This is a genomic window from Pseudomonas thivervalensis (assembly GCF_001269655.1).
Taxonomy (GTDB): Bacteria; Pseudomonadota; Gammaproteobacteria; order Pseudomonadales; family Pseudomonadaceae; genus Aquipseudomonas; species Aquipseudomonas thivervalensis.
The window spans coordinates 173015-285096 of record NZ_LHVE01000020.1 but is presented as its reverse complement, the minus strand read 5'-3'; the positions used below and the strand labels follow the sequence as shown (position 1 = coordinate 285096).

Sequence of the window (112082 nt, the reverse complement as noted above, 5' to 3'; positions counted from 1 at the left end):
ACCAGGTCGAACCAGCCGATCGAGGCCTTGAGCACCGGGTTGCCGGCGCCATAAATCGTGTGCAGGGCGATGCCGAACACAACGCCCAGTACCAGTGCCAAAAGCACCTTCTTGGCCAGGCTCCAGGTGCGGTGACGGGTTTGTGCCAGGCCGAACAGCAAGGCGAGGAACACCAGCAGGTTGAGGATCAGCGGCAGATTCATCAAAAGAGACTCCGATAAGACGTGCCAGTCGCCCGAAGCCGCGACTGTGAGCCGGGAAGCCTAACAGCCTGATATCTAATGAATTAAGACTAAAAAGGCATGTTGATTGTCGTTTATGGAATAAGGACTTGGCGTTTGCGGGTATGTCGCTGGCGTTATCAGGACGCAAGCGGTCGCGGCTGGGCGAGGACTGTCACACGCATTTGTTAGCGTCGAGTTCTTTTGAACCCGGGAGAAATGCCGATGAAACTCGCACCTCGTTTTCTCGCTGCTGCCTTGAGCCTTGGCCTCGTCGGCCAGGCACTCGCCACCGAACTCAAGCACTGGCCGGCGGAACAGGCCAAGGCCTTGGAGGCGATGATCGCGGCGAACGCCAACAAGGGTAACTACGCGGTGTTCGACATGGACAACACCAGTTATCGCTACGATCTTGAAGAGTCGTTGCTGCCGTTCATGGAGAACAAGGGCCTCATCACCCGGGAAAGCCTGGACCCGTCCTTGAAGCTGATGCCGTTCAAGGACACGGCCGACCACAAGGAAAGCCTGTTCAGCTATTACTACCGTTTGTGCGAAGTGGACGACATGGTCTGCTATCCGTGGGTGGCCCAGGTGTTCTCGGGCTTCACGCTCAAGGAGCTCAAGGGCTATGTCGATGAGTTGATGGCGTCCGGAAAACCGGTGCCAACCACTTATTACGATGGCGACAAAGTGGTCCAGTACAACGTCAATCCGCCGAAAATCTTCACCGGTCAGGCCGAGCTGTACAACAAGTTGATGGAAAACGGCATCGACGTTTATGTCATGACCGCCGCTTCTGAAGAACTGGTGCGCATGGTCGCCTCGGATCCGAAATACGGCTACAACCTCAAGCCGCAGAACGTGATCGGCGTGACCACGCTGCTCAAGGACCGCAAGACCGGTGAGTTGACCACCGCTCGCAAGCAGATCACCGACGGCAAATATGACGAGAAGGCCAACCTTGGCCTTGAATACACGCCTTACCTGTGGACCCCGGCAACCTGGATGGCCGGCAAGCACGCGGCGATCCTGACGTACATCGATGAATGGAAAAAACCGGTGCTGGTCGCCGGCGACACGCCGACCAGTGACGGCTACATGCTGTTCCACGATGTGGACGTGGCCAAGGGCGGTATTCACCTGTGGGTCAATCGCAAGGACAAGTACATGACCCAGATCAACGGCATGATGGCCAAGCACGCCGCTGCCCAGGCCAAGGAAGGGCTGCCGGTGACGGCGGACAAGAACTGGGTGATCGTCAAGCCCGAAGACATCCAGTAAACCCTGTCCCTGTGGGAGCAAGCTCGCTCCCACATTGATACCAAGGAACCCTGTGGCGAGGGAGCTTGCTCCCGCCGGGCTGCGCAGCAGCCCCAAGGTCGTCAATTCGCACATCGAGGTGAGGGGCGAATTTTTGGGGCCGCTTCGCGACCCAGCGGGAGCAAGCTCCCTCGCCACAAAGAGCACCTGGTTCCAAGGGCCGAACTGGAGCCATGAAAAAGCCCCGCACTTGGCGGGGCTTTTTCATGGGCGGTTATCGCGCTTACAGGCCGTCGAGCATCGCCTTGTTACGCACCGCGCCCTTGTCAGCGCTGGTGGCGAGCAGGGCGTAAGCCTTGAGGGCCGTGGTGACTTTGCGCGGACGCACTTCCACCGGTTTCCAGCCCTTGTTGTCCTGTTCGATGCGGCGCCCGGCCAGTTCTTCGTCGCTGATCAACAGATTGATCGAACGGTTCGGAATGTCGATCAGGACCTTGTCGCCATCGCGCACCAGGCCGATGGCACCGCCCGCCGCCGCTTCCGGCGAAGCGTGGCCGATGGACAGGCCCGAGGTGCCGCCGGAGAAGCGGCCATCGGTCAGCAAGGCGCAGGCTTTGCCCAGGCCCTTGGACTTCAGGTAGGACGTCGGGTAGAGCATTTCCTGCATGCCCGGGCCGCCTTTCGGACCTTCGTAGCGAATGATCACGATGTCGCCGGCCTTCACTTCGTCAGCGAGGATGCCGCGCACGGCGCTGTCCTGGCTTTCGAAAATCTTCGCGTTGCCTTCGAACACATGGATCGACTCGTCGACGCCGGCGGTCTTCACCACGCAGCCGTCCAGGGCGATGTTGCCGTACAGCACGGCCAGGCCGCCTTCCTGGGAGTAGGCATGCTCGACGCTACGGATGCAGCCGTTTTCACGGTCATCGTCCAGGGTTTCCCAGCGGGTCGACTGGCTGAACGCGGTTTGCGTCGGAATGCCCGCTGGGCCGGCCTTGAAGAAGTGATGCACGGCCTCGTCGGTGGTCTGGGTGATGTCCCACTTGGCGATGGCCTCGGCCATGCTCTTGCTGTGCACGGTCGGCAGGTCGGTGTGCAGCAGGCCACCACGGGCCAGGGAGCCGAGGATGCTGAAGATCCCGCCGGCGCGGTGCACGTCTTCCATGTGGTACTTCTGGATGTTCGGCGCGACCTTGCACAGTTGCGGCACGTGACGGGACAGGCGGTCGATGTCGCGCAGGTCGAAATCGATCTCGGCTTCCTGGGCCGCGGCCAGCAAGTGCAGGATGGTGTTGGTGGAACCGCCCATGGCGATGTCCAGGGTCATGGCGTTTTCAAACGCCTTGAAGTTGGCGATGTTGCGGGGCAACACCGACTCGTCGTTCTCGCCGTAGTAGCGCTTGCACAACTCGACGATGGTCCGGCCGGCCTGCAGGAACAACTGTTCGCGGTCGCTGTGGGTGGCCAGGGTCGAACCGTTGCCCGGCAGGGCCAGGCCCAGGGCTTCGGTCAGGCAGTTCATCGAGTTGGCGGTGAACATGCCGGAGCACGAACCGCAGGTCGGGCAGGCGCTGCGCTCGTACTCGGCAACCTTCTCGTCAGAGGCGCTGGAGTCGGCGGCGATCACCATGGCATCGACCAGGTCCAGGCCGTGGCTGGCGAGCTTGGTCTTGCCGGCTTCCATCGGGCCGCCAGAGACGAAGATCACCGGGATGTTCAGGCGCAGGGCGGCCATGAGCATGCCGGGGGTGATCTTGTCGCAGTTGGAAATGCACACGATGGCGTCGGCGCAGTGGGCGTTGACCATGTATTCGACGGAGTCGGCGATGATCTCGCGGCTCGGCAGCGAATAGAGCATGCCGTCATGGCCCATGGCGATGCCGTCGTCCACGGCGATGGTGTTGAATTCCTTGGCAACGCCGCCGACGCGTTCGATTTCCCGGGCAACCAGTTGGCCGAGGTCCTTGAGGTGGACGTGGCCCGGTACGAACTGGGTGAAGGAGTTGGCAATGGCGATGATCGGCTTCTTGAAGTCGTCATCTTTCATCCCCGTGGCGCGCCACAAGGCACGGGCGCCGGCCATGTTGCGGCCATGGGTGGATGTTTTCGAGCGGTAATCAGGCATGGAGCACTCCGGGCGGCTAATCAGGTACTTATCAGGTATCAATGGGGAAGTGAGCTTCTGTCGACGTCTGGAGCACCCGGGTTTGGCCGTGTGTCCGGAAGTGGCCGATGACTTTGCAGGATCGCTGCGCGCCTCGGCATGAGCTCATAAACCCGCCGGGGATGAATGGCGATGAATGCCACGATTCTACACCGCTGGCGCCAGGATGAAATGACGCAAAGCGCTGATCGGGCGCCAATGTCGTGCACGGGATGACGACTGGCAGGGTTCAGCCGAGCAATAGCCCCCTATCGCGCTGCCGGACCAGGGCATTGAGTGCCAGCCCCAGCAGGCTAAGCAGGATCAGGCAGAGGGCCAGGGCCAGCTGTAAGTCCAGCGGGGTGAGGCTGATCACGGCACTGGTTAGCCCGCCGACAATAAAGATCAGTACGCTACCGGCCGAGGCGGACGTGCCAGCCTGCGCCGGAAATAGCGTCATGGCTTGGTTGTTGGCTGCCGCGCGGGCAATGGTCGTTCCGGCGGTGCAAACGATCATGGGCGCTAACAGAGTAGTGATCGACAAGCCTAGGTAATTGGCGAGCCCCAGCATCAGGAGGCCTGCGGCAAGGATCAGGCTCAGTCCCGTTATGATTTGCGTCTGCGGGTCGATTCGGTTGCTCAGCAGGGTCGCGATGAGTCCGCCGCCAATATAGGCCAGACCATAGCCCAGCAGTACCAGCGAAAAAGCCTCGGGCGATAAGTGCAACTGGTCGATCAGGACCAGCGGTGAAATGACGATGAACGAAAAATGGCAGGAAAAAGCCAGCGCCGAGGTTAACCAATAAGCGACGAAACTGAAGTCACCGAAGACCTTTCGATAGGAAGCGATGATATTGAAACGCCTGGGTTGACTGCCGGCCGGGGGGCATTCAAGCAAATGACAGGCGCTTGCGAATACGCCAGCTGCCAGGGCAATGAACACCAGGAAGCTGCCGCGCCAGCCCATCCAGCTTTGCAGCCCGGTGCCAGCCAGGGGCGAAACGGAAATAAAAATCCCGCCGCAGGTGACCAGCAAGACTCGCAATCGCTGCTGTTCCTGTCCGGTGAACAGGTCCTGGATCAACGCTTGGGACAGCACGAAACAACCGCACCCCAAGGCCTGGACGACACGGAAGAAGAGAAAGGACCAGTAACTGTCGGCGAGTACGCAACCTGTTGCTCCAACCGCTGAACCGGCGATCCCGATCAACAGCAGGTTTTTTCGTCCCATAACGTCGGAAAGCGGACCGATCAGCAGTTGCGAAAGGGCGATGCCCACCGCGAACAGGCTGACAGACAGGGCGATATCGGATGATGGGCTCTGAAAGTGTTCGGACAGTGCAGGGAACGAGGGCAGCACGACATCGATTGGAAAGACGCCGAGCAGTGTCAGCGTCAGCAGCAAGCCGACGGTGGCCGGTTTACGGGCTGCCAAGCGGTTTTGCGGATCAGTCATGAGGCGTTCCAAGGCGTACTGAGGGTCGCTTTCAATCCTAATGCGTCATGTCCGCCAGTCACTGGGAGATTGAGTAGGACGGTTCTGGTAATTGCGTGGGGAGGCTCCTACAGATTTATTCAGACGCGCAAAAAAAATCGCAGCCAAGGCTGCGATCTGGTTGCCATTTGGGGGCACAGCGCTACGGCACTGGCCCCGCCCGGCCTCAGCTGTTGGGCAACAACCGGCAGGTGATGCTCTTGATGTAGCGGGTTTCGGCGATGGCCGGGTGTACCGGGTGGTCTGGCCCCTGGCCGCCGCGTTCGAGCAGTTGGATGTTGCGGTCCAGGTGACGGGCGCTGGTCAGCAGGATGTTTTGCAAGTCGTCTTCGGGCAGGTGCATCGAGCACGACGCGCTGACCAGGATGCCGTCCTTGCTGAGCAGGCGCATGGCTTGCTCGTTGAGGCGGCGATAGGCGCCTTCGCCGTTCTTCAGGTCTTTCTTGCGCTTGATGAAGGCCGGTGGGTCGGCGACGATCACGTCGAAACGCTCTTCGCTGGCCTTGAGTTCCTTCAGGGCTTCGAACACGTCGCCTTCGATGCAGGTCAGCTTTTCGGCGAAGCCGTTCAGCGCTGCGTTGCGCTCGACACCGTCAAGGGCGAAGGCCGAGGCGTCGACGCAGAACACTTCACTGGCGCCGAACGCGGCGGCTTGTACGCCCCAGCCGCCGATGTAGCTGAACAGGTCCAGCACGCGCTTGCCCTTGGCGTACGGCGCCAGGCGTGCGCGGTTCATGCGGTGGTCGTAGAACCAGCCGGTTTTCTGGCCTTCCATCACCGGCGCTTCGAACTTCACGCCGTTCTCTTCCAGGGCGACCCATTCCGGCACCAGGCCGAACACGGTCTCGACGTAGCGGTTCAGGCCTTCGGCGTCACGAGCGGCGGAGTCGTTCTTGAACAGGATGCCGCTGGGCTTGAGCACTTGGGTCAGGGCGGCGATCACGTCGTCCTTGTGGGCTTCCATGGTGGCCGAGGCGATCTGCACCACCAGGATGTCGCCGAAGCGGTCGACCACCAGGCCTGGCAACAGGTCGGAGTCACCGTAGACCAGGCGATAGAACGGCTTGTCGAACAGCCGCTCGCGCAGGGACAGCGCCACGTTGAGGCGATGCACCAGCAGGGATTTGTCCAGTGGCAGCTTTACGTCACGGGACAGCAGCCGGGCGCAGATCAGGTTGTTGGGGCTCATCGCGACGATGCCCAACGGCTTGCCGCCGGCGGCTTCGAGGATGGCCTGGTCGCCGGCCTTGAAACCGTGCAGGGGCGTGGCGGCTACATCGATTTCGTTGCTGTAGACCCACAGGTGGCCGGCGCGCAGGCGACGGTCGGCGTTGGCTTTGAGGCGCAGGCTAGGCAGGGACATGACGTCGCTCCGGAAAAAAGAGCGGGAGTATACCGTGTTGCAACCTTGACGGGGCTTGTGGTGGACATGTGGCGAGCCAACACACGCTCGCTTGGCCGTAGCAGCTGTGTAGGAGCTGTGTAGGAGCTGTCGAGTGAAACGAGGCTGCGATCTTTCCCCAGACACTTGAATCGTGAGCGAAAGATCAAAGATCAAAGATCAAAGATCAAAGATCAAAGATCAAAGATCAAAAGATCGCAGGCTTCGCCAGCTCCTACAGAGCGCAGCAGGCTTCAAGCGGACAACGCGCTGAGCAACTCGCGGTTGAACGCCGGGATGTCATCGGGCTGGCGGCTGCTGATCCACGTGCCATCCTTGACCACTTCCTTGTCGACCCAGTTCGCGCCGGCATTGACCAGGTCATCCTTGAGGGTCTTGTAGCTGGTCATGGTCTTGCCCTTGACCAGCCCGCTCGACGCCAGCAACCAGCCGCCATGGCAAATCACCGCAATGGGCTTGCCCGCTGCCTCGAAACCCTTCACCAGCTTCTGGGCATCGGGGTCGATGCGGATGGTGTCGGAGTTCTGCACGCCACCGGGCAGCACCACGGCGTCGTACTGCTCGACATTGGCGGCCTTGAAGGTCAGGTCGATCGGGAAGTCGTCGGCCGGCTGGTCATGGTTCCAGCCTTTGACCTGGCCTTCGCGGGCCGAAACGATGTCCACCTTGACGCCGGCCTGTTCCAGCGCCTGTTGGGGGCCGGTCAGTTCGGCCTGTTCAAAACCGTCGGTCACCAGAATGGCGACACGTTTGCTGTTCAGGGAGCCAGGCATGAAAAAATCTCCTCAAGCTGAGTGGCTGGGTTGCCGATTCAAGCCTGTATGCAGGCTTGGTTGTCGGCCCTGTAAAGTCCGAAGCCGATGCCTGAAGGAAAGTTCCGCCGATCTACCCGGCGGTGTATCGGATCCATCTTTAAGGGTTAGAATCCCCGCCTGACCCAGAGTGTGTACTCATGTCCAAAGAGCTATCCGCCGAACAGATCCAACAGTCCTTGCAAGGCATCAGCGTGCCGCCCCAGCCGCAGATCATGGTGGATCTGCAGATGGAGCAGTACATGCCCGACCCGGACCTGGAGACCATCGCCAAGTTGATCTCCCAGGACCCGGGCCTCTCGGGAGCCCTGCTCAAGATCGTCAATTCGCCGTATTACGGCCTGCGCAACAAGATCACCTCGATCCAGCGCGCGGTAAACCTGCTGGGCAGCCGTTCGATCATCAACCTGATCAATGCGCAGTCGATCAAGGGAGAGCTGCACGACGACGCCATCGTCACCCTGAACCGCTTCTGGGATACCGCCCAGGACGTGGCGATGACCAGCCTGACCCTGGCCAAGCGCGTCGGCCTGGAGAACGGTGACGAAGCCTATGCCTTGGGGTTGTTCCACGATTGTGGCGTGCCATTGATGCTCAAGCAGTTCCCCAGCTACATGGGCGTGCTGGAAGAGGCCTACGCCAATGCCAGCGCCGAGTGCCGGGTAGTGGACACCGAGAACCGCGAGTTCAACACCAACCATGCGGTGGTCGGTTACTACACTTCCAAATCCTGGCGCCTGCCGGATCATGTGAGCCAGGCCATCGCCAACCACCACAACGCCCTGGCAATCTTCAGCGACGAGTCTTCACGCAACAACAGCCAACTGAAGAATCTGCTGGCGATCCTGAAGATGTCCGAGAACATCTGTGCCTCCCACCGGGTGCTGGGCAACCAGGCCGAAGACCACGAGTGGGCGTGTGTCGGGCCGTTGGTGCTCGATTACATCGGCTTGTCGGAATACGACTTCCAGACCCAGAAACAGGAAATTCGCGACCTCGCCTCTCGTTGAGTGCGCGGCTTCGCCTGACGCGAGAACCTCATGCCAGAACTGCCGGAAGTCGAAACCACCCGTCGTGGCATCGCGCCCCATCTTGAAGGCCAGCGGGTCAGCCGCGTGGTGGTCCGTGACCGCCGCCTGCGCTGGCCGATCCCGGAAGATCTCGACGTGCGGCTCTCGGGCCAGCGCATCGTGCAGGTGGAGCGGCGGGCCAAGTACCTGTTGATCAATGCCGAGGTCGGCACGTTGATCAGCCACCTGGGCATGTCCGGCAACCTGCGCCTGGTGGAGGTCGGCATGCCCGCCCTCAAGCATGAGCACGTGGACATCGAACTGGAATCCGGCCTGGCCTTGCGCTACACCGATCCCCGGCGCTTTGGCGCGATGCTCTGGAGCCTCGATCCGCTCAATCACGAGCTGTTGATTCGCCTCGGCCCCGAGCCGCTGACCGACCTGTTCGACGGCGAACGGCTGTTCCAGCTTTCGCGAGGGCGTTCCATGGCGGTCAAGCCGTTCATCATGGACAACGCGGTGGTGGTGGGCGTGGGCAATATCTATGCGACCGAGGCGCTGTTCGCCGCCGGGATCGACCCGCGCCGGGCCGCCGGCGGCATTTCCCGGGCGCGTTACCTGAAGCTGGCGATCGAGATCAAGCGCATCCTTGCCCATGCCATCGAGCGCGGCGGTACCACGTTGCGGGACTTCATCGGTGGGGACGGCCAGCCCGGCTATTTCCAGCAGGAACTGTTCGTCTATGGCCGTGGCGGGGAGCTGTGCAAGGCCTGCGGCACGGAACTGCGGGAAATCCGCCTGGGCCAGCGTGCCAGCGTCTGGTGCCCACGCTGCCAGAGCTGATTCGTCCTACGGTCTATAGTCAGTTATTAACTGATTTAGCCGAAGGATCGTCCGATGAATCTGCTTCGACCTGTCGTTCTCGCGCTGCTGCTGAGTATGGGTTTGCCTGCCCTGGCCAACAGCGGCAGCGGCGACCCGCGCTACACCATCCAGAACCCGCCGGCTTTTGCCATGATCGGTGATCTGCTGATCGCCCGCCCGTTGCTGCTCGCCGCCACGGTGATCGGGGCTGGGGCATTCGTGGTGTCGCTGCCCTTTACCGCGCTGGGCGGTGGGGTCGGCGATGCGGGGAAGGCGCTGGTGGTGGACCCGGCGAAGGCCACGTTCGTGCGGTGCCTGGGATGTGTGGGGGAGGGGTTTGAGCGGCAGGAGTGAAGGTCAACAGTTACATCTGGGTGTGGCTGAGGGCCTCTTCGCGAGCAAGCCCGCTCCCACAAGGGATGTGCTTATGACACAAATCATGTGAACACAGTCGATTTCTGTGGGAGCGGGCTTGCTCGCGAAGACGTCGGTACAGACGCTACAAAACCACCTGGCTCAAGCCTTGCCAGTGATCTTGCGATACTTCGCCATCAACTGCTCTTCAGTTTCCGGATGAGCCTCGTCCAGCGGGATGCAATCCACCGGGCAAACCTGCTGGCACTGGGGTTCGTCGTAATGGCCGACGCACTGGGTGCACAGGTTCGGGTCGATGACGTAGATCTCCTCGCCTTGGGAAATGGCGGCGTTCGGGCACTCGGGTTCGCAGACGTCGCAATTGATGCAGTCGTCGGTGATGATCAGGGACATGCAGGCTCCTGCCGGGGCGTTGGGCCCGGGCATCTGAAAACGTATGGGCGCAATTGTGCCGCATTGGCGAGCGCAGTGCACGCGGGCGCGATGGACTGCGCTGTGCTGCGAGGCGGCTCGCAGCGCTCGCCGTTTATTTCTTGAAGCGCAGGGTCAGCGCATCGGCCACGGCAGGGTGGACGAACTTGGTGATATCACCGCCCAACGCCGCGATTTCCCGCACCAAGGTCGAGGAAATGAAGGAATAGCGCTCCGATGGCGTGAGGAACAGGCTCTCGACGTCCGGTGCCAGTTGGCGGTTCATGTTGGCCAGTTGGAACTCGTACTCGAAGTCCGAGACCGCACGCAGGCCGCGCAGGAACACGTTGGCGTTCTTTTCCTTGGCAAAGTGAGCCAAAAGCGTCGAAAAGCCGACCACTTCCACGTTGGGCAGGTGCTTGGTGACCTCGCGGGCCAGCTCCACACGTTGCTCCAGCGGGAACAGCGGGTTTTTCTTCGGGCTGGCGGCGACGGCAATGATCACATGGTCGAACAGGCGCGCGGCGCGTTCGACCAGATCGCCATGGCCCTTGGTAATAGGGTCGAAGGTACCTGGGTACAACACTCGGTTCATCGCGTCGTCCTGGCGGGAGTCCGTTGGGGAGTCGGATGGTATCGCAGCCTACTCGGTCGGCCAAGTCGGCTGTTGGGTAAGAAAGCACTATAGACGCTGCGAATAATCCGGATATTCAGCCATTCGGTAAATCCGTGGCGAGGGAGCTTGCTCCCGCTGGGCCTGTAGGAGCTGTCGAGCAGAGCGAGGCTGCGATCTTTCCGCTGATGCTTGAATCTCAAGCGAAAGATCAAAAGATCGCAGCCTTCGGCAGCTCCTACAGCCCTGCGGGAGCAAGCTCCCTCGCCACGGGTTCGTTGTTTTTTCAATACCTGGTTCATGGCGTTTTCAGGCGCTCGGCCAGGGCCGTCGCCAGTTGTGCGGTCAGTCCGTAGACCGATAATTGCGGGTTGGCGCCGATGCTGGTGGGGAACAGCGAGCCGTCATGGATCGACAGGTTGCCCAGTTGATGATGGCGGCCCAGGCTGTCGGCGACGGCGGTTTTCGGGTCTTCACCCATGGCGCAGCCACCCATCACGTGGGCGCTGCCCAGGCGCGTGCGATACAAGGCCAGGTCGAGCCCGTCGATCAGCGTGCGGGCTTCGGCCAAGGTCTTCACATAGCGAGCGTCGTTGTGCAGGGGCATCACCGCTTTGGCGCCGCCGGCAAACTGTATCTCGGCCATGCTGTGGAAAGCCCGGCGCAAGCCGTCCCAGGTGTACGGCGAAACCGGGTAGTCGAGCACGGGCGTGCCGTCGCTGCGCAGCTCGACGCTGCCGCCGGGGCTGTCTGGATGAAAACCGTCGCGCAACAGCGCCAGCATCGCGTGGGTGTGGGGCAGCCTAGACATGTGCAAGGCGTTCTCGGGGCCGAATCCGCCCAATAGCGTGGTAGCGAGGGCCGGGTGCAGGGGCGGGACTTCGAGCTTGTAGGCCATCTTGCCGGTGGCCCCGTCCTGCCATTGGAAGTGATCCGAATAAATCGATTGCGGTGCGCCGTAGAACGGGTTGATGACCTCGTCGAATTGACCGGCGGACATGTTCACCAGGTGCAGGAAGGTGCGCTTGCCCAAGCGTTCGTATGGGTCTGGCGCAGCGGAGCGCAGCAGCAGGCCCGGGCTGTTGATGCCGCCGCCCGCCAGCACATAGTGCCGCGCCTTGACGGTGATGCGCCGCCCGGTCGGCGCCACGCAACGTTCGTCCATGGCCTGGCACTCGATGCCGGCCACGGCATCGTTCTTGATCGTCAGGCGCTCGGCCCGTGCCAGGTACAGCAGCGCGCCACCCTTGTCCAGTGTGGCCGGGATGGTGGTGACCAGCATCGACTGCTTGGCGTTGGTCGGGCAGCCCATGCCGCAATAACCCAGGTTCCAGCAGCCGCGCACGTTGCGCGGGATGACATGCCAGGCGTAGCCCAGTTGTTCACAACCTTTGCGGATCACGTCGTTGTTGGCGTTGGGCGGAACCAACCACGGCGCCACGCCCAGGCGTTGTTCCATTTGCGCAAACCAGGGCGCCATGTCGGCGCGGCCGTGGCCCTTGACGTTGTGCTCGGCGGCCCAGTGGTCGAGAGTCTGGTCGGGCGTGCGGAAGCTGGAGGTCCAATTGATCAGCGTCGTGCCACCGACCGCCCGGCCCTGGAGAATGGTGATGGCGCCGTCCTTGCTCATGCGCCCGAGGCCTTCCTGGTACAGGCTGCTGTAGGCCTGGTCTTCGAGCAGCTTGAAGTCATGGCTGGTCTTGAGCGGCCCTTCCTCGATCAGCAACACGCGGTAGCCGGCGGCGCTGAGGATTTCCGCCGTCGTGCCACCACCGGCACCGCTGCCGACGATGGCCACGTCGGCTTCCAGAGTCAGGTCTTCGGTCAACTGCGCGCCGTTGTAGGTGGTCCAGCCACGGGCCAGGCCTTCGCGGAAGGGATCGGGTACGGGCATGTTCGGGGCTCTCTTATTGTTTTGAGGTTGCGATAGACCCCTTGTGGGAGCGAGCCTGCTCGCGATGGCGTCGGATCAGCAGCATCTTTATTGACTGACACACCGCAATCGCGAGCAGGCTCGCTCCCACAGGGTTTAACTTGGTTTTCAGACCGTTGGCGGCCCTGGATACCCGCAATGCGCCCAAGCCTCGGGTCGGCTGTACCAGGCCATCATCACCAGTTGCAGCAACGAGCTGTGGCCTTGTCGCAGCAGGTCCAGCGAGCTGTTTTCCCACCGCGTGAGGAACTGGCGGATGTCATCGGCGCTGGCGTTTTCCCACGCCCCCCAGACCCCGGTCAGTGGTCCACGGGTAACGCTCAGGGTGAGCACGTCGAACAGTTGATGCGTGAGCTTGAGCATGGCGGGGGACAGGTGGGCCAGGCTTCTGTCCAGGCTCCCCAGGGTCGCGTCAATGGCGGCGGGGATCTGTCCGACGGCCACCGCGCCGTCCAGCATCACCGGGATGACGCTGCGTAGAAATGGCAGGTCGCTGTCGCGCAGAGCCGCCAGGCCGGTGGCCGGTTGGCTTGGCGAGCAACCGCTCAGGCTGGCGCCCAGCCCGACGGTGGCCAGGAAGGCGCTGGCGCCGAGGCTGAATTTGAGCAGGCCGCGCCGTGACAGCGCGGGGGTATCGGTGAGGCTTGGGTTCATTATTGTTGTTACCCGGGAAGATGCGCGTCAGCGGATAAACAGCTTCTGGATCAGTTTCTGCAACGGCTTGCCATAAGGGGGATAGATCAGCTTCGCTGCGTTGAATCGCTGTTTGGTCAGCACGCCCTTGGCCTTGCTGAAGGTCAGGAAACCCTCATGCCCGTGGTAATGCCCCATTCCCGAGGGCCCGATGCCGCCGAACGGCATGTCATCCTGGGCGACATGCAACAGGGTGTCGTTCAGGCAGACGCCGCCGGAATGGGTTTCGTGGAGCACGCGATGCTGTTCGGCCTTGTTGTAGCCAAAGTAGTAGAGCGCCAGCGGGCGGGGGCGCTGATTGATGTAGGCAAACGCCTGGTCGACATGGTCATAGGGCACGATGGGCAGCAGCGGGCCGAAGATCTCGTCCTGCATGACGGTCATCTCGTCGTTGACGTTGAGCAGCAGGCTGTGGGCCATGCGACGGCCCTGGCCTTGCTCGAACAGCTCGATCAGCAGCGCGCCCTTGCTGGTGGCATCGCCAATGTAGCCGTTGAGCCGTGCCAGTTGTCGTTCGTTGATGACGGCCGTGTAGTCCGGGTTGTCCACCAGGGTCGGATAAAACCCGCGAACCGCCTCGCGATACGCCTCGACGAACTCGCCGACGCGGTTCTGCGGCACCAGTACGTAGTCCGGGGCGACACAGGTTTGTCCGGCATTCAGGGTTTTGCCGAAGGCAATGCGTTCGGCGGCGTCCTTGATCGGTACATCGACCGACACGATGGCCGGCGATTTCCCACCCAGCTCAAGGGTGACCGGGGTCAGGTTTTCGGCAGCGGCGCGCATGACATGCTTGCCGATGCTGGTGGCACCGGTGAACAACAGATGATCGAAGGGCAACTTGGAAAACGCCATGCCGACCTCCGCCTCGCCGAGCACCACGCACACCAGGTCCTGGGGGAAGACCCGGGCCAGCAATTGCTTGAGCAGCAAGCCGGTCGCCGGTGTCGATTCGCTGAGCTTGAGCATCACCCGGTTGCCCGCCGCCAATGCCCCGACCAGCGGCCCGATGGCCAGGAACAGCGGGTAGTTCCACGGCACGATGACCCCGACCACGCCCAACGGCTGATAGATCACTTTGGCTGACGCTGGCTGGAAGGCCATGCCCACCTTGCGCCGGGAGGGCTTCATCCAACCCTGGAGATGGCGGCTGGCGTAATGGATGCCGTGCAGGCTCGGCATCAGTTCGGCCAACAGTGTCTCGTCGGCGCTGCGGTGGCTGAAATCCTGGCTGATGGCGTCGATCAAGGCTTGGCGGTCGTTGCTCAATACTTCCCGCAGTGCCTTGAGCCATTGCCGGCGTTGTTCGGCCGGTGGCATCGGGTGGGCGGCGTAGGCCTGGCGTTGGGCATCGAAGAGCGACCGCAGCTCGTCCAGTTGTTGTTGAGACTCGTGCAGGTAGGCAACGTCGGCAGGCATCGTCAGGCACCGGATATTATTAGAGTGGGTGTTTTTTAGAGCTTATACTCTAGAAAGTCAATGGCATCGGCAACGAGTGTGGGTTTTTCCTGTGACCGATAGGTCGTAAGATGCCGTTCAATGCCTTCGTCGAATTAAAGCCCAAACCATGGCCCCACGAATGAAAACCAGCGAGCGCATCGTGCAAAACAGCCTCGAGCTGTTCAACCAGCAAGGTGAGCGCAGCGTCAGCACCAATCACATCGCCGCCCACATGGACATGTCCCCGGGCAATCTCTATTACCACTTCCCCAACAAGCAGGCGATCATCGCCGTGCTGTTCAGTGAATATGAGAACCTGGTGGACAGCTTCCTGCGACCGCCTCAGGGCCGAGCGGCCACGGTGGATGACAAGCGCTTCTACCTGCAGGAACTGTTGGCGGCCATGTGGCGCTACCGCTTCCTGCACCGCGACCTGGAGCATCTGCTCGACAGCGATCCGGACCTTGCGGCCCGCTATCGTCGGTTTTCCCAGCGCTGCCTGATCCATGGCACCGCGATCTACGAGGGCTTCGTCGACGCCGGCATCCTGAAAATGGACCGGGTGCAGATCGAGTCCCTGACCCTCAACGCCTGGATCATCCTCACGTCCTGGGTTCGGTTCTTGTGCACCACGCGGGAAAATTTCAGCCACCTGAGTGAGCAGGCCATCAAGCGCGGCGTCTATCAGGTGCTGGTGCTGGAGGCCGGTTTCGTGACCGACCAGGCCCGCGAGGCGGTTGACGCGCTGTTCAAGGAATATTACGTCCCCCTGGCCCAGACCCTGGAGGAAGGGCAGTAGGATCGATCCCCGACTTAGCCACAGGAGCTCACCATGCCCATTGCGCAACTCATCAGCCCTCAAGCCCTCGATCAGCGGCGATCACAGTCCGGGATCGTCATCCTCGATTGTCGCTTTGCCCTGGAAGACCCGGATTACGGTCAGCGCAGTTATGCCGAGGGCCACATCGCCGGGGCGTGGTTCGCGGACCTTGAGCGTGACTTGAGCGGGCCGGTGACCAAGGGCGTAACCGGGCGTCATCCATTGCCGGAGCCGGCGGCCTTGATCGAGCGTCTCAAGGCTTGGGGTCTGGATAACGACAGCGAGGTCGTGCTGTACGACGACGGTCCCGGCGCCTATGCCGCACGGGCCTGGTGGTTGCTGGCCTGGCTGGGCAAGCGCGATGGCGTGTCTATCCTCGACGGTGGGCTCAAGGCCTGGCATGCCGCGGGCTTGCCCCTGAGTCTTGATCCGCCGCAGAACGGTCGCGGGACCTTCAGCGGTGCGCCGGACGCGAGTTTGTTGATCGATGCGCAAGCCCTGCAACAACGCCTTGGCGAGCCGGCCATGACCTTGCTGGATGCCCGGGCATTGCCGCGCTTCAAGGGCGAAGTCGAGCCAATCGACCCGATAGCCGGGCATATCCCGGGCGCCCAGTGCGCAGCGTTCACGAACAACCTTGGCGCCGATGGCCGCTTCCTGCCGGCCGAACAGCTCAAGCAACGCTTCGTCGAAAAACTGGGTGAGCGTTCGCCCACCGAACTGGTGGCGTACTGCGGCTCCGGCGTGACGGCGTGTCATAACCTGTTCGCCTTGTGCCTGGCAGGCTATCCGTTGGGACGGCTGTACGCCGGCTCGTGGAGTGAATGGATCAATGATCCGCAAAGGCCTTTGGCCGTCGGTGATTGAATGCACTCCCCGTAGGAGCTGGCGAAGCCTGCGATCTTTTGATCTTGATCTTTCGCTCTTGGACTCAAGTGGTTGTGGAAAGATCGCAGCCTCGTTGCACTCGTCAGCTCCTACAGGCCGCGCCCCAGGCTTGCCAGCCAATGGGGAATCCGCCGCTCCAGGTAATACCCGGGGCGCCGCAAGGTTCCGTCGACGAACCCCACATGCCCACCCCGGGCGTGTAGTTCAATCCGGGTCGAGGCCGATAATTCGCCCGGTTCGGGCAGGCTGTGGGGAAATACAAAAGGATCGTCGGCGGCCTGGATGACCAGGGTCGGCGTACTGATACCTTCCATGAAATAACGGCTGGAAGCGCGGCGGTAGTAGTCCGCTGCATCGGAGAACCCATGCAGCGGCGCCGTCACCCGGCCGTCGAAGTCCCAGAAGGTGCGCATGTTCTCCAGTGGGCCAAGCGCTGCCAGGGTCGCCAGGCCTTCGTGGCGTCCGTCGTGCTGGAACTGGCGTTGCTTGTTGCGCACATAGGCCACCAATTGCCGCATGAAGTGGGCCTGGTAGAACTTGGAAAAACCCTGGCCGATGCGATCGGCGCACTGGTCGAGGCGAAACGGTACCGAGACCGCCACCGCCCCTTGCAATTGGCTGTCGCGGCCGGTTTCTCCCAGGTGCTTGAGCAACACATTGCCGCCCAGTGAGTAACCCACCGCAAACAGCGGCGCCAAGGGCCGTCGGGCGCGCAAGTGGGTGATGGCGGCGGCCAGGTCTTCACTGACGCCCGAGTGATAGCTGCGGGGCAGCAGGTTCGGCTCGCCCGAGCAGCCCCGCCAGTTCAAAGCCGCACTGGCCCAGCCCTGGCGACCGAGCGCCTGCTGCAACCCGGCCACGTAAGGCGAGTTGGACGAACCGGTCAGCCCGTGCAGCACCAGCACCAGCGGCGCCTCGGCGCTGTGGGGGCCGTGCCAGTCGAGGTCGAGGAAGTCACCATCGTCCAGCCATAGGCGCTCGCGTTGGCGCTCGATATGGGTGGTCTGGCGCCACAATGGGCCCCACAAGGTTTGCAGGTGCGGGTTGCCAAGTCCCGGGGCGGGGACGAAAGGTTCAGATGCGGCGGACATCATTATTGTTCTCGATGCACGGGTCAGCCGTTCAGCCCATGTCCTTTGGCAAACGCTGCCACAACGCGTAATACACCCGTCCGGATTTCTGCTCGCGGTGCAAGCGCCAGTTGCCCGGCAAGCCCAGGGTGGACGGGGCGGTCTCGCTTTCAGTGTAGACCCAGGCATCCTCGGCCAGCCACTGATGTTCCTCGAGCAAGGCGCAGACCGTCGGTAACAGGTTCTGGTTGAACGGCGGGTCGAGGAACACCAGGTCGAAAGGCGTCGCCGGTTGGCTGTCCAGGTAGCGCAGCGCGTCGGCCGTTTGCACCTGGCCGACGGTGCAGCGCAAGGTGCCCAGGTGTTCTTTCAGGCTGGAGACCGCCAGGTTGCTGGCGTCCAGCGCCTGGCCCATGGCGGCGCCACGGGACAGGGCTTCGAGGAACAGTGCGCCGCTGCCAGCGAACGGGTCCAGCACCCGGGCGCCTGCCACGTAGGGCGCGAGCCAGTTGAACAGGGTTTCGCGCACGCGGTCGGGAGTGGGACGCAGGCCCGGGGCATCCGGGAAGCTCAGGCGCCGGCTGCGCCATTCGCCGCCGATGATGCGCAACTGGTTCACACCGTTGTGCACAGGTTTCTTGCTGGAATTCGATGGGCGGGCCATTAGTGCTCCGGAACCCCGAGCGGCTGCTCGGCAGGTTTGTCAGTGGGGGGCGGCAACGGCTTTTGCGGCACGCTCGGGCCGGCGGTGACGATGACCATCTTGTCGGTGCTCAGGTGTTTGTTCAGCGCAGCCTTGACCTGCTCGACGGTCAGTTCCTGGGACTGGCGCATGAAGTCCTCCAGGTAGCTCAGCGGCAAGTCGTAGAAACCCATGGCGCCGAGCTGGCCGACAATGTCGGCATTGCTGGCGGTGGACAGCGGGAAGCTGCCGGCCAACTCACGCTTGGCGTCATCGAGTTCTTTCTGGGTCGGACCGTTCTTGAGGTAGTCGGCGAACACGTCCTGCACCAGTTTCAAGGTGCCCTCGCTCATCTCGGCCCGGGTTTGCAGATTGATCATGAACGGGCCGCGGGCTTGCATCGCCGTGAAGCCGGAATAGACACCATAGGTCAGGCCGCGTTTCTCGCGAACCTCAGTCATCAGCCGCGTGCCGAAGCCACCGCCGCCGAGGATCTGGTTGCCCAGCGACACCGCGGCATAGTCCGGATCGTCGCGGTCGATGCCCAGTTGCGCGAGCATCAGGTTGGTCTGCTTGGACGGGAACTCGATGTGGCCGATGCTCGCCTTCGGTTCCGCAGGGGGCGGGGTTTTCGCCAGGGCCGGGCCTTCGGGCAGGGCTGCGGACACCTGGTTGGCGATCGCTTCGGCTTCGGCGCGGGACAAGTCACCCACCAGCGCGATCACGGCGTTGCCGGCAGCATAGGCCTTGGCATGGAACGCCCGGGCCTGGGCCAGGGTGATCGGTGGAACGCTCTCGGCGGTGCCGTCGCTGGAGTGTGCATACGGATGCTCGCCGTAGAGGCGCTTCATCAGTTCCAGGCCCGCCAGTTTGCCGGGGTTCTGCTTCTGGTACTCGAAGCCGGCCAGCATCTGGTTCTTGATCCGGGCGAAGGAGTCGGCGGGGAAGGTCGGTTTGCCGACGACTTCGGCGAACAGCTTCAATGCCGGCTCACGTTTGTCGGTCGCACTGAGGCTGCGCAGGGACGCCACGGCCATGTCCCGGTAGGCGCCGTTGCCGAAGTCCGCGCCGAGGCTTTCGAAACCCTGGGCAATGGCGCTGACGTCCTTGCCGGCCACGCCTTCGTTGAGCATGGCGTTGGTCAGCAACGCGAGGCCGGGGGCGTCGCCGTCCTGGCTGCTGCCGGCGGCGAAGGTCAGGCGCAGGTCAAACATCGGCAACTCCCGGGCTTCGACGAACAGCACCTTGGCGCCGTCAGCGGTTGTCCAGGTTTGCACATCGAGCTGGCGCCGGCTGGGCGCCTTGTCGTTCAGCTCGGCCAAGGATTGCAGCTTGTTGCCGGACTTGGCCTTGTCCAAGGCCTGGCTGGCGTTGGAGTCGCTGGACGGCGACAGGTAAAAGGCCAGGGCGCCGACCAAGGCGATCACTACCAGGCCGATCAGCACCAGACGCGATGATTTGCGCTCACTCATGAGCTTTCTCCTCGGGCAGGACGTGCGCAACGCTTAGGCGCGAGCGGGTGAAATACAGCTGGGCTGCCTTCTGGATGTCTTGCGGGGTCACGCTTTGCAGTTCGGCCAGTTCGGTGTCCATCAGCTTCCAGGACAAGCCGACGGTTTCCAACTGGCCGATGGCGGTGGCCTGGCTGGTGATCGAATCGCGCTCATACACCAGCCCGGCGATGACCTGGGCGCGCACGCGTTCCAGTTCGTCGGCGGTCGGGGCCGTGGTTTTCAACTGCTCAAGCAAGCGCCACAGACCGGCTTCGGCCTGGGCGAGGGTTTTGTTTTTCTGCGTGTTGGGCGTTGCCGACAAGGTAAACAGCGTGTCGCCACGGGTGAAAGCGTCGTAGTTCGACGAGCCACCGGAGACCAACTCTTCGCCGCGCTCCAGCTGGGTCGGGATCCGACCGCTGTAGCCGCCGTCCAACAGCGCCGAGATCAGCCGCAGCGCGTTGACCGAAGCCTTGTCGGTCGCGGTGGCGATGCTCGGCACGTTGAAGGCCAGCATCACGCTGGGCAGTTGGGTTTGCACATGCAGGGTGATCTGGCGCTCGCCGGGTTCGGCCAGTTCCAGGGGGATTTTCGCGACCGGCACCGCGCGCCGGGCAATCGGGCCGAAATAACGCTGGGCCAGGGTTTTGACCTCGTCCGGCGTCACGTCACCGACCACCACCAGGGTCGCGTTGTTCGGGGTGTACCAGGATTGGTACCAGTGACGCAGCTCCTCGACGGTCATCCGGTCCAGGTCGGCCATCCAGCCGATGGTCGGCGTGTGGTAGCCGCTGGCCGGGTAAGCCATGGCCTTGAAGCGTTCGTAGGCCTTGGACATAGGCTTGTCGTCGGTGCGCATGCGGCGCTCTTCCTTGATCACCTCGATCTCGCGGCTGAACTCCTCCGGCGGCAGGCGCAGGCTGGCCATGCGGTCGGCTTCCAGTTCGAAAGCCACGCCCAGGCGGTCACGGGCCAGTACCTGGTAGTAGGCGGTGAAGTCATCGCTGGTGAAGGCGTTCTCTTCGGCACCGAGGTCACGCAGGATCAGCGATGCTTCGCCGGGGCCGACTTTTTCACTGCCCTTGAACATCATGTGCTCGAGGGCGTGGGACAAACCGGTCTGGCCTGGCGTTTCGTAGCTGGAGCCCACCTTGTACCAGACCTGGGACACCACCACCGGCGCACGATGGTCTTCGCGCACGACGACCTTCAGGCCGTTGTCGAGGGTGAATTCATGGGTGGGTTGTGGGTCGGCAGCCAAGGCTGAAAAGGGCAGACAAACTGTGCTGAGCAGCAGGCCTGCGGCGCGGCGGGCAAGAGCATTCATTCGTGTTTAAACCTGTTGGGTTGCCCGCTAGGTCTTAGCGTCGGCGGGCGAGAGGGTGCTAGGATACTGATCCGTTTTACTGGCGGCCACGCCTATCGGGCCTTTTATCGGCCCGGGGTTGTCTGGGTTCCCCGGAGAAACGTTGGGTTTGCTCGTTGATCCCCGCGTTTTCGCCGATGATGCCGTACCAGTCCTTCGAAAAAATCGACTTTGAGGCGTCCTGGGGACGTCTCGACAAAATGTTGCGCGTGAACAAGCTGGATGAAACGCAGTCTGTTCAGCATTGAATATTTATCACCGAGGCGCCCTCGTGGCGCGTCGCTACCGTGAGATAGCCGTCCTCCATGTTTGGTTCCAACGACGACAAGAAGACCCCAGCTGCGGCTGGCGAGAAAAAAAGCCTGTTCGGATGGCTGCGCAAGAAGCCGCAGGAAACCGTCGTCGAACAGCCAGAAGCGCTGCCTGAGCCCGCCGCCGAGCCAGTGGCCGAAGAGGCCGCGCCCATCGTCCTGCCGATTGCCGAGCCGGTGTTGCAGCCGGTCGAGCCTGAACCTGAACGCGAGCCTGAGCCGGTGGCCGAACAGCCACTGACCCCGCCCGCCGGGCACACCCCCTGGCTGACCTTGCCGGTGGCGGAAGAGCCGGTCGCGCTGGTCGAGGACGAAGCGGCGCATATACCTCCACCGATTCCGGCGCCGACGCAACCTGTCGACACGCCGGTCGTCGCCCCGACTGTCGAAGCGCCAGCGCCCGTCATTACGCCTGCCGCGCCTCAATCCGTCCCACCGCCGGAGCCCGCTCCGGCTGTGGTTCCGACTCCGGCCGAGCCCGCGCGCACGGCCGAAGAGAACAAAGTCGGCTTCTTCGCCCGTCTCAAGCAGGGCCTGTCCAAGACCAGCGCCAGTATCGGCGAAGGCATGGCCAGCCTGTTCCTGGGCAAGAAAGTCATCGATGACGAACTGCTGGAAGACATCGAGACCCGCCTATTGACCGCGGATGTCGGTGTCGAAGCCACTTCGGTGATCATCCAGAGCCTGACCCAGAAGGTCGCGCGCAAACAGCTGACCGACGCCGACGCCCTGTACAAATCCCTGCAGGGCGAGTTGACCAGTCTGCTCACGCCGGTGGAAAAACCGCTGGTGATCGCCTCGCAGAACAAGCCGTTCGTGATCCTGGTCGTCGGCGTCAACGGCGCCGGCAAGACCACCACCATCGGCAAGCTGGCCAAGAAGCTGCAGCTCGAAGGCAAGAAAGTCATGCTGGCCGCGGGCGACACCTTCCGCGCCGCCGCAGTCGAACAGCTGCAAGTGTGGGGCGAGCGCAACAAGATCCCGGTGATCGCCCAGCACACCGGCGCCGACTCCGCTTCGGTGATCTTCGACGCCGTGCAGGCAGCCAAGGCCCGCGGCATCGATGTGCTGATCGCCGACACCGCCGGTCGCCTGCACACCAAAGACAACCTGATGGAAGAGTTGAAGAAGGTGCGCCGAGTGATCGGCAAGCTCGACGCCGACGCGCCCCACGAAGTGCTGCTGGTGCTGGACGCCGGCACCGGCCAGAACGCCATCAACCAGGCCAGGCAGTTCAACCAGACCGTCGAACTGACCGGGCTGGCCTTGACCAAGCTCGACGGCACCGCCAAGGGTGGGGTGATTTTCGCCCTGGCCAAGCAGTTCGGCCTGCCGATTCGCTACATCGGCGTGGGCGAAGGCATTGATGACTTGCGCACCTTTGAAGCCGAGCCCTTTGTCCAGGCACTGTTTGCCGAGCGGGAGCATTCATGATTCGTTTCGAACAGGTCGGTAAACGCTATCCGAACGGTCACGTCGGCTTGCATGAGCTGAGCTTTCGGGTCCGTCGGGGCGAGTTTCTGTTTGTCACCGGCCATTCCGGCGCCGGTAAAAGTACCTTGCTGCGCCTGCTGCTGGCGATGGAGCGACCGTCCACCGGCAAACTGCTGCTGGCCGGCCAGGATCTGAGCACCATCAGCAATGCCCAGATCCCGTACCTGCGGCGGCAGATCGGTGTGGTGTTCCAGAATCACCAATTGCTGTTCGACCGCACGGTGTTCAACAACGTGGCGTTGCCGTTGCAGATCCTTGGCCTGTCCAAGGCCGAGATCATCAAGCGTGTGGATTCGGCCCTGGAGCGCGTGGCCCTGTCGGACAAGACCGACCTGTACCCGGGCGATCTGTCCACCGGCCAGCAACAGCGCGTCGGCATCGCCCGTGCCATCGTCCATCGCCCGGCATTGCTGCTGGCGGACGAACCCACCGGTAACCTCGACCCGCGCCTGGCGGCGGAAATCATGGGCGTGTTCGAAGACATCAACCGCCTGGGCACCAGCGTGCTGATCGCCAGTCACGACCTGGCATTGATTGCGCGCATGCGTCATCGCATGCTCACCTTGCAACGTGGACGCCTGATTGGTGACGGGGAGGCCGGCGTATGAGTGCTACTCGCAGCCCGAAAGTGGCCGAACGCGTGGCCCCGAAAGCCTCCGATCCGCAGCCGCAAAAGAAAAAACGCAACGATGACGACGGCCCGGATTTTTCCACGCTGCTGCGCGCCTGGATCGAAAGCCATCGTGCCAGCCTGCTGGACAGCCTGCGGCGCCTGGGCAAGCAGCCCATCGGCAGCTTCTTTACCTGCATGGTGATGGCGGTTGCCTTGAGCCTGCCCATGGGGCTGTCATTATTGCTAAGTAATGTGGAGCGCCTGGGCGGTTCCTGGCAGCGCGCGGCGCAGATTTCCCTGTACCTCCAGATGGACGCCAGCCCCGGCGAAGGCCAGGCATTGAGCGAGCAGATCAAGGCCATGCCGGGCGTGGCCGAAGCCGAGTACATCGGCCGCGAGCAGGCGCTTGAAGAATTCCAGCAACAGTCCGGCCTGGGCGATGCTCTCAAGGAGTTGCCGGAGAACCCGCTGCCGGGTGTGGTGCTGGTGACGCCGAACGAGGTCGACAAGCCCGCCCTTGAAGCATTAAGACAAAGACTTTCCGAGTTGCCGAAGGTACAACAGGCGCAACTTGATCTAGTCTGGGTCGAGCGTCTTGCGGCGATCCTCAAGCTCGGCGACCGGTTTGTCTTCGGTCTCACAGTGCTGCTGGTTTCTGCATTACTTTTGGTGATAGGCAATACCATTCGTCTTCATATTGAAAACCGCCGCACCGAGATAGAAGTGATTAAACTCGTCGGCGGTACGGACAGTTATGTACGCAGGCCCTTCCTTTATATGGGGGCGCTGTATGGCTTCGGTGCCGGCATCCTGTCCTGGGGCGTATTGGCGTTCGGCCTGGATTGGCTGAACGATGCGGTAGTGGGGCTGGCCGGTTTGTACGGCAGTGATTTCTCGCTGGCCGGCGTGCCAGTCGCCGACGGTCTGTCGCTCTTGCTTGGCGCGGTGCTGTTGGGTTATATCGGTGCATGGATTGCGGTCGCACGCCACTTGCGTGAGCTTGCGCCAAAATAGCGTTTTTTGCGCGTATTGACCTTTCAATTTTTGTGGGAACTTGTCCTACGGTTCCCGGTCAATTTTCGCAGTGCTGAACTGCACGAGTTATGTGAGTCGGAGGTTTTTTCGTATGACCACTTCTTTGCAACCTGCTTATGCTCTGGTCCCGGGTGCGAACCTGGAGGCCTATGTGCACACGGTGAACAGCATTCCATTGCTGACTCCCGAGCAGGAGCGTGAACTGGCCGAGAGTCTCTATTATGAGCAGGATCTTGAGGCGGCTCGGCAGATGGTGCTCGCCCACCTGCGTTTTGTCGTACATATCGCCCGCAGCTATTCCGGCTACGGGCTGGCCCAGGCCGACCTGATCCAGGAAGGCAACGTCGGCCTGATGAAGGCGGTCAAGCGTTTCAACCCGGAAATGGGCGTGCGCCTGGTGTCGTTTGCGGTGCACTGGATCAAGGCGGAAATCCACGAATTCATCCTGCGCAACTGGCGCATCGTGAAAGTCGCGACCACCAAGGCCCAGCGCAAGCTGTTCTTCAACCTGCGCAGCCAGAAGAAACGCCTGGCCTGGCTGAACAACGAAGAAGTCCATCGTGTCGCCGAAAGCCTGGGCGTAGAGCCTCGGGAAGTGCGCGAGATGGAAAGCCGCCTGACCGGCCATGACATGGCCTTCGACCCGGCCGCGGAAGCGGACGACGACAGTGCTTTCCAATCGCCGGCCAACTACCTGGAAGACCACCGGTACGACCCGGCGCGTCAACTGGAAGACGCCGATTGGAGCGACAACTCCAACACCAACCTGCACGAAGCCCTGGAAGTGCTGGACGAGCGCAGCCGCGACATCCTCTACCAGCGCTGGCTGGCCGAGGAAAAAGCCACGCTGCACGACCTGGCGCAGAAGTACAACGTGTCGGCCGAGCGGATTCGCCAGCTTGAGAAGAGCGCGATGAACAAGCTCAAGGTGTCGATTGCGGCTTGACCGCGGTAACGGTCATAAAAAACGCCCCGATCAGTGATGATCGGGGCGTTTTTGTTTGTACGATGCAATCCCCTGCTGTGATCGTTCCCACGCTCTGCGTGGAAACGCATCCTGTGACGCTCCGCGTCACGCTTTGGGACGCGGAGCGTCCCGTGCTGCATTCCCACGCGGAGCGTGGGAACGATCATGCAGGGAGAGGCTTCAGCGTCCGGCTACTGGGCCCAAGGCGCCCGCCGCGCATGATCGAGTTCCAGCAAATAACCGTCGCCCCCCAGCTGGCTCATCTGCTGGCGAATCCAGCCCGCCCGTCGTAGCACATAGGGACTCGGCCGGCTGGCGCTCCATTTGCGCGGGTTGGGCAATACCGCCGCCAACAAGCTGGCCTGCTGCCGGGACAAGGCGTCGGCGCTGGTGCGGAAGTGATGCCGTGCCGCCGCTTCAGCCCCGAACACGCCGTCATCCCACTCGACGCTGTTGAGGTACACCTCGAGGATCCGCTGCTTGGGCCAGAACACTTCGATCAGCGCGGTGAACCACGCCTCCAGGCCTTTGCGCAGCCAACTGCGGCCCGACCACAGGAACAGGTTCTTGGAGACTTGCTGGCTGAGGGTGCTGGCGCCGCGAATCGAACCGCCACGGCCATTGTGGGCGAAGGCAGCCTGGATCGCGCCGATGTCGAAGCCCCAGTGCTCGGGGAATTTCTGGTCTTCACCGGCGATCACCGCGACTTTGAGGCTGTCGGAGATTTGGTCCCAAGGCTGCCATGTGCGTTGCAGATCGATCGGCGCACCGCCGAACCAGGATTCGACCTTGCGCTCGATCATCAGCGCCGTGAACGGCGGCGGCACCACGCGAAACAACAGCACGAGCACAACGCTGCCGACGGCGAACCAGAGCAGGGCTTTAAGGAATCGTCGAAACAATGTACGCAGCATAGAGATGGCTTGGCCGAACCCGTCGAGCGGGCCATTATACAGACCCTGTCCCCCGAGTCTGACTGGAGTTCCCATGTTGCGTAGCTTTCTGATGCTGGCGGCTTTTTTCGGTTTCACAGGCGTGGCGCTGGGGGCTTTTGCTGCCCATGGCCTGAAAAATCGCCTGAGCGCCGATTACCTGGCGATCTTCCACACCGGCGTCACTTACCAATTGGTGCACACCCTGGCGTTGCTGGGCGTTGCGCTGCTGGCCACGCACATTCCCGGGCGCGTCGTGACCTGGGCCGGAATTTCCTTTGTGATCGGCATCCTGCTGTTCTCCGGCAGTTTGTACCTGCTGACGCTGACGGGCATCAGCAAGCTGGGCATCATCACCCCGTTTGGCGGCGTGGCGTTCCTGATCGGTTGGTTGTGCCTGGGGCTTGCCGCCTGGCGGCTGAGCTGACCAGCAAGTCCATTTCATGACGAATGGCTTGGGTCGTCCAGACTGATCGGGCTAGAATGCCAGCCCCTAAAAATGATGGCGGCATCCGGCATGCGCATTCAGTTGAACGGCGAACCCCTTGATCTGCCCGACGGTGAAACCGTTGCGGCCCTGCTGACCCGTCTGGAACTCACCGGACGCCGCGTCGCGGTGGAGCTCAACCTGGATATCGTCCCGCGCAGCCAGCACGCCGAAACCACGTTGAACGACGGCGATTCGGTCGAAGTGGTCCACGCCATCGGCGGCGGCTAGTCGCCTCGGTTTCGCAGCATTTCGCAAAGAACCTCACCCCAACAGAGGATTTCCCATGAGCATCGTTCGTAGCGACAAGCCCTTCGTCCTGGCCGGTCGTACCTACCAGTCGCGCTTGCTGGTAGGCACCGGCAAGTATCGCGACATGGAAGAAACCCGCCTGGCCATCGAGGCCTCGGGCGCCGAGATCGTGACCGTCGCCGTGCGCCGGACCAACATCGGCCAGAATCCGGGCGAACCGAACCTGCTGGATATCCTGCCGCCGGATCGCTACACCATCCTGCCGAACACCGCCGGTTGCTTCGACGCCATCGAGGCCGTGCGCACCTGCCGCCTGGCCCGTGAGCTGCTCGACGGCCACAACCTGGTGAAGCTGGAAGTGCTGGCGGACCAGAAAACCCTGTTCCCGAACGTGATCGAAACCCTCAAGGCCGCCGAGACCCTGGTCAAGGAAGGTTTCGACGTGATGGTCTACACCAGCGACGACCCGATCATTGCCCGTCAACTGGCGGAAATCGGCTGCATCGCGGTCATGCCGCTGGCCGGCCTGATCGGCACCGGCCTGGGGATCTGCAACCCGTACAACCTGCAGATCATCCTGGAAGAAGCCAAGATCCCGGTGCTGGTGGATGCCGGTGTCGGCACCGCCTCCGACGCCACCATCGCCATGGAGCTGGGTTGCGAGGCGGTGCTGATGAATTCGGCCATCGCCCACGCCCAGCAGCCGATCCTGATGGCCGAAGCCATGAAGCACGCCATCGTCGCCGGTCGCCTGGCGTACCTGGCTGGCCGCATGCCGAAAAAACTCTACGCCAGCGCGTCCTCGCCGCTGGATGGTCTGATCAAGTAAGAGCCATTGATGACTGAATCGAACGACACGCCGGTCCTCCCGGAAGAAGGCGAAGAGCGCCAGCACCGCCGCATCAAGAGTTTCGTGATGCGCGCCGGGCGCATGACTGAAGGCCAGCAGCGCGGTCTGGAGCAGGGCGCGCCGCTGTTTGTCCTGCCCCTGGCCGATGCGCCGGTGGATTTTGACCAGGTCTTCGGCCGCTCGGCCCCACGCTCGCTGGAAATCGGCTTCGGCATGGGCCATTCGTTGCTGGAAATGGCCGCTGCGTCGCCGGAGCAGGATTTCATTGGGGTGGAAGTCCACCGTCCAGGCGTCGGTGCGCTGCTCAATGGCGTACTGACCCAAGGGCTGACCAACCTGCGGGTCTACGATTGCGACGCCATCGAAGTGCTCAACCGCTGCGTGGCCGACAACAGCCTCGATCGGCTGATGCTGTTTTTTCCGGATCCTTGGCACAAGAGCCGGCACCACAAGCGCCGTATCGTCCAGGCGTCGTTCGCCGAACTGGTGCGCAGCAAGTTGAAAGTCGGCGGTGTGCTGCACATGGCCACCGACTGGGAACCTTATGCCGAGTACATGCTGGAAGTCATGAATGTCGCCCCGGGCTACCGCAACCTGGCCGAAGACGGCAAGTGCGTACCGCGCCCGGCCGAACGGCCGATCACCAAGTTCGAGCGCCGTGGCGAACGGCTTGGGCATGGGGTTTGGGATTTGAAGTTCGAGAAGGTGGCTTAAACATCACGCAATAAAACTGTGGGAGCGAGCCTGCTCGCGATAGCGGTGTAACGGTCAACATTAATGTTGAGTGTTATGGCCTCATCGCGAGCAGGCTCGCTCCCACAGTTGTTTTCGGTTGTATTTGAAATCAGCGCCGATCCGCCACCACGCCAATCAACACCAGCACCACCAACAACACCGGCGCCAGGCTGTAGTTGTTGAACTGGCTCAAGCCCCGGACGATCCACGGCGTGGCGTAGATCAGTGCGGCGCCGCTGCCGATCATGCACAACAGGGCGATCAGCGGGACGCGCAAAGCGCCGGCGATGCTGCCCAGGCGTTGCTCGACCCAGCCCTTGATGTCAGCACCAAACAGCACCAGCAGGCAGCCCACCAATGCCAGGGAGATTTCCGACAGATTGCTTCGGCTCCAGCGGGACACGGTGGCGAGCAGGTCGAGTACCAGATCCATTCGTTTTCCTTGTTTGATCAGCTCAGAAATTTTTGCAGCAAGTCATTGAGAAACAGCTGTCCGCGCTCGGTCGCCGCCAGACGTGACGGTTCGACCTGCAACAACCCACTTTGTTCGGCGTCGCGCCGGCCTTCGGCCAGGCTTTCAAGGGGCAGGCCAGTGCGTTGCGGATAAAGCTGCGCGTCCACGCCCTCTGTGAGGCGCAGCGCGTTCATCAGGAACTCGAAGGGCAGCTCTTCGTTGGCGAGCTCTTTTTCACCGGCGAGGAAACGTTTGGCCGGGTTGAGATAGTCCTTGGGTAAGCGAGTCTTCCAGGTTCGCACGATGCGCCCGTCCGGATGACTGAGCTTGCCATGGGCGCCGGCGCCGATGCCGATGAAGTCGCCGAAACTCCAATAGTTGAGATTGTGCCGTGCCGCGCGCCCAGGCTGGGCATACGCCGAGACTTCGTACTGGGCGTAGCCGTGTTCGGCGAGCAGCGCTTGCCCGGCCTCCTGGATATCCCACAAGGTGTCGTCTTCCGGCAAAGTCGGCGGCTGGTTCCAGAACACCGTGTTCGGCTCCAGCGTCAGCTGGTACCAGGACAAATGGGTCGGCTTCAAGGCGATGGCCTGGCGCAAGTCGCTCAAGGCATCGTCCAGGGACTGATCCGGCAGGCCATGCATCAGGTCCAGGTTGAAGTTGTCGAACCCGGCCTGGCGGGCCATGCCGGCGGCGCGCACCGCCTCGTCACCGTTATGGATCCGGCCCAGGGCCTCGAGCTTGGCCTGCTGGAAGCTCTGGATGCCGATGGACAGGCGATTGATGCCCAAGGCCCGGTAAGCGACGAATTTTTCCTGCTCGAACGTGCCGGGGTTGGCTTCCAGGGTGATTTCAATGTCTGGGGCGAACGTTATCCGCGCTTCGACACCTTTGAGCAAACGGCCCAGGGCCTGGGCACTGAACAGGCTCGGGGTACCGCCACCGAAAAAGATCGAACTCAACGGGCGACCGTAGACAGCGTGTAGATCCTGGTCGAGATCGGCCAGCAAGGCGTCGACATACTCCTCTTCCGGCAACTGTGGGCTGGCGGTGTGGGAGTTGAAGTCGCAATACGGGCATTTGCGCACGCACCACGGGATGTGGACATACAACGCCAGGGGCGGCAGGACCGGCAGCGGCACCCGGGGCGTTTGTACACCGCCATGGATCAGCGGTGCGGGAGCGTCATCGATCATTGCAGGCCCAGGCGTTGACGCAGCAGGGCCATGGCGCGGGCGCGGTGGCTCAGTTGGTTTTTTTCCACCGGCCCCAGCTCGGCGCTGGAGCAATTGCGCTCTGGCACCCAGAACAACGGGTCGTAGCCAAAACCGTGCTCGCCGCTGGCTTCGGTGAGAATGCGCCCGTGCCACAGGCCTTCACAGAGGATCGGCAACGGATCATCGGCATGGCGGACCAGGGCCAGCACACACACGAATTGCGCGCCGCGCTCGGCTTCAGGCACGTCCTTGAGGGCGTCGAGCAGCTTGGCGTTGTTCGCCGCGTCACCTTTGCCGTCGGCGTAACGGGCCGAGTAGATGCCCGGCGCACCGCCGAGGAAGTCCACGGCCAGCCCGGAATCGTCGGCCAGCGCCGGCAGGCCCGAGATGCGCGCGGCATTGCGGGCCTTGAGGATGGCGTTCTCGACGAAGGACAGGCCGGTTTCTTCCGGTTCCACCTGGCTGAATTCGCCAATCGAGCGCAACTGCACCGCCCCGCCGAGCATGGCCTGCAGTTCCTTGAGTTTGCCGGCGTTGTGGCTGGCCAGCACGAGTTGGGTGAAGTTCATCATTCGCCGGGGAACAGTTCCTGGTTGAAGTTGAGGGTGTTGATCTTGTCGCCGGTCTGCACCTTGATCTCGAAAGTGCGGGTTTCCTGCTGGGGCACCGGATACTGGGCGATGTAATAGATCGCGCCTTGCTCCGTGACCTGGCGGAAGGTGAGGGGGACTGTCTTGCTGGTCAGGTCTTTCACCGTGCCGCTGACCTGGGCCATCAAAGGCTTGCCGCCCTTGATCACCGAGACATTGATCACGCCTTGGTTTTTGCTGCGAGTCAGCTCGGCCGCCTTGGCGATGTCGGGCGTCAGGAAAGTGGAGTTGAACGTGTTGTAGTGCACGGTGATATCACCGAATTTTTCCATGCGCTCGGCCTTGATGACATCGGCGGCCATGGCGCCAACGCTCAGGCAAGCGGTGATGAGAAACAACGCTAGACGTTTCATGTCGTGCTCCTGGTGAGGCCGGGGCTCACACCGCGACCTGATGATCGGCAAGGCCTGGGCTGCTGACCCGATAGATGCCTATTTCACCTAACAGATTAGGCCAAAGCTTGCTGGCCCACCCGTGGCGGTGCTGTTGGTCCACGGCCAGGCGATCGATGACCTTGGCTTCACGTTCGTGGCACAGCGCTTCGAAATCCTTGAAGGTGCAGAAGTGGATGTTCGGCGTGTTGTACCAGGTGTAGGGCAGGAAGTCAGAGACCGGCATGCGGCCCTTGCTCGCCAGGTACCAGCGGCAACGCCAGTGGCCGAAGTTGGGGAAGGTGATGATGCACTGGCGCCCGACCCGCAGCATTTCGTCGAGGATCTTGTCCGGGTAGTGCACCGCTTGCAGGGCCTGGGTCATGACCACGATGTCGAAGCTGTTGCTGGCGAAGTTGCCCAGGCCCTTGTCCAGGTCCTGCTCGATGACGTTGATGCCCTTGGCGACGCACTCGGCGATGTTGTCCGGGTCGTTTTCCAGGCCATAGCCGGTGACCTGTTTGTTGTCCCGCAGCCAGGTCAGCAGTTCGCCGTTGCCACAGCCCAGGTCGAGCACGCGGCTGCCGGCGGGGATCCATTCCTGGATGATGTCCAGATCGGCTCTCATGGCGTCCTCACAGCGTTATACGGTTCATGTAGTTGCCGAACGCCTGCAGGTAGCGCGGGATCGGGATCAAAAAGGCGTCGTGGCCCTGGGGCGCGTCGATTTCCAGGTAGCAGACGTCCTTGCGCGCAGCCATCAGCGCGTCCACCAGCTCCCGTGATCGCGCCGGGGAGAAACGCCAGTCGGTGGTGAACGACATCACACAGAACTTGGCGGTGGCATTGGCGAAGGTTTTCGCCAGGTTATCGTCGAAGTTCGCCGCCGGATCGAAGTAGTCCAGCGCCTTGGTCATCAACAGGTAGGTGTTGGCGTCGAAACGCCCGGAGAACTCTTCACCCTGGTAACGCAGGTAGCTTTCGACCTGGAACTCGACGCTGTGGAAGTCGTAGTTGAGCTTTTCGCTCTTGAGGCCACGGCCGAATTTCTCGCCCATGGAGTCGTCGGACAGATAAGTGATGTGCCCGACCATCCGCGCCAGCATCAGCCCGCGCTTGGGGATCACACCGTGTTCCTGGAACGAACCGCCATGGAATTCGGGGTCGGTGAGGATCGCCTGGCGCGCCACTTCGTTGAAGGCGATGTTCTGCGCCGACAGCTTGGGTGCCGAGGCGATTGCCAGGCAGTGGCGCACGCGGTCCGGGTAGGTAATGGTCCATTGCAGGGCCTGCATGCCCCCCAGGCTGCCGCCGATCACCGCCGCCCATTGGCCGATGCCGAGGCGGTCGGCCAGGCGCGCCTGGCTGTGGACCCAGTCTTCTACGGTCAGCACCGGGAAATCGGCGCCGAAGGGCTTGCCGGTGTCCGGGTTGAGGCTGCTGGGGCCGGTGGAGCCGTTGCAGCCGCCGAGGTTGTTCAGGCTGACCACGAAGAACTTGCTGGTGTCGATGGGCTTGCCCGGGCCAATGCAACTGTCCCACCAGCCGGGCTTGCGGTCGTCGACGCCGTGGTAACCGGCGGCGTGGTGATGCCCCGACAAGGCGTGGCAAATCAGCACGGCATTGCTCGCCGTGGCATTGAGGGTGCCGTAGGTTTCGTAGATCAGGTCATAGGCTGGCAACGAACGGCCGCAGGCCAGGGCCAGGGGCTCGCTGAAATGCGCCGTTTGCGGCGTCACCAGACCAACGGAATCGGGGGGAAAGGCAGCTGGCATCGACCCTGCTCGCGTTGAAATGAGGCGTAAGTCTAAAGACCGCTGTGGCGGGCGGCAAGCAAAGGCCCGCGCTGATTGTCCGCTGATGCAAACCCTGTGGCGACTGGATCTATCTGTGGCGAGGGAGCTTGCTCCCGCTGGGGCGTGAAGCGGCCCTGTAGGAGCTGTCGAGTGCAACGAGGCTGCGATCTTTCCCCAGACAATTGAGTCGTGAGCGAAAGATCAATATCAAAGATCGCAGGCTTCGCCAGCTCCTACAGAGCCCAGCGGGAGCAAGCTCCCTCGCCACAGGAAAAGCTGCAGCGTGCTTTAGATCAGCAACCGCAGGATCTCCGGCATCATGGTCATCGCCGCCAGGTTGTTGATCACCAGCATGTCGATCAGCTTGAGCACCATGAACGCCAGGATCGGCGAGATGTCCAGGCCACCGAGATTCGGCACGATGCGGCGGAACGGCGCCAGGGCCGGCTCGCAGATCTGGTTCACCAGTTCGGCACCCGGGTTATGGCTGCCCGGCGCGACCCACGACAGGATCACGCTGATGATCATGGCGAAGAAGAAGATCTTCAGGAACAGCGCGGTCACGCCAATGATCGACCAGATCAGCAGTTGCAGCGGGTTGCCGGTGGTGCCGTAGGTCAGCAGCAGCGTCAGGGCCATCAGCGCCAGTTGCACCAGGATGGCCAGGACCAGCGACGACATGTCCAGGCCGAACAGGCTCGGGATGATCCGGCGCAGCGGCTTGAGCAGCGGCTGGGTGGCCTTGACGACGAACTGGCACAGCGGGTTGTAGAAGTTGGCGCGCACCAGTTGCAGCACGAAGCGCAGCAGCACGATCAGCAGGTACAGGCTGCCGAGGGTTTGCAGCACGTAGACCGCTGCAGTGTTCAATCCAATCATGAATGGCTCCTTATTGGCCCAGTTGTTCGGCCATTTCGGCCGAGCGGTGCGCGGCGGCGCCGAGTGCTTTTTCCACCAGGGCTTCGAAGCCCCCGGCCTGGAACGATTTGATGGCCGCTTCGGTGGTGCCGGCCGGCGAGGTCACGCGGCGCCGCAGCTCGGCCGCATCGACGTCGCTGGATACCGCCATGTGTGCGGCACCGAGGGCGGTCTGCAAGGTCAACTGGGCGGCGGTTTCCCGGGTCAGACCAAGTTTTTCGCCAGCGGCAGTCATGGCTTCGATCAGCAGGAAGAAATACGCCGGGCCCGAGCCGGAGACGGCGGTGACGGCATCCAATTGCTGTTCGGTGTCCAGCCACAGGGCCAGGCCGACGGCCGACAGCAGCGTTTGCGCCTGCTGACGTTGCTCGGCGCTCACCTGTTCGGTGGCGAACAGGCCGCTGACGCCCTGGCGCAATAGCGCCGGGGTATTGGGCATGCAACGAACGATCGGCTGCTCGCCGAGCCAGTTGTTCATGCTGGCGCAGGTGATGCCAGCGGCAATCGACACCACCAGCTGATGGGGCTTGAGGCTTGGGCGCAGGGCCTCGCAGACGGTTTTCATCGCTTGCGGCTTGACCGCCAGCACGATGACGTCCGCGCTGTCGATGGCTTGGGCGTTGTCGGCGAAGGTCTCGATGCCGTGCTCGGCGCTCACCCGGGTGCGGGTCTCTTCACCCGGATCGCTGGCGCGGATCAGCGCAGCGTCCAGGCCCTTGGCCCGCAGGCCGCCGATCAGGCTGGCGGCCATGTTGCCGGCGCCGATGAAAGCAATACGCGTGTTGCTCATGACAGGTCCTTATAAAGAGATGAGTCGGCCATGGTTCAGGAGTGACCGTAGTCGCGGGCGCCAAACAGGGCGGTCCCGATGCGCACCCAGGTGGCACCTTGGGCAATGGCCGACTCGAGGTCGTGGCTCATGCCCATGGAAAGCGTGTCCAGCGGCAGTGCCAGGCTGGCTTGCAGGCGTTGAACGGCGGCAAAGGCTGCATCCTGGGCGGCACGTTCTTCGGTGGGTTCGGGAATCGCCATCAGCCCGCGCAGCTTCAAGCGTGGCAACGCGCTGATGGCATTGGCGAGGGCGGGCAGGTCCGCCGGGGTGCAGCCGGATTTGCTGGCTTCACCGCTGACATTGACCTGGATGCAGATGTTCAGCGGCGGCAGCTCGGCCGGGCGTTGCTCGGACAGGCGCTGTGCAATTTTCAAGCGATCCACGGAATGCACCCAGTCGAAGTGTTCGGCGATAGCGCGCGTCTTGTTCGATTGAATGGGGCCGATGAAGTGCCAGATCAAGGGCAGGTCGGTCAATTCGACCTGTTTGCCCAGGGCCTCTTGCAGGTAGTTCTCGCCGAAGTCCCGCAGGTCGGCGGCATAGGCTTCGCGCAGGGCCTGGGCGGGCTTGGTCTTGCTCACGGCCAGCAGCTGGACGCTGTGTTCGGCACGCTGGGCGGCTTGCTCCGCAGCGCGGATGCGCGATCTAACCTGAGCAATGTTGTCTGCTATCGTGGTCATAAAGAAAAGCCAGCGGGTCTGAGGTTCGCGGCATTCTACTGGAATTGAGGAGCGCTATGGATATCACTGAACTGCTGGCGTTCAGCGCCAAACAGGGGGCGTCGGACCTGCACCTGTCCGCTGGGCTGCCGCCGATGATCCGCGTGGATGGCGATGTACGGCGGATCAACCTGCCGGCACTGGACCACAAGCAGGTCCATGAGCTGATCTACGACATCATGAACGACCGGCAACGGGTAGATTACGAAAAGTTTCTGGAGACCGACTTTTCCTTCGATGTGCCGGGTGTCGCGCGCTTCCGGGTCAACGCCTTCAACCAGAATCGCGGTGCGGGAGCGGTGTTCCGGACCATTCCATCGAAAGTCCTGACCATGGAAGACCTGGGGATGGGCGAGGTGTTTCGCAAAATCACCGAGGCCCCGCGTGGGCTGGTGCTGGTGACCGGGCCGACCGGCTCGGGCAAGTCCACCACCCTGGCGGCCATGATCGACCACCTCAACAGCCACAAGCACCATCACATCCTCACCATCGAAGACCCCATCGAATTCGTTCACGAGCCGCGCAAATGCCTGATCAACCAGCGCGAGGTGCACCGCGACACCCAGGGGTTCTCCACGGCCTTGCGTTCAGCCCTGCGGGAGGACCCGGACGTGATCCTGGTGGGGGAGATGCGCGACCTGGAAACCATTCGCCTGGCGCTGACCGCCGCCGAAACCGGGCACCTGGTGTTCGGCACCCTGCACACCACGTCGGCGGCCAAGACCATCGACCGGGTGGTGGACGTGTTCCCTGGTGATGAGAAGTCCATGGTTCGCTCGATGTTGTCGGAATCGTTGCAGGCGGTGATTTCCCAGACGCTGATCAAGAAGATCGGCGGCGGCCGGGTTGCGGCGCATGAAATCATGCTGGGGACCTCGGCCATCCGGAACCTGATCCGTGAAGACAAGGTGGCGCAGATGTACTCGTCCATCCAGACCGGTGGCTCGCTGGGGATGCAGACCCTGGACATGTGCTTGAAGGACTTGGTGAACAAGGGGCTGATCAGCCGCGAACATGCCCGGGAGCGGGCGCGTACGCCGGATAACTTCTAGAAGGCAGGGAGGTGATGCAGCCCCTGTAGGAGCTGTCGAGTGCAACGAGGCTGCGATCTTTCCCCTGCCCATTGAGTCGTGAGCGAAAGATCAGATCAAGATCAAAAGATCGCAGGCTTCGCCAGCTCCTACAGAGCCCAGCGGGAGCAAGCTCCCTCGCCACAAAAGGCCGTGTACGCTTCGGATCAGCGCTGAACCACGCGCAGCGCACCCGGTTCTTTCGGCAGCACCCGCTTGGCGACCACGTAGTGGGTGTTCCAATACGGCTTGTTCAGCGTGTCGATGGTCACCGACTTGCCGCGGCGCGGGGCGTGGATGAAACGGTCGTTGCCCAGGTAGATGGCCACGTGGTTGACCCGGCGGCTCTTGAGCTTGAAGAAGATCAGGTCGCCGGGCTTGAGGTCCTTGCGCTCGACTTTCTCGCCGTGACCGGCAGCCATCGCATTGGACGTGCGCGGCAGGTCGAACGTGGCGTCGTTGAAAGCGTATTTCACCAAACCACTGCAATCGAAACCTTTACTTGGGCTGCTGCCGCCCCAACGGTAAGGTGTGCCGAGGACATTCACGGCGCGGCTCAGGACATTGCTGGTGGTCTTGGTCGCCATGGGTGGCACGAGGCGGCTGTGAGCGGTGCTCACACGTTGGACGCCTTGCTTGTTCTTGCTCGATGGAGCAGAAACATGGGATTTCGGGGTGTAGCCGTTGACGTTGGGAAGACGTTGCTCACGATTGGTGGCGTGGGCGGCCAGTGGCAATAATAGGCAGATGGTTAGCCATGTCTTGAAAAATGGACGCATTAGGCAGGGCTCTTAAAGGTTAGCGCGCAACTTTATAACAGCTTTTTTTGCCATTCCGAGGCCGTTTGTCGATTCGAAACCCAGCGTAAACCCCGCACAATTGCGGCAAATTGACCTGATTGTCCGACAGAACCCCCGTGTCACGGGCGTTTGCGCGACTCGCGTCGCTCAGGACCGCTTGTCGGCGAGACACAAAAAAGTCACAAAAAGTCCGAATAAATTTTTCTATCGAGGCAAAAGAGGCATTCATGAACAGCTATCAGCAGGACGCAATCCGCGATACCCACAGCAAAGTCATCGGGTATCTGCTGTGGATTTTCGGCTTTACCGGCGCTCACCGTTTCTATTACGGCAAACCGGTCACGGGCACGATCTGGTTTTTCACCTTCGGCCTGCTGGGCATTGGCTGGCTGATCGACCTGTTCCTGATCCCGGCGATGGACCGCGAAGCGGACCTGCGTTTCACCCCAGGGCCCATCGAGTACAGCGTGGCGTGGATTCTGCTGACATTCCTCGGGGTGCTGGGCGTACACCGCATGTACCAAGGCAAATGGCTCAGCGGAATTATTTACCTGCTGACCGGCGGGGTGTTTTTCCTCGGGGTGCTGTATGACTTCTGGACGCTGAACGATCAGGTGTCGATTCGGAATGCGCAGAAGCGTGGGGCTTTTCATTAAACCAGTCAGACCGAGTTGCCTGCATTCGCGAGCAAGCCCGCTCCCACAGGGGCTTCGGTGAACACATTATTTGTGAACATCCCAAATCCAATGTGGGAGCGGGCTTGCTCGCGAAGCAGGCGGCGCGGTATCAGGCCTGGTGAGTGATCCGCCCATCCATCAGGGTGTAACGCACCACCCCCGGCAGGCTGTGGCCGAGGAACGGGCAATTGTCGCCCTTGGAGCGCCAGGCCTCACCGGCCACGGACGACGCGGTAGGGTCGAACAGCACCAGGTCCGCCGCGGCGCCCACCGCGAGTTTCCCCGCCGGCAATTGCAGCGCCTGGGCTGGGCCGGCGCTCAGGCGGGCCAGCAAGGTCGGCAAGTCCAGCAAGCCGTCTTCCACCAGCGTCAGGGCCAGCGGTAGCAGCAATTCGACGCTGCTGATGCCCGGCTCGGTGGCGCCGAACGGGGCCAGCTTGGCATCGCGCTCGTGGGGTTGGTGATGGCTGGAGATGGCCGAGATCACGCCAGACTTCACCGCCTCGCGCAGGCCATCGCGGTCGGCGCGGGTGCGCAGCGGCGGCTGGACGTGGTAGACGCTGTTGAAGTCGATCAGCGCTTCGTCGGTCAGGATCAACTGGTACAGCGCCACGTCGGCGGTCACTGGCAAGCCGCGGGCCTGGGCCTGGGCGATCAATGCGGCGCCGCGGGCGCTGGTCAGTTGGCTGAAGTGGGCGCGCACGCCGCTTTGCTCCACCAACAGCAGGTCTCGGGCCAGGGCCACGGTCTCGGCGGTTTCCGGGATGCCCGGCAGGCCGAGGAAGCTGGCGGTCGGGCCTTCATGGGCCAGGCCGCCTTCGGCCAGGTCATGGTCCTGGGAATTGAAGATCACCGTCAGGCCGAAAGTCGCCGCGTATTCCAGGGCGCGACACAGGGTACGGGTGTTGCGGAAACTGTTCAGGCCGTTGCCGAACGCCACGCAGCCGGCGTCACGCAGGGCGATGAGCTCGGCCAGCTGTTCGCCTTCCAGGCCTTTGCTCAGTGCGCCAATCGGGAAAACCTTGGTGTTGCCGGCCTCCCGGGCGCGGTCGAGGATCAGTTCGGCCACGGCCGAAGTGTCCAGCACCGGTTTGGTCTGCGGCGGGCAGCATAGGCTGGTCACGCCGCCGGCGGCGGCGGCGCGGGTTTCAGTGATGATGCTGCCTTTGCGGCTGTAGCCCGGTTCGCGCAGGGCGACATTCAGGTCCACCAGGCCGGGAGCGGCCACCAGGCCTTGGGCGTCGAGGATTTCGGCCGCGACGAAACCCGTCGGCGCCGCGCCAAGGGCGACGATCTTGCAGGCATCGATATGAATGTCAGTCACTTGATCCAGGCCACTGGCTGGATCGATCACGCGTGCGCCGAGAATGCTGAGCTTCACTGGGCGTTCTCCTGGTCGAATTGGCGCTGGGCGGTTTGCCCGCTCATGGCCATGGACAGCACGGCCATGCGGATGGCGATGCCGTAGGTCACCTGGTTGAGAATCACCGAGTGTGGCCCGTCGGCCACCGCCGACTCGATCTCCACCCCGCGGTTGATCGGCCCCGGGTGCATGACGATGGCGTCCGGCTTGGCCCCGGCCAGGCGCGCCGTGGTCAGGCCGAACAGGCGGTAGAACTCGCCTTCGCTGGGCAGCAGGCCGCCGGTCATGCGCTCGCGTTGCAGGCGCAGCATGATCACCACGTCCACGTCCTTGAGGCCTTCGGTCATGTCGGTGTAGACCTTCACGCCGTATTGCTCGACGCCGATGGGCAGCAGGGTTTTCGGCGCGATCACGCGGATATCCGGGCAGCCGAGGGTCTTGAGGGCCAGCATGTTCGAGCGGGCCACCCGCGAGTGCAGGATGTCGCCGACGATGGCCACCGACAGGTTCTCGAAGCTGCCCTTGTGCCGACGGATGGTCAGCATGTCGAGCATGCCCTGGGTCGGGTGCGCGTGACGGCCGTCGCCGCCGTTGATGATCGCCACTTGCGGGCACACGTGTTCGGCAATGAAGTGCGCTGCGCCGGAGTCGCCGTGGCGCACGACGAACATGTCGGCGGCCATGGCTTCGAGGTTGCGCAGGGTGTCGAGCAGGGTTTCACCCTTGCTCGCCGAGGACGTGGACACGTTGAGGGTGATCACGTCCGCTGACAGGCGCTGGGCCGCCAGTTCGAAGGTGGTGCGGGTACGGGTGGAGTTTTCGAAGAACACGTTGCACACGGTCTTGCCGCGCAGCAACGGGACTTTCTTCACCGCCCGGGCGCCGACCTCGAGGAACGAGTCGGCGGTGTCGAGGATTTCCGTCAGCAGCTCGCGGCGCAGGCCGTCGAGGGACAGGAAGTGCCGCAGCTGGCCTTGATCGTTGAGCTGCAGCGGGCGCTTGGTTTCGAGAGGCGTCATCGCGATGGACTCTTACAAGGGCAGTTAAAGGGCAAGGTCTTGCAGTTCGAGTTGCAGCGGCGACGGCCCGGAGAGCTTGACCCGCTCGTGGGCGGCCAGCGTCAGCGTCGCGCCGACCACGTTCGGCCGGATCGGCAGCTCGGCGGCGTCCAGGTCCAGCAGGCACACCAGCGTCACGCTGGCCGGGCGACCGTAGTCGAACAGTTCGTTCATGGCGGCGCGGATGGTCCGGCCGCTCATCAGCACATCGTCAATCAGCACCAGGTGCTGGCCTTCGATTTCGAACGGTAGCGCCGAGGGGCGTACTTGCGGGTGCAGGCCGTTCTGGCTGAAGTCGTCGCGGTAGAAGGACACGTCCAGGGTGCCCAGCGGCGATTGGCTGCCCAGTGCTTCGAGCAAGGCCTGGGCGACCCAGACGCCACCGGTGCGAATGCCGATGTAGCGCGGTTCGCTGATGCCGCGTTGTTCCAGGTGTGCCGTGAGACGAATCGCCATCTGGCTGATCAGTTCGGCAGGATTGGGCAGGCTCATGCTGGCTCCTTCAGGTTCCCGGGCCGGTGGTGAATGGCACGGTCTATCGCTAAGAGAAAGCGCCTTGGCGGCGCTTTCAAAAAAATCAGGTTTCGAACAGGGCGGCGTTGGCGTCGAGCCAGCCTTGCAACAGCAGGGCGGCGGCGATGGCGTCCACCGGGTTGTCGCGGTAACTGCCTTTCTGCCCGCCGCGCACCAGGCGCTCGCCCTTGGCCTCGAAAGTGGTCAGGCGCTCGTCATGGGTATAGAAAGGCAGGTTGTAGCGGCCATTGAGCCGGCGGGCGAACTTTTCGGCGCGCAGGCACATGTCGCTGGGCGTGCCGTCCATGTTCAGCGGCAGGCCGACCACCACGGCATCGGGTTTCCATTCCTTGATCAGCGCTTCGACCTGGTTCCAGTCTGGAACGCCATTCTGCGCCTTCAAGGTGCACAGCTCGCGGGCCTGGCCGGTAATGACCTGGCCGACCGCTACGCCGATCTGTTTGGTGCCGTAATCGAAACCCAGCAGCAAGCGCAGGGCCATCAGGCGTGTCCTGCCTGGCTGGTGAGCAGGCTGAGGTTGACCCCCAATCGGCTGGCCGCCGCTTCCAGGCGCAGTTCGCTGCTGGTGTTGAACAGGATGTCGGCGTCGAACGGGCAGGTCAGCCACGCGTTGTCGGCCAGCTCGGCTTCCAGTTGCCCGGGTTCCCAGCCGGCATAACCGAGGGCGATCAAGCTTTTCTCCGGGCCGACGCCGTCGGCGATGGCGAACAGCACGTCCTGGGAGGTGGACAGCGACAGGCCGTCCAAGTCCACGGTGGCTTGGTATTTAGGGCCCGACGGATGGAGCACGAAACCGCGGTCGGTCTGTACCGGGCCACCGATGAAAATCGGCACGTGCTGGCACAAGAGTGGCGGTTCGATCTCGGGCCGCAGTTGCTCAAGAATGTCCGCCAGGTTCAGCTCCTGCGGGCGATTGATCACCAGCCCCATGGCCCCATTGGCCGTGTGCTCGACGATGTAGGTCAAGGTATGGGCAAAGTTCGGATCGGCCATGTGCGGCATGGCGATCAGGAAGTGATGCTTGAGGTAGGTGGGGCTGACGTTTTTCATAGGCGCTAGTGTGGCGGCGCAGGGCCGAACTGACAAGCCAGGAAATGCCTGAGACTGTCACCAATCCCTGTGGGAGCGAGCTTGCTCGCGATGGCGGACTGGCAGTCGCCATCCATGTTGAATGATCCATTGCTATCGCGAGCAAGCTCGCTCCCACAAGGGGCTTGGCGGTGGCTCAGTTACTGGAAAGCCGGTCGCCGCGGGCAAACTTCCAGGTGCGGATGATTTCCAGTCGGTCGATGTCCGACAGGTCCCCGGTAAACGGGGCGAACGGTGCGGCCAGGCGCACGATCCGCTGGGCCGCCTGGTCCAGCAGCGGCTGGCCGGAGGATTCGAGCACCAGCACTTCATACAACGAGCCGTCCCGATTGATCGAGACCATTAGCCGCAGGTTGCCGTAGATCTGCTTGCGCCGCGCTTCGTCGGGGTAGTTGAGGTTGCCGATGCGCTCGACCTTCTTGCGCCACTCGTCCTTGTACCAGGCGCCCTTGTCGCGCATGGTCGAGGCAGCGCTCAGACGGTGGATGCGCGGGCGCTTGGCGTAGAGCTGTTGCTCCTGGGCCAGTTCGGCTTCCAGGCTGGCGATGTCGCTGGACAGCTGTGAACTGTCGAAGGTGGGCACGGGGGCCTGGGGCTTGGGGTCAGGCTTGACCTCTTCCTTGACCGGGGCTTTTTTCGGCTTCGGCGCGACAGTGGTCACGGCCGCCTTGGGTGCCGTCTCCTGCACTTCGGGTTTGGCCGCTGGCGGCGGGGTGACTTTCTGCACCGTGTTGTCCTGGAAAGGCGCGATCTCGGTGGTCTTGGGGGTCGCTTTTTTTTCCAGGGTGCCGCTGCCTTGCTGGTTTTCCTGGGCAAGGAAGTCGGCCTTCTTGGGCTTGGTCTCGCTCTTGAAGGTGGCCAGGGTAATTTCCAGGGTCTGGCTGATCTGCTTGGGCTCGACCGTGGCAAACCCGACGCCCAGCAGCAGGGCCAGGTGGATCAACGCCGCCAGGAACAGGGTAAAACCGAGGCGATCGGCCGGGCGCACGCCACGATGGGCGAGCTCTTGGGGCAGATCGGACGGGAGTGTCATGACAAGGAAACCAACATCGCGTTTTTTTCAGGCCGGGCATGATAACGCAATGTGGGTTTCCTTCAGCAGATCTGGATCAACGAGCCTTGAGCTTCTGATCGATGGCATCCATCAGCATGCCGCCGATGTCCGTGCCAAAGGCGTTGTCGATCTCGCGAATGCAGGTCGGGCTGGTGACGTTGATTTCCGTCAGGTGCTCGCCGATCACGTCCAGGCCCACGAACAGCAGGCCTTTTTCGCGCAGGGTCGGGCCGACCTGGGCGGCGATCCAGCGGTCCTTCTCGGTCAACGGCCGCGCCTCGCCACGGCCACCGGCCGCCAGGTTGCCGCGGGTTTCACCGGCCGCCGGGATACGCGCCAGGCAATAGTCCACCGGTTCGCCGTCGATCATCAGGATGCGCTTGTCGCCGTCGACGATGGCCGGCAGGTAGCCCTGGATCATGATCTGCTGCTTGCCATGCAAGGTCAGGGTTTCCAGGATCACCGACAGGTTCGGGTGGCCGGCGGTGTGGCGGAAGATCGACGAGCCGCCCATGCCGTCCAGGGGCTTGAGGATCACGTCGCCGTGATGGTCGGCAAATTCACGCAACACGTCCGGGCGACGGCTGACGATGGTCGGCGGCGTGCACTGCGGGAACAGCGTGGCGAACAGTTTTTCGTTGCAGTCGCGCAGGCTCTGGGGCTTGTTGACCACCAGCACACCGGCGTTTTCAGCCTGTTCCAGCAGGTAGGTGGAGTACACGAACTCCATGTCGAATGGCGGATCCTTGCGCATCAGGATCACGTCCAGGTCGCTGAGCAGCGCATCGCTTTCATCGCCCAGCTCGAACCATTTTTCCGGGTTGGCGAAGACTTTCAGTGGTTTCATCCGCGCCCGTGCCTGGCCTTCGGCCTGGTAGAGGTCGCGCTGCTCCATGTAGAACAGTTCCCAGCCGCGCTTCTGAGCGGCCAGCAGCATGGCCAGCGAGCTATCCTTTTTATAGGAAATGCTGGCGATAGGGTCCATGACAATGCCGACGCGTACGCTCATGGCTTGGTTCCTCGAAATATGATGGGCACATAATGGCGTGAAAAAGTGGCGTCAGAGTGGCGCCCGGAAGATTGGCGGTCAAGGAAAAACCACCGTGCCGAGCGGCCGATAGATCGGCGATGGAGACTGTGCTAAAAAGGCTGCCATGTGACGTGCGGGCCTTGAACATCAAGGGTTTGCGCTGTCGATCACACTTACGCGTTAAAAACCGGTTCGCAGTGGCAATGGCAGAGCATCTCACGCAGCAGCAACCCAACGCCTTGAAGGTCATGGTCATCGACGACTCGAAGACCATCCGCCGCACCGCCGAAACCTTGCTGCGCAACGTGGGCTGCGAGGTGATCACGGCCATCGACGGTTTCGATGCTCTGGCCAAGATCGCCGACCATCATCCGGGCATCATTTTTGTCGACATCATGATGCCGCGCCTCGATGGCTACCAGACCTGTGCCCTGATCAAGAACAACAGCGCGTTCAAGGCCACGCCGGTGATCATGCTGTCGTCCCGGGATGGGTTGTTCGACAAGGCCAAGGGGCGCATCGTCGGTTCCGATCAGTTTTTGACCAAGCCGTTCAGCAAGGAAGAACTGCTGGGGGCGATACAGGCCCATGTCCCGGGCTTTGCCGCTGTCCAGCCGCACCAGGCACATTAATGACACTCGGCCAACGGGCCTGGGGTCGACAAGAAATGGGGAACACCATGGCACGAGTTCTGATCGTCGATGATTCGCCGACTGAAATGTACAAACTGACCGGCATGCTGGAAAAGCACGGCCATCAGGTCCTGAAGGCCGAGAATGGCGCCGATGGCGTGGCCCTGGCCCGCCAGGAAAAACCCGATGCGGTGCTGATGGACATCGTCATGCCCGGCCTCAACGGTTTCCAGGCCACGCGCCAGCTGACCAAGGACCCGGACACCGGCCACATCCCCGTGATCATCATCACCACCAAGGACCAGGACACCGACAAGGTCTGGGGCACGCGCCAAGGGGCGAAGGACTACCTGACCAAACCGGTGGACGAAGAAACCCTGATCGCGACCCTGAACAAAGTGCTGGCGGGTTGACGGCGCGGCCATGAGCCAATCCCTGACCGCATTCGAACTGCTGCTGCAGATCGACCGGCGCTGCCGGTTGCTGGGGGCGGACCTGCCCTCCCAGCCAACCCATCGCGCCGGTTGGAGTGGCATCGGCTTTCGCCTGGGCGAGCACTGGTACGTGGCGCCGATGGGCGAAGTCAGCGAAGTGCTGCACGAACCACGTCACACGCATTTGCCCGGGGTCAAGCCGTGGGTGCGTGGAGTGGCTAACCTGCGCGGGCGATTGTTGCCGTTGATGGACTTGTGCGGGTTCTTCGGCCATGAGCTGTCGCCTGTGCGCAAGCAGCGCCGTGTGCTGGTGGTGGACCACGATGAGGTGTTCGCCGGGTTGCTGGTGGACGAGGTCCTCGGGCTCCAGCACTTTGCCCAGGACAGCCTGGAACCGACCCTGGTGGACGACCTCGACGGCCCGGAAGCGGCCTTCGTCAAGGGCCGGTTTGGCGGCGAGCGCGAGTGGCAAGTGTTCAGCCCGTTTTCCCTGGCGCGGTCGCCAGGGTTCATGGATGTGGCGATTTAGGTACAGCACAATTCAGGGTAGGAGCTGCCGAAGGCTGCGATCTTTTGATCTTTCCAACAGACAGCTGGCTTTGACATAGGCCCTAAGATCAAAAGATCGCAGCCTTCGGCAGCTCCTACGGGGAATCCAGTCGGGCTTGGGATTGTGGATAGATTGGGCAGTACAGGCGAAAATCGATGATCAAAGCAAAAACAGGCAAGCCACTGGAAGCGTCGCGCAGTCGTTCGCAGATCATCGTGCTGTTCGTCGCGCTGATCGTCTTCATCATGCTGCTGTTCGCCAACTTCGCTTACCTCAACACCCAATCCACCTACGACAAGCAGTACATCGGCCACGCCGGTGAGCTGCGGGTGCTGTCCCAGCGCATTGCCAAGAATGCCACCGAGGCCGCCGCCGGCAAGCCCGCGGCGTTCAAGCTGCTCAGCGATGCGCGCAATGACTTCGCCCAGCGCTGGGGTTATCTGAAGCAGGGCGATCCGGTGACCGGCCTGCCGCCTGCGCCCGCCACCCTGCGCCCGCAGATGCGCGCCGTGCAGCTGGATTGGGAACGCCTGCTCAAGAACACCGACGCCATCCTCTCCAGCGAGCAGACCGTGCTGTCGCTGCACCAGGTGGCGGCGACCCTGGCTGAAACCGTGCCGCAGTTGCAGGTCGAGTATGAAAAAGTCGTCGAGATCCTGCTGCAACGCGGCGCCCCGGCCACCCAGGTGGCCATGGCCCAGCGCCAATCGCTGCTGGCCGAACGGATCCTCGGCGCGGTGAATACCGTGCTGGCGGGGGACGAAAACGCCAGCCAGGCCGCCGACACCTTCGGTCGCGACGCGGCGCGTTTTGGCCAGGTACTCAATGGCATGTTGCAAGGTGACCCGACCTTGAAGATCTCCCAGGTCCAGGACCGCGATGCCCGGGCACGGCTGAGCGAAATCAGCGAGCTGTTCGAGTTCGTCTCGGGTTCGGTGGATGAAATCCTCGAGACTTCCCCGGAGCTATTCAAGGTCCGCGAATCGGCCGGCAACATCTTCAACCTGTCGCAGACCCTGCTCGACGAGGCTTCGCACCTGGCCACGGCCTTCGAAAACCTGGCCGGCGGGCGCTCCGTCAATACCATTGGCGGCTATGTGCTGGGCCTGATGGCGCTGATGTCGATCATCCTGATCGGGCTGGTGATGGTCCGCGAGACCAACCGCCAGTTGCACGAAACCGCGGAAAAGAACGAGCGCAACCAGAACGCGATCATGCGGCTGCTGGATGAAATCGAAGACCTGGCCGACGGCGACCTGACCGTCACCGCCTCGGTCACCGAGGACTTCACCGGCACCATCGCCGATTCCATCAACTACTCGGTTGACCAACTGCGCGACCTGGTGGCGACCATCAATCTCACCGCCGGCCAGGTCGCCGCTGCGGTGCAGGAAACCCAGGCCACCGCAATGCACCTGGCCCAGGCGTCCGAGCACCAGGCCCAGCAAATTTCCGAAGCTTCGACTTCAATTAATGAAATGGCCCAGTCCATCGACCAGGTATCGGCCAACGCCGCCGAATCGTCGGCGGTGGCCGAGCGCTCGGTGGAGATCGCCAACAAGGGCAACGAGGTGGTGCACAACACCATTCATGGCATGGACAATATTCGCGAGCAGATCCAGGACACCGCCAAGCGCATCAAGCGCCTGGGTGAGTCGTCCCAGGAAATCGGCGACATTGTCAGCCTGATCGACGACATCGCCGACCAGACCAACATCCTCGCCCTCAACGCCGCCATCCAGGCGTCCATGGCCGGTGATGCCGGGCGCGGGTTCGCGGTGGTGGCCGATGAAGTGCAGCGCCTGGCCGAGCGCTCTTCGGCGGCGACCCGGCAAATCGAGACCCTGGTGCGGGCGATCCAGGCCGACACCAACGAAGCGGTGATTTCCATGGAGCAGACCACCACCGAAGTGGTGCGCGGCGCGCGCCTGGCCCAGGATGCCGGCGTCGCTCTGGAAGAGATCGAAGGCGTGTCCAAGACCCTGGCGGCTTTGATCCAGAGCATCTCCAACGCGGCGCAGCAGCAAACCACCTCGGCGGGGCAGATATCCTTGACCATGAACGTGATCCAGCAGATCACCACGCAGACTTCGTCGGGCTCCACCGCCACCGCCGAAAGCATCGGCAACCTGGCGAAGATGGCCAGCCAGCTGCGCCGCTCGGTGTCGGGGTTTACCTTGCCGGCGACGCCTGTGGTTGAAGAGGACAAGGGGTGATGGACCTGCTGGCAGGGGATGCACCTGTGGCAAGGGCGCTTTTGTGGCGAGGGAGCTTGCTCCCGCTGGGCTGCGCAGCGGCCCCAGGTTTTTATGAGCGCTGCGCGCTCAAGCGGGAGCAAGCTCCCTCGCCACAAAGGCTGATGTGCTCCTGCTGCATATGACTTTGATTTGGAGTGGTTATGGGTGATCGGCACGACTACGTGGCCCTGGAATGGGTCAAGGGCGAGATTGCCGAAACGCTGAAGCAGGCTCATCTGGCCCTCAACCGCCTGCTGGACGATCCGCAGGCGTCGGATGCCCTCGGGCAATGCCTGGCCTGCATTCACCAGGTCCATGGCGGCCTGCAGATGGTCGAGTTCTACGGTGCGGCGCTGCTGGCCGAGGAGATGGAGCAGCTGTGCGCCGCCCTGCAGGACAACCGCGTCACCCATCGCGACGAAGCCATCAGCCTGTTGAGCCAGGCCCTGGGGCAGCTGCCGATCTACCTGGACCGCGTACAAGGTGCCCGCCGCGACCTGCCGCTGGTGGTGCTGCCCTTGATCAACGACCTGCGCAGTGCCCGGGGCGAGAGCCTGTTGTCGGAAACCAGCCTGTTCAGCCCCGAGTTGCCCGATATTGCGCCGCTTGACGACGAGGCCTTGCAGCGCCTCGAGCCCGCCGACCTGCCAAACACCTTGCGCAAATGGCGCCAGACCCTGCAAATGGCCCTGGTGGGCCTGTTGCGCGAACAGGATGACGCGACCCACCTCGGTTACCTGGCCAAGGTCTTCCAGCGCCTGGAAACCTTGTGCGCCGGGGCGCCGCTCAATGCGTTATGGCAGGTGGCCTCGGCACTGGTCGAAGGCATGCGTGACGGGCGCATCGCCAACAGCCCGGCGCTGCGCAGCCTGTTCAAGGAAGCCGACAAGGAACTCAAGCGCCTGCTGGACCAAGGCATGCCCGGCATCAATCAGCTGGCACCGCCCCACCTGCTCAAGAGCTTGTTGTTCTATATTGCCAAGGCCGAACATCCCAGCGGGCAGATGCAGATCATGAAAGAACGCTACTCACTGGACGACGCGCTGCCCGACAGCGCCATGGTCGACGAAGAACGCGCGCGCCTGGCCGGGCCCGACCGCGACGCCATGCGCTCGGTGCTCGCCGCGCTGTGCGAGGAGTTGGTACGGGTCAAGGAACGCCTGGACCTGTTCGTGCGCAGCGATCGCCAGCACGCCTCGGAGCTGGACAGCCTGCTGGCGCCGCTGCGGCAGATCGCCGACACCCTGGCGGTGCTGGGTTTCGGCCAGCCGCGCAAGGTCATCATCGATCAACTGGCGGTGGTCCTGAGCCTCGCCCAGGGCCAGCGCGAGCCGGATGACGCGACCCTCATGGACGTCGCCGGGGCCTTGCTCTACGTCGAGGCGACCCTGGCCGGCATGGTCGGCACCGTCGAGCCCGAGAGCCGCGAAGACACCCACCTGCCCACCACCGACCTGACCCAGATCCACCAGATCGTCATCAAGGAAGCCCACACCTGCCTGCAACAGGCCAAGGACATGATCGTCGACTACATCGACGCGGACTGGAACAGCGAACAACTGCAACCCTTGCCGGCGCTGCTGACCCAGGTGCGCGGCGCGCTGGCGATGATCCCCCTGAGCCGTGCCGCCAGCCTGGTCGAGGCCTGCAACGCATTCATCCGCGACCACCTGCTGCTGGAGCAGGCCCAGCCGGGTTGGGAAGAACTCGATCACCTGGCCGACGTGATCACCGGCCTCGAATACTACCTGGAGCGCTTGAGCGAAGACTCGGAAACCCCTGGCGAGCCGTTGCTCGATGGGGTCGAGCGGAGTCTGGCCGCGCTCGGCTATTACCCTGACGAAGCACGGGTGCCGGTACTCGACGATGTGCTGAGCCCCAACGAAGCCCAGGTCATGCAGGACTTGCAGGAGCTGGATGACCCGCAGACGGTGCAGTCCTTGGCCGAGGTGCTTGCCAGTCCGGTCTCGGCGGTCAACCCGCCGGCCAGGAGCACCCCGGGCAGCCTGTTGCCGCCGCCACTGGACGAAAGCCCGGTGGACGACGAGTTACGCGAGGTCTTCCTCGAAGAAACCGCCGAGGTACTGGACGTCCTGCGTGAATATCTGCCGCGCTGGAGTGCGCACCCCGACGACGCTGTTGCCCTGGGCGAACTGCGCCGGGCGTTCCATACCTTGAAAGGCAGCGGCCGGATGGTCCGGGCGCTGGTGTTGGGCGAGCTGGCCTGGGCCATGGAAAACCTGCTCAACCGGGTACTGGAGCACAGCATTGAGCCAGGAACATCGGTGCGCCAGTTGATCGAAGACACGCTGCAGTTGTTGCCGGATCTGGTGGCCGACTTCGCCGCCAATCGGCAGCGCCAGCGCGACGATGTCGATCGCTTGGCCGCCCGTGCCCATGTCCTGGCCAAGGGCGGCGATGAAGACGATGACGACGAGCAGGACGTAGCCGCCCTCGATCCGCTGTTGTTGAAAATCTTCGACAACGAAGCCCAGGGCCACCTCGCCAGCCTCAACCGTTTTCTCGACCAGGCGGCCGACCACCTGCCATTGCAGGCCAGCGATGAGTTGCAACGGGCCTTGCACACCCTCAAGGGCAGCGCGTCCATGGCCGGCGTGCAGCCCATCGCCGAGCTGGCCGGTGCGATGGATGAGCTGGCCCGGGAATACCGGGCGCACCTGATCGCCCTCGACCTGGATGAGGTGGAATTGCTGCTGGAGGCGGAGGGACTGCTGCGCCTCGGCCTGCGCCGGTTGCACAGCGAGCCGCTGACGCCGATCCCCGGCGCCGGGGATTTGATCCCGCGCGCCCAGGCCCTGCTGGCCGAGCGTCTGCACGCCGCCAACAGTGCGCCGGACAAAGCACTAAGGACCAAGCGCGATCCACAACTGATCAACAACTTCCTCGCCCAGGGCATGGACATCCTGCTGGACGCCGAAAGCCTCTTGCAGCGCTGGCAGCAGCACCCCGGCGAAGGCCAGGAATTGAGTGCGCTGCTGGACGAACTGACCACCCTCGGCGAAGGCGCGCACCTGGCCGACCTGCACCCGGTGGACGAACTCTGCGAAGCCTTGCTGGACCTCTATGGCGCGGTGGAAGAAAGCAGCCTGGCGGTCAGCGATGAATTTTTCCGGCAAGCGCAGCACGCCCATGAAGCGCTGATCGACATGCTCGATCAACTGGCGGCCGGGCAGCATGTGCGCCCGCAACCCGAGCGGGTCGAGGCCCTGCGTCGTCTGCTCCAGGAGAGCCTCGACCCGTCGGCCACCGGCCTGATCCGCAGCGACGGCAGCCGCACCTTGAGCATCCGCGAGCTGGGCCATGCCACAGCGGAAATGGAACGCGACGCGCCCGCCGAGACCTCGGTGGAAGATGACCTCGCGTCGATTTTCCTCGAAGAGGCCCAGGACATCCTCGAAAGTGCCGCCCAGGCCTTGCAACGCTGGTTGGCCGATCCGGACAACGGCGCGCCGTTGTCCTCGCTGCAACGTGATTTGCACACCCTCAAGGGCGGCGCGCGGATGGCCGACATCCGGCCAGTGAGCGACCTGGCCCAGGAGCTGGAAAACCTCTACGAAGGGCTGGTGGACCGGCGCTACAGCTACAGCGAGGAGCTGGCGCAGTTGCTCGACAGCAGTCACGAACGCCTCGACCTGTTGCTCGGGCAGTTGCAACAGGGCCAGCCGTTGGGCGATCCCGTTGCGCTGATCGACGCCATCCGACGGTTCCGCCAGGACAAGCCGAACGCCATCGAGACCAGCGCAGCGGCCCAGGCCGACGGCACCGGTCATGATCCTGAATTGCTGGAAATCTTCCTCGAAGAAGGCTTCGATATCCTCGACAGCTCAGGCGCGGCGCTGTTGCGCTGGCAGGAAGAACCGTCAAACCGCCAGGCCGTGGAAACCCTTCTGCGGGATTTGCACACCCTCAAGGGCGGTGCGCGGATGGTGGAAATCGTCCCCATCGGCGACCTGGCCCACGAACTGGAAAACCTCTACGAAGGCCTGTCGGCGGGCCTGCTCCAACCGACCCCGACCCTGTTCACCTTGCTGCAAAGCAGCCATGACCGACTGGCGCAGATGCTCGACGCGGTGCGCGCCGGCCATCCGTGCCCGCTGGCCGACCGGCTGATCGCGCAGATCCAGGCAGTGAATCATCCCCAGGAGACAACTACACCGCAGGCTGGCCCAACACCGGAACCGTCCCCCACCGCCTCCGTGAGCCCGCCCGCGGCGCCGGCCAGACCGGACCCCAACGCGGCAGGCGACGGTGCGGACATGGTCAAGGTTTCCGCCGAACTGCTCGACGACCTGGTGAACCTCGCGGGCGAAACCTCGATCTTCCGTGGACGCATCGAACAGCAGGTCAACGACGCACATGTGGCCCTGAGCGAAATGGAAACCACCATCGAGCGCATGCGCGACCAGTTGCGGCGCCTGGACACCGAGACCCAGGGGCGGATTCTCAGCCGCCAGCAGGTAGAAGCCGAGCACTTGGGCTACGAAGAGTTCGACCCACTGGAAATGGACCGCCATTCCCAGTTGCAGCAACTGTCCCGGGCGCTGTTCGAGTCCGCCTCGGACCTGCTCGAACTCAAGGAAACCCTGGATCGCAGCAACCACGACGCCGAAGTCCTGTTGCAACAGCAGGGGCGGATCAACACCGAACTCCAGGAAGGCCTGATGCGCACGCGCATGGTGCCGTTCGAGCGCATGTTGCCGCGGCTCAAGCGCATCGTCCGGCAAGTGGCGCAAGAGTTGGGCAAAGACGTGGAATTCATGGTCGGCAATGCCGACGGCGAGATGGACCGTAACGTCCTGGAACGCATGGCCGCGCCGCTGGAACACATGCTGCGCAACGCCGTCGACCACGGCCTGGAGCCGGCCGACGTGCGCATCGCCGCCGGCAAGCCGGCACGAGGGCGCATCAGCCTCGACCTGTCCCGGGAGGGCGGCGACATCATTTTCGACATCCGCGACGACGGCGCCGGTGTGCCGCTAGAGGCGGTGCGGAACAAGGCGATCAAACGTGGCCTGCTGGCGTCGGACAGTGACATCAGCGACCGCGACGTGCTGCAGTTCATCCTGCAACCGGGATTTTCCACGGCGGAAAAAATCACTCAGATCTCCGGGCGCGGCGTCGGCATGGACGTGGTCCACGAAGAAGTACGGCAACTGGGCGGCAGCATGACGATTGATTCCACGCCGGGGCAGGGCGTGCATTTCCGCATTCGCCTGCCGTTTACCGTGGCGGTGAACCGGGCGTTGATGGTGCATTGTCACGACGACCAGTACGCGATCCCGTTGAACGCCATCGAAAGCATGGTCCGGGTGTTGCCCGCCGAGCTGGATGGCTATTACCAGCTCGATCCGCCGACCTACACCTACGCCGGGCAGCGCTATGAGCTGTGCTACCTGGGCGAGCTGCTGAAAACCGGCGCCCGCCCGAAACTGCTGGGCCAGAGCCAACCCCTGCCAGTGCTGCTGGTGCAGTGCAACGAGCGGCACGTCGCCGTGCAGGTGGACGCCATTGCCGGGACCCGGGAGATCGTGGTCAAGAGCCTGGGGCCGCAATTCTCGGCGGTGCAGGGCCTGTCCGGAGCGACGATCCTGGGAGATGGCCGGGTGGTGCTGATCCTCGACCTGTTGGCGCCGATCCGCGCCTTGCCCCACCAGGTTCCGCGCCGCCAGGTGCCGGCGGAAGGCGAGGGCGAACCGCAACGGCCACTGCTGGTGCTGGTGGTGGATGACTCGGTGACGGTGCGCAAGGTCACCAGCCGCCTGCTGGAGCGCCATGGCATGCACGTCCTGACCGCCAAGGACGGCGTGGATGCCATGGCGCTACTGGCCGAACACGCGCCCGACCTGATGCTGCTGGACATCGAGATGCCGCGCATGGATGGTTTCGAAGTGGCCAGCCAAGTGCGCAACGACCCACGCCTGGCGCACCTGCCGATCATCATGATCACCTCCCGCACCGGCCAGAAACACCGCGACCGCGCCATGGCCATCGGCGTCAACGACTACCTGGGCAAGCCGTACCAGGAATCGGTGCTGCTCGACAGCATCGCCTACTGGAGCAAAACCCATGCATGAACATCGCACCAGCCACCTCACCGGGTTATTGCTGCCCCTGGCCGATCGGCATTTGATCCTGCCCAACGTGGCGGTGGCCGAACTGATCGACTACCAAAGCAGCGCCTTCGATCTGGACACCCCGCCGTGGTTCCTGGGCTGGGTGAGCTGGCGCGAACGGCAAATCCCGCTGCTGAGCTTCGAATCGGCCTGCGGGCAGAAAACCGTGATGGGCGAGCGCGTGCGCATCGTCGTGCTCAACGCCTTGGGCGGGCGGCCGGAGTTGCGCTTCATTGCGCTGCTGGTGCAAGGCATCCCCCGCTCCTGCAAGCTCGACACCCAGTTGAGCTACGTCGACGTGCCGCTGTGCGGGCTGGAACAGGCGGCGGTGCAAGTGGGGGAACATGTGGCGAAAGTGCCGGATCTGTTGGCGTTGGAAGAGTTGGTGGTTGCAGCGGGGCTGGTCAGCACTTGAGTTCGACTGTGGGAGCGAGCTTGCTCGCGATGGCGGAGAGTCAGGTCACAACAATACTGACTATCGGGCTGCTATCGCGAGCAAGCTCGCTCCCGTTGAATACAGCTAGACCGTCAAAATCAGCCGGGGCGATTTTTTCATTCTACTATTCAGACTTGCTTGTTACCCGTTTCACCCGAATGTTATCGATATCCACTTTGCGGAATGCAGAATCCAAACCGCCCCCCGTGCCAATCCAGAGTTCTTGGGCTCCTCCCGCGAACCAGGCTGCGCCGGGCTCGTATCCCTTCAGCCATTGTCCAACTGGCGTTTCATCGGTCACATTGGTGTGGCTTCCCACAACCCTCCCTCCGAGCACACCGCGATCGCGATATCCTTCGCTTCATCCGGTTCCCTTTCGTGAATGCGATAGAGGAAGTACACCTCATATAACGCCCGTCTTTCCTCGGCACTCTGAAAAGAAAACCTTTTTAATAGAGAAGGCTGAATTTTGTAAAACGTCCCCGGAGCGCCTTTCAGCAACCCACTCCAGTACATGTTTCCATTTTCGCCAGTCTTGAGTTCCCCGGTAGGCAAACCACGGCCATTCATCCACCCATTCCAGTTTTCACCTTCGAAATCGGTATAGTCTTCGAAACGTTTCATATTGTCCCTCTCCAGTGCAGGTGCTGTTGACCCTGCCCGTGCAATCGGACATTACAGGCCGCAGCGCAGCTTAGTGGGCGCTGGAGACCGTTGTTTGGCTACTGTAAGGATTGACAGGTTGAAGCCGCCATCCGACAAGCGGCTATGCATTGGGAGCACAGGCCAGAGGGTTGTTCCGAAAATTTCGAAGGCACCTCATTCCCCTGTGGGAGCGAGCTTGCTCGCGAAGGCGGCACATTCAGCATTGATGCAGACAGATCCATCGCTATCGCGAGCAAGCTTTGCTCCTACAAGATTGGCGGTGGACATTGATCTTATAAACGACCAAAAGCCTGTGTGCGAGCTGCTCGCGATAGCGGAGTGACAGGCAATGACTGGTCCGCCGTCATCGCGAGTCACCTTGAGGGTGCCCCACATTTATCTGCACTAGGTCTGTTTCCAAACATAGATGTTATCGATATCTATTCGACGGGATTTTGTCTCGGCTAGAGCGCCACGCGTGCCAATCTGAATTATTTCGTTTGACTGCGCGAACCACTGGTAGGGGTTTGTCTCCGTCGTCGCCAGCAGCCATTTGTCTACTTCAGTGTTTTCATCCAAATCGTTATCTAAATTGAAGGAGATTTTTGGGTTCCCTATGGCGAGGGAAAGAACAAGGAATCTTGCCTCGTCAACTTCGAGTTTGTGAACGCGATAATTAAAGGATATACAGTAAAAGTCGGTTCTTTCTTCTTTGCTCAGAAACGTGAATTTTTTCTTCAGAGATGTGCCGAAGGAAGGAAAGGTCGTTATGGGCTTCAGTTCACCTTTCCAGAAAGTATTCCCATCTACCGTAATAAGTTCTCCTGTGATGCCTTCGCCATCTTCCCATCCGTTGCGCCCATTCGATTCGAAGTCAGTTTCATCAGGGAATTTCATATTAGTGTCTCCAATCATTTGCGCTGTCGACCCTGCCCTTGAAGCCGGACATAACCAATCGCAGCAGGATCCACTAGACGCCGAGGAGGCCTGCTTGGCTACTGTCAGGGTCGACAGGTTGAGCGCTAATCCGATCAGTGGCTTTGCCACAAGCTCGATCCCACAGATAGTTCGTACTCGAATAACCATTACGCCAACCGTAACGATCCGCCGCCGAGCTTGATTGATGCCCGCGCCACAACACTCCTAAGGTAACCCCCACGACAGCGAACCCGTGGAGTGGTCATGACAACAACAATATCCCCCGACTCGCGCTGGACGCGGCGGCGCAGCGAGAAGCAGCGGCGGCTCGGGCTGGTGAAGGGGCTGGCCGACGGTGTGGTGCTGCCCACCGACAAGATCGTCGCGGCGTTGGAGGCGTTGATCCTGCCTGGCGACCGTGTGGTGCTGGAGGGCAATAACCAGAAGCAGGCGGACTTTCTTTCCCGCTCCCTGGCCAAGGCCGACCCGGGCAAGTTGCATGACCTGCACATGATCATGCCCAGCGTCGGTCGTTCCGAGCACCTGGACTTGTTCGAACGCGGCATCGCCCGCAAGCTCGATTTCTCCTTCGCCGGTACCCAGAGCCTGCGCATCAGCCAGTTGCTCGAAGACGGCCTGTTGGAAATCGGCGCGATCCACACCTACATCGAGCTCTATGCCCGGCTGGTGGTGGACCTGATTCCCAATGTGGTGCTCTCGGCCGGTTTCATGGCCGACCGCGCCGGCAATATCTACACCGGCCCCAGCACCGAAGACACACCGGCGCTGATCGAGCCGGCGGCCTTCAGTGACGGTATCGTCATCGTCCAGGTCAACCAGTTGGTGGACGACGTCAGCGACCTGCCGCGCGTCGACATCCCAGCGTCCTGGGTGGATTTCGTGGTGGTGGCCGACAAGCCGTTCTACATCGAGCCGCTGTTTACCCGCGACCCACGCCATATCAAGCCTGTGCATGTGCTGATGGCGATGATGGCGATCCGCGGAATCTACGAAAAACACAACGTCCAGTCCCTCAACCACGGCATCGGCTTCAACACCGCCGCCATCGAATTGATCCTGCCCACCTACGGCGAATCTCTGGGCCTGAAGGGCAAGATCTGCCGCAACTGGACCCTCAATCCGCACCCAACCCTGATCCCCGCCATCGAAAGCGGCTGGGTCGAAAGCGTGCATTGCTTCGGCACCGAGCTGGGCATGGAGAATTACATCGCGGCTCGTCCCGACGTGTTCTTCACCGGCCACGACGGCTCGCTGCGTTCCAATCGGATGGTCTGCCAACTGGCTGGGCAGTACGCGGTGGACCTGTTCATCGGCGCTACCTTGCAAGTGGACGGCGACGGTCATTCCTCCACCGTGACCCGGGGTCGTTTGGCCGGCTTCGGCGGTGCGCCGAACATGGGTCACGACCCGCGCGGTCGCCGTCACGGCACGCCGGCCTGGCTCGATATGCGCCATGGCGATGGCGAGGCGCCGTTGCTCGAACGCGGCAAGAAGCTGGTGGTGCAGATGGTCGAGACGTTCCAGGAAGGCGGAAAGCCCACTTTCGTCGAGACCCTCGACGCGGTGGACGTGGCGAAGAAAGCCGGCATGCCCCTGGCGCCGATCATGATCTACGGCGACGACGTCACCCATCTGCTGACCGAAGAGGGCATCGCCTACCTGTACAAGGCCCGCTCCCTGGAAGAGCGCCAGGCGATGATTGCCGCCGTGGCGGGGGTCACTGCCATCGGTTTGCGCCATGACCCGAAAGACACCGCGCGCATGCGCCGCGAAGGGCTGATCGCCTTGCCTGAAGACCTCGGCATCCGTCGCACCGACGCCACCCGCGAGTTGCTCGCGGCCAAGAGCGTGGCCGACCTGGTGGAATGGTCCGGTGGCCTCTACAACCCGCCCGCCAAGTTCAGGAGCTGGTAAATGCACGCCTTCAACCTGCAACCGAAAAAACTGTCCTTGGCCGAACGCTTGGCGGATATGGCGGTGGATGCGCTGATCGACGAAGCCGACCTCTCGCCCAAACCGGCCCTGGTGGACCGTCGCGGCAATGGCGCCCATACCGACCTGCACCTGGGTCTGATGCATGCTTCGGCGCTGTCGTTGTGGCCGGCCTTCAAGGAAATGGCCGAGGCCGCCCTCGACTGTGGCGAAATCGGCTTGCCGCTGCGCGAAGCCCTCGGCCGGATCGGCCGTGAAGGTGAAGCCGCGATGCTCGCCACCACGGACGGCGTGAATACTCACCGTGGGGCGATCTGGGCCTTGGGTCTGTTGGTCGCTGCGACGGCGCTGGAACCTGAATCCAACGTCGCGGGCGCCGTCACGCTACGTGCCGCCCGCCTGGCCTTACTCAACGACCGTTTTGCACCCCAACCCTTGAGCCACGGTGCCCAGGTCGCCCAGCGCTACGGCGTGCGCGGTGCCCGGGAAGAAGCGCAACTGGCGTTCCCAGCGGTGACTGGCCTCGGCTTGCCGCAACTCAAGCGCAGCCGCGCGGCGGGGACGGGCGAGCAGAACGCTCGCCTCGATGCCTTGCTGGCGATCATGACCACACTGGCCGACACCTGCGTGCTGTACCGCGCCGGCGAAGCGGGTTTGCAGGCCATGCAGCAGGGCGCCAAAGCGGTGCTCGACGCCGGTGGCAGTGCGAGCCTGGGCGGTCGCCGCCAATTGCATGCGCTGGACCAACAACTGATTGCCTTGAATGCCTCGCCCGGCGGCGCTGCCGACCTGCTCGCCGCCTGCCTGTTCCTCGATCGTATCGAACGCGGCGATGGCCTCTTCCCAGGAGTGTGCTGATGGAAACCTTATCCTTTGAATTCCCCGCCGGGCAGCCGCCACGGGGGCGGGCGCTGGTGGGCTGCGTCGGCTCGGGCGACCTGGAAGTGCTGATCGAGCCTGGGCTGGCGGGCAAATTGAGCATCCAGGTGCAGACATCGGTCAATGGCAGCGAGCAACGCTGGCAGCATTTGTTTGCCCGCATGTTCGACGGCCAGACGCCTCCCGCGATGAGCATCGACATCCATGACTTTGGCGCCACTCCCGGCGTGGTGCGCCTGCGCCTGGAACAAGGTTTCGAGGAGATCGGCCATGACTGACAGCGCAGCGTTGCTCAACAAGCACAGCTTCGTCGAACTCGGTGCCCGGCAACGGGCCAAGGCCTTGCTCGATGCCGGTACGTTTCGCGAATTGCTCGACCCGTTCCAGCGAATCATGTCGCCGTGGCTGTTGCGCCAGGGCGTGGTGCCGCAAAGCGATGACGGCGTGGTGATCGCCAAGGGCTCGCTCGATGGCCTGCCCGTGGTAATCGCCGCCATCGAAGGTGCGTTCCAGGGTGGCAGCCTCGGCGAAGTCGGCGGGGCGAAGATTGCCGGCGCTTTGGAACTGGCGGCCGAAGACAACCGCAAAGGCATTCCCACCCGTGCCGTGTTGCTGCTGGAAACCGGCGGTGTGCGGTTGCAGGAGGCCAATCTCGGGCTCGCAGCGATTGCCGAGATTCACTCGGCGATTGTCGACCTGCGCCAATACCAGCCGGTGATTGGCGTAGTGGCCGGCAGTGTCGGCTGCTTTGGCGGCATGTCCATTGCCGCCGGGCTGTGCAGTTATCTGCTGGTCACCCAGGAAGCACGGCTGGGCCTGAACGGTCCGCAAGTGATCGAACAGGAAGCCGGCCTCGACGAATACGACTCCCGCGACCGGCCGTTCATCTGGAGCCTGACCGGCGGCGAGCAGCGTTTCGCCACCGGACTGGTGGACCGTTATGCGGCTGACGATGTGGCGCAGATCCGCCAACAGGTCAGCCAGTTGCTGCACCTGGGCGTGCCTGCGCACCACCGCAGCGGCCAGGCCGAACTGTTCCTGCAACGCCTGGCCCGTTTGGACAACGACGTGCAAATCGAACCGGCAGCGGTTCGCCAGCTGTACCAGGGAGAACGCCCATGAGTTCGTATTCGTTGAGAGGCTTGCGCTGGTTCGAGGCCTTGAGTGGTGGTGCCAGCGCGGTGCAAGGTTTACCCGCTTCGTTGAAAGTCGCCGATGTCAGCCTGGGCGAGCACACCGCGCGCCTGTTGGCGGTGGTGACCGATCCCGACAACCATTTCCCACGGGCACGCAACGGTGAAGTCGGCTTGCTGGAAGGTTGGGGCCTGGCCAAGGCGGTGGATGAGGCCATCGACGCCGACCGCAATGCGGTTAACAAGCGTGCACTGATCGCCATAGTCGACGTACCGAGCCAGGCCTATGGCCGGCGCGAAGAAGCCTTGGGCATTCATCAGGCCCTGGCCGGTGCGGCCGACAGCTACGCTCGTGCCCGATTGGCCGGGCATCCGGTGATTGGCTTGCTGGTGGGCAAGGCGATGTCGGGGGCGTTCCTGGCCCACGGCTACCAGGCCAACCGGCTGATTGCCCTGCGCGACCCGGGCGTGATGGTCCACGCCATGGGCAAGGCCTCGGCGGCGCGGGTGACCTTGCGCAGTGTCGAAGAGCTTGAGGCGTTGGCTGCCAGCGTGCCACCGATGGCCTATGACATCGACAGCTTTGCCAGCCTGGGCCTGCTGTGGGAAACCTTGTCGGTGGAGCAGATCGAGCAACCCTCCGCGACCGATCTGGCCCGAGTCTTCGATTGCCTGCAACACGCGATCAACGATGTCGCCACTGCGCCTCGCGACTTGAGCAGTCGCCTCGGTGCGACTCATCGGGCAGCCTCCAGCACGGTTCGCCAATTGTTGAGAGCGCAGTGGTGAATACGTATCTGGCCCATGACCTGCTCTGGGGGATGACCCCGGAGCAGGTGCCTGTGGGGGCCCCAGCATGGGCGGTCGAATCGATTGCCGCCGGTCATCCGGTGGTGGTTCGGCGCTCGCTGACGGCACCGGATCAGATCGCGGTCGGCGTGCGTGGGCGCTTGCGCGAGCAGCGTTATGCAACATCGATGGCGGTCGCGGCGATCTCCCGTTGCGTCAGGCCGGAAGACCTTTGTCACGCCGAGTCGACTCGCGACCTGCCGGCCCTGCATGCGCTGGCCCGTCTGCGCCCGCTGCTCGACGCCAGCGGCTGGGCCTGGGGCGTCAGCGGCAGCGCCGGGTTCGAACTCGCCGCCGGCGTCGAGGCACTGCATGAACGCAGCGACCTGGATCTGATTCTGCGCACACCGCAGTTCCTGGATCGTCTCCAGGCCAGGGAGTTGCTGGCGCTACTGGATGCTTCGGTCTGCGCCGTGGACATGCAGTTGCAAACGCCCTGGGGCGCCGTCGCCCTGCGCGAATGGGCGGGGTCGTCGCGGCGGGTCTTGCTCAAGGATGATGTTCAGGCCCGGCTGGTGAGCGATCCTTGGCAGCCTTCGTTGGAGCAGGTCGCGTGAGCAGCCTCTTCGTTTTTCCAGGCCAGGGGGCGCAGCGCGTGGGCATGCTCCATGGGTTGGCGCCGCTGATCCTGGACGAGGCGGGGGATGTGCTCGGTGAAGACGTCTTGCGACTGGACAGCCCCGAGGCCTTGCAATCGACCCGCGCCGTGCAGCTGTGCTTGCTGATCGCTGGCGTGGCGGCGGCCCGTCGCTTGCTGGAACAGGCACCTGCGCCGGACTACGTCGCGGGATTGTCCATCGGTGCGTATCCGGCGGCGGTCGTTGCCGGGGCGCTGGACTTCAAGGATGCGCTGCGGCTGGTCAGCCTGCGCGGCGAATTGATGCAACAGGCGTATCCCCAAGGCTACGGCATGACCGCGATCATCGGCCTGGACCTCGCGGCAGTGGAAGCCTTGCTGGCCCAGGTGCACAGTGAAACAACGCCGGTCTACCTGGCCAATATCAATGCCGATAACCAAGTGGTCATTGCCGGCAGCGATGAAGCCATGGACCTCGTCGCTGAGCAGGCCCGTCGCCAAGGTGCTGGCAAGGCCTGCCGGCTGGCGGTAAGCGTGCCGTCCCATTGCCCGTTGCTGGAGGCTCCGGCACGGACGTTGGCCGAGGCGTTTGCCGAGGTGCCGTTGAAAGCGCCTGTTCTGGGCTATCTCAGCGGCAGCCGCGCCCGGCCGGTGATCAAGGCCGAGGCCCTGCGCGACGACCTGGCCTTCAACATGTGCCGCGTCGTCGATTGGCGCGGCACGGTGCAAAGCGCCTACGAACGAGGCGTGCGGCTGCAGATCGAACTGCCGCCCGGTGCGGTGCTCACCGCCCTGGCGCGCCGGGTGTTCGACCAGGGCTCTGTCATGGCTTACGACGGTGCCCGGCTCGATACCTTGCAAGCGCTGTTGCGTGAGGAGGGAAACCGCCAACCCTAGACCACCGACTCAAGCTGGCGAAGCACAAAAACAACAACTTCGACGATGCATTTTGAGGACTACGACAATGATTATTTACGGTGTGGCGTTCCTGGCCTTTTGTACCCTGGCGGGTATTTTCATCGGTGAGCTGCTGGGCAAGCTGATTGGCGTGCCGGCCAACGTCGGCGGCGTCGGCATTGCGATGCTGCTGTTGATCGGCCTGGGCAGTTACCTGAACAAACGCGGCCTGTTCACAGGCAAATCCGAGGCCGGCGTGGAATTCTGGAGCGCGGTCTACATCCCCATCGTGGTCGCGATGGCGGCACAGCAAAACGTCTACGGTGCGCTCAAGGGCGGGCCGATGGCGATCCTGGCCGGGACCCTCGCGGTGGTGATTGCCTTTGCGTTGGTGCCGGTGCTGGTGCGCATTGGCAACAAAGGGCCTCAGGCCGACGTTTCCGTGAAGACGGTCGGGTGATTGCCATGTACGAATCCATGATGAAAGTCATCACCGGCTACGGCCTGATCAGCGGTTTTGCCATCGTCGGCATCACCATGTGGGTGTCCTACTGGATCAGCAATACCTTCACCAAGGGACGCCTGCATGGCTCGGCCATCGCCATTCTGCTGGGGCTGGTGCTCTCCTATATCGGCGGAGCAATGACCGGCGGGCAGAAGGGCGTGGTGGACATCCCGCTGCTGTCCGGGATTGGCCTGCTGGGCGGTGCCATGCTGCGGGACTTTGCCATCGTCGCCACGGCGTTCGGCGTGAGTGTCGAGGAACTCAAGCGCGCCGGTTTCGTTGGGGTGCTGGCGTTGTTTGTCGGCGTCGGTACGTCGTTCATTGCCGGCGTTGGCGTGGCGATGGCCTTCGGTTATACCGATTCGGTGAGCCTGACCACCATTGGTGCGGGAGCGGTGACCTACATCGTCGGGCCGGTGACCGGGGCGGCGATTGGGGCCAGTTCCGAGGTGATGGCGCTGTCCATTGCCGCCGGATTGATCAAGGCGATCCTGGTGATGGTGGCGACGCCGTTCGTGGCGCCATACATCGGCCTCAACAACCCACGTAGCGCGGTAATTTTTGGCGGCTTGATGGGCACCTCCAGCGGCGTGGCCGGTGGGTTGGCGGCCACCGATCCGAAGCTGGTGCCGTATGGCTGCCTGACGGCGGCGTTCTATACGGCGCTGGGGTGCTTGTTGGGGCCTTCGTTGTTGTTTCTGATCATGCGAGGGTTGCTGGGGTAGGGCTTGAATGATCGTTCCCACGCTCCGCGTGGGAATGCAGCCCGGGACGCTCTGCGTCCCAAACGCGTGACGCGGAGCGTCACAAGAGGCGTTCCCACGCAGAGCGTGGGAACGATCATCGATGGGGGGCAACTGGGTCTCAAGCCTGGCGATTGGCATACATCCGGCACTCCGCCAACAGCGCCAGCAGGTTCGGATCGCGCTCCTTGGCCTTCAGGAACACCACGCCGATGTGCTGCTGCAACCGGTACTTTTCCTGCAAGGGGATCAGCTTCACCCGGTTTTCATACACCGCGGCAATCCGCCCCGGCAGCAAGGCATAGCCCACCCCGGAGCTGACCATGCTCAGCAGGGTGAAGATGTCGTTGACCTGCATCGCCACCTTCGGCTCGAACCCCGCCTGCTTGAACACCCGGATGCCGTCCTGGTGCGTGGCGAAGCCTTGGGTCAGGGTGATGAACGTCTCGTCACGGACTTCGGCCAGGTCGACTTCGCTGCGCTGGGCAAAGGGTGAGTCGGCCGGTGTGGCGAGGAAGATGTCATCGGAAAACAGCGCGATGTGCTCGCAGTCCGGGTCGTTGACGCTGTCGTCCAGCGACACCAGGATCGCATCGACTTCCATGTTCTTGAGCTTGTACAGCAGGTCGATGTTGGAGCCCATGATCAGGTCGATATTGAGTTCGCTGCGGCGGATCTTCAGGCCCATGATCAATTGCGGCACGGTCTTGACCGTCAGCGAATACAGCGAGCCGAGCTTGAAGCGCTCGGCGGAGAAGCCGGCGGCTTCGCGGGTCAGGCGCACGCTTTCGACCACGTCCTGGATCAGCTTCTGCGCCCGTTCCTCCAGTACATAGGCGCTTTCCAGCGGCGTGAGGTTGCGGCCTTCGTGCTTGAACAACGGGCAGCGCAGGGCGCTTTCCAGCGAATGGATGGCCCGGTGCACGCTGACGTTGCTGGTCTGCAACTCGGCCGCCGCCCGCGCCAGGTTGCCGGTGCGCATGAAGGCCAGGAACACCTCGAGTTTCTTCAGGGTCAATTCTTCGTCGATCAGCATGGGGCGGACTCTTATTCGTATGGCCCGATTGTGCCCCATGTCTTCCCGGCGACGCGATTTATGTGGCTTGGGAGCTGTTGTGGCGAGGGAGCTTGCTCCCGCTGGGTGGCGCAGCCGCCCCAAAAAATTTGTGAGCGCTGCGCACTGGAGCGCCAGCCCGGTCAAGCGGGAGCAAGCTCCCTCGCCACAGAGATCTTCACAGTTAGTGTTAAGTAGGCTGGAAGCAAACCATTGCACTTTCACGCGCCAGGCCTGAGCCTGGGCCCCTGTTTCTAAATGTGAGGTGGTAGTGGATGTATCACGGGGAACGACTCAACGCCTGGACGCACCTGGTGGGGGCGGTCGCGGCGTTTATCGGCGCGGTGTGGTTGCTGGTGATCGCCGGGATGGCGGGCGATCCCTGGAAGATCGTCAGCGTGGCGATCTACGGGTTCACCTTGCTGGTGCTGTACAGCGCTTCGACGGTCTACCACAGCGTGCGCGGGCGCAAAAAAGAAATCATGCAGAAGGTCGATCACTTTTCGATCTACCTGTTGATTGCCGGCAGCTACACCCCGTTCTGCCTGGTGACCCTGCGCGGGCCGTGGGGCTGGACGTTGTTCGGGATCGTCTGGGGGCTGGCCGTGATTGGGATCCTGCAGGAAATCAAGCCGCGTTCCGAAGCGCGGATCCTGTCGATCGTGATCTACGCCGTGATGGGCTGGATCGTGCTGGTGGCGGTCAAACCCCTGCTGGCGGCCCTGGGCGGCACCGGGTTCGCCTGGTTGGCCTCGGGCGGCGTGCTGTACACCGTTGGCATCATCTTTTTCGCCCTCGACCACCGGCTGCGCCACGCCCATGGCATCTGGCACTTGTTTGTCATGGCCGGCAGTCTGCTGCACTTCGTGGCGATTCTGTTCTACGTGCTCTGAGCGGCGGCGAACAGGCGATCCAGTTGCGCCTGGGCCTGGCTGGCAACAATCTCCAGCAACGCGCCGAGTGTATGCACCGGGGCCTCGTCGGCTCGGGTCACGGCGTACAGCGAAATGGGCAGCGGTGGCGACAATGGCCGGATGGCTGTGCGGGTGCTCGAAGCGCCGAGCGCCGTGAACGGATCGATCACCGCCAGCCCGGCGCCGGACTCGACCATGGCCCGGGCCAGTGAATAGGTCTGTACGGCGATGCTGATGCGCGGCGGCGGTTCAACGGCCTTGAGATAACCGTCCAGCTTGGCCGAAAGCGGGTCGGCGCTGGACAGGCCGATCAATGGTGCACCGGCCAGCGCTTGCAACGGCATCGGCTGGCCCACCTGCGCTTCGGGCCAATGCCCGCTCGGCGCCAGGGCCACCAACACGCCGCTGGCCAGGGTCTGGGCCTTGAGTCCTGGATGATCGGGCGGTTGCAGGGTCAGGGCCACATCGATTTCGCGCATCAGCAGGTTTTGCGTCAGTTCGCGGCTGTGGGCGCTGGACAATTCGCAGACGATGTCCGGGTAGCGTCGGGTCCATTGATGGATCGCCGCCGGCAACAACGACAAGGCCAGGGCCGGTGTCGCGCCGATCCGCAGGCTGTGGCCCGGCTCGCGGCGCAGGCTCTGGGCGAGGCGCCGGACACCTTGCAGGCTCTCGCTGACCTTGTCGACTTCACGCTCCAGCTCCAGGGCTTCAGGGGTGGCCTGCAGCTTGCCGCGCACCCGCAGAAACAATGCAAAGCCCAGTTGCTGCTCGGCATGCTGCAGCACCTTGGTCACCGCCGGTTGCGAAACGTGCAACAGTTGGGCGGCCCCGCTGATGGAGCCGGTCTGGCGGATGGCCTGGAAAATCTCGATATGGCGAAGGCGCATGGCGAGCCCATAACCTTTGTTTATAGGGACTCTATCTTTATTCATTGTTCGGGGCCTGTCACCTGGCCCTAACCTCGAGCCATTCGAAACAGATGTGAGATGGATATGGCTCAGCGGGTTTGCATCATCGGGGGGGGCGTGGTCGGGCTGGCGACGGCTTATGCGCTGGTGCGCGACGGCGTCGACGTGACGGTGGTGGACGCCCAAGAGACCTTGGGCAGCGAAACCAGTTTCGCCAACGGTGGGCAATTGTCCTATCGCTACGTCACCCCGCTGGCAGACGCCGGCGTGCCCTGGCAGGCACTGGGGTGGATGCTGCGCGGTGATTCGCCGCTCAAATGGCGACCGCGCCTGGACCCGGCGCAGTGGCGTTGGATGGCCGCCTTCATCGGCGCCTGCCGGACTTCGGTCAACCGGCGCAACGGCGCCCACCTGCTGCGCCTGGCGCTGTTGAGCCAGGCCACCTTGCAGGGCTGGCGCGAGCAGGATCGTCTTGACGGCTTCGACTGGCGGCGCAACGGCAAGCTGGTGACGTTTCGCGACGCAGGGCATTTCCAGCGCGCGCGGCGGGGGTTGGCGGACAGCGCCTCTCAGCAGGTACTTGGCCCCAGCGAGTGCGCGAGCCTGGAACCGGCCCTGGCCGGCGTGCCGTACGTGGGCGGAATCTACACACCGGATGAGGAAGTCGCCGATTGCCATGCGTTCTGCCAGCAATTGGCGGCGCATCTGCGGGCTTCGGGGCGCTGCGAGTTTCTGTTGGGGCAACCGGTCAGCGCCATCGAACACGCCAATGGCGCGGTGCAGGCCATTGCACTGGACGGGCAGTGGCTGCCGGTGGAGCACCTGGTGATCGCCGCCGGCCACCGCAGCGCCGCACTCGCCTTGCCCGGCGTGCGGATGCCACTCTATCCGCTCAAAGGCTACAGCTTGACCGTGCCCATTGGTCCCGAACATCAGGCGCCGGAGTTGAGTATCACCGACTACGACCGCAAGATCGTCTACGCGCGCATCGGCGAACAACTGCGCGTCGCGGCGATGGTGGACATCGTTGGCTTCGACCCGACGCCGGACCCCAAGCGCCTCGCCCTGATCAAGCGCCAAGCCTTGGAAACCTTCCCCCAGGCTGGGGATTATTCGCGTGCCGTCGAGTGGGCGGGCATGCGCCCGGCCACCGCGAGCGGTGTGCCGCTGATCGGCGCCACCGGCTACCGTAACCTGTGGCTTAACCTGGGCCATGGCGCCCTGGGCTTTACCCTGGCGTGTGGCAGTGCTCGCGTGCTCAGCGAGATGATCTGCCAGCACACGCCGTCCATCGACGTGCAGGGCCTGACGCCCCGCGCTGCCTGACTCACCCAACGGAGAATAACAATGCAAAAAATCACGTTGATCGGCTGCACCCTGAGCCTGCTATTGAGCGCCCCGGCTTTTGCCAATGAGGCGCCAACGGCGGGCACGCTGGACAAAATCGCTAGCAGCAAGACCATCACCCTGGGCTATCGCGATGCTTCGGTACCGTTTTCCTATGTCGGTGACAGCAGCGGCCAACCGATGGGGTACTCGGTGGAACTGGCGAACAAGATCGTCGAGCGCATCAAGCAGCAACTGGCGTTGCCGCAACTGAACGTGAAGTACAACCTGGTCACGTCCCAGACGCGCATCCCCCTGGTGCAGAACGGCACCGTGGACCTGGAGTGCGGCTCCACCGGGGTGACGGCCGAGCGGCAGAAGCAAGTGGCGTTTTCCTACGGCTTCATCTATGTGAAGGGCCAGTTGTTGACGGCCAAGGACAGCGGCATCCACAGCTTCGCCGACCTGCGCGGCAAGAACGTGGTGACCACCGCCGGCACCACCAATGAACGCTTTCTGAAAAGCTACAACCAGGACAACAAGGCCGACATGTTCATCATCAGCGCCAAGGACCACGGCGAGTCCTTCCAGATGCTCGAGACCGGCCGGGCGGCGGCGTTCTACATGGACGATGCGCTGCTCTACGGCGAACGGGCCAAGGCCCGCGACCCGCACAAGTGGGTGGTGGTGGGGCAGGAGCAATCGCGGGAGATCTACAGCTGCATGGTGCGCAAGGACGACCCGCAATTCCTGGCGCTGGTCAACGCGACCCTGGCCGATTTGTACAAGTCGGGGGAGATCAACGAGATCTACGACCGCTGGTTCCAGAAACCGATTCCACCCAAGGGCCTGAACCTGGAATTTCCGATGACCAGCGAGTTGAAGGCGATCATTGCCAAGCCGACGAGTGAGCCGGTGCAGTAAGGGCTGTACACCGATGCCCTCTGTGGGAGATGGGGGGTTACATCTGACTCTAGAAATCCCCCCACAACTGCTGCGCCACCGCCAACGCCACCACCGGCGCGGTTTCAGTGCGAAGCACGCGCGGGCCGAGGCGGGCGGCGTGGTAGCCAGCGGTCTTGGCCTGCTCGACCTCGGCATCCGACAACCCACCCTCGGGACCGATCAGGAAGGCCAGGGTCGACGGTTTGTCATGGCTGACCAGCGGCTCGGCCACCGGGTGCAGCACCAGTTTCAGTTCGGCCTCGGCCTGCTTCAACCAGTCGGCCAGCAGCAGCGGCGGATGGATCACCGGCACGCTCGAGCGTCCGCACTGCTCGCAGGCGCTGATCGCCACCTGGCGCCAGTGCAGTAGGCGCTTGTCGGCGCGCTCGTCCTTGAGGCGCACTTCGCAGCGCTCGCTGAAAATCGGCGTGATCTCGCTGACCCCCAGCTCCGTGGCTTTCTGGATCGCCCAATCCATGCGCTCACCCCGGGACAGGCCCTGGCCGAGGTGAATGCGCAGCGGCGATTCAGGTTGCCCCGCGAACTGCTCGTCCAATTGTACCCGCACGCGTTTCTTGCCGACTTCGGCCAGGGTGCCGCGAAACTCCTGGCCCGAACCATCGAACACCTGCACCGCATCGCCCTCGGCCATGCGCAGTACGCGGCCGATGTAGTGGGCCTGGGCTTCAGGCAGTTCGTGGTCGCCGAGGCTCAGGGGGGCATCGATGAAGAAGCGGGACAGTCTCATGTTTCGCTCTCTGAATACGGGGGCGCATTGCTGCTGGGTTAAATGCTGTTGTGGCGAGGGAGCTTGCGCCCGCTGGGCTGCGTAGCGGCCTCATTTTTGCGATTGCTACGCAATCGAGCGGGAGCAAGCTCCCTCGCCACAGAGAGATTCGCTGTCAACCCGGATCGCGATAGCCCGGGTGAAAGTCCTTCGGCACCGCCACGCTGACCTTGTCCCGGGTGGCAATGTCGATGCCTTCGCTGGCCACTTCGGCGAGGAAGTCGATCTGCTCGGGGGTGATGACATACGGCGGCAGGAAATACACCACGCTGCCCAGCGGTCGCAACAGCGCACCGCGTTCCAGGGCATGCTGGAACACCGCCAGGCCACGCCGTTCCTGCCATGGATACGCGGTCTTGCTGGCCTTGTCCTTGACCATCTCGATGGCCAGCACCATGCCGGTCTGGCGCACCTCGGCCACGTTCGGGTGGTCGGCCAGGTGGGCGGTGGCGCTGGCCATGCGCTGGGCCAGGGCCTGGTTGTTTTCGATGACGTTGTCTTCTTCGAAGATATCCAACGTCGCCAGGGCCGCCGCGCAGGCCAGTGGGTTGCCGGTGTAACTGTGGGAATGCAGAAAGGCGCGCAGGGTCGGGTAGTCGTCATAGAACGCGCTGTAGACCTCGTCGGTGGTCACGCACGCCGCCAGTGGCAGGTAACCGCCGGTCAGGGCCTTGGACAGGCAGAGGAAATCCGGGGTGATGCCGGCCTGCTCACAGGCGAACATTGTCCCGGTGCGACCGAAGCCGACGGCGATTTCGTCATGGATCAGGTGCACCCCATAGCGATCGCACGCCTCGCGCAACAGCTTCAGGTACACCGGGTGGTACATGCGCATGCCGCCGGCGCCCTGGATCAGCGGCTCGACAATCACTGCCGCGACTGTGTCGTGGTGCTCGGCGAGGGTCTGCTCCATGGCCATGAACATGGTTCGCGAATGCTCTTCCCAGCCCATGCCTTCGGGGCGGTGATAGCAGTCGGGGCTCGGCACCTTGATCGTATCCAGCAACAACGCCTTGTAGGTTTCGGTGAACAGCGGCACGTCGCCCACCGACATCGCCGCGATGGTTTCGCCGTGGTAGCTGTTGCTCAGGGTGACGAAGCGCTTCTTGTCCGGTCGGCCGCGATTGATCCAGTAGTGGAAGCTCATCTTCATCGCCACTTCGATGCAGGACGAGCCGTTGTCGGCGTAGAAGCATCGAGTCAGGCCCTCGGGCGTCATCTTCACCAGGCGCTCGGACAGCTCGATCACCGGCTGATGGCTGAAGCCGGCCAGGATCACATGCTCCAACTGATCGACCTGATCCTTGATGCGCTGGTTGATGCGCGGGTTGGCGTGGCCGAACACATTGACCCACCAGGAACTGACGGCATCGAGGTAGCGCTTGCCTTCGAAATCTTCCAGCCACACGCCTTCACCGCGTTTGATGGGGATCAGCGGCAGCTGTTCGTGGTCTTTCATCTGGGTGCAGGGGTGCCACAGCACCGCGAGGTCGCGTTGCATCCACTGGTTATTCAGGCCCATGTACAGTCTCCTCGAGGCGGCTCGCGGCGGGCGCGGGCAAAACAATCGCGCAAGCCTATGCAATGGCGGCCGTGGGGACAACCCATTGTGTCATTCGCGCTACTTTGGGCCAGGCGATAGACGTCGCTGGCGGCGTTTTGATGGCTGACGTATTCTTCGCCGTTCCCTGAGCCGACTGGCTCGAAAGCTGAAATTTCCTACGTTTTAATCCGGAGTTCGTTGAATGTCTGCTGGTTGGCTGCGCGCCTGTGCGCTGGTGATGATAGGGCTGTTCAGCGTTTCGGCGCTGGCCAAGGACAAACAACCGACGGCCATCGTCATCGGCGGCGGCCTGGCGGGGCTCACGGCGGCCTATGAGTTGCAGAATAAAGGTTGGGCGGTGACGCTGCTGGAAGCCAAGCCGGACCTGGGCGGTCGCTCGGGCATGGCCACCAGTGAGTGGATTGGCAACGAGAAGACGCAGCCGGTGCTGAACAAATACGTCTCTACCTTCAAACTGAGCACCACGCCGGCCCCGGAATTCGTGCGCACCCCCAGCTACCTGATCGACGGCATCTACTTCACCGCCGCCGACCTGGCGACCAAACAGCCAGCCACCGCCGAAGCCCTCAAACGCTACGAAACCACCCTGGACGACCTGGCGCGTTCCATCGAGGACCCGCAGAACCCGGCGGCCACCAGCACGTTGCACGCGCTGGATCAGATCACCGTATCCAACTGGCTCGACCGCCTGCAACTGCCGGCCACGGCGCGTCAGTTGGTGAACCAGGAAATCCGCACCCGTTATGACGAGCCTTCACGCCTGTCTCTGCTGTATTTCGCCCAGCAGAACCGCGTCTATCGCGGCATATCCGACCGCGACCGGCGAGCCTCGCGCCTGCTCGGCGGCAGTCCGGTCCTGGCCCAGGCGTTCGTCAAGCAACTGAAAACCATCAAGACCAATTCGCCGGTGTCGGCCATTTCCCAGGATAAGGACGGCGTGACCGTCAAGGTCGGCGCCGTTGGCTACCAGGCTGACTACGTGGTGCTGGCGGTGCCGTTGCGGGCGCTGAACAAGATCCAGTTGACCCCGGCCCTGGATGCCCAGCATCAAGGTGCGATCAAAGGCACCAACTACGGTTGGCGCGACCAGATCATGCTCAAGTTCAAGACTCCGGTCTGGGACAGCAAGGCGCGCATGTCGGGCGAGATCTACAGCAACGCCGGCCTGGGCATGATGTGGATCGAGCCAGCCATGAAAGGCGGTGCCAACGTGGTCATCAACCTGTCCGGCGACAATGCCCGGGTGATGCAGGCTTTCGGCGACAAGCAGATGGTCGATCAGGTGCTGATTCGCCTGCACGCGTTTTATCCACAGGCCCGTGGCGCGTTCACCGGCTATGAAATCCGCCGCTACAGCACCGACCCGTCCATGGGCGGCGCGTACCTGGCCTTTGGCCCGGGCCAGATCAGCAAGTACTGGCGCCTGTGGGAAAAACCATTGCAGCGCGTAGCCTTTGCCGGTGAACACACCGATACGTTGTACCCGGGTACCCTGGAGGGGGCGTTGCGCAGCGGCCAGCGGGCGGCGAGCCAGGTTGAAGACCTGGCGGCCGGCAAGTCGTTCGAACCGGCCAAGGTCGTTCCGGCTGCAACGGCAGCCGCCGCGGGTGCGGTAGCGGCGAAGAAGGGCAACTTCTTCAGCAACCTGTTTGGCGGTTCGGATGACGACAAGAAGCCGGAGCCGGTCAAGGCACCAGAGCCGGTAGCGCCGCCGCCTGCTCCAGCGCCTGCTCCCGCTCCTGCGCCGGCACCGGTGGAGCCTCCCGCGCCGGCCCCGAAGGTTGAGCCGGCCAAGAAAGCCGCGGCCAAACCCGCGGCGAAAAAACCGGCCGCCAAGGCTCCGGCTAAAAAAACGCCAGTGAAGAAAGCCGCGCCGGCTAAGAAACCGGCGGCCAAGCCGGCTGCGACAACACCGGCGGCACCTGAGACCAAGGCTCAGTAAGGCTTGGTGACAGAAAAAAGCGCGGCCTGTCAGCCGCGCTTTTTTTTGCCTGTAAAACCGCTATCGCGAGCAAGCTCGCTCCCACAGGGATTGCGCTCGGCCAGTGTGGGAGCGAGCTTGCTCGCGATGAGGCCCTTCCTGATATAACGCCTTGTATTGGTTTTAATCTTTCCTTAACCCACCCCCTCCAGACTGATGATCGTATTTCTCGATATTTCAAAGCGAAATTTTCCGCTTTAAATCGATAGATAAGTCGCTAGTCTTGATCGCAGTTTTTACAGGATATGAGCAATGCAGCTTCGCAACTCTTCTTCTCGCTATGGCTGGGTCAGTATCGCTGTGCACTGGGGCGTTGCGCTGGTGGTGTACGGGTTGTTCGCCCTAGGCCTGTGGATGGTCGGCCTGGATTACTACAGCACCTGGCGCAAAGACGCACCGGACCTGCACAAGAGCATTGGCCTGGTGCTGCTGGCGGTCATGTTGCTGCGGGTGGTCTGGCGGTTTGTCAGCCCGCCGCCACCGACCCTGCAAACCTATGGCCGCCTGACCCGTGTCAGCGCCAAGCTTGGCCATAGCGCACTGTATCTCGGGTTGTTCGCCGTGATGATTGCCGGTTACCTGATTTCCACCGCAGACGGTGTCGGGATCCCGGTGTTTGGCCTGTTCGAAGTACCCGCGCTGGTGTCCGGACTGCCCGATCAGGCAGACGTCGCCGGCCAGATTCACCTTTACCTGGCATGGGCGTTGGTCATTTTTTCCGGCCTTCATGCGTTGGCAGCATTGAAACACCACTTTATCGACCGTGACGCGACCCTCAAGCGAATGCTGGGGCGCCAAGCCTGATGTTCAACCTCGACTCCAAAGGAATAGAAAGCATGTTGAAAAAGACGCTCGCCGCCCTGGCAATCGGTTCTGCCCTGCTGTCCGCCGGTCAGGCCATGGCTGCCGACTATGTGGTCGACAAGGAAGGCCAGCACGCCTTCGTCGACTTCAAGATCAGCCACCTGGGTTATAGCTACATCACCGGTACCTTCAAGGACATCGACGGCAAGTTCAGCTTCGACGCCGCCAAGCCTGAAGACAGCAAGATCGAGTTCAACGTCAACACCGCCAGCGTGTTCACCAACCACGCCGAGCGCGACAAGCACATCGCCAGCGCTGACTTCCTGAACGTCAGCAAATTCGGCAAGGCCACCTTCGTTTCCACCAGCGTCAAATCCACCGGTAAGAACACCGCCGATGTGACCGGTGACCTGACCCTGCTGGGCGTGACCAAGCCGGTCGTGGTCAAGGCCACTTTCCTGGGTGAAGGCAAGGATCCATGGGGCGGCTACCGTGCCGGCTTTGAAGGCACCACCACCATCAAGCGTTCCGACTTCGGCAAGCAGAAAGACCTGGGCCCAACCTCCGACGCGGTCGAACTGTACGTCACGTTTGAAGGTGTCAAAGCGAAGTAACTTTCGCGCCTGACAAAAAACGCCCCGGGTCTTGCGACCAGGGGCGTTTTTTATTGCGCGGATTCCGGCGATACGGAGGGCCCTGTGGGAGCGAGCTTGCTCGCGATGGCGTCAGCTCTGTCGCATTGATGTTGACTGAAGCACCGCTATCGCGAGCAGGCTCGCTCCCACATTTGGAATGGTGTTGGGCCAAAAAAAATGCCCCAGGTCGCGAGACCCGGGGCATTTTTCAAGGCTTTGGAAAACTCAGCGATTGCGTGTCAGCAAGGCCGGTTTTTCGCCGCGCGGACGGCTTGGCAGTTGATCCAGCTGTTCAGGCGTCGGGAAACGATCGGCTTTCGATTCCTTGTGCATGATCTTCGGCTGGTTGCTGCGCGGGTTCTGCACGGCGGGTTCCTGGCGAGGCTGGTCGTCACGGGCCGGGCGGCGTGGGCGGGTGTCGTCGCGACGGGCCTGGCCGTCACGCGGGGCACCGTTGCGTGGGCCGCTGCGCTTGGCCGGTGGCGTGCCGGTGGACGAACCGTTGCTGTTGCGCGGACCGTTCTGGCGACCCTGTGGCTGGCCACTGCGCGGAGCGCCTGCGCCTGCGCCCTGTGCCGGGGCACCCGGACGGCGACCACGGCCTTGGGCCGGTTTCTGCTGCGGCACGTAGTCGACGCGGTTACCGAAGTTATCGACATCGTCGTCCAGGAACTCGTCCGGAGCACGATCGGCTGCCGCGCGTGGGGCCGGGCGCTGTTGTTCACGGGCCGGAGTGCCTTCGCGGGGCTTCTGCTCGCGGGCAGGGCGTTCGCCGCGGCCGTTGCTGTTGCTGTTGCTGGCCGACTTTTCCTTGCCCTTGTCCTTGCCTTTGTCTTTGCGACCGCCGCCACCACCGCCGCCATTCGGACCGTCGCCGCGCGGGCCACGGGCATTACGCGGATTGCGCACATCCGGACGTTCGCGCACTTCAGGCTTCTCGGCCTCGATGGTGCTGGCATCGAAGCCCATCAGGTCGCCGTCGGCGATTTTCTGCTTGGTCATGCGCTCGATGCTTTTGAGCAGCTTTTCTTCGTCCGGCGCGACCAGCGAGATCGCCTCGCCCGAACGACCGGCCCGACCGGTACGGCCGATACGGTGAACGTAATCTTCATCGACGTTCGGCAGCTCGAAGTTGACCACGTGGGGCAACTGGTCGATGTCCAGGCCGCGGGCCGCGATGTCGGTGGCCACCAGGATGCGCACTTCGCCGGCCTTGAAGTCGGCCAGGGCCTTGGTACGGGCGTTCTGGCTCTTGTTCCCGTGGATCGCCACGGCCGGCAGGCCATGTTTGTCCAGGTACTCGGCCAGGCGGTTGGCGCCGTGCTTGGTGCGGGTGAAGACCAGGACCTGTTCCCAGGCACCGGCGGTAATCAGGTGCGCCAGCAGGGCACGCTTGTGGCTGGCCGCCAGGCGGAACACGCGCTGCTCGATACGCTCGACCGTGGTGTTCGGCGGCGTGACTTCGATGCGCTCCGGGTTGTGCAGCAGCTTGCCGGCCAGGTCGGTGATGTCCTTGGAGAACGTTGCCGAAAACAGCAGGTTCTGGCGCTTGGCGGGCAGGCGGGCGAGGACTTTCTTCACGTCATGGACAAAGCCCATGTCGAGCATGCGGTCGGCTTCGTCCAGCACGAGGATTTCAACGTGGGACAAATCGACGCTGCCCTGGCCCGCCAGGTCCAGCAGGCGACCGGGGCAGGCCACCAGTACATCGACACCACGGGACATGGCCTGAACCTGGGGGTTCATGCCGACGCCGCCAAAAATGCAGGCGCTGACGAACTTCAGGTCGCGAGCATAGATCTTGAAGCTCTCGTGTACCTGGGCCGCCAGTTCGCGGGTTGGGGTCAGGACCAGTACGCGCGGTTGGCGCGGGCCATGACGCTGGGATTTGTCTGGGTGACCGTTGGGAAACAACCGCTCCAGGATCGGAAGGGCGAAACCGCCGGTTTTACCAGTACCTGTCTGCGCCGCGACCATCAGGTCGCGACCTTGCAACACGGCGGGAATGGCCCGCTGTTGCACCGGGGTAGGCTGGGTATAGCCGGCGGCTTCGATGGCGCCGACTAAAGCCTCGGAGAGACCGAGGGAAGCAAAGGACATGAGTAATCCTGTTTTAGTGAGGGCCTGGCCCAATGGGATAGTCTTGCCGGGCGCGAATGACGTTCAACAAAAAGACGTCATCCCGTCCGGTCCTGCCGGGCCTCGAAGGCGGGTCCGGACAAGGCTCGCGCGGGCTGTAGGCTGCGCTGTAGCGGTGTCGGGATGCCTTTTACAAGGCCGGGCGTCCGGGCGTGAGCCTGGCGGGAAGGCCGGAGTATAACAGAGCAAACGCCGCGCGCCGCTTTCCTGCTGCTCAACGGTTTATTTCAGTACTGACCCGGTGGGCCGGCACCGTAGCGGGCGCTCAGTTCGGCATAGGCCGGTTCGCGCTTGAAACGCTTGAGTTCGGCGCCGAAGCGTTGCACCAGCAAATCCATGCCGGCGTTGCGCCGCACCGCCAGGTATTGGCTTTGACGGCTCACTACCGTCGGGTTTTCAGTGATCTGGTCGCCCAGCTGCATCTGCTTGAGCACATGCCGGCCGACCCTGCGGTCGGTGATGAGCAGGTCGATCCGGCCCAGTTGCAACTTACCGAAATTGGCTTCGTGGGTCGGCGCTGTTTCACGGGTGAACAGGGTCGATTCCCTGAAGGCCTGGCTGTACAGGTAACCAGGCGAGGTCCCGACAGTCAGGCCGCCCAGGTCTTCTAGCGTGCGGAACGGGTGGGGCCGGGCATTGGCATAGAACATCACGAATTCCACGTCCGACAGCGGTTCGCTGGGGTAAAGCAGCAGGGCATCGCGCTCATTGCTGTGGAAAATGTCCAGCGCGCCGTCCGCCAATCCTTGTTCCAGCATCGCCAGGCAGCGCTTCCAGGGCAGGAACTGCCATTCCACGTCGATGCCCAGGCGCTTGAACACAATGGCCGTGGTTTCGTAGTCCAGGCCCAGCATCTTGCCGTTCTCTTCGTAGACATAAGGCGCCCAAGGCTCGGTGACAATGCGCAGCTTCTCGGCCTGGGCGGTCATGCTCAGGCACAAGAGGAGAAGAGAGGTCAGCAGCTGGACAATAACGGGCATGGCCTGAGGTTACGACGAGATCTCATCAAATAGCTAGAGCGCTCTGGCTTGCGCCTTGGTTGCCTTTTGCCTGCCTTTGCTGCTCATGGAAGGCCTCGTGGCGTTCAGCCGATGTGAACGCTTTTGTTCAAGGCAGGAAACCGCTGAATGAAAAAGGCCTTGGTTTTCGCCAAGGCCCCTTTGTATCACCGCATCAAGCCTTCAACGCGGCAGCTTGAGGTTGTTCCATACCGCCAGGCTAGGCTCGGCCTGATTAAGCGTATAGAAATGCAGCCCCGGTGCGCCGCCTTGCAACAAACGCTCGCACATTTGCGTAATGACTTCCTCGCCGAAGCTTTGGATGCTGGAGGCGTCGTCACCATAGGCTTCCAACTGCTTGCGGACCCAGCGCGGGATCTCTGCGCCGCAGGCGTCGGAGAAGCGTGCCAGCTTGCTGTAGTTGGTGATCGGCATGATTCCCGGCACCACAGGAATATCGACGCCCAGCTTGCGGATACGGTCGACGAAGTAAAAATAACTGTCGGCATTAAAGAAGTACTGGGTGATCGCGCTGTCGGCGCCAGCGTTGGCCTTGCGCACGAAGTTGCGAAGATCGTCTTCGAAATTGCGCGCTTGCGGGTGCATTTCCGGATACGCCGCCACTTCGATGTGGAAGTGCTCGCCGGTTTCTTCACGAATGAAGCTCACCAGTTCGTTGGCGTGGCGCAGCTCGCCGCTGGCCATGCCCATGCCCGACGGCAGGTCGCCACGCAGGGCAACGATGCGCTTGATGCCCGCGGCCTTGTACTGGGTCAACAGGCTGCGCAGGTCGTCCTTGCTATCGCCGACGCAGGACAGGTGCGGGGCCGCGGGGACTTTGACTTCGCTTTCGAGCTGCAACACGGTGTTCAGGGTGCGGTCACGGGTCGAGCCGCCGGCACCGTAGGTGCAGGAGAAGAAGTCGGGGTTGTAGCTGGCCAACTGGCGGGCAGTGGCGATCAGTTTTTCATGCCCAGCATCGGTCTTCGTCGGGAAGAACTCGAAGCTGTAGCGACGGTCTTGGGACATGGTCATATCCTTGGAAACTCGTAGGCCGGAGAGACCTGCACATACCCTTGAGCGGCGGGCTTGTGTGGGAGCGAGCTTGCTCGCGATTGGCGTCGCCTCGGTCTGACAGCTGGACCGAGGTGTCTGCATCGCGAGCAAGCTCGCTCCCACAAAAAGCCTGCTCCCACGGGGGAGCAGCGCCGATCAGTAGCGGTAAGCGTGCGGCTTGAACGGGCCTTCGACGGTGACGCCGATGTAGTCAGCCTGCTGCTTGGTCAGCTGGGTGACCACGCCGCCGAATCCGCGGACCATTTCCAGGGCCACTTCTTCGTCGAGTTTCTTCGGCAGGACTTCCACGGTCAGGCGCTCGGCTTTCTGGGCCGGCGACAGGTCGGCGTATTTCTGGCCGAACAGGAAGATCTGGGCCAGGACCTGGTTGGCGAACGAACCGTCCATGATGCGGCTTGGGTGACCGGTGGCGTTGCCCAGGTTAACCAGGCGGCCTTCGGCCAGCAGGATCAGGTAGTCGTCGTTCTGTGGGTCGAAGCTGCCAGTGCCGGTGCGGTGCACCTTGTGGACCTGTGGCTTGACTTCTTCCCATGCCCAGTTCTTGCGCATGAAAGCGGTGTCGATTTCATTGTCGAAGTGACCGATGTTGCAGACCACGGCGCGCTTCTTCAGGGCCTTGAGCATGTTGGCGTCGCAGACATTGACGTTGCCGGTGGTGGTCACGATCAGATCGATCTTGCCCAGCAGCGCCTTGTCGATGCTGCCTTCGGTGCCGTCGTTGATCCCGTCGATGAACGGCGAAACCAGCTCGAAACCGTCCATGCAGGCTTGCATGGCGCAGATCGGGTCGACTTCGGACACCTTGACGATCATGCCTTCCTGGCGCAGGGACTGGGCCGAACCCTTGCCCACGTCACCGTAGCCGATCACCAGCGCCTGCTTGCCCGACAACAGGTGGTCGGTGCCGCGCTTGATGGCGTCGTTGAGGCTGTGACGGCAGCCATACTTGTTGTCGTTCTTGCTCTTGGTCACCGAGTCGTTGACGTTGATGGCCGGGATTTTCAGCTCGCCCTTGGCCAGCATGTCCAGCAGGCGGTGTACGCCAGTGGTGGTTTCTTCGGTCACGCCATGGACCTTGTCCAGTACGGCCGGGTATTTCTTGTGCAGCAGCTCGGTCAGGTCGCCGCCGTCGTCGAGGATCATGTTGGTGTCCCACGGCTGGCCATCCTTGAGGATGGTCTGCTCCAGGCACCACTCGTACTCTTGCTCGGTCTCGCCTTTCCAGGCGAAAACCGGGATACCGGCGGCGGCGATGGCGGCAGCGGCCTGGTCCTGGGTCGAGAAGATGTTGCAGGACGACCAGCGCACTTCGGCACCCAGGGCAACCAGGGTTTCGATCAGCACGGCGGTCTGGATGGTCATGTGGATGCAGCCGAGGATTTTCGCGCCCTTCAATGGCTGTTCGCCAGAGTATTTGCGGCGCAGGCCCATCAGGGCTGGCATTTCGGATTCGGCGATGATGATTTCGCGACGGCCCCAGGCAGCCAGGGACATGTCGGCGACTTTGTAGTCGGTAAAAGCAGCAGGCGTGATGACAGCGCTCATGAAGAGCCTCCATTCGTAATGTATGCGAATGGGCGCCGTTGTGCGTTTAGTGTCCGTGCGGGTAGCCCCGTACAAACAACGCCCCATCCGAGCCTGACAGGTCGAGCCTGCTGCAGCGCCCCTCGGACAGGTGGCGGGAACGGTCCAAAGGGTGGACCGGTAAAGCGGTGGCGATTATAACGGGCTAATCGGATCTTCCAAAAGGGTTTCTGTCGGCAAATCGAAATTGCCGATGACCATCATAGGGCCCGCGACGTAGAGCCCGGCCGTGGGGTCTGCCATGATGCAGCAATCCATCGGCCAGACGCTCAGGAGTGATCATGAATTTCCACACCCGCAAATGGGTCAAGCCCGAAGACCTCAACCCCAACGGCACGCTGTTCGGCGGCAGCCTGTTGCGCTGGATCGACGAGGAGGCGGCGATCTACGCCATCGTCCAGCTCGGCAACCAGCGCGTGGTCACCAAGTACATCTCGGAAATCAATTTCGTCAGCGCTTCGCGCCAGGGCGACATTATCGAGCTGGGCATCACCGCCACCGAGTTTGGCCGCACGTCCATCACCCTGACCTGCGAGGTGCGCAACAAAATCACCCGCAAGAGCATCCTGACCGTGGAGAAGATGGTCTTCGTCAACCTCGGCGAAGACGGCCTGCCCGCGCCTCATGGACGGACCGAGATCAAGTACGTCAAGGATCAGTTCAAGGACGATGCCGTCGAGTGAGATCGGCGGCGCTGCCATCGCGAGCAGGCTCGCTCCCACATTGAACCCGGGTTGATCAGAGACTTGTGTTCACCACCGTCCCCCTGTGGGAGCGAGCCTGCTCGCGATGGCGGTTCAGGCCGCACTGAACAGCTCCGGACGCCGCGTGTCGTAGATACATCACGCCACGGGTTCAGGAGCTGTATGGACACTCATAAAGAAGGCAAGACCCCTGACCTTTCGGCTCAGGAACAGCATGAAGTCGACCGCAACCAGCCGCCGCGGGCGGCTGTACTGCATGAAATCATTCGCACCCAGGGCAATCAGGAGCTTGAGCGCAGCGTAGCCGCGCTGTGGTGGTCGGCCCTGGCGGCGGGGTTGACCATGGGCCTGTCGCTGATGGCGATGGGACTGCTCAATTCCCGGCTACCGGACCACGAGGGCTTCAAGGTGATCGCCAGCTTCGGTTACTGCGCCGGCTTTCTCGCGGTGATCCTGGCGCGCCAGCAATTGTTCACCGAAAACACCCTGACCGCCGTGCTGCCGATCATGAGCAAGCCGACGTTGAGCAACTTCGGTCGATTGTTCCGGTTATGGGGCGTGGTGCTGGTGGGCAACCTGTGCGGCACCTTGTTGGTGGCTTATGTGATGCTGCACTTGCCGATTTTTGACCGGCGCACCGATCTGGCCTTCCTGGAGATCGGTCGCAAGGTCATGGAGAACGACACCGGCCAGATGTTCGCCAAGGGCATCATTTCCGGCTGGATGATCGCCACCATGGTGTGGATGATCCCGTCCATGGAAAGCGCCAAGATGCTGATTATTGTCCTCATCACTTATCTGATGGCGCTGGGAGATTTCACCCACATCGTCGTCGGCTCGGCCGAGGTGTCTTACCTGGTATTTGCCGGACAGCTATCGTGGGAAGACTTCTGGATGGTGTTCGCCGCGCCGACTCTGGCGGGGAACATCATCGGTGGCAGTTTTATTTTCGCCCTGATCAGCCACGCACAGGTGCGCAGCGAGACCAATACGCCCCTCAGTCGGCAAGGCCTGCCGTCGCGCCAAGATGACGCTGGCGATAAATAAAATACAGCGCGGTCAGTACGGTCAGCCCGCCCACCAGGGCGCCGGTCCACGGCAGATCCGCCAGGTCGGCGCCACTGCCCACCACCAACCCACCCATCCAGGCCCCGGCTGCATTGCCCAGGTTGAATGCGCTCTGGTTGAGGGTCGAGCCTAGGTTCGGGGCTTCGTGAGCCTGGTCGATGATCAGCAATTGCAGGATCGGACACAGGGCGAAGGCGAAGACGCCCCACAGCACCAGGGTGATCGCCGCCGGGATGACCGACCGGCTGGTCTGGCTGAACGCGGCCAGCACCAGCACCACGGCCAGGGCCATGGCCACCAACGAAGGCAGCAGGCGCCGGTCCGCCAGGCGCCCGCCGAGGAAACTGCCGGCCGTCAGGCCGACACCGAACAACAGCAACATGATGGTAATGCCGTGGGGGCTGACACCGGTGATGTCCTGCAGGATCGGCGCGATGTAGGTGAACACGCTGAACAGACTGGTGGAAGCCAGCACGCTCATGCCCAGCGCCAACAACACGTTGGCCTTGCCCAGAACCTTGAACTCGCTGGCCAGGTTGGCTTTGTCCATGGGGATCTCCTTGGGCAGCCAGACCCATTGGGCAATGGCGGCGATCACGCCGATGATCGAGACCGCCCAGAAGGTCGAGCGCCAGCCGGCATATTGGCCCAGGGCCGTGCCCAACGGGACGCCCAGCACGTTGGCCAGGGTCAGGCCGGTGAACATCATGGCAATCGCCTGGGCCCGTTTGTTCGGCGCCACCAGCCCGGCCGCCACCACCGAACCAATGCCAAAGAACGCTCCGTGACACAGCGCAGTAATGACCCGGGCGGCCATCAGCGTGGTGTAGTTCGGCGCCAGGGCGCAGAGCACATTGCCGAGGATGAACATCAGGGTCATGCCCAGCAGCGTGGCCTTGCGCGGCATGTTGGCGGTGCCGATCGCCAGGATCGGCGCGCCGAACACCACGCCCAGGGCGTAGCCGGTGATCAGCAGTCCGGCCTGGGGAATGCTCACGGCCAGGTCCCGGGCGACATCGGGCAAGAGTCCCATGATGACGAATTCAGTGGTGCCGATGCCAAAAGCGGCAACGGCCAAAGCAAGCAAGGCGAGTGGCATGCGCAAGGTCTCTGTCTGTAGTCTTGACGCCCGGATCAGGCATACGCATGCCGGCGTCCCGGTTCGAGAGAACGGGACAACAGCGAAATTATTGGTATTGGTGTATGCGCAACTGAGTGCGGCGTGATCGACTTGCAGTATAAACGATAGCGAATCAATTCATGAGCCTTACTGAGCGTAGGAGCTGACGAGTGCAACGAGGCTGCGATCTTTCCACCGACAATTGAGTCTGGAGTGAAAGATCAAAAGATCGCAGCCTTCGGCAGCTCCTACGGGCGGGGGGACAAGACAAGGAGCGTGCCGTGCTTGCAACGGCCTTGGTGTTGGTAGCGGCGCTGTTGCATGCGGCGTGGAATACGCTGATCAAGTTCAGTGGCGAGCGTTTGCTGGTGGTTGCGTGCATGGACAGCGTCGCCTTGCTGTTCGTCGCATTGGCGCTGGGTTTCGTGGCATTGCCACCGCTGGAGATCTGGCCATGGATCGTGGCGTCAGCGGCATTCGAATTGTTGTATCGCTATTTGCTGATCCAGGCTTATCGGGTCGGTGACCTGGGGTTGGTCTATCCGCTGATGCGCGGCCTGTCGCCGCTGGTGGTGCTGGCCCTGACATTTATTTTCGCCGGCGAAGCGCTGACGACCCAGCAGGTCATCGGTATCCTGCTGATCCCGTTCGGCATGCTGTGCCTGTTGTGGCAGGGCGGTGGCGGCGCCCGATTGCCCTGGTCGATGTTGCCGGTGGTGGCGCTGATCGGCCTGTGCATCGGTTGCTACACCTTTATCGACGGGCACGCCCTGCGGCGTTGGTCCCACCCGCTGGATTACCTGGTCTGGGTCACGCTGCTCAGCGCCTGGCCGTTTCCGTTGCTGGCGCTGGCGAGCAAACGGCCGGCGTTCCTGCGGTTCTGGCGCGAACAGTGGCGGCTGGGGTTGGCGGTCGGATTCTGCGTATTGTTCAGCTACGCTCTGGTGCTGTGGGCCATGCAACTGGGCTCGATCGCCGAAGCGGCGGCGCTGCGGGAAATCAGTGTGATCCTGGTGGTGCTGTTCGGCATGCGTTACCTGAAAGAACCTTTTGGCCGGCCACGGCTCTTAGCCTGCGGGCTGGTGCTGATTGGCATGCTGGTGATGAAGTTCTGACCGGTGCCTGACGCTCGATTCTCTATAAAACTCAAAAAGGAAGTGCGGTATGACGGTTGCCCTGTGGTGTGTGCTGATTGCTTTTCTCCTGCCTTACCTGTGTGTCGGGGTCGCCAAGGCCGGTGGCAGATACCGGTTGCGGGATAACCACGACCCCCGGGATTTCCTGGATTCACTCGAAGGCGCGCCCCGGCGTGCCTACGCTGCGCAATTGAACAGCTTTGAAATCAGCCCGTTTTTCGCCGCCGCCGTGATCGTCGCGCACCTGGCCGGCAATGCTGAACTGGTCACCCTCAATGTGCTGGCGGTGCTGTTCATCACCAGCCGCCTGCTCTACATCATTTGCTATCTGGCAGATTGGGCGATCCTGCGTTCGCTGGTGTGGTTCGTGGGGGTGGGCTTGGTCCTGAGTTTCTTCTTTGTTTCGGTCTGAGCCTGGCTTCGGATTTTCGGTGTTTTTGCTGGCCTCATCGCGAGCAAGCTCGCTCCCACATTGGGTCGGGTGTGTACACAAGATATGTGTTCACTGAGATCAACTGTGGGAGCGAGCTTGCTCGCGATGGAGCCGGGACGATCAACACATCCCTTCAGGGATTGGCGGTCACCGCATTCGCCACCTGCGGCACGGACGGCAACGCCATGCCCTTGGGCCAGAGCATCCAGATCTGTCCCTGCTGCTTCATGTCCCCGGCCAACTGTCCGGCCGCCTCGCCGGTGCCCCAGAACAGGTCCGCCCGCACTTCGCCGGTGATTGCACCGCCAGTGTCCTGGGCGGCGACGGGCCGGTTCAGGGCACTGCCGTCGGGGCGCGTGGTGGATAGCCACAGCAGGCTGCCCAGAGGAATCACCTTGCGGTCCACCGCCACGCTGTAGCCAGCGGTCAGCGGTACATTCAACGAGCCTCGCGGGCCTTCGTTGCTGTCGGGGTTGCGGTTGAAGAACACGTAGCTGGGGTTGCTGCCGAGCAATTCGGGAATGCGATTCGGATTGGCCTTGGCCCAGGCGCTGATGGTGCCCATGGTCACATCTTCTTTCTTCAGTTCGCCCTGTTCGACCAGCCAGCGCCCGATGGGGCGGTAAGGGTGGCCGTTCTGGTCGGCATAGCCAATGCGCAACTGGCGGCCGTCAGTCAGTTGAATGCGCCCCGAACCCTGGATCTGCAGGAATTGCAGGTTCATGGGGTCGGTCAGCCAGGCAATGACCGGTGCCTTTACGCCATTGGTCTCGATGGTGGCCGCGTCGTCGTACGGCTTGAGCACCCGGCCTTCAAGACGGCCGCGCAGGCGTTTGCCCTTGAGTTCCGGGTAGATGCTATCCAGCGACACGATGATCATGTCGTCCGGCACACCGTAGACCGGGATATTCGCCGTAGCGGTCTGGGTGAGGCTGCCGGGGTAGACCGGCTCGTAATAGCCGGTGATCAGGCCGTTGGGACTGTTGTCCCCCGAGCGCAGGCCATAGACGTCCAGGTTCTGTTTCAGGAAGTTGCGTACAGCTGCGGCCGTCTGCGGCACGTTGGTCGCCGCCGCGCAGGTGGAGCCCCAGGTCGCATCGGCCTTGAGCCGGGTGCAGGCGCTGCGCCAGGAACCGAAACCGGCCAGCAGGTCGGCCTCGGACACCGCCGGCAATGCCTCCCAGGGGGCGCTGACATAGGTGGCGAGGGCGTGGGTCTGAGGTTCCTCGACCTTTTCGCCGCGGTTACATCCGGCCAACAGTGCGATCAGCGGTAGGGTCAATGCCAGGACTTTGTGCCAGGGCTTGATGCGGCTGTTCATGAAGATTTCCTTTGCAGTCGTTCGAGCGCTGTCAGGCGCTCGAACAACCCGTATTGTTGATAGGGGCATTGGTCTTTACCGATGACCCGAGGATACTAACCGCCGTTTCCTGCCCCGAGGCCAAGATGTTTGTAAAACGATTTTCCATGGCCGTGCTGGCCTGCCTGATGTTGTCCGCCTGTGGCGGCGTCGATCCCAACTCTCCCCTGGGCCAGCGCAAGACGATCTTCAAGCAGATGCTCAAGACCAACGAAGAGCTGGGCGGCATGTTGCGTGGCCGCATTCCGTTTGACGGTGCACGTTTCGCCGAGGGCGCGGTGCAACTGGACCAACTGTCCCATGAACCGTGGAAGCACTTCCCACAAGTACGCGAGCAAGACCACACCAGCGCCCGGGATGAAGTCTGGCAAAAACAGGCGCGCTTCCAGGAACTGGCCCGCAGCCTTGAAACAGCCACCGGTGAATTGGTGACTGTCAGCAAAGTCCAGCCTTACAAGGTCAGCAACCTGGGGCCGGCGGTGCAGAAAGTCGAAGATGCGTGCAGTGCCTGTCATAAGGAGTTTCGGGATTATTGACATGCCTTGAAAGATCGCAGGCTTCGCCAGCTCCTACAGAGCATCGCGTTCAACCTGTCGGAGCCTGCGATCTGTTCACTTATCCAACTCATCCACCGCTTCCTGCAATTCCTTGCGGGAGGCCGCCAGCTTGTCCTTGCGTTTGTTGATCCGCTCGGCGTCGCCTTTCTTCATGGCTTTTTCCAGATCGGCCTGACGCCGGCTGACTTCGTGCTTGGCATCGAGCACCTTGTTTTCACGCTCCTTGCGCAAGGACGCGTCGGTGCAATGGGTGGTGACTTCACTCAATGCGGTTTCCAGGCCTGCCTGCAGGTCCTGGTTGCCACGGGACTTGGCCAGTTCGATCTGGTTGATGATGCCCTGGCGCTTGGCTGCGCAGCCAGTGAGCTCCGGGGTTTGCTCGTCCGCCATCAAAGGGGCGGCCATGGCGCTGCATAGGAGCAGCAGGGCAGCGGGGGACAGGAAATTCATAGCAACTCCGTAAAAAAATCGCGAGCGGTCGGTACAGATGCGCTGTTGGAACGCATGCTTGCCCCTTGGGTTCAACCGCGCGGGGGGCGGATTAAAATCCGTCGACCCCAGCGGTGCGTAATACGTCACTCAAGGCCAGCACCTGCGGGTCGCGAAAAAAGGCGCTCAGTTGCGCGGCGCGTCCCGGTCCGATGCCGGCTTCGGCTTGCCATTGTTCGGTCGTGCGCTCGGCCAGCGCCTGCCACGGTCCTTGCAGCCGGGCCTCACCCGTGGGCGGCAGGCCCAGGGCCATGAGCCATTGCCGGAAAGGGCGTTGCCGGGCGCTGCCCAGGCTGGCGAGCAGGCGGGCGCTGCTGCGTTCGCCGAAGCCGCCAATGTTAACAAGCTCGGCGGCATCGAGGGTCAACCAATCCAACAATCCGTGGAGTCGGCCTGCAGCCAGGAGTTTTTCCCAGGTACCGGGGCCGACATGGGGCAGGGCGAGCCCGTGCTTGCCGCTGAGCCAATTCAGGCGTGCGAGGAATTGGCTTTCACAGCCGGGCGTCGCCTGCCAGCAACTCAAGAAGTGATGATCACTCGCCGCAGGGGCATCGACCTCCTGGCGCTCGAGGCTGCGCAGCACCACCTCGTCGAGTCGTGGGATGGTCAGCCCGGCCAGGCTGATGGCGACCTGATCGCCAGGGCGGATGTCCATTTCCTCCCAACGCTTGAGGGAACTGACGCTCACCCGGCGAATCCACCGGTCGTCGAGCAGGGTGGGTTCAAGTTCCAGCACCGGGGTGATGCGTCCGGTGCGCCCGACCTTGAAACGGACTTTGCGCACTTCGACCAAGGCCTGGGCATAAGGGTATTTCCAAGCCACGCTCCAGAACGGCGTCCTCGCCTGCCAGCGGTCGGCGGGTGGACGGCGGCTCTGGCGCAGGACGATCCCGTCGCTGGCAAAGGGCAGCGGCGTGCGATACCAGTGGTCGCGCCACTGCGCGGCATCGGCCAATGCCCGGACGGGCTGGTGGTAGTCGCGGGTGTCGGCGAAACCCAGCGTGTTCAGTGCAGCCAACCGTTCGGGCAGGGTGCTGGGCCCTGCTGGCCAGTCCCAGACAAACAGGCCGATGGAGGATGCCTGCTGCGTCGTCAAACTGCTGCGCGCCATCAATCCCGCCACGGTCGCGCGGGCGTTAAGGCTGCCGCTGCGGGCTTGGACATGGGCGTCCAGGCGCCAGTACAACTCGCCATGAACGACCAGGTCCACGGGGTCGCGCAGTTGTTGCGCGATGGCGCCGATCTTGTGTGCATTCGAGGTCCAGTCATGCCCTCGAACGCCATCGCCGCGGCTGATCGCCTGATGCAGGCGCCCCTTGCGGTAAACCAGGGAGACCGCCACGCCATCGACTTTCGGCTGCGCCCAGACATCCTCTCGACCCTGTAGCCAAGTCCCCACGGCATCGGCGTCCTTGAGTTTTTCCAAGCCGGTATGGACGACGGGGTGCGGCACCTTTCCGCCCGCCGAACGCAGGGGATCGTCGGACGCTGCCAGATTGAAGCAACTACGCCATTGGCTCAGTTGTGTGCGGGATTGATCATAAAGCTCATCGGCTACCAGCGACTGGCCGAGGCGGTGGTAACGGTCGTCCCAGGTGTCGATTTGCTGTTGCAGCGCAGCGATCTCGGCCCGGGCACGTTCAGCGGGCCAGTCGGGACAAGGTGCGGCCACTGCGGGGATGGCCATGAAGACGAGGCAGGCGAGGGCATACAGGAGTGGTGGCATCGAAGCATCCTTGCTCGGTTGAGTACCTGAAGGCTAGTCAGCGTTCCGGCTGTTGCGAGGGTCGGAGCGTTACCGGATTTTGCGGCGCCTGGTGGCCAAGTCGCGGCAGTACAGTCCCGCGCGATTTAGCCACGCAACTGTCCCTTGAACCCTTCAATGGCCGGTGCAGAATGAGCCTTCGATCCACCGCTGCCTGGAACGCTCGAATGGACCTGTCGACACTCGCTGTTTTCATTCCGGCCTGCTTCGCGCTGAATATGGCGCCGGGGCCGAACAACCTGCTTTCCGTCAGTAACGCCTCGCGTTATGGCTTCGTCCGGGCGTGCGGCGGCGGCATCGGTCGGTTGCTGGCGTTTGCAATCATGATCGCCCTGGCGGCGGTGGGCCTCACCGCCGTGCTGCACACTTCAGAATTGCTGTTCCTGGGGATCAAGCTCGTCGGTGCCGGTTACCTGTTCTACTTGGCCGTGCAGTTGTGGCGGGCCCGGCCCGAGGCCGACAGCGAAGGCGCGGTCGCGTCGATGAGCCGAGCTGGCCTGGCACGCCAGGAGTTCCTGGTGGCGATCGGTAATCCGAAGGCGATCCTGTTGTTTACCGCGTTCCTGCCGCAATTCGTCGACCGTACCGGCACCGTTACCCAACAATTTGCTGTGCTGGGTGGCTTGTTCCTGGCGCTGGAGTGCATCGCCATCGGCCTGTATTGCTACATGGGCATTTACGCGCGGCGACTGTTTGCCCGGCCGAGCGGCAAACGCCTGTTCAATCGCATGTGTGCGGGGTTGTTGGCCAGTGCGGCTTCGTTTTTGCTGGTGGCACGAAGGACCTGAACATTGCGCTAAGCCTTTGTGGCGAGGGAGCTTGCTCCCGCTGGGGTGCGAAGCAGCCCCCTGTAACCCTTAGGTATCTTGGGCTGCCGGGACGCTTGATTGGGGTTGCTGCGCAACCTCGCGGGAGCAAGCTCCCTCGCCACAAGGTTTGGCGATGATCTTCAGGGCATGAAAAAGCCCCTGGCGACCCAGTCGCCAGGGGCTTTTTCACACGCGGGTGTTACAGGCCGGCAGCGGCGCGCAGGGCGTCGGCGCGGTCGGTTTTTTCCCAGGTGAAGGTGGTGAAGGTATCGCCATCGACCGTCTTGGTCTGCGGCGTACGACCGAAGTGACCATAGGCGGCGGTCTCCTGGTACATCGGGTGCAGCAGGTCGAGCATGGTGGTGATGGCGTACGGACGCAGGTCGAACACTTCGCGGACCAGGTTGATGATCTTGTCATCGCCGATCTTGCCGGTGCCGAAGGTGTTCAGCGAGATCGACGTAGGCTGGGCGACGCCAATGGCGTAGGACACCTGGATCTCGCAACGCTCGGCCAGGCCGGCGGCGACGATGTTCTTGGCGACATAACGACCGGCGTAGGCGGCCGAACGGTCAACCTTGGATGGGTCCTTGCCGGAGAACGCGCCACCGCCGTGGCGGGCCATGCCGCCGTAGCTGTCGACGATGATCTTGCGACCGGTGAGGCCGCAGTCGCCCACGGGGCCGCCGATGATGAACTGGCCAGTCGGGTTGATGTGGAACTGGGTGTCCTTGGACAGCAACTCGGCAGGCAGCACGTGCTTGACGATCAGTTCCATCACGCCTTCGCGCAAGTCTTTGTAGGACACATCAGGGTTGTGCTGGGTCGACAGGACGACAGCGTCGATACCGACCACCTTGCCGCCTTCGTAACGGCAGGTCACCTGGGACTTGGCGTCCGGGCGCAGCCAAGGCAGCAGGCCGGATTTACGAGCCTCGGCCTGGCGCTGGACCAACTGGTGCGAGAAGGTGATCGGTGCTGGCATCAGCACGTCGGTCTCGTTGCTGGCGTAGCCGAACATCAGGCCCTGGTCGCCAGCGCCCTGATCTTCTGGCTTGGCCCGGTCAACGCCCTGGTTGATGTCGGGGGACTGCTTGCCGATGATGTTCATCACGCCGCAGGTCGCGCCATCGAAGCCAACGTCGGAGCTGTTGTAGCCGATGCCCAGGATGACGTCGCGAACGATCTGTTCCAGGTCGACCCAGGCCGAGGTGGTGACTTCGCCGGCGATGATCGCCACGCCCGTTTTCACCAGAGTCTCGCACGCCACGCGGGCGAACTTGTCTTCAGCAATGATGGCGTCCAGCACCGCATCAGAAATCTGGTCGGCGATTTTGTCCGGATGCCCTTCAGATACGGACTCGGAGGTGAAAAGGGAGTATTCGCTCATCTCGATGTTTTCCTACACGTTACCGTTGGTGAGTGTCGCCAGTGGGCCGCTGAAAGTGGCGAACCTGGATCTGGAAACCATTACGTAAGCCTATATAGAGGCTTTCCCCGGGCACGAGGCCCGCTGTGGTGGCCCAGCGGGCCAGGTCGTCCTGTTCAAAACCGAGCCAGAGATCGCCGCAGGCCTCCCTCGCCCAGCTCTGGTTGTGGCTGCATAACTCCGTCACCAGCAAGCTGCCACCCGGTTGCAGCAGGCCGGCCATGTGCTTGAGTGCCTCGGCCGGCGCGGCGAAATGATGCAACACCATGTTCAATACAACGCAGTCAGCCTGCAGATTCATGCCGTCCAGTGCATCGGCCAGTTGCAGGTTGACGTTAGCCAGGGCCTCGCGCTCACACAGCTGACGCGCCAGTTCGAGCATGGCCGGGCTGTTGTCCAGTGCCGTCACCTGGCTGAAGCGTCGCGCCAGCTCTGGCAGAAACGCACCGTCGCCGGGGCCGACTTCGATCGCCGTGGCCATGGGCTCGAAGCTTAATTTGTCGAGCAGCGCCACGACGCTTTCACGGTATTGCGGCAAGCCGGCGATCAAGTCCTGCTGGGCGCGAAATTTCTCGGCAACCCGTGCGAAGAAGTCCTGGCTGGCGGCAGCCCTTTGCCCATGGACCTGGGCAATGCGAGCTTGCACGTCCGCCGGCAGGGCCAGCGCGTCCACTTCATCCAGCAGCGCCGCGTGCAGCTTGCCGCCCAGCAGGTCGGTGTGGGGCAGGGCGCGGCGATAGAAGATGGCGTTGCCTTCTCGACGGGTCGCCACCAGGTCGGCCTGGGCCAGGACCTTGAGGTGGTGGCTCATGCCGGACTGACCGATGCCGAAGATCTGCGCCAGTTCCAGCACGCCGAACGAATCGTTGGCCAGGGCGCGCAATACATTGAGCCGCAACGGATCGCCGCCGGCCTTGCAAAGGGCGGCCAGCTCATCGCAGTCGTCATGGCGAACGGTGGGCGCGGGTAGGTTCATAGTGCGGCAGTCGGTTTCATGTTGGGGCAGTCTAGTGAGGGGTTTGGCTCATCGCAAGTTCAATATCAAAAAGTTTTGATATTGATGGATAAATGGCACTTCCCGGACCGTGCTTGACTCTACAAGCCATCAGCGGAAAGGTTTCACCTGGCGAATGCGACTTTATCCACCGGAAAAACGCCCAAGGATGACTATCTGTCATTGCCCCGGGGCGGGTGGGTGAGGGAAAATGCTCGCCTTTTTCGATTTCGTTTTATTCATTCTCGATTCAATACCCGCAGGAGAACAGCGATGCCCAGCCGTCGTGAGCGTGCCAATGCCATTCGTGCCCTCAGCATGGATGCCGTGCAGAAAGCCAACAGCGGCCATCCCGGTGCCCCCATGGGTATGGCGGATATCGCCGAGGTGCTTTGGCGCGACTACCTCAAGCACAGCCCGAGCAACCCATCGTTCGCCGACCGTGACCGCTTCGTGCTGTCCAACGGCCACGGTTCGATGTTGATCTACTCGCTGCTGCACCTGACCGGCTATGACCTGTCGATCGATGACCTGAAGAGCTTCCGCCAACTGCACAGCCGCACCCCGGGTCACCCGGAATACGGCTATACCCCAGGCGTGGAAACCACCACCGGTCCATTGGGCCAGGGCCTGGCCAACGCCGTGGGTTTTGCCCTGGCCGAAAAAGTCCTGGCCGCCCAGTTCAACCGCCCAGGCCATAACGTCGTCGACCACCACACCTATGTATTCCTGGGTGATGGCTGCATGATGGAAGGCATTTCCCATGAAGTCGCTTCCCTGGCCGGCACCCTGGGCCTGGACAAGCTGATCGCGTTCTACGACGACAACGGCATCTCCATCGACGGCGAAGTCGAAGGCTGGTTCACCGACGACACCCCCAAGCGCTTCGAAGCCTATAACTGGCTGGTGATCCGCAACGTCGACGGCCACGATCCGGAAGAGATCAAGATTGCCATCGAGACAGCTCGCAAGAGCACCCAGCCGACCCTGATCTGCTGCAAGACCACCATCGGTTTCGGCTCGCCGAACAAGCAAGGCAAGGAAGACTGCCACGGCGCCCCACTGGGCGCCGATGAAATCGCCCTGACCCGCGCCGCGCTGAAGTGGAACCATGGCCCGTTCGAAATCCCGGCCGACATCTATGCCGAATGGGATGCCAAGGAAAAGGGCCGCGGCCTCGAAGCCGAGTGGGACCAGCGTTTCGCTGCCTATTCCGCCGAATTCCCTGAGCTGGCCAACGAGCTGGTGCGTCGCCTCAGCGGCGAGCTGCCGGCCGACTTCGCCGAAAAAGCCTCTGCGTACATCGCTGAAGTCGCCGCCAAGGGCGAAACCATCGCCAGCCGCAAGGCCAGCCAGAACACCCTGAACGCCTTCGGTCCGTTGCTGCCGGAACTGCTGGGCGGTTCCGCCGACCTGGCCGGTTCCAACCTGACCCTGTGGAAAGGCTGCAAAGGTGTCAGCGCCGAAGACGCCAGCGGCAACTACATGTACTACGGCGTTCGCGAGTTCGGCATGAGCGCGATCATGAACGGCGTCGCGTTGCACGGCGGCCTGGTGCCTTACGGCGCCACGTTCCTGATGTTCATGGAATATGCCCGCAACGCCGTGCGCATGTCGGCGCTGATGAAGAAACGCATCTTGTATGTGTTCACCCACGACTCCATCGGCCTGGGCGAAGACGGCCCGACGCACCAGCCGATCGAGCAACTGGCGAGCCTGCGTTGCACGCCGAACCTGGACACCTGGCGTCCCTGCGATGCCGTGGAATCGGCAGTGGCCTGGAAATACGCCATCGAGCGTAACGACGGCCCGTCGGCGCTGATCTTCTCCCGCCAGAACCTGCAGCACCAGAACCGCGGTGCCGACCAGATCGGTGACATCGCTCGCGGCGGCTACGTGCTCAAGGACTGCATCGGCGAGCCTGAGCTGATCCTGATCGCCACCGGTTCCGAAGTCGGCCTGGCCGTCCAGGCTTACGACAAGCTGACCGAGCAGGGCCGCAACGTACGCGTGGTGTCCATGCCGTGCACCAGCGTGTTCGATGCCCAGGATGCCGGCTACAAACAGGCGGTGTTGCCGCTGCAGGTCAGTGCGCGGATCGCCATCGAGGCTGCCCACGCCGATTACTGGTACAAATACGTGGGCCTGGAGGGCCGCGTGATCGGCATGACCACCTACGGCGAATCGGCGCCTGCGCCAGCGCTGTTCGAGGAGTTCGGCTTCACCCTGGAAAACATCCTGGGTCAGGCGGAAGAGCTGCTGGAAGACTAAGACACGACGCGGTGGTCGACACCACCGCGCTTCCTGTAGGAGCTGACGAGTGAAACGAGGCTGCGATCCCTTGACCTTGATCTTTCACTTGAGATTCAAGCGTCAGGGGAAAGATCGCAGCCTCGTTTCACTCGTCAGCTCCTACAAGGATTTGTGTGGTTAGCACGAATTTGTTTTCCGCGACTATCGAGACCCCCATGCCCCAACCGCGTCCCTACAAAGTTGCACTCAACGGCTACGGCCGGATTGGTCGTTGCGTCTTGCGTGCGTTGTTCGAGCGAGGGGCCAAGGCCGGTTTCGAAATCGTGGCGATCAATGACCTGGCCGACATGGCCAGCATCGAATACCTGACACGCTTTGACTCCACCCACGGCCGGTTTCCCGGCGAAGTGCGGGTCGAGGGCGATTGTCTGCATATTAATGGCGACTGCGTGAAGGTCCTGCGCAGCGCCACCCCTGAAGGCATCGATTGGGCGTCCCTGGATGTCGATCTGGTGCTCGAGTGCTCCGGTGCCTACCACACCCGCGAAGACGGCCAGCGTTTTCTGGCTGCCGGTGCGCCACGGGTGCTGTTCTCCCAGCCGATGGCCAGCGAAGCGGATGTCGACGCCACCATCGTCTACGGCGTGAACCAGGATTGCCTGAGCGGCGAAGAGCTGCTGGTGTCCAACGCGTCCTGCACCACCAACTGCGGCGTGCCGCTGTTGCGCCTGCTGGACCAGGCCATCGGCCTGGAATACGTATCGATCACTACCATCCACTCGGCGATGAACGACCAGCCGGTGATCGACGCCTATCACCATGAGGACTTGCGCCGCACCCGTTCGGCGTTCCAGTCGGTGATTCCGGTGTCCACTGGTCTGGCGCGTGGCATAGAACGGCTGCTGCCGGAACTTGCCGGGCGAATTCAGGCCAAAGCCGTGCGGGTGCCGACGGTCAACGTGTCCTGCCTCGACATTACGATGCAGACCGTGAGCGATACCGACGCCACCGAGGTCAACCGAATCCTGCGCGAAGCCGCCACCAGCGGCCCGCTCAAAGGCCTCCTGGCCTACACCGAGTTGCCTCACGCCAGTTGTGATTTTAATCATGACCCCCATTCGGCCATTGTCGATGCCAGCCAGACCCGTGTCTCCGGGCCGCGGCTTGTGAACATCCTGGCCTGGTTCGACAACGAATGGGGGTTTGCCAACCGAATGCTGGACGTTGCCGAGCATTACCTGCAAACCGCTTCTAAAAAACCTGCTCTCTAAACAGTTACCCAGGAATTGCGACCCATGACCGTGTTGAAGATGTCCGACCTCGATCTGCAAGGTAAGCGCGTACTGATCCGCGAAGACCTCAACGTCCCCGTCAAGGACGGTGTTGTCACCAGCGACGCGCGTATCCTGGCTTCGCTGCCGACCATCAAGCTGGCCCTGGAAAAAGGCGCGGCCGTGATGGTCTGCTCCCACCTGGGCCGTCCGACCGAAGGCGAGTTCTCGGCGGAAAACAGCCTCAAGCCGGTGGCCGACTACCTGAGCCGCGCCCTGGGCCGTGACGTGCCGTTGGTCGCTGACTACCTGGGCGGCGTCGATGTGAAGGCTGGCGACGTCGTGCTGTTCGAAAACGTACGCTTCAACAAGGGCGAGAAAAAGAACGCCGACGAACTGGCCCAGCAATACGCCGCCCTGTGCGACGTGTTCGTGATGGACGCCTTCGGCACCGCTCACCGCGCCGAGGGCTCGACCCATGGCGTGGCGAAGTTCGCCAAAGTCGCGGCTGCTGGCCCGCTGCTGGCGGCCGAACTGGACGCACTGGGCAAGGCCCTGGGCTCGCCGGCCCAGCCGATGGCCGCCATTGTTGCCGGCTCCAAGGTCTCCACCAAGCTGGACGTGCTCAACAGCCTGAGCCAGGTCTGCAACCAGTTGATCGTCGGTGGCGGCATCGCCAACACGTTCCTCGCTGCTGCCGGGCACCCGGTTGGCAAGTCCCTGTACGAGCCGGACCTGCTGGACACCGCCCGGGAAATCGCTGCCAAGGTCAGCGTACCGTTGCCGGTGGACGTGGTCGTCGCCAAGGAATTCGCCGAAAGCGCCACCGCCACCGTCAAGCTGATCGCCGACGTGGCCGACGATGACATGATCCTCGACATCGGCCCACAAACCGCAGCCAACTTCGCCGAACTGCTGAAATCCTCCCAGACGATCCTGTGGAACGGTCCGGTCGGCGTGTTCGAGTTCGACCAGTTCGGCAACGGCACCAAGGTGCTGGCCCAGGCCATCGCCGAGAGCGCTGCGTTCTCCATTGCCGGTGGTGGCGACACCCTGGCGGCCATCGACAAATATGGCGTGGCCGCGCAGATCTCCTACATTTCCACCGGTGGCGGCGCATTCCTGGAGTTCGTCGAAGGCAAGGTGCTGCCTGCCGTGGAAGTCCTGGAAAGCCGGGCCAAGGCCTGAAGCTACGTTGACCAGGCAAAGGAGTGTTCTGATGGTCAAGACGTTCACGTTGCTGCTGGCGACGACGATGCTGGTGGCTTGCTCAAGCAACCCGGAGGTTCCGGCCCCGCAAACCGGCACGCCGACGCCCGAAGAAGGCTGTTACCAGGCCGACTGGCAGGCCGAGACCAATCCGGTGCTGAACAAGCGTTCCGGACCGGACGGCCTGGACAAATACGAGACGCAAACCCCGGCTAAGGAACATGGTTGTCCTTGACGGGTCTGACTCTTAACTCATGGCGGGCGGCGCGTGCCGTCCGTCGAGGAACACGGATGAAAGGCTTGATCGCCGTCGTGGCGTTGGCATGGCTGGCCGGTTGTTCGCAACTGGATTTTTTGCAGTCGTCCGAGCCCGTTGCAGAGGGCTGGACGAGCTGGACCTGTGACAGCGAGGCCAAGGTGCTCTGGCGCTACACCGATGCTGCCCGCAAGGAAGTCGATGTACGTTTGGGCGGCGCCGATAAGGTGTACCGCCTCACGCTTGAGCCGGGTGCCGAAGGTTCGCTGTACAGCGACGACATGCTGGCGTTTCACGTCAAGGGTGAGGAAGGCCTGGTGTATTGGGTCGCCACCAATGACTTGATTGGGCGCGGCTGCAAGGCGCAGTGACAGGATTGATCTGATTCATCGAGATCTGAATGTGGAAGCAGATCCAGTGTGGGAGCGAGCTTGCTCGCGATAGCGGTCTACCAGGCAACAGTCATGTTGAATGTGCGGCCCTCATCGCGAGCAAGCTCGCTCCCACAGGGACCGCGTCGATATTTGGGTTTAGCGATACCGAACACGCAGCTCGGGCCAACCCCCGATCCGCAATGACTTGAATAGCCGCCGCCGCTCCGGCAGGCTGGCACGATTAACGACCCTCGACCGGGAGAGAGACACAATGGCACTTATCAGCATGCGTCAGATGCTGGACCACGCAGCCGAGTTCGGCTACGGCGTTCCAGCCTTTAACGTCAACAACCTTGAGCAGATGCGCGCCATCATGGAAGCCGCTGACAAGACTGACTCTCCGGTGATCGTCCAGGCTTCGGCCGGTGCCCGCAAATACGCCGGCGCGCCGTTCCTGCGTCACCTGATCCTGGCGGCGATCGAAGAATTCCCGCACATCCCGGTGTGCATGCACCAGGATCACGGCACCAGCCCGGACGTCTGCCAGCGCTCCATCCAACTGGGCTTCAGCTCGGTGATGATGGACGGTTCCCTCGGCGAAGACGGCAAGACCCCGACCGACTACGAGTACAACGTCCGCGTCACCCAGCAGACCGTCGCCATGGCCCACGCTTGCGGCGTGTCGGTGGAAGGTGAGTTGGGTTGCCTGGGTTCGCTGGAAACCGGCATGGCCGGTGAAGAAGACGGCATCGGCGCCGAAGGCGTGCTGGACCACAGCCAGATGCTGACCGACCCGGAAGAAGCCGCGGATTTCGTCAAGAAAACCCAGGTCGACGCTCTGGCCATCGCCATCGGCACCAGCCATGGCGCCTACAAGTTCACCAAGCCGCCTACCGGCGACGTGTTGGCCATCGACCGCATCAAGGAAATCCACAAGCGCATCCCCAACACTCACTTGGTGATGCACGGTTCTTCTTCGGTGCCGCAGGAGTGGCTGGCGATCATCAACCAGTACGGTGGCGACATCAAGGAAACCTACGGCGTGCCGGTTGAGGAGATCGTCGAAGGTATCAAGTACGGTGTGCGTAAGGTCAACATCGATACCGATTTGCGCCTGGCTTCTACCGGTGCGATGCGTCGTTTGATGGCGACCAACCCGAGCGAGTTTGACCCGCGTAAGTTCTTTGGCGCGACGGTGACGGCGATGCGTGATGTGTGTATTGCGCGTTATGAGGCGTTTGGTACGGCGGGGAATGCTTCGAAGATCAAGCCGATCTCTCTGGAGGCTATGTATCAGCGGTATTTGAAAGGTGAGTTGAACGCTAAGGTCAACTAAGCTTTTCGCGTTATTCGTTATTAAAGAACCCGCAGTGATGCGGGTTTTTTTATGTTTTGGATTTGCGTGTATATCCGTTTTTCGGATAACGGCCACTTATGGTTCCGCTCTTACAGCGGCTCACTTTTGAAAAGCCCGGAAGCCGGCCCAGTCAAAAGTAAGCAAAACGCTTTTGCCCCACCACTCGGTGCCTCGCCTAGGCTCGGCATGCCCTCACTCCGGCATTGCTCCGTGGGCCGCCGCGAAGGGCCATCCATGGCCCAGCGCGGCTATCCCGGCATCCATGCCGGGATGCCCACTACGCAATGCCTGCGTTCGGCCATCGTGGTTAACGGGGCGCCCGAGATCAACGTCCACCGCGAGGCGGCCTGAGAGCCGACCTGGTTCTTGGCGAGACCGCGTTTCTCCTGTGGGAGCGAGCTTGCTAGCGATGTGCTGTAAATCAAACGGTAGAAGGAGGTGAACTTATTTTGTTAAATCTACCTCCTTCATGACTAAAGGATGAGTTGAGCGCTGAGGTGATTTAATATTATAAAAACCCGCACAGGATGCGGGTTTTTATAAACTAAAGCCAGTGAGTGTTGTTACGCCTGTATAGTGATTGGAACGCTATAAGCTGAATATGAGTTAGGATCATCAGGAGATACATAGGATCGAGCCGAAAATGTAAGCCATTGGTCTGAATCCATTCGAATATCGATGGCCCATACCCCGTTTTCGTTTGCAACGCCTTTCCCGTATGGGTGGCCAGTATTCGCTTGAACAATTTCAACGGAGTAGTATGCATCTGCTGTTCCGAAAAACCGAGGATTTAGGCCGAGTCCGCTAGCGCCATTTGGAGGGTCGGTGATGACTGGTGTTGTGGGCATGTTATTAACTCCCTTATCACTTCGTTCGATTAATATTTGTTAAAAGCGTCAGGTTTACTGCGGCGCTTGTGTTTGATGTTGGAGGAAGTTTGAGTTTAGGTGACCTGTAATAAATGACAGTTCTTTAGAGTTTTTCGGATTTACTTCATACTTGTATTTTATTAAAAACGAATAAGCTATTGGTCGCCCTAGCTCTATTTGTCGAATGCAGACCTGTGGGAGCGAGCCTGCTCGCGATGACGGTGATTTCAGTCGATGAAGATGTTGGATGTGTTTGGGCTGGCCTTTTCGCGAGCGGGCTTGCGTCAATAGTCCAGATCACTCTGCAAAGCGGCCTCAGACTTGCATAGCCCAGAGCTGTGGGAGCCTCGCTGTCTCTGGAAAGGATGGCTAAATAAACCATCCAAGATAGTTGCTCCCACAATTGGATCGGGGCACGGCCGGAGAGACAGGTCGGCTCTCAGGCCGCCATCGCGAGCAGGCTCGCTCCCACAGGAGGAACGCGGTCCCCATCAAGAGCCAGGTCGGCTTTAAGGCCGCCTCGCGGTGGACGTTGATCTCGGCGCCCCGTTAACCACGCTGGCCGAACGCAGGCATTGTGGAGTGGGCATCCCGGCATGGATGCCGGGATAGCCGCGCTGGGCCATGGATGGCCCTTCGCGGCGGGCCCACGGAGCAATGCCGGAGTGAGGGCACACCGAGCCTTAGCGAGGTGCCGAGTGGTGGGGCAAAAGCGTTTTGCTTACTTTTGACTGGGCCGGCTTCCGGGCTTCTCAAAAGTGAGCCGCCGTCAGGGCGGAACCCTAGGTCGCCGTTACCGAAGAAACGGATATACACACAGATTCTGATAGCGCTGTGTCAGTCAACATCAATGCTGCTGACCCAGCGCTATCGCGAGCAAGCTCGCTCCCACAGGGGATCATCTCCCGCCGGGAGGGCTTATTGGTCTTCGAGGCCGCGTTGTTCGATGACGCCGAACACGTCGGTGACATCCTGGACCAGGATCCGGGCAACGTTGGTGAGGGTGTTCAAATCACTGGCGGCCGAATCGCGCAAGGTGGCGCAGGCCATGAGCGTCAAGTAATCGAGGGTGGCGTGCAGGCGTTCGCTGGCACAGGCGTGAAGCTCTGTTAGCGGGACGGTTTTGTCGATGAACAGCACAGGTTGGGTGGTGGCGATTGGAGTGAGAGGGGTGAAGCGGCTAAGTGATTGAATCGTCGTCATAAGGTTTGGGCTCTATTAATAAAAATTAATTGCCACCTTCTTGCTGCGAAACAAATAGGTGGCAGTTGCGCGCGGGTTCGCAGACCGAGATAGAGACCAAACCCGGCAGACCCGAAGGTCTCCCGCGCGCAACCGCCATAAAATGAACGCAGGCGAGTTTGCCTGAATTTTCATTTGACGGTGCAAAGTCTCTGTTCTGTCAGTGGGCTGCGAAACCCTTGCCCACTGACCAAAGCCAGCAGGCAAACCGAACTATAGAGCAGATTTTCGAGGCCAAATCCGACCTGTAGGACGCACCGCCCCCCCTGTGGCGAGGAAGCTTGCTCCCGCTCGGGGGCGCAGCCGCCGCAAAACCGGCACATGTGATGGGTCTGGCGGAAAGAGGGGCCGCTTCGCAGCCCAGCGGGAGCAAGCTCCCTCGCCACAGGGTGTAAATTCCTACGAGATTTTAGGACGTGAAAGCTCAGGTGTTGTGATCGATATCCAGCACGCTGAACGTCACTTTTCCACCTTCGCTGGTATAGCCCGTGTTGTCCTGCACATACACCCCAGCCTTGAAGTACAACGGCTTGTCGCGCCAAGCCGCGCCGACCGTGGTGTACCAACTATTACCGGCCGCAGTGATGCCCAGGTCGCCGGTACGATCCAGGTGGATCCGGTAAGAGAAGGACCGGTTCAGCTTCACCCCCGTGGCAACGGTAATGACCCTGCCTTCGCTGTCATCGGGCCGCATGCGGACCTTGGCGACGATGTTGCCGGTGGCGCTGTCTTCCTTGTATTGGTATTCCAGCTTGACCATCGGCTTGCTGCTGTCCTTGGCATGAATCTGACCAATCACGATCTTGCCGCTGCTGGGCACCTGATTGACCACCAGGCTTGCCCGTAGCTGATTATCGGCGTCGGGATAGACCCAGTTGCGCAAGGTGCCGTCCCTATAGGTCTCGCGCAACTCGCTACGGGGGTAGATGGCGTTTTCCGTCTTGGTGCCGGTGACCGGTGACCAGAAATACACCGTGCTGCCTTCGGAGTTGAAATACTTGTCCTGGAACCCATCCACCAATCGAGGGGTTTCGATGGTTTTCGGCGGGCTGCCTTCGGGGATGCTCAGGTTCCAGGTTGCAAGATCGACCATGTTCGGATCCTTTCTGAGAAGAAGAAATGATTTACGCCACAGCCGGAGGCTCTAAGACGCGCTTTTGCTGAGGCCAGAAGAGGGCGCGGGCGAGCGTTTGGCACGGTCGTCCGGCGGAGGGTTGGCGTCAACAGTCCGTCAGAGTTGCGTTTGCCGCTTTGGTGCCCGAGACAAATGACCATTGGTCGGCTGGCTCGATTTTTCTCGGAACCATTGGCTAATGGCCATTTGGCTCTTTTGTTGTACATAGGGCAAAAAAAAGGCATCCGGAAACGGATGCCTTCAAAGGTGCAACGGTATTTAGAGGGTGGTGTGTTTGATTTCCAGCAGGCTGAACGTCACTTTCCCACCTTCGGTGACGTAGCCGGTGTTGTCCTGCACATACACACCCGCCTTGAAATAGAGCGGTTTGACTTTCCAGCTCGGATCAACGGTGGTTCGCCAGTTGTAGCCTGCGGCAGTAATGCCTAGCGCGCCCTTCGGGCTCAAGTGGATCATGTAGGAGAAACTGCGGTTGAGCGTCACGCCTGTGGCGATGGTGATGACCTGGCCCGTCTCGTCGTCGGGACGCATGCGCACCTTGGCGACGATATTTCCGGTGGAGCTGTAGGTTTTGTATTGGTATTCCAGTTTCACCATCGGACTGGTGCTGTCCTTGGTGTGGATCTGGCCGATCACGATCTTGCCGGTGCTGGGCACCTGATTGACGGTCACGGTCGCGCGCAGGGTGTTGTCCGCCGATGGGTAAAGCCAATTGCGCAAGGTGCCGTCGCTGTTGGTTTCGCGCAGTTCGCTGCGTGGGTAAATAGCATTGGCCGTCGTGGCGCCCGTCACGGGGGCCCAGAAAAATACCGTGCCGGTTTCAGAGTTGAAGTACTGGCTCTTGAAGCCTTGAACCAATTGTGAGGTTTGAATGGTTGCCGGTGGGGCGCCTTCGGGAATGCTCAAATTCCAGGTTGCGAGATCAATCATGTCCAGGTCCTGCGTATCGAGATGTAAAGGTGTATGCCGTAGCGGGAGGCTTTAAACCGCCCTTTTGAAGCGTTTCGGAACGCTGGACAGGGGCTTTTTCTTGTTGACCGTTCGGCGGATGTTTGACGTCAATTGTTCGTCGATGAGGTCTTTGCAGTTTCTGTGCCTGAGGAGGGTGACCGTTAGTCGGCTATTTCGGGCTTTGTCTGGATGATGGCGCGTTGACACCTACTGCTTTTCAAAATCCCGGTCTAGAGTGAGGGGACAGTATTTGTCCGCTTTGCTACGTAAAAACGGACGTGGCGCCCGATAAGAGAAGCAGCATGGAATGCGCGCAACCAACGCCCGGCGAAGACAGCTCTGTCCTTTTGATTGTTGATGATTACCCTGAAAACCTGCTCAGCATGCGGGCCTTGTTGCAGCGCCAGGATTGGCGGGTGATGACCGCGTCCTCGGGGGTCGAGGCGCTTAACCTGCTGCTCGAACACGACATCGACCTGGTTCTGCTGGATGTGCAGATGCCCGACATGGACGGTTTCGAAGTGGCGCGCCTGATGCGCGGCAGCCAGCGCACGCGGCTCACGCCGATCATTTTCCTGACGGCCAACGAGCAATCCCAGGACGCGGTCATCAAGGGCTACGCCAGTGGCGCCGTGGATTACCTGTTCAAGCCCTTCGATCCGCAAATCCTCAAGCCCAAGGTCCAGGCGTTGCTCGAACACCAGCGCAATCGCCGGGCCTTGCAGCGCCTGAGTCAGGATCTCGAAGCCGCCAGGGCCTTCAATGCCTCGGTGCTGGACAACGCCGCCGAAGGCATCCTGGTGGTGGATGAGAACGGCTGTATCCGCTTCGCCAACCCGTCCACCTGCCGCTTGCTCAATGCCACCGCCGAGCAGTTGCAGGACATGCCATTCCTGGACTTCCTGCAAAAACCGCACATCCCCGAATGGACCGGTTCCGAGATCCACAACGCCTATCAGCGTGGTGAAACCTGGCGATTGCATGACGCGGTGCTGCGCACGGCACCCGGCCAGCAGGTGTCGGTGGCCTTGTCCTGCGCACCGTTGCCCTCGGAGCAGAAGGCGATGGTGGTGACGCTCCAGGACATGTCCGTGGTGCGCCATTTACACCAGCAACTTGAATACCAGGCTGTCACAGACCCGCTGACCGGCTTGCTCAATCGCCGGGGGTTCTACCAGACCGCCGAAAACCTGTTGATGCGTAGCGAGCGCCAGGAAAGCAATTGGGTGTTGCTGTACCTGGACCTCGATGGTTTCAAGCGGGTCAATGATTCGCTGGGGCACGATGCTGGGGATCGGGTGTTGCGCTGGGTGTCGGAGCAGTTGAAGGCGTGCCTGCGCCCATTCGATATCCTGGCGCGGCTGGGCGGTGATGAGTTCACGGCCCTGCTGGACCTGGAGTTTCCCGAGCAGGCGGCCAAGATCGCGGAGAAACTCATCGAACGCGTCGCGATCTGCCAGCAGATCGAAGGCATGGACGTGGCGCTCGGCGCCAGCATCGGCATCGCAACGTACCCGGATTGTGGCGCCAACCTCGATGGGTTGCTGCGGGCCTCCGACATTGCCATGTACGAAGCCAAGCGTGCCGGTCGCCAGCAATACCGTTTCTACGACCACGAAATGAACGGTCGAGCCCGTTCACGGCTGATGCTGGAAGAAAGCGTGCGCTCGGCCATCGAGAACCGTGATTTCAATATGGTCTACCAGCCCCAGGTCAGTATCGTCGACGGGCGGATCCGCGGGTTCGAGGCGCTGTTGCGCTGGCAGCACCCGAGCGTCGGCGATGTGCCGCCGGGCCTGTTCCTGCCGTTGCTGGAAGAGGCGCGGTTGATCAGCCGGTTGGGCAGCTGGATTTATCATCGCAGCGCGGCCCAGCGCAAAGTCTGGGAGCGGTTGTTCGCGGACGACCTGGTGCTGGGGGTGAGCCTGAGCAGCACCCAGTTCGGCATGCCGAACCTGGTGACCGAGTTGCGCCAGGTCCTGGAGCGCCATGCCTTGAAGCCGCGGCAACTGGAGGTCGAGGTGACCGAGGATGCGCTGATGCGCAATCCCGATGAAACCCAAAAGCAATTGCGGCTGCTGCGCCAACTCGGGGTGCGCGTGGCCTTGGACGACTTCGGTTCAGGGCCTTGTTCGCTGACGCATCTGCGCGACCTTGAACTCGATACTCTCAAGCTCGATCGGCACTTGATCGCCCGCTTGCCGGGGTCGCCCCGAGATGCCGCGTTGGCCGCCTCGGTCATCGACCTGTGTACGCAACTGGGCTTGCGGGTGATCGCCGAAGGGGTGGAAACCCGCGAGCAGTACCAGTGGCTACAGGCCCATGGCTGTGAGTATGTGCAAGGGTTCCTGGTGGCGCGGCCGTTGATGGCCGAAGACACCAATGCCTTCGCCACGCCTTTCGACTGGAGCGCGGTGCAGGCCTGAATTCGCTACACTGGCGGCCTCTTGTGACTGTGTTGCCCGTCGATGACCGCGCTCAAATACCTCCAGGCCTACCCCGCCGCCCTGCAAGCCCAAGTGCAGCAATTGATTGCCCAGGACCGCCTGGGCGATTACCTGCAACAGCGCTATCCGGGTCGGCATCCGATCCAGAGCGACAAGGCTCTGTACGGTTATGCGCAGGACCTCAAGCAGCAATACCTGCGTAACGCGCCGGCCATCGACAAGGTGTTGTTCGACAATCGCCTGGACCTGACCCACCGCGCCCTCGGTCTGCATACTGCGGTGTCGCGGGTGCAGGGCGGCAAGCTCAAGGCCAAGAAGGAAATCCGCATCGCGGCGCTGTTCAAGGACGCGGCGCCCGAGTTCTTGAAGATGATCGTGGTGCACGAGCTGGCGCACTTCAAGGAGTCGGACCACAACAAGGCGTTCTATCAACTCTGCGAACACATGCTGCCGGGCTATCACCAGTTGGAATTCGACCTGCGGGTGTACCTGACCTGGCGGGACCTGCAACCTCACAAGGAATGACCGGATGGACGTGAGCAAGACCAAGACCAGTTTCTACCGTCGCCTGTACGTGGCTTACCTGATCGACAGCGGCCTGGCCAGCAACGTCCCGGCACTCACCGAAGCCACCGGCATGCCCCGGCGCACGGCCCAGGACACCATCGCCGCGCTGGCTGACCTGGATATCCTGTGTGAGTTCGAGCAAGAGGACGGCGCTCGCAACCATGCCGGGCGGTATCGGATTCGCGATTGGGGGGCGATCGATCGGCGGTGGATCGAGGGGAATCTGCAGCGGATCAAGGCGGTGCTTGAGTATCCCTGATTATTGGCTTTGCCTGGGCTGGCCCTATCGCGAGCAAGCTCGCTCCCACATTTGATCGTTGTTCACTGAAGATCCCTGTGGGAGCGAGCTTGCTCGCGATAGCGTTTTTAGGGCCGATGCATGCCGATATGCGGAATCCCATCCTCCATGTATTCCACCCCCACCACTTCAAACCCATACCGCCCGTAGTACCCCTGCAGATGCGCCTGGGCCGACAATGAAATCGACGTGCCGGGCCAATGTTTCTCGGCCTGCTTGAGCGCCTGTTCCATCAGCGTGTGGCCCAGCCCCTGGCCGCGAGCTTGTGGCGCGATGATCACGCGCCCGATCACCACGTCACTGTTTTGCGAGTGCGGGTCGAGCAAGCGCAGGTAGGCCACCAGGTGGTTGTCGTGCCAAGCCATCAGGTGGCAGGTGTCGCCCTCCAGGTCCAGGCCGTCGACGTCCGGGTAGGCGCAGTTCTGCTCGACGACGAACACCTCGGCGCGCAATTTGAGGATGGCATACAGCTGTTCCTTGCTCAGGTCACTGTGATGTTTGCAGACCCACTCGATATCCATTTTTGAATTTCCTGAAGAACCTGTTGCCGATATTAGGCGTGCTTTGCCCGGAAGTCTCTGGCTTGGGCGAGCAAAAAATCTGTGATAAAGACCAAAATGCCATCATTCCTTTGTCGCGGTACTGTCGTCTTTGTGTAATCTTCGTGACAGTGCTGCGCAGCGGTTGCAATGAGCTAATGTTAGGTCCGGGTGTCTCGGGACGCCCGTTGAGTTTCGGCTAAAAACAAACCGGGCTTTGAACCCGTCAAGGATGTTTGGCATGCCGCGATTGCATCGAGCTCTTGCATTGATCGGATTGCTGTTGCTGAGCTACGAGACCTGTGCGCAGAAGTTGCGCCTGGTCGCCGATGCCTGGCCGCCCTTTACCGATACCACCTTGATCAATGGCGGCCTGGCGACCGACATCGTCAGCACGGCCCTGGCGCGGGCCGGCTATGCCACGGACTTCGAACAAGTGCCCTGGGCCCGGGCGATGCTGGGCATCGGCGAGGGCCGCTATGATGTGCTGGTCAACGCCTGGTACAGCGAGGAACGCACGCACATAGGCCGGTTCTCGGCCGAGTACCTGCTCAACCGCGTGCGTTTCATCAAGCGCAAGGACGAAGCGATCCAGTTCGACAATCTGCAACAGCTGCGTGCCTATCCCATCGCCGTGGTGCGCGGTTATGCCTATGCCAAGGACTTCGATGAGGACCCGCAAATGCAGAAAGTCCCGGTGCACAACTTCGCCATGGCGGTGCGCATGCTGGCGGCCGACCGCGTGAAGTTGACCCTGGAAGACGAGTATGTGGCTCGCTATTACCTGGCCCGCGAATCACCCAAGGTGCGTAGCGCCGTGGAGTTCCTGCCCAAGCCCTTGAGCGAAAACAGCCTGCACATCCTGGTCAGCCTGAAGAACCCGGAGCATGAGCAGATCGTGGCCGGGTTCGATCGGGAGATTGCGGCAATGAAGGCGGATGGGAGTTATGAGCGATTATTGAAGGCACACGGGATGTAAGGTGCCTGGACTGGCCCCATCGCGAGCAGGCTCGCTCCCACAGTAGATTCGCTGTGCACACAGACTTTGCGTCACAGCAGGTCCCTGTGGGAGCGAGCTTGCTCGCGATGAGGCCGGCCCATTCACCACACCCCTCAAGCCTCGCTGGTATCCTTGACCAGATGCACCGCCAAGGTTCGCAACGGACCGAGCTGACGGCAGATCAACCCCAATTGCGTCTGTACCAGCCGCTGCCCTTCGTCGATGTCATCAGGCATCTGCTCAAGCTCATTGGCCAGGGCTTCCTCTTCGTCGCTTTGGACCACAATCGGCTGTTTGTTCACCAGGCCCTGGGCGATTTCGTCGATGCTCGCTGCCAGTTTCATCCCGGCACTGTCGATCAACTGTTCGCGTACTTCCGTCGGCAGCTCGGTGCCGCGGTGGGCGCCCAGGCCCGACAGGTAACTGAGCAGGGTGTGGGACAGCACCAGGAAGCGGAATCCGACATCGGCTTCCTTACGGAAATGCCCCGGCTCCATCAGCATGTTGGCCAGCGTGGTGGACAACGCGGCATCGGCGTTGTGGGCGTTGCGTCGGGCCAGCCGATAGGCCAGGTCGTCACGTTTGCCAGCGGCGTATTGCTGCATGATCTGGCGCAGGTAAATGCTGTTGCAGGTCAGCGTGTTCGCCAGCACCTTGTTCAACCGCCGCCCTTGCCAATCGGGCAGGAACAGGAAGACCGCCAACCCGGCGATCAGGCTGCCGAGCAAGGTATCGAACAACCGCGGCAGCAGCAGCCCATAGCCGTCGCCCACCTGGTTGAAGCAGAACAGCACCATGATGGTGATCCCCGCCGTCGCCAAGGTGTAGCGGGTGGTGCGGTTGGTAAAGAACACCACCCCGGCGGCGATGGCGAAGCACGATTGCACCAGCGGATTGGGGAACAGATCGAACAGCGCCCAGGCCACCGTCAGGCCGATGGCGGTGCCGATGATCCGCTGGCCGAGCTTGCGTCGGGTGGCGCCGTAGTTGGGTTGGCAGACGAACAGTGTGGTGAGGATGATCCAATAGCCCTGGGACGGGTGGATCATGTGCACCACGGCGTAGCCCACGCTCAGGGCCAGGGGCAAGCGCAGGGCATGCCGGAACAGCAGCGAGGTGGGCGTGAGCTGGGTGCGCAAGCGCAGCCAGACGTCCTTGAGGTTGCGCGGCGAGCGGTCCAGCAGGCTGCTGTCGGTGGCGTCGGCGAGGGCGTCGGGGTTGCTCGCATCGCTGAGCAGGCGGTCCATGGTGCCCAGGTTTACCGACAGGGCCCGCAACGAGCGCAGCAAGCCGCGCCAGGCCGGGTTGCTCTGGATGCGCAAGTGTTCGAGGGAGGCGTGCAGGTCGTTGAGGGCCTCGGCGAACGTGTCGTCATAGATGAACGGCTGGCGCAGCTGGATCGACTCGGCCAACGCCTGGCAGGCCTTGCCTTGTTGCCGCAGCAGGCGCTGGCAGCGGAACAGCACGTCGCTGTGGAAGAAAGCCTCGGCCAAGGCATTGTAGGGGTAGTGAGACGAACTGGCACGCTCGTGGATGTCCTGGGCCAGGAAGTACAGCTTCAGGTAGCGGCTGACCTTCGAACCGGGCCGGCCATTGCCCACGCGGTGCAGGATGATTTCCTTCGCGCTGTTGAGCGCAGCGACCACACGACCGTTTTGCTGGGCCAGTTCCAGGCGGCGGGCTTCGACGTCCAGCTGACGGATCGGCTCCAGCAGCGACGATTTGAGCTTGAGGTAGCGCCCCAGTTCGCGAAACAGCCGCGCCAGGCTTTGCTGCACCGGCTGGTTGGAAAACAACGCCTGCCACACGACCGACAGCAAGCCGTACCACGCGGCACCGGCGACCAGTAGCAGGGGTTCATGCCAGAAATCGCTGACGGCGCCGCCGCGCTGGTCCACGCCGATCATGGTGTAGACCGAAAGAATCAAGGTGGCCGAGGCAATCGCGCCATAACGCTCACCCAGGGCGCCAAGCATGGTCAGGCCGAACGCTGCCAGGGCCAGGGCGACGATGAACAGGATGGGGTAGGGAAACAGCAGCTCCACCGACAGCGCTGCGGCGCTGAAGCACAGCAGCGTGACTGCCAGCGCATTGAGGCGGCCTTGCCAACTGTCGTCGGTCTCGGCCAGGGCGCTGGCGATGATGCCCAGGAACAAGGGAATCAGCAGCGCCATTTCGTCCAGATACCAGCACAACCCCATGCTGCCGGTCAGGGCGATGAAGACCCGCACGCTATAACTGAACTTATCCAACGCCCAAAGGCGACGCAAAGACTGGCTAAACGAGTTCGCTGACATGAAGTGCACAGGCCTGACGGGCAATGACGCTAAATTGAGGCAGTAATGACGCCGACGCAATGGCGGCGATCACATCTGACAGCAAAAAGTGTTCCGGCCTGCGAAGGACACACCTCTACCCTGTGGCGAGGGAGCTTGCTCCCGCTGGGTCGTAGGAGCTGTCGAGCGGAGCGAGGCTGCGATCTTTCCCCTGACACTTGAGTCTCAAGCGAAAGATCAAAAGATCGCAGCCTTCGGCAGCTCCTACAGCGCAGTCGAGCGGGAGCAAGCTCCCTCGCCACAAAAGCGGGCTCAACATAGGCGGGGTCAGACGTACTGCGCCGCCGCATACCCCGAAGCCCACGCCCACTGGAAGTTGAACCCGCCCAGGTGCCCGGTGACGTCCAGCACTTCGCCGATGAAATACAGGCCAGGGCTTTTCAACGATTCCATGGTCTTGGACGAGACTTCCCGGGTGTCGACGCCGCCCAGGGTGACTTCGGCGGTGCGGTAGCCTTCGGTGCCGGCGGGGACGACGTTCCAGCTCGCCAGTTTCTCGGCGATGTCCGCCAGCTCGGCGTGGGTGTACTGCTTCATGGGTTTGGAGACAAACCAGGTGTCGGCCAGCAGGTTGGCCATTTTCTTGGTGAACAGCTCGCCCAGCAGTGTCTTGAGTTCACTGTTGGGGCGTTCGGCCTGTTGCTGTTGCAGCCATTGCGGCACGTCGTGGTCGGGCAGCAGGTTGATCTGCACCGTGTCCCCCGGTTCCCAGAACGAGGAAATCTGCAGGATTGCCGGACCGCTCAGGCCGCGATGGGTGAACAGGATGTTCTCGCGAAAGCTCTGGTCGTTGCAGCTCACCAGGCAATCCACCGAGGTGCCCGACAGTTCGGTGCACAGGGCCTTGAGCTGATCAGTGATGGTGAACGGCACCAACCCGGCACGGGTCGGCAGCAGCGCATGGCCAAACTGTTTCGCCACCTGATAACCGAAGCCGGTCGCCCCCAGGGTCGGGATCGACAGTCCACCGGTGGCGATCACCAGGGACTGGCAGGCGAGGGCGCCGAGGGTGGTTTGCAGCCGGTAGCCGCCGTCGGTTCTTTCGATCTGCTCGATCGAGGTGTCCAGGTGCAGGTTGACGCCGGCCTGGTCGCATTCATCCAGCAGCAGGCCGAGGATGTCGCTGGACTTGTTATCGCAGAATAACTGGCCGAGCTTTTTCTCGTGATAGGGCACGCCGTGCTTGGCCACCAGCGCAATGAAATCCCACTGGGTGTAGCGGGCCAGGGCCGACTTGCAGAAGTGCGGGTTCTGCGACAGGAAGTTGCCCGGCTCGGTGTACATGTTGGTGAAGTTGCAGCGCCCACCGCCCGACATGAGGATCTTCTTGCCGGCCTTGTTGGCGTGGTCCAGCAACATCACCTGCCGCCCGCGCGCGGCCGCGGTCAGCGCGCACATCAACCCTGCGGCGCCAGCGCCAATGATCACGACTTCGGTAGAGCGCAAAACGGTGTCCTCTCAGCTTTCCCACGATCGTTCCCACGCTCTGCGTGGGAATGCATCCTGTGACGCTCTGCGTCACGCTTGACAGCAAGGGACGCGGAGCGTCCCGGGCGGCATTCCCACGCAGAGCG

108 protein-coding genes and 1 riboswitch (1 of these 109 cut by a window edge) are annotated in these 112082 nt (G+C 62.3%); of the genes, 54 read left to right on the top strand and 54 right to left on the bottom strand.

Going from position 1 to position 112082, the window contains the following annotated elements; translation table 11 throughout:
- On the bottom strand, positions 1–203 hold the beginning of the coding sequence (locus tag AD659_RS26260) for an L-cystine transporter (protein ID WP_053126279.1). Its footprint begins 1189 nt before the window's first position; the window shows 203 of its 1392 coding nt (coding positions 1–203); it begins with the start codon at positions 201–203; its stop codon lies off the left edge, out of view.
- A 243-nt stretch (positions 204–446) separates the two neighbouring features.
- Here AD659_RS26260 and AD659_RS26255 point away from each other — a divergent pair, with 243 nt between their 5' ends.
- Positions 447–1502, top strand: coding sequence for an HAD family hydrolase (locus AD659_RS26255; protein ID WP_053126277.1), 1056 nt, complete (start codon positions 447–449; stop codon positions 1500–1502).
- A gap of 262 nt (positions 1503–1764) precedes the next feature.
- Here the strand turns inward: AD659_RS26255 and ilvD are convergent, their stop codons facing one another.
- From ilvD to AD659_RS26235, 4 genes are all read right to left on the bottom strand, one after another.
- Positions 1765–3606, bottom strand: a complete 1842-nt coding sequence (gene ilvD / locus AD659_RS26250; protein WP_053126275.1) for a dihydroxy-acid dehydratase — start codon at positions 3604–3606, stop codon at positions 1765–1767.
- A gap of 268 nt (positions 3607–3874) precedes the next feature.
- The gene (locus tag AD659_RS26245; protein WP_053126273.1) at positions 3875–5080 is read right to left on the bottom strand and encodes an MFS transporter; all 1206 of its coding nucleotides are present in this window, start codon (positions 5078–5080) and stop codon (positions 3875–3877) included.
- Positions 5081–5285: 205 nt separating this feature from the next.
- Positions 5286–6482, bottom strand: coding sequence for a class I SAM-dependent rRNA methyltransferase (locus AD659_RS26240; RefSeq protein ID WP_003206543.1), 1197 nt, complete (start codon positions 6480–6482; stop codon positions 5286–5288).
- A gap of 272 nt (positions 6483–6754) precedes the next feature.
- Complete coding sequence (locus tag AD659_RS26235) at positions 6755–7294, bottom strand: type 1 glutamine amidotransferase domain-containing protein (protein WP_053126271.1); 540 nt, start codon at positions 7292–7294, stop codon at positions 6755–6757.
- A gap of 233 nt (positions 7295–7527) precedes the next feature.
- On the opposite strand from AD659_RS26235, the gene AD659_RS26230 reads away from it, so the two are divergent.
- Genes AD659_RS26230 through AD659_RS26220 form a run of 3 tightly spaced genes read left to right on the top strand, consistent with a single transcriptional unit; the run spans position 7528 to position 9561 of the window.
- Positions 7528–8343, top strand: a complete 816-nt coding sequence (locus AD659_RS26230; protein ID WP_162277335.1) for an HDOD domain-containing protein — start codon at positions 7528–7530, stop codon at positions 8341–8343.
- A 30-nt stretch (positions 8344–8373) separates the two neighbouring features.
- On the top strand, positions 8374–9186 hold the full coding sequence (gene mutM / locus AD659_RS26225; protein ID WP_053126269.1) for a bifunctional DNA-formamidopyrimidine glycosylase/DNA-(apurinic or apyrimidinic site) lyase: 813 nt from the start codon (positions 8374–8376) through the stop codon (positions 9184–9186).
- Positions 9187–9240: 54 nt separating this feature from the next.
- The gene (locus tag AD659_RS26220) at positions 9241–9561 is read left to right on the top strand and encodes a hypothetical protein (RefSeq protein ID WP_053126267.1); all 321 of its coding nucleotides are present in this window, start codon (positions 9241–9243) and stop codon (positions 9559–9561) included.
- Between the two features lie 162 nt (positions 9562–9723).
- Here AD659_RS26220 and AD659_RS26215 read toward each other — a convergent pair whose 3' ends face one another.
- The 5 genes from AD659_RS26215 to AD659_RS26195 form a co-directional block, all read right to left on the bottom strand.
- A complete protein-coding gene (locus tag AD659_RS26215; RefSeq protein ID WP_046487844.1) occupies positions 9724–9975 on the bottom strand; it encodes a YfhL family 4Fe-4S dicluster ferredoxin in 252 nt (83 codons plus the stop codon).
- 133 nt (positions 9976–10108) lie between these two features.
- A complete protein-coding gene (gene coaD, locus AD659_RS26210; protein WP_003177462.1) occupies positions 10109–10588 on the bottom strand; it encodes a pantetheine-phosphate adenylyltransferase in 480 nt (159 codons plus the stop codon).
- 316 nt (positions 10589–10904) lie between these two features.
- The gene (locus tag AD659_RS26205) at positions 10905–12500 is read right to left on the bottom strand and encodes a GMC family oxidoreductase (RefSeq protein WP_053126265.1); all 1596 of its coding nucleotides are present in this window, start codon (positions 12498–12500) and stop codon (positions 10905–10907) included.
- 147 nt (positions 12501–12647) lie between these two features.
- Positions 12648–13193 carry a hypothetical protein gene (locus tag AD659_RS26200; RefSeq protein WP_053126263.1) on the bottom strand — a complete coding sequence of 182 codons (546 nt, stop codon included), beginning with the start codon at positions 13191–13193 and terminating at the stop codon, positions 12648–12650.
- 27 nt (positions 13194–13220) lie between these two features.
- Complete coding sequence (locus AD659_RS26195; RefSeq protein ID WP_053126261.1) at positions 13221–14651, bottom strand: coniferyl aldehyde dehydrogenase; 1431 nt, start codon at positions 14649–14651, stop codon at positions 13221–13223.
- A 148-nt stretch (positions 14652–14799) separates the two neighbouring features.
- Here AD659_RS26195 and AD659_RS26190 point away from each other — a divergent pair, with 148 nt between their 5' ends.
- Positions 14800–15471, top strand: a complete 672-nt coding sequence (locus tag AD659_RS26190) for a TetR/AcrR family transcriptional regulator (protein WP_053126260.1) — start codon at positions 14800–14802, stop codon at positions 15469–15471.
- A gap of 33 nt (positions 15472–15504) precedes the next feature.
- A complete protein-coding gene (locus AD659_RS26185; protein ID WP_053126258.1) occupies positions 15505–16359 on the top strand; it encodes a sulfurtransferase in 855 nt (284 codons plus the stop codon).
- A 110-nt stretch (positions 16360–16469) separates the two neighbouring features.
- Here the strand turns inward: AD659_RS26185 and AD659_RS26180 are convergent, their stop codons facing one another.
- Genes AD659_RS26180 through AD659_RS26165 form a run of 4 tightly spaced genes read right to left on the bottom strand, consistent with a single transcriptional unit; the run spans position 16470 to position 20952 of the window.
- The gene (locus AD659_RS26180; protein WP_053127106.1) at positions 16470–17471 is read right to left on the bottom strand and encodes a hydrolase; all 1002 of its coding nucleotides are present in this window, start codon (positions 17469–17471) and stop codon (positions 16470–16472) included.
- A 31-nt stretch (positions 17472–17502) separates the two neighbouring features.
- On the bottom strand, positions 17503–18114 hold the full coding sequence (gene rsmD, locus AD659_RS26175; protein WP_053126256.1) for a 16S rRNA (guanine(966)-N(2))-methyltransferase RsmD: 612 nt from the start codon (positions 18112–18114) through the stop codon (positions 17503–17505).
- Positions 18114–19604, bottom strand: a complete 1491-nt coding sequence (locus AD659_RS26170; protein ID WP_053126255.1) for a M16 family metallopeptidase — start codon at positions 19602–19604, stop codon at positions 18114–18116. Before AD659_RS26170 ends, rsmD begins: the two co-directional genes overlap by 1 nt.
- Positions 19597–20952, bottom strand: coding sequence for a M16 family metallopeptidase (locus AD659_RS26165; protein WP_053126253.1), 1356 nt, complete (start codon positions 20950–20952; stop codon positions 19597–19599). Before AD659_RS26165 ends, AD659_RS26170 begins: the two co-directional genes overlap by 8 nt.
- 344 nt (positions 20953–21296) lie before the next feature.
- Here AD659_RS26165 and ftsY point away from each other — a divergent pair, with 344 nt between their 5' ends.
- The 4 genes from ftsY (at position 21297) to rpoH (ending at position 25390) form a co-directional block, all read left to right on the top strand.
- A complete protein-coding gene (gene ftsY, locus AD659_RS26160; protein ID WP_053126251.1) occupies positions 21297–22736 on the top strand; it encodes a signal recognition particle-docking protein FtsY in 1440 nt (479 codons plus the stop codon).
- On the top strand, positions 22733–23404 hold the full coding sequence (gene ftsE / locus AD659_RS26155) for a cell division ATP-binding protein FtsE (RefSeq protein WP_003177474.1): 672 nt from the start codon (positions 22733–22735) through the stop codon (positions 23402–23404). The genes ftsY and ftsE overlap by 4 nt, the downstream gene beginning before the upstream one ends.
- Positions 23401–24423 carry a permease-like cell division protein FtsX gene (gene ftsX / locus AD659_RS26150; protein WP_053126249.1) on the top strand — a complete coding sequence of 341 codons (1023 nt, stop codon included), beginning with the start codon at positions 23401–23403 and terminating at the stop codon, positions 24421–24423. Before ftsE ends, ftsX begins: the two co-directional genes overlap by 4 nt.
- Positions 24424–24535: 112 nt before the next feature.
- On the top strand, positions 24536–25390 hold the full coding sequence (rpoH, locus tag AD659_RS26145) for an RNA polymerase sigma factor RpoH (protein ID WP_003177476.1): 855 nt from the start codon (positions 24536–24538) through the stop codon (positions 25388–25390).
- A 212-nt stretch (positions 25391–25602) separates the two neighbouring features.
- Here the strand turns inward: rpoH and mtgA are convergent, their stop codons facing one another.
- Positions 25603–26325, bottom strand: coding sequence for a monofunctional biosynthetic peptidoglycan transglycosylase (gene mtgA / locus AD659_RS26140; protein ID WP_053126247.1), 723 nt, complete (start codon positions 26323–26325; stop codon positions 25603–25605).
- Positions 26326–26398: 73 nt separating this feature from the next.
- Here mtgA and AD659_RS26135 point away from each other — a divergent pair, with 73 nt between their 5' ends.
- The 4 genes from AD659_RS26135 to trmB all read left to right on the top strand — a co-directional run bounded on the left by AD659_RS26135 (position 26399) and on the right by trmB (position 28646).
- On the top strand, positions 26399–26770 hold the full coding sequence (locus AD659_RS26135) for a DUF423 domain-containing protein (RefSeq protein WP_053126244.1): 372 nt from the start codon (positions 26399–26401) through the stop codon (positions 26768–26770).
- Between the two features lie 90 nt (positions 26771–26860).
- Positions 26861–27061 (top strand): sulfur carrier protein ThiS, encoded by a 201-nt coding sequence (thiS, locus tag AD659_RS26130; RefSeq protein ID WP_018609493.1) that lies wholly within the window; start codon positions 26861–26863, stop codon positions 27059–27061.
- A 55-nt stretch (positions 27062–27116) separates the two neighbouring features.
- Complete coding sequence (locus tag AD659_RS26125; protein WP_003177480.1) at positions 27117–27911, top strand: thiazole synthase; 795 nt, start codon at positions 27117–27119, stop codon at positions 27909–27911.
- A 9-nt stretch (positions 27912–27920) separates the two neighbouring features.
- Positions 27921–28646 carry a tRNA (guanosine(46)-N7)-methyltransferase TrmB gene (gene trmB / locus AD659_RS26120; RefSeq protein WP_014340682.1) on the top strand — a complete coding sequence of 242 codons (726 nt, stop codon included), beginning with the start codon at positions 27921–27923 and terminating at the stop codon, positions 28644–28646.
- Between the two features lie 130 nt (positions 28647–28776).
- Here the strand turns inward: trmB and AD659_RS26115 are convergent, their stop codons facing one another.
- The 9 genes from AD659_RS26115 to AD659_RS26075 all read right to left on the bottom strand — a co-directional run bounded on the left by AD659_RS26115 (position 28777) and on the right by AD659_RS26075 (position 35585).
- Positions 28777–29100: a DUF3392 domain-containing protein gene (locus AD659_RS26115; RefSeq protein ID WP_014340681.1), complete on the bottom strand. Its 324-nt coding sequence runs from the start codon at positions 29098–29100 to the stop codon at positions 28777–28779.
- 17 nt (positions 29101–29117) lie between these two features.
- Positions 29118–30317: a radical SAM family heme chaperone HemW gene (hemW, locus tag AD659_RS26110; RefSeq protein WP_053126242.1), complete on the bottom strand. Its 1200-nt coding sequence runs from the start codon at positions 30315–30317 to the stop codon at positions 29118–29120.
- Positions 30314–30910, bottom strand: a complete 597-nt coding sequence (rdgB, locus tag AD659_RS26105; RefSeq protein ID WP_053126240.1) for an RdgB/HAM1 family non-canonical purine NTP pyrophosphatase — start codon at positions 30908–30910, stop codon at positions 30314–30316. The genes hemW and rdgB overlap by 4 nt, the downstream gene beginning before the upstream one ends.
- Positions 30907–31341: a DUF4426 domain-containing protein gene (locus tag AD659_RS26100; RefSeq protein WP_053126238.1), complete on the bottom strand. Its 435-nt coding sequence runs from the start codon at positions 31339–31341 to the stop codon at positions 30907–30909. Before AD659_RS26100 ends, rdgB begins: the two co-directional genes overlap by 4 nt.
- Before the next feature lie 25 nt (positions 31342–31366).
- Positions 31367–31987 carry a methionine biosynthesis protein MetW gene (gene metW, locus AD659_RS26095; RefSeq protein ID WP_053126236.1) on the bottom strand — a complete coding sequence of 207 codons (621 nt, stop codon included), beginning with the start codon at positions 31985–31987 and terminating at the stop codon, positions 31367–31369.
- Positions 31988–31994: 7 nt separating this feature from the next.
- Positions 31995–33134 carry a homoserine O-succinyltransferase MetX gene (gene metX, locus AD659_RS26090; RefSeq protein WP_053126234.1) on the bottom strand — a complete coding sequence of 380 codons (1140 nt, stop codon included), beginning with the start codon at positions 33132–33134 and terminating at the stop codon, positions 31995–31997.
- A gap of 309 nt (positions 33135–33443) precedes the next feature.
- A complete protein-coding gene (locus AD659_RS26085; protein ID WP_053126231.1) occupies positions 33444–34034 on the bottom strand; it encodes a YggT family protein in 591 nt (196 codons plus the stop codon).
- 10 nt (positions 34035–34044) lie between these two features.
- Entirely contained in the window at positions 34045–34863 is an 819-nt protein-coding gene (proC, locus tag AD659_RS26080; RefSeq protein ID WP_053126229.1) for a pyrroline-5-carboxylate reductase, read from the bottom strand.
- 35 nt (positions 34864–34898) lie between these two features.
- A complete protein-coding gene (locus AD659_RS26075) occupies positions 34899–35585 on the bottom strand; it encodes a YggS family pyridoxal phosphate-dependent enzyme (protein WP_053126227.1) in 687 nt (228 codons plus the stop codon).
- Positions 35586–35641: 56 nt separating this feature from the next.
- Here AD659_RS26075 and AD659_RS26070 point away from each other — a divergent pair, with 56 nt between their 5' ends.
- Positions 35642–36676, top strand: coding sequence for a type IV pilus twitching motility protein PilT (locus AD659_RS26070; protein WP_053126225.1), 1035 nt, complete (start codon positions 35642–35644; stop codon positions 36674–36676).
- A gap of 185 nt (positions 36677–36861) precedes the next feature.
- On the opposite strand, the gene AD659_RS26065 is transcribed toward AD659_RS26070, so the two are convergent.
- Positions 36862–37473: a C40 family peptidase gene (locus AD659_RS26065; RefSeq protein ID WP_053126223.1), complete on the bottom strand. Its 612-nt coding sequence runs from the start codon at positions 37471–37473 to the stop codon at positions 36862–36864.
- Positions 37474–37721: 248 nt separating this feature from the next.
- Between AD659_RS26065 and AD659_RS26060 the strand changes: the two genes are divergently transcribed.
- Complete coding sequence (locus AD659_RS26060) at positions 37722–38150, top strand: NINE protein (RefSeq protein WP_053126221.1); 429 nt, start codon at positions 37722–37724, stop codon at positions 38148–38150.
- Positions 38151–38280: 130 nt separating this feature from the next.
- Here AD659_RS26060 and AD659_RS26055 read toward each other — a convergent pair whose 3' ends face one another.
- The 7 genes from AD659_RS26055 to gshB form a co-directional block, all read right to left on the bottom strand.
- On the bottom strand, positions 38281–39552 hold the full coding sequence (locus AD659_RS26055; RefSeq protein WP_053126219.1) for a dihydroorotase: 1272 nt from the start codon (positions 39550–39552) through the stop codon (positions 38281–38283).
- Positions 39549–40553: an aspartate carbamoyltransferase catalytic subunit gene (locus AD659_RS26050; protein WP_003177495.1), complete on the bottom strand. Its 1005-nt coding sequence runs from the start codon at positions 40551–40553 to the stop codon at positions 39549–39551. The genes AD659_RS26055 and AD659_RS26050 overlap by 4 nt, the downstream gene beginning before the upstream one ends.
- Positions 40554–40577: 24 nt before the next feature.
- Positions 40578–41084 (bottom strand): bifunctional pyr operon transcriptional regulator/uracil phosphoribosyltransferase PyrR, encoded by a 507-nt coding sequence (gene pyrR / locus AD659_RS26045; RefSeq protein WP_053126217.1) that lies wholly within the window; start codon positions 41082–41084, stop codon positions 40578–40580.
- Between the two features lie 85 nt (positions 41085–41169).
- A complete protein-coding gene (gene ruvX / locus AD659_RS26040) occupies positions 41170–41607 on the bottom strand; it encodes a Holliday junction resolvase RuvX (protein ID WP_003177497.1) in 438 nt (145 codons plus the stop codon).
- A complete protein-coding gene (locus tag AD659_RS26035) occupies positions 41607–42176 on the bottom strand; it encodes a YqgE/AlgH family protein (RefSeq protein ID WP_053126215.1) in 570 nt (189 codons plus the stop codon). Before AD659_RS26035 ends, ruvX begins: the two co-directional genes overlap by 1 nt.
- A gap of 175 nt (positions 42177–42351) precedes the next feature.
- The gene (locus AD659_RS26030; protein ID WP_053126212.1) at positions 42352–43248 is read right to left on the bottom strand and encodes an energy transducer TonB; all 897 of its coding nucleotides are present in this window, start codon (positions 43246–43248) and stop codon (positions 42352–42354) included.
- Between the two features lie 76 nt (positions 43249–43324).
- A complete protein-coding gene (gene gshB / locus AD659_RS26025) occupies positions 43325–44278 on the bottom strand; it encodes a glutathione synthase (protein ID WP_053126210.1) in 954 nt (317 codons plus the stop codon).
- 224 nt (positions 44279–44502) lie between these two features.
- Between gshB and AD659_RS26020 the strand changes: the two genes are divergently transcribed.
- The 6 genes from AD659_RS26020 to AD659_RS25995 all read left to right on the top strand — a co-directional run bounded on the left by AD659_RS26020 (position 44503) and on the right by AD659_RS25995 (position 54701).
- Positions 44503–44931, top strand: a complete 429-nt coding sequence (locus tag AD659_RS26020) for a response regulator (RefSeq protein ID WP_053126208.1) — start codon at positions 44503–44505, stop codon at positions 44929–44931.
- A gap of 47 nt (positions 44932–44978) precedes the next feature.
- Positions 44979–45344, top strand: a complete 366-nt coding sequence (gene pilH, locus AD659_RS26015) for a twitching motility response regulator PilH (RefSeq protein WP_003206465.1) — start codon at positions 44979–44981, stop codon at positions 45342–45344.
- 10 nt (positions 45345–45354) lie between these two features.
- Positions 45355–45894 carry a chemotaxis protein CheW gene (locus AD659_RS26010; protein WP_053126207.1) on the top strand — a complete coding sequence of 180 codons (540 nt, stop codon included), beginning with the start codon at positions 45355–45357 and terminating at the stop codon, positions 45892–45894.
- 176 nt (positions 45895–46070) lie between these two features.
- The gene (locus AD659_RS26005; RefSeq protein WP_053126204.1) at positions 46071–48131 is read left to right on the top strand and encodes a methyl-accepting chemotaxis protein; all 2061 of its coding nucleotides are present in this window, start codon (positions 46071–46073) and stop codon (positions 48129–48131) included.
- Positions 48132–48313: 182 nt separating this feature from the next.
- Positions 48314–54247 carry an Hpt domain-containing protein gene (locus AD659_RS26000; RefSeq protein WP_053126202.1) on the top strand — a complete coding sequence of 1978 codons (5934 nt, stop codon included), beginning with the start codon at positions 48314–48316 and terminating at the stop codon, positions 54245–54247.
- Positions 54240–54701 (top strand): chemotaxis protein CheW, encoded by a 462-nt coding sequence (locus tag AD659_RS25995; protein WP_053126200.1) that lies wholly within the window; start codon positions 54240–54242, stop codon positions 54699–54701. Before AD659_RS26000 ends, AD659_RS25995 begins: the two co-directional genes overlap by 8 nt.
- A 318-nt stretch (positions 54702–55019) precedes the next feature.
- On the opposite strand, the gene AD659_RS25990 is transcribed toward AD659_RS25995, so the two are convergent.
- Positions 55020–55346 carry a hypothetical protein gene (locus AD659_RS25990; RefSeq protein WP_053126198.1) on the bottom strand — a complete coding sequence of 109 codons (327 nt, stop codon included), beginning with the start codon at positions 55344–55346 and terminating at the stop codon, positions 55020–55022.
- Positions 55347–55772: 426 nt separating this feature from the next.
- Positions 55773–56264, bottom strand: a complete 492-nt coding sequence (locus AD659_RS25985; protein ID WP_053126196.1) for a hypothetical protein — start codon at positions 56262–56264, stop codon at positions 55773–55775.
- A gap of 285 nt (positions 56265–56549) precedes the next feature.
- Here AD659_RS25985 and mdcA point away from each other — a divergent pair, with 285 nt between their 5' ends.
- From mdcA to madM, 9 genes are all read left to right on the top strand, one after another.
- Positions 56550–58220 carry a malonate decarboxylase subunit alpha gene (gene mdcA / locus AD659_RS25980; RefSeq protein ID WP_053126194.1) on the top strand — a complete coding sequence of 557 codons (1671 nt, stop codon included), beginning with the start codon at positions 56550–56552 and terminating at the stop codon, positions 58218–58220.
- On the top strand, positions 58221–59096 hold the full coding sequence (locus AD659_RS25975; protein ID WP_053126192.1) for a triphosphoribosyl-dephospho-CoA synthase: 876 nt from the start codon (positions 58221–58223) through the stop codon (positions 59094–59096).
- Positions 59096–59395, top strand: a complete 300-nt coding sequence (locus AD659_RS25970; RefSeq protein ID WP_053126190.1) for a malonate decarboxylase subunit delta — start codon at positions 59096–59098, stop codon at positions 59393–59395. The genes AD659_RS25975 and AD659_RS25970 overlap by 1 nt, the downstream gene beginning before the upstream one ends.
- A complete protein-coding gene (locus AD659_RS25965) occupies positions 59388–60239 on the top strand; it encodes a biotin-independent malonate decarboxylase subunit beta (protein WP_053126188.1) in 852 nt (283 codons plus the stop codon). The genes AD659_RS25970 and AD659_RS25965 overlap by 8 nt, the downstream gene beginning before the upstream one ends.
- Positions 60236–61039, top strand: coding sequence for a biotin-independent malonate decarboxylase subunit gamma (mdcE, locus tag AD659_RS25960; protein WP_053126186.1), 804 nt, complete (start codon positions 60236–60238; stop codon positions 61037–61039). Before AD659_RS25965 ends, mdcE begins: the two co-directional genes overlap by 4 nt.
- Positions 61036–61656, top strand: coding sequence for a malonate decarboxylase holo-ACP synthase (locus AD659_RS25955; protein ID WP_053127103.1), 621 nt, complete (start codon positions 61036–61038; stop codon positions 61654–61656). Before mdcE ends, AD659_RS25955 begins: the two co-directional genes overlap by 4 nt.
- Positions 61653–62573, top strand: coding sequence for a malonate decarboxylase subunit epsilon (mdcH, locus tag AD659_RS25950; RefSeq protein WP_053126185.1), 921 nt, complete (start codon positions 61653–61655; stop codon positions 62571–62573). Before AD659_RS25955 ends, mdcH begins: the two co-directional genes overlap by 4 nt.
- A 67-nt stretch (positions 62574–62640) precedes the next feature.
- On the top strand, positions 62641–63033 hold the full coding sequence (gene madL, locus AD659_RS25945; protein WP_053126183.1) for a malonate transporter subunit MadL: 393 nt from the start codon (positions 62641–62643) through the stop codon (positions 63031–63033).
- 5 nt (positions 63034–63038) lie between these two features.
- Positions 63039–63803: a malonate transporter subunit MadM gene (gene madM / locus AD659_RS25940; protein ID WP_053127101.1), complete on the top strand. Its 765-nt coding sequence runs from the start codon at positions 63039–63041 to the stop codon at positions 63801–63803.
- Positions 63804–63942: 139 nt separating this feature from the next.
- Here madM and AD659_RS25935 read toward each other — a convergent pair whose 3' ends face one another.
- Positions 63943–64857: a LysR family transcriptional regulator gene (locus AD659_RS25935; RefSeq protein ID WP_053126182.1), complete on the bottom strand. Its 915-nt coding sequence runs from the start codon at positions 64855–64857 to the stop codon at positions 63943–63945.
- 293 nt (positions 64858–65150) lie between these two features.
- On the opposite strand from AD659_RS25935, the gene trhA reads away from it, so the two are divergent.
- Positions 65151–65768 carry a PAQR family membrane homeostasis protein TrhA gene (gene trhA, locus AD659_RS25930; RefSeq protein WP_053126181.1) on the top strand — a complete coding sequence of 206 codons (618 nt, stop codon included), beginning with the start codon at positions 65151–65153 and terminating at the stop codon, positions 65766–65768.
- Here the strand turns inward: trhA and AD659_RS25925 are convergent.
- Positions 65756–66679, bottom strand: coding sequence for a LysR family transcriptional regulator (locus AD659_RS25925; protein WP_053126180.1), 924 nt, complete (start codon positions 66677–66679; stop codon positions 65756–65758). The genes trhA and AD659_RS25925 overlap by 13 nt on opposite strands.
- A 105-nt stretch (positions 66680–66784) precedes the next feature.
- On the opposite strand from AD659_RS25925, the gene AD659_RS25920 reads away from it, so the two are divergent.
- Positions 66785–68026, top strand: a complete 1242-nt coding sequence (locus AD659_RS25920; protein ID WP_053127099.1) for a D-amino acid dehydrogenase — start codon at positions 66785–66787, stop codon at positions 68024–68026.
- A 21-nt stretch (positions 68027–68047) separates the two neighbouring features.
- Positions 68048–68950, top strand: a complete 903-nt coding sequence (locus AD659_RS25915) for a transporter substrate-binding domain-containing protein (RefSeq protein ID WP_053126179.1) — start codon at positions 68048–68050, stop codon at positions 68948–68950.
- Positions 68951–68999: 49 nt separating this feature from the next.
- Here AD659_RS25915 and AD659_RS25910 read toward each other — a convergent pair whose 3' ends face one another.
- Positions 69000–69719, bottom strand: a complete 720-nt coding sequence (locus AD659_RS25910; protein WP_053126177.1) for a 16S rRNA (uracil(1498)-N(3))-methyltransferase — start codon at positions 69717–69719, stop codon at positions 69000–69002.
- 154 nt (positions 69720–69873) lie between these two features.
- Positions 69874–71280 (bottom strand): adenosylmethionine--8-amino-7-oxononanoate transaminase, encoded by a 1407-nt coding sequence (locus tag AD659_RS25905; RefSeq protein ID WP_053126175.1) that lies wholly within the window; start codon positions 71278–71280, stop codon positions 69874–69876.
- Positions 71281–71503: 223 nt separating this feature from the next.
- Here AD659_RS25905 and AD659_RS25900 point away from each other — a divergent pair, with 223 nt between their 5' ends.
- The 3 genes from AD659_RS25900 to AD659_RS25890 all read left to right on the top strand — a co-directional run bounded on the left by AD659_RS25900 (position 71504) and on the right by AD659_RS25890 (position 74721).
- Entirely contained in the window at positions 71504–73264 is a 1761-nt protein-coding gene (locus AD659_RS25900; protein WP_053126173.1) for a flavin monoamine oxidase family protein, read from the top strand.
- A gap of 291 nt (positions 73265–73555) precedes the next feature.
- Positions 73556–74107 carry a cytochrome b gene (locus AD659_RS25895; RefSeq protein ID WP_053126171.1) on the top strand — a complete coding sequence of 184 codons (552 nt, stop codon included), beginning with the start codon at positions 73556–73558 and terminating at the stop codon, positions 74105–74107.
- A gap of 32 nt (positions 74108–74139) precedes the next feature.
- Positions 74140–74721, top strand: a complete 582-nt coding sequence (locus AD659_RS25890) for a YceI family protein (protein ID WP_053126169.1) — start codon at positions 74140–74142, stop codon at positions 74719–74721.
- Positions 74722–74967: 246 nt separating this feature from the next.
- Here the strand turns inward: AD659_RS25890 and rhlE2 are convergent, their stop codons facing one another.
- From rhlE2 to ahcY, 4 genes are all read right to left on the bottom strand, one after another.
- The gene (rhlE2, locus tag AD659_RS25885; RefSeq protein ID WP_053126167.1) at positions 74968–76842 is read right to left on the bottom strand and encodes an RNA helicase RhlE2; all 1875 of its coding nucleotides are present in this window, start codon (positions 76840–76842) and stop codon (positions 74968–74970) included.
- A 266-nt stretch (positions 76843–77108) separates the two neighbouring features.
- A complete protein-coding gene (locus AD659_RS25880; RefSeq protein WP_053126165.1) occupies positions 77109–77861 on the bottom strand; it encodes a substrate-binding periplasmic protein in 753 nt (250 codons plus the stop codon).
- Positions 77862–78062: 201 nt separating this feature from the next.
- On the bottom strand, positions 78063–78908 hold the full coding sequence (gene metF / locus AD659_RS25875) for a methylenetetrahydrofolate reductase [NAD(P)H] (RefSeq protein WP_053126163.1): 846 nt from the start codon (positions 78906–78908) through the stop codon (positions 78063–78065).
- A 183-nt stretch (positions 78909–79091) separates the two neighbouring features.
- Positions 79092–80501, bottom strand: coding sequence for an adenosylhomocysteinase (gene ahcY / locus AD659_RS25870; protein WP_053126161.1), 1410 nt, complete (start codon positions 80499–80501; stop codon positions 79092–79094).
- A 23-nt stretch (positions 80502–80524) separates the two neighbouring features.
- Positions 80525–80631: riboswitch (S-adenosyl-L-homocysteine riboswitch) on the bottom strand.
- A 190-nt stretch (positions 80632–80821) separates the two neighbouring features.
- Between ahcY and AD659_RS25865 the strand changes: the two genes are divergently transcribed.
- Positions 80822–81223 (top strand): acyl-CoA thioesterase, encoded by a 402-nt coding sequence (locus AD659_RS25865; protein WP_039590542.1) that lies wholly within the window; start codon positions 80822–80824, stop codon positions 81221–81223.
- Positions 81224–81406: 183 nt separating this feature from the next.
- A complete protein-coding gene (locus AD659_RS25860; protein ID WP_053126159.1) occupies positions 81407–82291 on the top strand; it encodes a formate/nitrite transporter family protein in 885 nt (294 codons plus the stop codon).
- Here AD659_RS25860 and AD659_RS25855 read toward each other — a convergent pair.
- Complete coding sequence (locus AD659_RS25855; RefSeq protein WP_053126157.1) at positions 82242–83411, bottom strand: MFS transporter; 1170 nt, start codon at positions 83409–83411, stop codon at positions 82242–82244. The two genes, AD659_RS25860 and AD659_RS25855, sit on opposite strands and share 50 nt — an antisense overlap.
- A 302-nt stretch (positions 83412–83713) precedes the next feature.
- Between AD659_RS25855 and AD659_RS25850 the strand changes: the two genes are divergently transcribed.
- Both AD659_RS25850 and AD659_RS25845 read left to right on the top strand, forming a co-directional pair.
- Positions 83714–84547, top strand: a complete 834-nt coding sequence (locus AD659_RS25850; protein ID WP_053126155.1) for an EamA family transporter — start codon at positions 83714–83716, stop codon at positions 84545–84547.
- A 49-nt stretch (positions 84548–84596) separates the two neighbouring features.
- Complete coding sequence (locus AD659_RS25845; protein ID WP_053126153.1) at positions 84597–84980, top strand: MAPEG family protein; 384 nt, start codon at positions 84597–84599, stop codon at positions 84978–84980.
- Positions 84981–85134: 154 nt separating this feature from the next.
- Here AD659_RS25845 and mltA read toward each other — a convergent pair whose 3' ends face one another.
- On the bottom strand, positions 85135–86322 hold the full coding sequence (gene mltA / locus AD659_RS25840) for a murein transglycosylase A (RefSeq protein ID WP_053126151.1): 1188 nt from the start codon (positions 86320–86322) through the stop codon (positions 85135–85137).
- A gap of 125 nt (positions 86323–86447) precedes the next feature.
- Here mltA and AD659_RS25835 point away from each other — a divergent pair, with 125 nt between their 5' ends.
- Positions 86448–86897: a c-type cytochrome gene (locus tag AD659_RS25835; protein WP_053126149.1), complete on the top strand. Its 450-nt coding sequence runs from the start codon at positions 86448–86450 to the stop codon at positions 86895–86897.
- Positions 86898–86972: 75 nt separating this feature from the next.
- On the opposite strand, the gene AD659_RS25830 is transcribed toward AD659_RS25835, so the two are convergent.
- Both AD659_RS25830 and ligB read right to left on the bottom strand, forming a co-directional pair.
- Positions 86973–87368, bottom strand: coding sequence for a DUF1090 domain-containing protein (locus AD659_RS25830; protein WP_053126147.1), 396 nt, complete (start codon positions 87366–87368; stop codon positions 86973–86975).
- A gap of 91 nt (positions 87369–87459) precedes the next feature.
- Entirely contained in the window at positions 87460–89133 is a 1674-nt protein-coding gene (gene ligB / locus AD659_RS25825) for an NAD-dependent DNA ligase LigB (RefSeq protein WP_053126146.1), read from the bottom strand.
- A 206-nt stretch (positions 89134–89339) separates the two neighbouring features.
- Here ligB and AD659_RS25820 point away from each other — a divergent pair, with 206 nt between their 5' ends.
- The gene (locus AD659_RS25820; protein ID WP_053126143.1) at positions 89340–89960 is read left to right on the top strand and encodes a LysE family translocator; all 621 of its coding nucleotides are present in this window, start codon (positions 89340–89342) and stop codon (positions 89958–89960) included.
- A 220-nt stretch (positions 89961–90180) separates the two neighbouring features.
- Here AD659_RS25820 and metK read toward each other — a convergent pair whose 3' ends face one another.
- Together metK and AD659_RS25810 are read right to left on the bottom strand one after the other, a co-directional pair.
- On the bottom strand, positions 90181–91371 hold the full coding sequence (gene metK / locus AD659_RS25815) for a methionine adenosyltransferase (RefSeq protein ID WP_053126141.1): 1191 nt from the start codon (positions 91369–91371) through the stop codon (positions 90181–90183).
- 19 nt (positions 91372–91390) lie between these two features.
- A complete protein-coding gene (locus AD659_RS25810) occupies positions 91391–92386 on the bottom strand; it encodes an ArsR/SmtB family transcription factor (protein WP_053126139.1) in 996 nt (331 codons plus the stop codon).
- 291 nt (positions 92387–92677) lie between these two features.
- On the opposite strand from AD659_RS25810, the gene tkt reads away from it, so the two are divergent.
- The 7 genes from tkt (at position 92678) to AD659_RS29895 (ending at position 99475) form a co-directional block, all read left to right on the top strand.
- Complete coding sequence (tkt, locus tag AD659_RS25805; RefSeq protein ID WP_053126137.1) at positions 92678–94675, top strand: transketolase; 1998 nt, start codon at positions 92678–92680, stop codon at positions 94673–94675.
- Between the two features lie 197 nt (positions 94676–94872).
- Positions 94873–95928 carry an erythrose-4-phosphate dehydrogenase gene (gene epd, locus AD659_RS25800; protein WP_053126135.1) on the top strand — a complete coding sequence of 352 codons (1056 nt, stop codon included), beginning with the start codon at positions 94873–94875 and terminating at the stop codon, positions 95926–95928.
- Between the two features lie 24 nt (positions 95929–95952).
- Positions 95953–97116 (top strand): phosphoglycerate kinase, encoded by a 1164-nt coding sequence (locus AD659_RS25795; protein ID WP_053126133.1) that lies wholly within the window; start codon positions 95953–95955, stop codon positions 97114–97116.
- A gap of 31 nt (positions 97117–97147) precedes the next feature.
- A complete protein-coding gene (locus AD659_RS25790; RefSeq protein WP_053126131.1) occupies positions 97148–97372 on the top strand; it encodes a hypothetical protein in 225 nt (74 codons plus the stop codon).
- A gap of 56 nt (positions 97373–97428) precedes the next feature.
- Entirely contained in the window at positions 97429–97764 is a 336-nt protein-coding gene (locus tag AD659_RS25785) for an MliC family protein (protein ID WP_053126129.1), read from the top strand.
- 274 nt (positions 97765–98038) lie between these two features.
- Positions 98039–99103, top strand: a complete 1065-nt coding sequence (gene fba / locus AD659_RS25780; protein WP_003177554.1) for a class II fructose-bisphosphate aldolase — start codon at positions 98039–98041, stop codon at positions 99101–99103.
- Between the two features lie 207 nt (positions 99104–99310).
- Positions 99311–99475, top strand: coding sequence for a hypothetical protein (locus AD659_RS29895; RefSeq protein WP_156330600.1), 165 nt, complete (start codon positions 99311–99313; stop codon positions 99473–99475).
- Between the two features lie 1436 nt (positions 99476–100911).
- Here the strand turns inward: AD659_RS29895 and AD659_RS25765 are convergent.
- The 3 genes from AD659_RS25765 to AD659_RS25755 all read right to left on the bottom strand — a co-directional run bounded on the left by AD659_RS25765 (position 100912) and on the right by AD659_RS25755 (position 103300).
- Positions 100912–101196, bottom strand: a complete 285-nt coding sequence (locus AD659_RS25765; RefSeq protein ID WP_053126123.1) for a hypothetical protein — start codon at positions 101194–101196, stop codon at positions 100912–100914.
- Positions 101197–101659: 463 nt separating this feature from the next.
- Positions 101660–102328: a polysaccharide lyase family 7 protein gene (locus tag AD659_RS25760; protein ID WP_053126121.1), complete on the bottom strand. Its 669-nt coding sequence runs from the start codon at positions 102326–102328 to the stop codon at positions 101660–101662.
- Between the two features lie 300 nt (positions 102329–102628).
- On the bottom strand, positions 102629–103300 hold the full coding sequence (locus tag AD659_RS25755; protein ID WP_053126119.1) for a polysaccharide lyase family 7 protein: 672 nt from the start codon (positions 103298–103300) through the stop codon (positions 102629–102631).
- Positions 103301–103623: 323 nt separating this feature from the next.
- Here AD659_RS25755 and AD659_RS25750 point away from each other — a divergent pair, with 323 nt between their 5' ends.
- The 3 genes from AD659_RS25750 to AD659_RS25740 are packed head-to-tail and all read left to right on the top strand — an operon-like array spanning position 103624 to position 106594.
- Complete coding sequence (locus AD659_RS25750; protein WP_053126117.1) at positions 103624–105747, top strand: putative bifunctional diguanylate cyclase/phosphodiesterase; 2124 nt, start codon at positions 103624–103626, stop codon at positions 105745–105747.
- 42 nt (positions 105748–105789) lie between these two features.
- Entirely contained in the window at positions 105790–106293 is a 504-nt protein-coding gene (locus AD659_RS25745) for a M48 metallopeptidase family protein (protein WP_053126115.1), read from the top strand.
- 4 nt (positions 106294–106297) lie between these two features.
- Positions 106298–106594, top strand: a complete 297-nt coding sequence (locus tag AD659_RS25740) for a winged helix-turn-helix domain-containing protein (protein ID WP_053126113.1) — start codon at positions 106298–106300, stop codon at positions 106592–106594.
- Between the two features lie 107 nt (positions 106595–106701).
- Here the strand turns inward: AD659_RS25740 and AD659_RS25735 are convergent, their stop codons facing one another.
- Complete coding sequence (locus tag AD659_RS25735) at positions 106702–107154, bottom strand: GNAT family N-acetyltransferase (RefSeq protein ID WP_053126111.1); 453 nt, start codon at positions 107152–107154, stop codon at positions 106702–106704.
- A gap of 259 nt (positions 107155–107413) precedes the next feature.
- Here AD659_RS25735 and AD659_RS25730 point away from each other — a divergent pair, with 259 nt between their 5' ends.
- A complete protein-coding gene (locus tag AD659_RS25730; protein WP_053126109.1) occupies positions 107414–108151 on the top strand; it encodes a substrate-binding periplasmic protein in 738 nt (245 codons plus the stop codon).
- A 134-nt stretch (positions 108152–108285) separates the two neighbouring features.
- Here AD659_RS25730 and yccS read toward each other — a convergent pair whose 3' ends face one another.
- On the bottom strand, positions 108286–110469 hold the full coding sequence (gene yccS / locus AD659_RS25725) for a YccS family putative transporter (protein WP_053126107.1): 2184 nt from the start codon (positions 110467–110469) through the stop codon (positions 108286–108288).
- A 306-nt stretch (positions 110470–110775) separates the two neighbouring features.
- Positions 110776–111954 carry a BaiN/RdsA family NAD(P)/FAD-dependent oxidoreductase gene (locus AD659_RS25720; RefSeq protein WP_053126105.1) on the bottom strand — a complete coding sequence of 393 codons (1179 nt, stop codon included), beginning with the start codon at positions 111952–111954 and terminating at the stop codon, positions 110776–110778.
- Positions 111955–112082: the final 128 nt, after the last annotated feature.

Excerpts from the sequence above, each read along its gene's own strand:
- AD659_RS26255 (WP_053126277.1), top strand. The coding sequence starts at position 447 with ATGAAACTCGCACCTCGTTTTCTCGCTGCTGCCTTGAGCCTTGGCCTC.
- ilvD (WP_053126275.1), bottom strand. The coding sequence starts at position 3,606 with ATGCCTGATTACCGCTCGAAAACATCCACCCATGGCCGCAACATGGCC.
- AD659_RS26245 (WP_053126273.1), bottom strand. The coding sequence starts at position 5,080 with ATGACTGATCCGCAAAACCGCTTGGCAGCCCGTAAACCGGCCACCGTC.
- AD659_RS26240 (WP_003206543.1), bottom strand. The coding sequence starts at position 6,482 with ATGTCCCTGCCTAGCCTGCGCCTCAAAGCCAACGCCGACCGTCGCCTG.
- AD659_RS26235 (WP_053126271.1), bottom strand. The coding sequence starts at position 7,294 with ATGCCTGGCTCCCTGAACAGCAAACGTGTCGCCATTCTGGTGACCGAC.
- mutM (WP_053126269.1), top strand. The coding sequence starts at position 8,374 with ATGCCAGAACTGCCGGAAGTCGAAACCACCCGTCGTGGCATCGCGCCC.
- AD659_RS26220 (WP_053126267.1), top strand. The coding sequence starts at position 9,241 with ATGAATCTGCTTCGACCTGTCGTTCTCGCGCTGCTGCTGAGTATGGGT.
- AD659_RS26215 (WP_046487844.1), bottom strand. The coding sequence starts at position 9,975 with ATGTCCCTGATCATCACCGACGACTGCATCAATTGCGACGTCTGCGAA.
- coaD (WP_003177462.1), bottom strand. The coding sequence starts at position 10,588 with ATGAACCGAGTGTTGTACCCAGGTACCTTCGACCCTATTACCAAGGGC.
- AD659_RS26205 (WP_053126265.1), bottom strand. The coding sequence starts at position 12,500 with ATGCCCGTACCCGATCCCTTCCGCGAAGGCCTGGCCCGTGGCTGGACC.
- AD659_RS26200 (WP_053126263.1), bottom strand. The coding sequence starts at position 13,193 with ATGAACCCAAGCCTCACCGATACCCCCGCGCTGTCACGGCGCGGCCTG.
- AD659_RS26195 (WP_053126261.1), bottom strand. The coding sequence starts at position 14,651 with ATGCCTGCCGACGTTGCCTACCTGCACGAGTCTCAACAACAACTGGAC.
- AD659_RS26190 (WP_053126260.1), top strand. The coding sequence starts at position 14,800 with ATGGCCCCACGAATGAAAACCAGCGAGCGCATCGTGCAAAACAGCCTC.
- AD659_RS26185 (WP_053126258.1), top strand. The coding sequence starts at position 15,505 with ATGCCCATTGCGCAACTCATCAGCCCTCAAGCCCTCGATCAGCGGCGA.
- AD659_RS26180 (WP_053127106.1), bottom strand. The coding sequence starts at position 17,471 with ATGTCCGCCGCATCTGAACCTTTCGTCCCCGCCCCGGGACTTGGCAAC.
- rsmD (WP_053126256.1), bottom strand. The coding sequence starts at position 18,114 with ATGGCCCGCCCATCGAATTCCAGCAAGAAACCTGTGCACAACGGTGTG.
- AD659_RS26170 (WP_053126255.1), bottom strand. The coding sequence starts at position 19,604 with ATGAGTGAGCGCAAATCATCGCGTCTGGTGCTGATCGGCCTGGTAGTG.
- AD659_RS26165 (WP_053126253.1), bottom strand. The coding sequence starts at position 20,952 with ATGAATGCTCTTGCCCGCCGCGCCGCAGGCCTGCTGCTCAGCACAGTT.
- ftsY (WP_053126251.1), top strand. The coding sequence starts at position 21,297 with ATGTTTGGTTCCAACGACGACAAGAAGACCCCAGCTGCGGCTGGCGAG.
- ftsE (WP_003177474.1), top strand. The coding sequence starts at position 22,733 with ATGATTCGTTTCGAACAGGTCGGTAAACGCTATCCGAACGGTCACGTC.
- ftsX (WP_053126249.1), top strand. The coding sequence starts at position 23,401 with ATGAGTGCTACTCGCAGCCCGAAAGTGGCCGAACGCGTGGCCCCGAAA.
- rpoH (WP_003177476.1), top strand. The coding sequence starts at position 24,536 with ATGACCACTTCTTTGCAACCTGCTTATGCTCTGGTCCCGGGTGCGAAC.
- mtgA (WP_053126247.1), bottom strand. The coding sequence starts at position 26,325 with ATGCTGCGTACATTGTTTCGACGATTCCTTAAAGCCCTGCTCTGGTTC.
- AD659_RS26135 (WP_053126244.1), top strand. The coding sequence starts at position 26,399 with ATGTTGCGTAGCTTTCTGATGCTGGCGGCTTTTTTCGGTTTCACAGGC.
- thiS (WP_018609493.1), top strand. The coding sequence starts at position 26,861 with ATGCGCATTCAGTTGAACGGCGAACCCCTTGATCTGCCCGACGGTGAA.
- AD659_RS26125 (WP_003177480.1), top strand. The coding sequence starts at position 27,117 with ATGAGCATCGTTCGTAGCGACAAGCCCTTCGTCCTGGCCGGTCGTACC.
- trmB (WP_014340682.1), top strand. The coding sequence starts at position 27,921 with ATGACTGAATCGAACGACACGCCGGTCCTCCCGGAAGAAGGCGAAGAG.
- AD659_RS26115 (WP_014340681.1), bottom strand. The coding sequence starts at position 29,100 with ATGGATCTGGTACTCGACCTGCTCGCCACCGTGTCCCGCTGGAGCCGA.
- hemW (WP_053126242.1), bottom strand. The coding sequence starts at position 30,317 with ATGATCGATGACGCTCCCGCACCGCTGATCCATGGCGGTGTACAAACG.
- rdgB (WP_053126240.1), bottom strand. The coding sequence starts at position 30,910 with ATGATGAACTTCACCCAACTCGTGCTGGCCAGCCACAACGCCGGCAAA.
- AD659_RS26100 (WP_053126238.1), bottom strand. The coding sequence starts at position 31,341 with ATGAAACGTCTAGCGTTGTTTCTCATCACCGCTTGCCTGAGCGTTGGC.
- metW (WP_053126236.1), bottom strand. The coding sequence starts at position 31,987 with ATGAGAGCCGATCTGGACATCATCCAGGAATGGATCCCCGCCGGCAGC.
- metX (WP_053126234.1), bottom strand. The coding sequence starts at position 33,134 with ATGCCAGCTGCCTTTCCCCCCGATTCCGTTGGTCTGGTGACGCCGCAA.
- AD659_RS26085 (WP_053126231.1), bottom strand. The coding sequence starts at position 34,034 with ATGATTGGATTGAACACTGCAGCGGTCTACGTGCTGCAAACCCTCGGC.
- proC (WP_053126229.1), bottom strand. The coding sequence starts at position 34,863 with ATGAGCAACACGCGTATTGCTTTCATCGGCGCCGGCAACATGGCCGCC.
- AD659_RS26075 (WP_053126227.1), bottom strand. The coding sequence starts at position 35,585 with ATGACCACGATAGCAGACAACATTGCTCAGGTTAGATCGCGCATCCGC.
- AD659_RS26070 (WP_053126225.1), top strand. The coding sequence starts at position 35,642 with ATGGATATCACTGAACTGCTGGCGTTCAGCGCCAAACAGGGGGCGTCG.
- AD659_RS26065 (WP_053126223.1), bottom strand. The coding sequence starts at position 37,473 with ATGCGTCCATTTTTCAAGACATGGCTAACCATCTGCCTATTATTGCCA.
- AD659_RS26060 (WP_053126221.1), top strand. The coding sequence starts at position 37,722 with ATGAACAGCTATCAGCAGGACGCAATCCGCGATACCCACAGCAAAGTC.
- AD659_RS26050 (WP_003177495.1), bottom strand. The coding sequence starts at position 40,553 with ATGACGCCTCTCGAAACCAAGCGCCCGCTGCAGCTCAACGATCAAGGC.
- pyrR (WP_053126217.1), bottom strand. The coding sequence starts at position 41,084 with ATGAGCCTGCCCAATCCTGCCGAACTGATCAGCCAGATGGCGATTCGT.
- ruvX (WP_003177497.1), bottom strand. The coding sequence starts at position 41,607 with ATGGCCCTGCGCTTGCTGCTGGGTTTCGATTACGGCACCAAACAGATC.
- AD659_RS26035 (WP_053126215.1), bottom strand. The coding sequence starts at position 42,176 with ATGAAAAACGTCAGCCCCACCTACCTCAAGCATCACTTCCTGATCGCC.
- AD659_RS26030 (WP_053126212.1), bottom strand. The coding sequence starts at position 43,248 with ATGACACTCCCGTCCGATCTGCCCCAAGAGCTCGCCCATCGTGGCGTG.
- gshB (WP_053126210.1), bottom strand. The coding sequence starts at position 44,278 with ATGAGCGTACGCGTCGGCATTGTCATGGACCCTATCGCCAGCATTTCC.
- AD659_RS26020 (WP_053126208.1), top strand. The coding sequence starts at position 44,503 with ATGGCAGAGCATCTCACGCAGCAGCAACCCAACGCCTTGAAGGTCATG.
- pilH (WP_003206465.1), top strand. The coding sequence starts at position 44,979 with ATGGCACGAGTTCTGATCGTCGATGATTCGCCGACTGAAATGTACAAA.
- AD659_RS26010 (WP_053126207.1), top strand. The coding sequence starts at position 45,355 with ATGAGCCAATCCCTGACCGCATTCGAACTGCTGCTGCAGATCGACCGG.
- AD659_RS26005 (WP_053126204.1), top strand. The coding sequence starts at position 46,071 with ATGATCAAAGCAAAAACAGGCAAGCCACTGGAAGCGTCGCGCAGTCGT.
- AD659_RS26000 (WP_053126202.1), top strand. The coding sequence starts at position 48,314 with ATGGGTGATCGGCACGACTACGTGGCCCTGGAATGGGTCAAGGGCGAG.
- AD659_RS25995 (WP_053126200.1), top strand. The coding sequence starts at position 54,240 with ATGCATGAACATCGCACCAGCCACCTCACCGGGTTATTGCTGCCCCTG.
- AD659_RS25990 (WP_053126198.1), bottom strand. The coding sequence starts at position 55,346 with ATGAAACGTTTCGAAGACTATACCGATTTCGAAGGTGAAAACTGGAAT.
- AD659_RS25985 (WP_053126196.1), bottom strand. The coding sequence starts at position 56,264 with ATGAAATTCCCTGATGAAACTGACTTCGAATCGAATGGGCGCAACGGA.
- mdcA (WP_053126194.1), top strand. The coding sequence starts at position 56,550 with ATGACAACAACAATATCCCCCGACTCGCGCTGGACGCGGCGGCGCAGC.
- AD659_RS25975 (WP_053126192.1), top strand. The coding sequence starts at position 58,221 with ATGCACGCCTTCAACCTGCAACCGAAAAAACTGTCCTTGGCCGAACGC.
- AD659_RS25970 (WP_053126190.1), top strand. The coding sequence starts at position 59,096 with ATGGAAACCTTATCCTTTGAATTCCCCGCCGGGCAGCCGCCACGGGGG.
- AD659_RS25965 (WP_053126188.1), top strand. The coding sequence starts at position 59,388 with ATGACTGACAGCGCAGCGTTGCTCAACAAGCACAGCTTCGTCGAACTC.
- mdcE (WP_053126186.1), top strand. The coding sequence starts at position 60,236 with ATGAGTTCGTATTCGTTGAGAGGCTTGCGCTGGTTCGAGGCCTTGAGT.
- madL (WP_053126183.1), top strand. The coding sequence starts at position 62,641 with ATGATTATTTACGGTGTGGCGTTCCTGGCCTTTTGTACCCTGGCGGGT.
- madM (WP_053127101.1), top strand. The coding sequence starts at position 63,039 with ATGTACGAATCCATGATGAAAGTCATCACCGGCTACGGCCTGATCAGC.
- AD659_RS25935 (WP_053126182.1), bottom strand. The coding sequence starts at position 64,857 with ATGCTGATCGACGAAGAATTGACCCTGAAGAAACTCGAGGTGTTCCTG.
- trhA (WP_053126181.1), top strand. The coding sequence starts at position 65,151 with ATGTATCACGGGGAACGACTCAACGCCTGGACGCACCTGGTGGGGGCG.
- AD659_RS25925 (WP_053126180.1), bottom strand. The coding sequence starts at position 66,679 with ATGCGCCTTCGCCATATCGAGATTTTCCAGGCCATCCGCCAGACCGGC.
- AD659_RS25920 (WP_053127099.1), top strand. The coding sequence starts at position 66,785 with ATGGCTCAGCGGGTTTGCATCATCGGGGGGGGCGTGGTCGGGCTGGCG.
- AD659_RS25915 (WP_053126179.1), top strand. The coding sequence starts at position 68,048 with ATGCAAAAAATCACGTTGATCGGCTGCACCCTGAGCCTGCTATTGAGC.
- AD659_RS25910 (WP_053126177.1), bottom strand. The coding sequence starts at position 69,719 with ATGAGACTGTCCCGCTTCTTCATCGATGCCCCCCTGAGCCTCGGCGAC.
- AD659_RS25905 (WP_053126175.1), bottom strand. The coding sequence starts at position 71,280 with ATGGGCCTGAATAACCAGTGGATGCAACGCGACCTCGCGGTGCTGTGG.
- AD659_RS25900 (WP_053126173.1), top strand. The coding sequence starts at position 71,504 with ATGTCTGCTGGTTGGCTGCGCGCCTGTGCGCTGGTGATGATAGGGCTG.
- AD659_RS25895 (WP_053126171.1), top strand. The coding sequence starts at position 73,556 with ATGCAGCTTCGCAACTCTTCTTCTCGCTATGGCTGGGTCAGTATCGCT.
- AD659_RS25890 (WP_053126169.1), top strand. The coding sequence starts at position 74,140 with ATGTTGAAAAAGACGCTCGCCGCCCTGGCAATCGGTTCTGCCCTGCTG.
- rhlE2 (WP_053126167.1), bottom strand. The coding sequence starts at position 76,842 with ATGTCCTTTGCTTCCCTCGGTCTCTCCGAGGCTTTAGTCGGCGCCATC.
- AD659_RS25880 (WP_053126165.1), bottom strand. The coding sequence starts at position 77,861 with ATGCCCGTTATTGTCCAGCTGCTGACCTCTCTTCTCCTCTTGTGCCTG.
- metF (WP_053126163.1), bottom strand. The coding sequence starts at position 78,908 with ATGTCCCAAGACCGTCGCTACAGCTTCGAGTTCTTCCCGACGAAGACC.
- ahcY (WP_053126161.1), bottom strand. The coding sequence starts at position 80,501 with ATGAGCGCTGTCATCACGCCTGCTGCTTTTACCGACTACAAAGTCGCC.
- AD659_RS25865 (WP_039590542.1), top strand. The coding sequence starts at position 80,822 with ATGAATTTCCACACCCGCAAATGGGTCAAGCCCGAAGACCTCAACCCC.
- AD659_RS25860 (WP_053126159.1), top strand. The coding sequence starts at position 81,407 with ATGGACACTCATAAAGAAGGCAAGACCCCTGACCTTTCGGCTCAGGAA.
- AD659_RS25855 (WP_053126157.1), bottom strand. The coding sequence starts at position 83,411 with ATGCCACTCGCCTTGCTTGCTTTGGCCGTTGCCGCTTTTGGCATCGGC.
- AD659_RS25845 (WP_053126153.1), top strand. The coding sequence starts at position 84,597 with ATGACGGTTGCCCTGTGGTGTGTGCTGATTGCTTTTCTCCTGCCTTAC.
- mltA (WP_053126151.1), bottom strand. The coding sequence starts at position 86,322 with ATGAACAGCCGCATCAAGCCCTGGCACAAAGTCCTGGCATTGACCCTA.
- AD659_RS25835 (WP_053126149.1), top strand. The coding sequence starts at position 86,448 with ATGTTTGTAAAACGATTTTCCATGGCCGTGCTGGCCTGCCTGATGTTG.
- AD659_RS25830 (WP_053126147.1), bottom strand. The coding sequence starts at position 87,368 with ATGAATTTCCTGTCCCCCGCTGCCCTGCTGCTCCTATGCAGCGCCATG.
- ligB (WP_053126146.1), bottom strand. The coding sequence starts at position 89,133 with ATGCCACCACTCCTGTATGCCCTCGCCTGCCTCGTCTTCATGGCCATC.
- AD659_RS25820 (WP_053126143.1), top strand. The coding sequence starts at position 89,340 with ATGGACCTGTCGACACTCGCTGTTTTCATTCCGGCCTGCTTCGCGCTG.
- metK (WP_053126141.1), bottom strand. The coding sequence starts at position 91,371 with ATGAGCGAATACTCCCTTTTCACCTCCGAGTCCGTATCTGAAGGGCAT.
- AD659_RS25810 (WP_053126139.1), bottom strand. The coding sequence starts at position 92,386 with ATGAACCTACCCGCGCCCACCGTTCGCCATGACGACTGCGATGAGCTG.
- tkt (WP_053126137.1), top strand. The coding sequence starts at position 92,678 with ATGCCCAGCCGTCGTGAGCGTGCCAATGCCATTCGTGCCCTCAGCATG.
- epd (WP_053126135.1), top strand. The coding sequence starts at position 94,873 with ATGCCCCAACCGCGTCCCTACAAAGTTGCACTCAACGGCTACGGCCGG.
- AD659_RS25795 (WP_053126133.1), top strand. The coding sequence starts at position 95,953 with ATGACCGTGTTGAAGATGTCCGACCTCGATCTGCAAGGTAAGCGCGTA.
- AD659_RS25790 (WP_053126131.1), top strand. The coding sequence starts at position 97,148 with ATGGTCAAGACGTTCACGTTGCTGCTGGCGACGACGATGCTGGTGGCT.
- AD659_RS25785 (WP_053126129.1), top strand. The coding sequence starts at position 97,429 with ATGAAAGGCTTGATCGCCGTCGTGGCGTTGGCATGGCTGGCCGGTTGT.
- fba (WP_003177554.1), top strand. The coding sequence starts at position 98,039 with ATGGCACTTATCAGCATGCGTCAGATGCTGGACCACGCAGCCGAGTTC.
- AD659_RS29895 (WP_156330600.1), top strand. The coding sequence starts at position 99,311 with ATGCCCTCACTCCGGCATTGCTCCGTGGGCCGCCGCGAAGGGCCATCC.
- AD659_RS25765 (WP_053126123.1), bottom strand. The coding sequence starts at position 101,196 with ATGACGACGATTCAATCACTTAGCCGCTTCACCCCTCTCACTCCAATC.
- AD659_RS25760 (WP_053126121.1), bottom strand. The coding sequence starts at position 102,328 with ATGGTCGATCTTGCAACCTGGAACCTGAGCATCCCCGAAGGCAGCCCG.
- AD659_RS25755 (WP_053126119.1), bottom strand. The coding sequence starts at position 103,300 with ATGATTGATCTCGCAACCTGGAATTTGAGCATTCCCGAAGGCGCCCCA.
- AD659_RS25750 (WP_053126117.1), top strand. The coding sequence starts at position 103,624 with ATGGAATGCGCGCAACCAACGCCCGGCGAAGACAGCTCTGTCCTTTTG.
- AD659_RS25745 (WP_053126115.1), top strand. The coding sequence starts at position 105,790 with ATGACCGCGCTCAAATACCTCCAGGCCTACCCCGCCGCCCTGCAAGCC.
- AD659_RS25740 (WP_053126113.1), top strand. The coding sequence starts at position 106,298 with ATGGACGTGAGCAAGACCAAGACCAGTTTCTACCGTCGCCTGTACGTG.
- AD659_RS25735 (WP_053126111.1), bottom strand. The coding sequence starts at position 107,154 with ATGGATATCGAGTGGGTCTGCAAACATCACAGTGACCTGAGCAAGGAA.
- AD659_RS25730 (WP_053126109.1), top strand. The coding sequence starts at position 107,414 with ATGCCGCGATTGCATCGAGCTCTTGCATTGATCGGATTGCTGTTGCTG.
- yccS (WP_053126107.1), bottom strand. The coding sequence starts at position 110,469 with ATGTCAGCGAACTCGTTTAGCCAGTCTTTGCGTCGCCTTTGGGCGTTG.